Genomic DNA, 112,913 nt, shown 5'->3' with positions numbered 1-112,913 from the left:
CCTGGTGGAGCGCATCGCCAAGCGCCTGCCGGAGACGCCCCCGGTCCTGGAGCTGGACGTCACCGACGACGAGCAGCTCGCCAGCCTGGCCGGGCGCGTCGGCGAGCACGTCGACGGCCTGGACGGCATCGTGCACTCCATCGGGTTCACCCCGCAGGAGGCCCTGGGCGGCAACTTCCTCAACACCGAGTGGTCGGACGTGGCCACGGCCATGCACACGTCCACCTTCTCCCTGAAGTCGCTGACCACCTCCCTGACGCCGCTGATGAAGGACGGCGGCTCGGTCGTGGCCCTGGACTTCGACAACAGCGTCTCCTACCCCATCTACGACTGGATGGGCGTGGCCAAGTCCGCGCTCACCTCCACCGCCCGCTACCTGGCGCGCTACGTCGGCGAGCAGGACATCCGGGTCAACCTGGTCTCCGCCGGGCCGCTGAGCACGATGGCCGCCCGCAGCATCCCCGGGTTCGCCGATCTGGCCAAGCACTGGCCCGAGCGCGCCCCGCTGGGCTGGGACGTCACCAACCCCGAGCCCGCGGCCAAGGCGGTCGTGGCCCTGCTGTCCGACTGGTTCCCGGCCACCACCGGTGAGATCGTCCACGTCGACGGCGGCTTCCACTCCACCGGAGCCTGAACCCGCCGGACGCACGTGCGGTAGGTTGGCGCGGGCGGGCCGCCCCCTGGGGCGCCCGCCCGTCTGCTGTCTCACGGGCCCGGTGCGGCGTGTACATCCGCGTGTCCGACGGGGACCGTGTGACGCTGACAGGCGGTGTGAGAGCCGGTGGAGCACGTCGGAGGTCAGGACGTATGGATCTGGGACTGTCGGGGGCACGGGTCGCGGTGACCGGGGCCAGCAGGGGGATCGGCCGGGCCATCGCCCAGGTGTTCGCTGAGGAGGGCGCCGACCTGGCGATCTGCGCGCGCACGCCCGAGCCGCTGGCCGAGGCCGCCCGCGAGCTGGAGGCGACCGGGGCGCGGGTGTTCCCGCGCGCCCTGGACGTCACCGACCACGGCGCGCTGCCCTCCTTCGTCGACGACGCGGCCGCCGAGCTCGGCGGCCTGGACGTGCTGGTCTCCAACGTGTCCGGAGGCAGCGCGCCCACCCCGGACCAGTGGGAGCGCGGCCTCGCGGCCGACGTCCTGCCGTTCGTGCGCCTGGCCGAGGCCGCCGAACCCTATCTGCTGGACTCCGAGCGCGGCGGCTCGGTGGTGATGGTCTCCAGCACCTCGGCGCTGCACGCCACCGCGCCCGCGGGCCCGCGGGCCTACGGCGCGGTCAAGGCCGCGCTCAACCACCACGCGTCCTCGCTGGCCCGCGCGTGGGCGGGCCGGGGCGTACGTGTCAACACCGTCTCGCCCGGCCCCATCGAGTTCCCCGGCGGGGGGTGGGCGCGCCGCCGCGAGAACGACCCGCGGTTCTACGAGTCCATCCGCGAGCGCATCCCCTACGGGCGCCTCGGACGCCCCGAGGAGGTCGCCCGGGCGGTGGCCTTCCTGGCCAGCCCGGCCGCGACGTTCGTCACCGGGCAGAACCTGGTGGTCGACGGCGCCTTCCTCGACCGGATCTGAGGGACGCGGGGGTGGGGGCCAGGGCCGGGAACGGGGGCGTTCGGGTCAGGAGCGGGAACTCCCGGCGCGGCGGTGAGCCAGCAGGCGGGCGGCGGTGACGACGGTGCCCAGCACACCCGCGGCCAGCAGCGCCACCGACACGCCGGGCAGCCACGTCAGCGCCGGCCGCAGCCCGAGATCCGTCACCAGCCACACGGCCGCGCCCGCCGCGGCGAGCCCGGGCAGCGCCCAGAGCACGGTCGCCCGGGGCCGGGGCCTCCGGGTCCGCGCGGCCGCGACGGCGCCCGCCCCGAGCACGGCGGCGACGGCGGTGGTCCCCCACACCGCGGCCGGGTACAGCGGGTCCGCTCCGGGGGACCCGGGCGCGCCGCCCGCGACGAGGCGGGCCAGCCCGAAGGCGACCGCCTGGACCTGCCCGTCGCGCAGCACGTGGTAGGCGTTCTGCAGGACCACCACCGCGCGGTCGTGCTCGGGCAGCAGCACCACCATCGCCGCGTACCCGGGGGTCGCGCCGCCGTGGAAGACGACGGGTTCGCCGAGGTCGGCCAGGGCGGTCTCGCGCCAGCCCATCCCGTACTCCTGCGCCGAACCGGGGACCGGGGCCGTCCCGTTGCGTGCCCGGGCCAGGGCGTCGGCGTCCAGCACGGGCGGGTCCGCCGCCAACTGCGCCCGGGCGAAGGCGGACAGGGCGGCGAGGTTCCCGCCCAGATAGCCGTAGGACGCACCGGTGTCGTCCACGCCGTCCGCGTTCGCCACCGGGACCCCCCACAGCGTGCGGTGGCCGGGGGCCAGACCCGCCTTTCCGGCCTCCTCCGCGCCGACGAAGGCGTCGTCCATCCCCAGCGGGTCCAGGACGGCCTCGCGCAGGTGGGCGTCGAAGTCCCCGGCCACCTCCTCCACGACCGCGCCCAGCACCAGGTAGTTGCCGCTGCTGTACTCGTGCGTGCCCGGGGTGCCCGGCTCCGAGTCGGCCACCACGGCCACCCGGGCGTCCAGGCCGGCCGCGTCCGGGCCGTAGAGGTCGCTGACGGCCAGGCCGACGGCCTCGGTGATGCCGGAGGTCTGGGTGAGCAGGTCGCGCACGGTGGGATCGGCGTCGAACTCCGCGAGGACGGGCAGGTACTCCTCGACCGGGGCGTCCAGGTCCAGGCGTCCGTCCTCGGCCAGGACCAGCGCGGCGGTGGCGGTCACGGGCTTGGCCACCGAACCCCACAGGAACGGGGTGTGCTCGCCGACCGGGGCGCCGTCGCCGTCCACGCCGAAGAACCCCCGGTGCCCGACGCCCTCCGGGCCGACCACGGCGTAGGCCAGCCCGGGGGTGTCGGTGGCCTCCATCCGTTCCCGGACGTAGGCGTCCATCCGGGTAGGGGCGGCGGGAGCCGCGTCCGCCGGGGCCGAGGCGAGCAGCAGGGCGAGGGGAAGGTGCGTGAGGGGGAGCGGCATGAGAGGGCCTTCCGATAACCGTATGTCCATACGATTATTACCGTATCCTGATACGGTTATCCAGTGCCGAGAACCGCAGACCATGACCAGAGGCGCTCGCAGATCGCCGGCGCCGTGTGCGAGCTGATCGCCGAGAGGGGCCTGGACGCCGTGACCGTGGCCCGCACCGCCTCGCGCGCCGGGATGTCCGTGGGCCTCGTGCAGCACTACTTCCGGTCCAAGGACGACATGCTGCTGCACGCGTTCGAACGGGTCAGCGCGGCCGTCGCCACCCGTGTGGCCGGCATCGTCAGCGCGGGGACCCGCCACGAGAGGTCCATCGCCGAGGTGCTGCTGGCCGCCCTGGCCGAGCACCTGCCCCTGGACGAACCGCGCCGGGCGGAGTTCCGGGTGATCCGCGTCTTCGCCGGGCGGGCCCTGGACAACCCGGCGCTGGCCGGGGTGGACGCGCGCACCGCCGCCGCACTGCACGCGGAGATCGCCCGGGCCGTCGGCAACGGCGTGGAGTGCGGCGAGGTGGAGCCGGACGTGGACGCCGACACGGCCGCCGCCCGCATCGCCGCCGTGGCCGAGGGGCTGGCCACCCAGGTCTACCGGGGGGCGCACGGCGCGGCCGGGCGTGCGCGGGCCGTGCTGCGCGCCGAGCTGGCCGCCGTGTTCACGGGGGAGTGCCGTCAGTACGTCCGGTGAGGCCTGTTCCCCAGGAGGGCTGTTGTTGATCTACGTCATAAAGGTGCGATAATCGAAAATCCTCCGTCGATCGTGATACTCGAACACCCGCTTGAAGCGTGCGAAAGATTCACAGAGAACGGGCGATCCTGAATCCGAGGTCGTCCACGCGCAGGGTCGGGTGGCTCTTGCGGCGGCACGAGGCCCGGCAGGCCCGGGGGTGGTCCTGCCACCCCCCGCCGCGGAACACGCGGTACGGCCCGTAGACGCCGGGGTCGTAGAGGTCCCAGCACCACTCCCACACGTTGCCGATCATGTCGTGCAGGCCCCAGGCGTTCGGTGCCCTGGTCGCGACGTCGTGCACCCTCCCACCGGAGTTGGCGCGGTACCAGGCGGTCTCGTCCAACGCCCCGGGGCGCACGTCGGACGACCCGGCCCGGCACGCGTACTCCCACTCCACCTCGGAGGGGAGGCGGTAGCCGTCGGCCTCCCGGTCGCAGGCCACGTCCCGCGCGTCGGGGTCCTCGCCCGCCGTGTGGCAGGGGGTGAGCCCCTCCGCGAGCGAGAGCAGGTCGCAGAACCGCACGGCGTCCCGCCAGGAGACCTCGGTCACCGGCGCCCGGGGACCGGCCGGGCTCTGCGGGACCTCGCCGAGGACCGCGCGGTACAGTTCGCGGGTCACCGGGTACGCCGCCAGCTCGAAGGCCGCGACCCCGACCAGCCAGTCCGTCCTCGTGCCCTCGTCCCGCAGGACGATCCTTCCGGCGGGGATCGGGACCATGTGCTCGGCGGCCGCCGGGCGCGGCGCTGGTGCGGGGTTCGTCACGGATCCCTTCCTACACGATCAGTAGGGAATTGGCGACGGGTGCGTACCGGTCAAAGGTCCGCGCCTCACCCCGCGAGGACCGGCCGGAGCGCCTATCCCTCCCGGAGGATGTGCATCAGCCGGGTCGTCCGCTCCTTCGCCGCGTTCTCCCGCACGCCCGTCTCCAGGCCCCCGCCCGTGGCGTCCACCAGCGACACGTGCCGCGCCGCCCGGGTCAGCGTCGTGTACACCTGCGGGCGCGACACCGGAACCTCCGGCGGGAACACCGCCACCACGGCGGGCCACCGGCCCCCGTGCGCGGCGGCCACCGTCACCGCCCAGCCCGGGCGCAGCGCCGAGGGGTCGGTGACCCCCACCCGCGTGCCGTCGGTCAGCTCCACCACGGCGCCCCCGTCCACCTCGCGCAGGTACCCCGTGTCGCCCGGCCCGTAGCCGGGGCCGTCCGCCGCGAGCAGCACCCGGTCGCCCACGTCGAACCCTCCGTGCGCGCCCGGGCCCGGGTTCAACCGCTCCTTGCACGCGGCGTTGAGCGCACGCGCGCCCGCCGGACCGTCCTCACGCGAGGCCACCACCTGTACGTGCTCGGCCGCGATCCCGAGTGCGCGCGGGATCGAGTCCGTCACCAGCTGCACCACCCGGTGCGCCGCCTCCTCGGCCGACGCGGCGGGCACCCGCACGACCTCGCGCCCGGGCGCCTCCACCTCGGGGACCCCGCCCCCGGCCACGGCCGCCGCCAGCTCCGCGATCGGTCCGGGCTCGGCCGGATCGGACAGCTCGGCCACGTGTGCCGTCCGCGACGCGGCCACGTCCAGCACCACCTGGCCCGGTGTCGCCGACGGCGCCTGGCCCGGGTCGGCCAGCAGCACCAGGTGTGCGTCGTCCGCGCACACCGACACCAGCTCGGCGGCGCGTCCCACACCCACCGACATCGCCTCGCACAGCACCACCAGTCCGGCCTCCACGGGCGCACCGGCCAGGAGCGCGGCCAGTGACACCGCGCGCACGGGGGGCTTCGCGGCCTCCGGGCCGTCTCCGGCCTCCGGGGGCGTTGCGGGGTCCTCCTCCGCGGTGGCTTCGGTGCCCCGGGTCCCTTCGCCGTCCTCGGCCGCCGCGGGGCCCGTGCCCGCGCCCGCCTCGCGGATCCTCGCCAGGTCGGCGTTGACCGCCGCCGCGGCCTGCGCGGTCGGCGCCGCCACCGCGATCCCCACCTGGCTGTCGGTGGCGATCGCGTCCATGCACACCAGGGCCCGCGCCACCTCGGCGGCGTCGCCGGGGCCGTGCCGCAGCACCGTCACCGGGCGCAGGGCCACCGTCACCAGGGCGTCGCGCGTCTGCTCCGAGACGGTGAACCCGCCCCTCTCGGCGGCCTCGTCCACGGTCTCGGCGGCGGTCGCCGAGTCCATGACCGGGTCGTTGCCCCCGATCAATCGCAGCAGCTGCTCGCCCAACCGCTGCTCGGCGTGCCCCACGTCGGGCAGGGCGTAGAAGCGCTCCGGATCGGGCAGGTCCGGGATCTCCGGGACCCCGCCCTCGTCGAAGTCGAAGTCGTCGTCGCCCTCGTCGGTGCTCTCCAGCACCACCGCGCCCTCCTGGGCCACGGCCGCCTCCAGCGCCGCGGCGGGGTCGGCCACCCCCAGCTTGCCGACCACCGTGGCCAGCCGCTTCTCCTCCACGGCGGTGTGGCCCCGGGCCGCGGACATCCGCAGTACGTGTGCGGTGAGCGCCGCCAGCCTTCGGGGGTCGTCGGGCCGGGCGCCCTCGCCCAGGTGCCTGCGGGCGCAGAAGTCGGCCTGCTCCACGGTCACCTGCGGCAGGCGCAGCAGCAGCCACGGGTCGGCGTCCAGCCGCTCGGCGGCACCGGTCCCCAGCGCGGCCAGCAGCCGGGGCGCCAGGGCGCGCGGGGCGCCCATCCGGTCAAGGACGGCACTGACCTGTTCGATGGCCTCGGACACCTCGGGCGGTTCCCCTCGTCGTGCGGTTCGCGGACTCTGGGAGCCTACCGACTCGCGACGACGCTCAGCTCCCGGTTCCGCGGCCCGCGCGCCGCCGGCCCCTCCGGTTCCCCGTGCCCGCGGGGGTCCCGGCGCCGTCGCCGACCACCTGGCGCACGGCCGCGCACGGGTCGGTGGCGGGGGAGGACTCCTGGACTGCCACGGCCGCGCGCTGGGCGAGGTCCCGGAACAGTCCCCGTGTGGGCGCGTCCAGTCCCGCCAGCACCTGCTCCTCCGCGTGCTCCACCCGCTCGCGGAGCCCCGCCAGGACCTCCCGGCCGTGCTCGGTGGCGCACACCCGCCGCACGCGCCGGTCGTCGGGGTCGACCCGGCGCCGGACCAGGCCGGCCTCCTCCAGGTCGTCGAGCAGGTAGGTCATCACGCTGCGGTCGATCAGCAGCCGCTCGGCCAGGGCCGCCTGCGTGGGGGGTTCTCCGGGGGAAACGGCGGCGAGCACGTGGTAGCCGCGACTGCCGTGCGGGAGGTCGGCCAGGACCGACTCCACCCGCTCGTGCCAGCGGCGCAGGACCACGGCCAGCGACCACCCCAGGTTCGTGTCCGGGCCCGGGGGCGCGTCCAGGGGCCGTGCGGGTTCCGGAGTGGTGGATGCCATGGCCTGAGACTACCAGGAATAGGTTTCCTCCAAGATAAGTTGTTGACAGCATCGTTTGCTTCACAAACTAGTCTTGCGTTCCCCCGAGGAGAGCACCCATGTCCGACTACGGACACCCGCTACAGTTCGGCACCTTCGTCACTCCCGCGGCGCAGGACCCCGACCGGGCCGTCACGCTCGCCGAGCTCACCGAGGCGGCGGGCCTGGACCTGGCCACCTACCAGGACCATCCCTACAACCCCGCCTTCCTCGACACCTGGACCCTGCTCAGCTGGGTCGCCGCGCGCACCACCCGCCTGCGGGTGTCGGCCAACGTGCTCAACCTCCCCCTGCGCCCGCCCGCGATGCTCGCCCGCTCCGCGGCCACCCTGGACCTGCTCTCCCACGGCCGACTCGAACTCGCCCTGGGCGCCGGGGCCTTCTGGGACGGTATCGAGGCCATGGGCGTGGACCGCCTCACCCCGCGCCAGGCCGTCGACGCCCTCAGCGAGGGCATCGACGTCATCCGCGCCGTCTGGGACACCGACGCCCGAGGCGGCGTCCGCGTCGACGGCGACCACTACACCGTGCGCGGCATGAAGCGCGGCCCCGCGCCGGCCCACCCCATCGGGATCAGCCTGGGCGCCTACAAGCCCCGCATGCTCCGCCTGGTCGGCGCCAAGGCCGACGGCTGGCTGCCCAGCCTCGGCTACCTCAGGCCCGAGGACATGGCCGCGTCCAACCGCACCATCGACGACGCCGCCCTGGCGGCCGGACGCGACCCCCGCGAGATCCGCCGGATGCTCAACCTGGCCCAGAGCGCCTTCCTGCCCACCGGCCGGGGCTTCCTGCAGGGGCCGCCCGAGCAGTGGGTCGAGGACCTGCTGCCCCTGGTCCTCGAACACGGCTACTCCACCTTCCTCGTGGCCACCGACGACCCGCGCACCATCCAGACCTTCGGCGCCGAGGTCGCCCCCGCGCTGAGGGAGGCCGTCGCGCGCGAACGCGCCGATGCGGGCACCGTCACCGGCCCGGCACGGCCCGCCGCCTCGCTGGCCGCGCGCCGTCCCGGCATCGACTACGACGCCGTCCCCGAGGGCCTGCGCGAACACGCCGTGGAGCCCGGCGACCGCGCCTACGCCAAGGTGCGCCACGGGTACATGCAGAAGGGCTCCCCGGGCCTGGTGCTGCGGCCCGGATCCGCCGAGCAGGTCGCCGAGGCACTCGCCTACGGCCGCGCCCAGGAGGCCGACCTGCACGTGCGCAGCGGCGGCCACGGTATCAGCGGCCGCTCCACCGGCGACGGCGGCGTCATCGTCGACCTGGCCAGGATGGACGGGGTCGAGGTCCTCGACGCCGGAACCGGCCTGATCCGGCTCGGCGCGGGCGCCCGCTGGGGCGACGTCGCACGGACCCTCGCCCCGTACGGCATGGCGATCAGCTCGGGCGACCACGGGGGAGTCGGTGTCGGGGGACTGGCCACCACGGGCGGCCTGGGCTACATGGCCCGCGCCCACGGCCTGACCATCGACAACGTCACCGCGGCCGAGGTGGTCACCGCCGACGGCCGGATCCTGCGCGCCGACGCCGACCACCACCCCGACCTGTTCTGGGGGATGCGCGGGGCGGGCGCCAACCTCGGGGTGCTCACCGCCGTCGAGGTCACGGCCGCGCCCGTGCGCGACGTCGTCCTCGGCCAGTTCGTCTACGACGCCACCGACACCGCGGCCTTCCTCCGGGCCTGGGGCGAGACCGCCGAGGCGGCGCCGCGCGAGGTCACCGCCTTCCTCACCATGGGCCCGGCGCGCGGGGGCGGGGGCCCCGCCGCCCAGGCCATGGTGGTCTACGCCGGTGACGACACCGACCTCGCCGTCCGGGCGCTGGAGCCCTTCCTCGGGGTGGGGCCGGTCCTGGACCAGCGGGCCCAGCTCGCGCCCTACCCCGCGGTCCTGGTCGGCGCGGACGGGCCGCACCAGGGCCACGGGCTGCCCGAGTCGCGTTCGGGCCTGCTGCGCCACATCACCCCGGAGGCCGCCGAGGGGATGGCGCAGATGCTCGCCTCGGGCGAGGTGATGTTCATGCAGCTGCGCCAGGCGGGCGGCGCGGTCAACGACGTTCCGGCCGACGCCACCGCCTACGCCCACCGGTCGCAGAACTTCTCGCTGGGGGTGATGACGGTGGCCCGGCGCGCCGCCGGGCTGGACGCCCACTGGGCCGGCCTGGGGGAGCACCTGGAGGGCATGTACCTGAGCTTCGACACCCGCACGGGTCCCGAGGTCCTCGCCCAGGCCTTCCCCGAACCGACCCTCTCCAGGCTGCGCGCGCTCAAGGCCGAGTACGACCCGCACGAGGTGTTCGACAAGAACTTCCCGATCCCGCCCGCCCGGAGTTAGCGCGGTGACCGCGAAGGTGCACCGGCCCGCCCCATGGGCCGCGACCTTGTACCTGTAGCGCACTTCGGCGCCTCGGGGCCAAGCGGTTGTTGCAACGAGGAACTTGTTGGGGGCCTCGACCGGGGTGGCCCGGCCCAGGGTCTGACGGGGACGGCCGTTGAGCTCGGCGGCCACCCCGTCCAACCTCGCTACAAGTACAAGATCGTCCGGGGGTGGAGCACCCCAGGCACACCGGCGACGTATCCGGTCAGTCCACCAGGGGAGGGGCGTCAGCGTTCGGGGCGCGCCGTGGCGTCGTCGAGGGCGTCGCGGATCTTGGGCGGCAGCTCCACTCCCTCCACCCCCAGGATCTCCTCCAACTGGGCGAGGGTGCGCGGACCGACCACCGCCGCCGCCACGCCCTCCTGGTCGCGCGCCCAGCTCAACGCCACCGCCAGCGGGGACACGCCCAGCCCCTCGGCCGCCGTGCACACCGACTCCACCACCCGGCGGCTGCGGTCGTCCAGGTAGGGCTCCACGTACGGCGCCATGTGCGGGAACGCCGCCCGCGAGTCCGGCGGCGTCCCGTTGCGGTACTTGGCGCTGAGCACGCCCCGGCCCAGCGGCGACCACGCGATCACGTGCGCTCCGGCCGCGGCCGCGGCGGGGAGCAGCCCGTGGTCGGCGCCGCGGTTGAGCAGCGAGTACTCGGTGCCCACGCTCACCAGGGGGGCACGTCCGGGCTGTGCGCGCTGCCAGGTGGCCAGGGACGCGAACTGCCACGCCTCCAGGTTCCCCGTGCCCACGTAGCGGGCCTTGCCCGCGGCCACGGCGGCCTCCATCGCGGCCAGCGACTCCTCCGCCGGGGTGGCCGGGTCGTACGCGTGCAGCTGCCACAGGTCCACGTAGTCGGTCTGCAGGCGCCGCAGCGAGGCGTCCAGGGAGGCCAGCAGGTGCCTTCGGGAGGCGTCCACCGGACGGTAGCCCTCGGGGGTGTGGCCGCTCTTGGTGGCCACCACCACGTCCTCGCGGCGTACCGAGGTGTGCAGCAGCCGGCCCAGGATCCGCTCGCTCTGGCCGCCGGTGTAGATGTCCGCGGTGTCCACGAGCGTGCCGCCCGCGTCGACGAACGCGGTGAGCTGCTGCCCGGCCTCCTCCTCGGAGGTGTCCTTCCCCCAGGTCATCGTGCCGAGAGCGGTACGAGAGACCCAGAGCCCTGATCTGCCCACCTGTCGCTGTTCCATGCGGCGGAGAGTACCGTGTCCGTCCGACGGCGTCCTTGGATACGCCCCCGCCGCCCGTGCTCGGCGCGGCCCCGACCAGCGCGTTCTCCGTGATCGCGGCCAAGGGGCGGTGGCCGGGACCCGGTGGCCCGGTCGGCGCGCCCGGGTCCGGAGCGGGGGCGAAACCCCGGGACCCGCGCCCTACCCTCCCCCGTGCCCGGGACGGGCCTACCCTGGTGCCCATGGCGACACCCGCAGCATCCCAGGACACCCCTCCCACTCCTGAGGCGGTCACCCTCCTCCTCGTGCGGCACGGGATGACCGACGTCACCGGTCCCCGCCTCGCCGGACGCGCCGAGGGCGTCCACCTCAACGACACCGGCCGCGCCCAGGCCGCCGACCTGGCCGCCCGCCTGAGCGGGCTGCGCCCGGCCGCCCTGGTCTCCAGTCCGCTCGAACGCTGCCAGGAGACCGCCGGGGCCGTCGGGGAGCGGCTCGGCGTCCCCGTCACCACGGACGAGCGCTTCATCGAGTGCGACTACGGCTCCTGGACCGGCCGCGGCATCGGCGAACTGTCCGAGGAGCCCTTGTGGCGCGTCGTGCAGGACCATCCCAGCGCCGTCCGCTTTCCCGGGGGCGAGGCCCTGGCCGCGGCCTCCGGGCGCGCGGTCGAGGCCGTCCGCGACTGGAACAGCCGCCTGCTCCTGGCCGTACCCGAGCCCTCACCCGGCGCCGAACCGGCCTCCGGAACCGCGCCGCCGCCCGTGTACGTGGTGTGCAGCCACGGCGACATCATCAAGTCGATCGTGGCCGACGCCCTCGGCATCCACCTGGACCTCTTCCAGCGCCTGCGCGTGGACCCCTGTTCGGTCACCTCCATCACCTACACGCGCACCCGTCCCTTCCTCAACAAGCTCAACGACACCGGCGAGAGCCTGGCCGCCAGCCTGCCCACCCCGGCCGAGGCCGGCGGTGACGCGGTCGTCGGCGGCGGCGCCGGTTCGCAGGAGTCCGCCGCCGACGCCTCCTGAGGCGGGTCTGCCGCAGGGGGGCCGGAGCCGACCCCCGGGTGGGGCCGGCGTCCGGGCCCCGGCGGAAGGGGCGGCGGCCCCGGGGAGGGCGGCCCGCCAGTGCGTCCGAGGGGTTTGGCGCCGGACCGTCCGTATCCCGTAAGGTTCTTTGCATGCCCGTCTTTCAGTTCAATCCGCCGGAGCGGTTCGTCGCCGGAACCGTGGGCCAGCCGGGAGACCGCACCTTCTTCCTCCAAGCCGTGGGCGAGGGGCGCATCACCAGCGTGGTGCTGGAGAAGGCGCAGGTCGAAGCGCTCGCCACCCGCATCGAGGAACTACTGGAAGAGGTGCACCGGCGCTTCGGCTCCCCGCCGGAGGACGTCGCCGAGCCCGAGGACGAGGGTCCCCTGGAGCAGCCCATCGAGCAGGACTTCCGGGTCGGCACGCTCGCCCTGGCCTGGGACGCCGAGGCCGCACGCGTCATCATCGAGGCCCAGGAGATCGACGAGACCGCCGCCGAGGACCTGGTCGAGGACGACGAGGAGGAACTGGAGGTCTTCGCCGAGGAGGCCCCCGCCCACCGCGACGTCCTGCGCGTCTACCTCACCCCCGGCGCCGCCCGCGCCTTCGCCGGGCGCGCCCTGAAGGTGGTCGCCGCCGGACGTCCGGACTGCCCGCTGTGCGGGCGCCCGCTCGACCCGGCCGGCCACGTCTGCCCGCGCCAGAACGGCTACCGTCCGGACCGCCTCGTCTGAGGCCGGGATGACGACGACACCGGCGGGCCTTCGCGCACGCACACCCGGGAGCCCGCGATGACGGACACCGCCGACGCCTTCGACGGCCTCAGCCCGGCCGTCGGGCTCGACCTGCTCCGCACCGGCGAGCTCACCGTGGAGGGGCGGCTGACAGCCGCCTCCAACGCCACTCTGTACTGCACCGTCTCCGACGGGGTCCACTCCGCCGCCTGCGTGTACAAGCCGGTGGCGGGGGAGCGCCCGCTGTGGGACTTCCCCGACGGGACCCTGGCCGGGCGCGAGGTCAGCGCCTACGCCGTCTCCGAGGCCCTGGGCTGGGCGGTCGTGCCGCCCACGGTCCACCGCGACGGCCCGTTCGGGGAGGGCATGGTGCAGCTGTGGGTACACGGCGACGCCACCGTCGACCTGGTCGCCCTGTCGCGGCGGACCGACGACGCCGCCCTGCGCCGCATGGCGGTGTTCGACGCGGTCATCAACAACTCCGACCGCAAGATCGGCCACCTGCTGCCCACCCCCGGCGGCCACCTGTACGGCTGCGACCACGGCGTCTCCTTCGCCGAGGAGTACAAGCTGCGCACCGTGCTGTGGCAGTGGCAGGGGCAGCCGCTGCCCGAGGAGGCGCTGGAGGCGCTGGCCTCGGTGCGCGACCAGCTCAGGGAACCCGGCAGCGTCCTGTCCCGGGAACTGGCCCTGCACCTGTCGGGCCCGGAGGCCTACGCGGTGCGCAGCCGGGTGGACCTGCTCCTCGACCACGGCATCCACCCCTACCCGGCACCGGACTGGCCCGCCGTTCCCTGGCCGCCGATCTGAGCCCGCGCGGGCCGAGGCGGTGAGGACCTGCGTGCGGCCCTTCGCGGCCACCTGGTCGGAGGCCGGGCCGGTGTGAGGAGCCTCAACTACCGGGGGGTAGCAATGGCGTGCCCGTCGCCCCGGACGGCACAATGGGGCACGTGAGCAACCAGTGGAACTACCTTTTCGACATGGACGGCGTGCTCGTACGCGAGGAGCACCTCATCCCCGGCGCGGACGCGCTCATCGCGGAACTGCGCGAGAACGCGATCCCGTTCATGGTGTTGACCAACAACTCCATCTACACCCCACGCGACCTGCGCGCGCGTTTGCTCAACACGGGACTGGACATCCCGGAGGAGTCCATCTGGACCTCGGCCCTGGCCACCGCCCAGTTCCTCCAGACCCAGCGTCCGGGCGGGTCCGCCTACGTCGTCGGAGAGTCCGGCCTGACCACCGCCCTGCACAACGTCGGCTACGTGATGACCGAGCGCGACCCCGACTACGTGGTGCTCGGTGAGACCCGCACCTACAGCTTCGAGGCCATCACGCGCGCGATCCGCCTGGTCCGCAACGGCGCCCGGTTCATCGCCACCAACCCCGACGAGACCGGCCCCAGCGCCGAGGGTCCGCTGCCCGCCACGGGCGCGGTCGCCGCGCTGATCGAGAAGGCCACGGGGCGCCGCCCCTACTTCGTGGGCAAGCCCAACCCGCTGATGATGCGGTCGGCGCTGCGCCGGATCGGCGCGCACTCGGAGAACACGCTGATGGTCGGCGACCGCATGGACACCGACGTGCTCAGCGGTCTGGAGGCGGGCCTGCAGACCGTCCTGGTGCTCTCGGGCATCTCCGGACGCGACACCGCCGAGCAGTTCCCCTACCGCCCCACCCGGGTGATCGAGTCGGTGAAGGAGCTGGTGGGCGCCACCCGCGACCCCTTCGCCCAGGGGTAGGGCCGCCCGGGAGCGGGGGAGCGCCCGGGACGGCGCGTACCCCCGAGGAGCCTCCCCCGAGCAAGGAGCTCCCCTGAGGGAGGCCCCGAGAGGGCGCCCGCCCCGAAGCCCGGCCCGTCGGCGCACCCCGGACACGACGAAGGGGGCGGTGGACCGGTGTCCACCGCCCCCTCGTGTCGCGGGGTGGTCAGGCGCTCTGCCGCTGCTTGGCGAGCTCCTCCACCTTCGCCGCCTCCTCGCGGCGGCGTGCGCGCAGCAGGGCCAGGCGCTCGGCGAGGACCTCTTCCAGGTCCTCCATGCTCCGGCGCTCCAGCAGCATGTCCCAGTGGGTGCGTACCGGCTTGGCGTTCTTGGGCTCCTCGCCGGTCCCGTCCCTGCGAAGGGCGCGGTCGCCGCAGAAACGGCACTCCCACTCCACGGGGATCTCGGCCTCGGTCGCGAAGGTGACCGAGAAGCGGTGGCCCCGGGTGCAGTCGTAGGTGACCTCCTGCCGCGGAGCCAGGTCGGTGTTGCGGTCGTTCTCATAGCTCGTCGCCCCGAGCCGGGTGCCGCGAAGTGCTCGCTCGGCCATCGTGTGGGTGCCTCCAGGCGCTTGTGCGGTCTCGCGGGGTGTAACGCGTCGGACCACGTCAAGATTCCCGGCTCACCCGAGGTCGAACCACGCCGGGCGCCTCGGGCCCACCCCGCTCACCGAAACGTCGTCCGGTGCGCAGAGTCTGGCACATGTGACCTGCGACACTCCAGGGTGCCTTTTTCGGGTGTGTCTCTATTCCATCCGCAAGGGGAAGAAAACATCCTCCTATTTCCTCATTCGTTCCGCCGCGGATGTCTTCTCCCAGGTGGGGTGCTTGTTGCCCGGTGGGAGGGGAGACTGTCCCCGTGGCCGAACGGGATTCTGTCCTCATGTTCCGCGCGCCCTTTTCCACGCCCGGGGGTACGGGTGTTCGGCCGCGATGGTGCGATTGTCCCGAGACCTTCCCAACGTCCCGAAAGTAACTCGTCCGTCCCGGAGCGGACCCGGCCGTCCCGGAAGCGCGCCGGTTTTCCCGAACGGTCCGGCCGCCGCGGCGGGCGTCCTCCGTATGATCGTTCGCCGCGAGCACCACAGGATCCCGGTCCGGCGCCGCGCACCCGGGCACCCCGCCCCCTGTCCGCCCCCGCCAGCCTCCGCCGCGTCCTCCGCGCTCCCCGAGCACGCCGTTCCCGCAGTTCACGGCGGAAAAGGCGGCCGTCCGGAAATTCCCGGTGCGTTCCGTGAAGACGGACCACCGCTCCCGGGCGGGCCCCGGTGTGTGGGACCTACCGCCTCCGCACCGGATGAGCGATAAGGAGTTCATTATCCTCCCATGGCCGCTTGTGGCGTCTGCTGGTATGTTGACTCGCTGTGCGCCGGAAAGCGCGGAACCAGGAAATTCCCCTCCCCCTTTCCACGCCCCCTGGCACGTACGGAAAAGAACTGCCCGGCGCATCCCTCCCGTGCCCGACCAGAAGTGACACAGCGGCTGAACGTGGAGCCCGATGACTGCTTGGAACATCCCCCACCTGCGCGGAGCCGTGCCCTCGTGGCTGACGGCTCCGCGCTGGCTCCTCCTCCCGCTGTCCGCGCTGCCCCTGTGGGCCGTGACACCCTGGGTCGCCCCCGACGCCCGCGCCCTGCCCCTCCTGGCCGTCTCCGCGGTCCCCCTCCTGCTGCTGACGGCCCTGGCGCTGCTGCTCAACCGCCGCGGCCGCCAGGCGGGCGAACTGCGCGCCCAGCTCGCCGCCCTGCGCGCCGACACCGCCGTCCTGGCCGACGACCACCTGCCCCGCCTGGTCGAGCGCCTGCGCGAGGGCGAGTCGGCCGACACCGCCCTGCGCCGCCTGCCCCTGCCCGGGGACCGCGGCGCACGCGCCCTCATGCGGGCCGCGGCCACCGAGATCGCCGCCGCGGAACGCCGCCGCTCGGCCGCCATGGTCGCCTGCGCCACCGCCGCAGGGCGCGTCCAGGCCCTGACCACCACGATGCTCGCCGACCTGCGCCGGATGCAGGAGCGCCACGGCGACGGCGAGGCGGGCACCGACGTCCTCGGCGACCTCATGCACCTGGACCACACCACCGCCCAGGCCGGGCGCGTCGCCGACAGCATCGCCGTCCTCACCGGCGCCCGCTCCGGCCGCCGCTGGGGCCGTGCCATCGCCCTGGAGAGCGTCGTGCGCGGCGCCATGGCCCGGATCGGCGCCTACCGGCGCGTCCGCGTCCACAACGTGTCCCAGCAGGCGGTCGCCGGATTCGCCGCCGAGGGCGTCATCCACGCCCTGGCCGAGCTCCTGGACAACGCCGCCAAGTTCTCCCCGCCCACCGCCGAGGTCCACGTGCACGTGGAGGAGGTCCAGGCCGGGATCGCGGTCATGGTCGAGGACGGCGGCCTGGTCATGGGGGAGGAGGCCCTGCGCCGCGCCCGCCGCACCGTCTCGACGGGACTGGACCTGGCCACCATCTCCGGCACCCGCCTGGGCCTGTCGGTCGTGGGCCAGCTCGCCCACCGCTACGGCCTGTCGGTGTCCTTCCGCTCCTCCGCCCGCGGGGGCACCGCGGTGATCCTGCTCCTGCCCCAGAAGCTCATCAAGCCCCTCCCCGCGCCGCCGGTACCCGCATCCGCCGAACAGGCGCCCGCGCCCGCCGCCCCAGAAGCCGACACCACCCCCCTCACAGCCGCGGACCCCACCACCGCCGCGGAAGCCGCCGCCCCGGACACCAACGGGCTCCCCCAGCGCCGCCGCGGCCAGACCCTCGCGGCGGCCGAGCGAGCCCGGACCGCTCCCGCCAGGAGCGGGCCCGCCACCTCGGCGAAGGGGTTCGGCGCCTTCCGTTCCGCGGTGCGCGGCCAGGACCCGACCGGATAAGGACGCATGATGGACCTCGACAAGTTGACCTGGTTGCTCGAAGGCCTGCTGGAGCGCACTCCCGGCACCCGCCACGCCCTCGTGCTCTCCCGCGACGGGCTCAAGCTGTGCCACAGCGCCGGCCTGCGCGCCGACAGCGCCGACCACCTCGCCGCGATCGCCGCCGGTGTGCAGAGCCTGGCGCACAGCGCGTCGGTGGAGTTCGGCGACGGGGCGGGCGGGGTCCGCCAGGCCATGGCCGAGTTCTACGGCGGACTGCTGTTCATCGTGGAGGCCGGACACGGCGCGCACCTGGCCGTCATCACCTCCGAGGAGGCCGAACCGGGCCTGGTCGGGCACAACATGAACGAGCTCGTCGAGCAGATGGGCGAGTACCTGTCCACCCCGGTCCGCGCCGCCACCGGCACGGCATGACCCGCTCCCACCGGCAGGAGGGGCCCGACCGCCTCTACGTCATCACCTCCGGCCGCAGCGGCGGGGCCGACGACTCCCTGGACGCGGTGACCCTCATCGTGTCCGAGAGCGATCCCGTCCCCGGCATGCAGTCCGAGCACACCCGGATCCTGGAGCTGTGCCGTAGCCCGATGGCGGTGGTGGAGGTGTCCGCCCACCTGCGCCTGCCCGTGGCGATCGTGCGCATCCTGCTCACCGACCTGCTCGACACCGGACGGATCACCGCGCGCCACCCCCGGCCGGCGCCCTCACCGGCCCACCCCCTCGCCTCCCCGGACGTGTTGGAGAAGGTGCTCGTTGCACTCCACGACCTCTGAGTCCCCCGCCCCGGAACCCCCCTCCGCCCCCGGGCCGGCCGAGCCCCCCTCCGGGGCCGCGGGGCCCGCACCCGGCGACGCGCACTCCCCGCTCCCCGCCACCGCCGAACAGGCCCTGAAGATCGCCGTCGTCGGCGGCTTCGGGGCCGGCAAGACCACCCTGGTCCGCTCGGTCAGCGAGATCCGCCCGCTCAGCACCGAGGAGACCATGACCCGGGCCGGGGACGGGATCGACGTCACCGACGGGGTGGAGGCCAAGCACGCCACCACCGTCGCCTTCGACTTCGGCCGCATCACCCTGGACGCCACCTCGGTCCTGTACGTGTTCGGCGCCCCCGGCCAGGAGCGGTTCTGGTTCCTGTGGGACCGCCTGTTCTCCGGCGCCCTGGGCGCGGTCGTCCTGGTCGACACCCGCCGTCTGGAGGACTCCTTCTACGCCATCGACCGGCTGGAGGCCCAGGGCACCCCCTTCGTCGTCGCCCACAACGACTTCGGCGACACCGAACACACCCTCGACCAGGTGCGCGCGGCCCTGGACCTGGACCCCGCCGTCCCCCTGGTGCGCTGCGACGCGCGCGTGCGCGCCTCGGCCAAGCAGGTCCTCATCGCCCTGGTGCGGCACGTCCGCTCCCTCGTGGGGGGAGGTGCCCGGTGAGCGACCGCGGCGCCTGCCCCGTCCGCCTCCACGGAGGCGACTTCCGGACCGACCCCGGCGGCCTCTACCAGCGGATGCGCGCCGAACACGGCCCGGTGGTGCCCGTGCTCCTGGAGGGCGACGTCCCCGCATGGTTGGTGATCGGCTACCGCGAGCTCCACCACGTCCTGAGCAGCCCCGACGTGTTCGCGCGCGCCTCGCACCGCTGGAACGCCTGGGACCGGGTGCCCGAGGACTGGCCGCTGCTGCCCATGGTGCTCCGCCTCCCCACGGTCCTGTACTCCGAGGGCGAGGAACACCGCAGACGCGCCGGGGCGCTCAGCGACGCCCTGGCCGGGACCGACCTCCACGAGCTGCGCACGGTCACCACCCGCATGGCCGACCGCCTCATCGACGCCTTCTGCTCCTCCACCGGCACCGACCTGCGCCTGGCCTACACCGCCCGCCTGCCCGCCCTGGTGCTCAGCTGGCTCTACGGCCTGGACGACGAGCGCGGGGACGAGGCCGCCTCCCTCATGACCACCATGATCGACGGGGGAGCCGAGGCCATGGACGCCCAGCGCGCCCTCATGGCCGCCATGGCCGACATCGTCGCCCAGCGCCGCGCCGACCCCGGAGGCGACGTGGTCTCCCGCCTGCTCGCCCACCCCGCGGGCTACACCGACGAGGAGGCCGTCCCCGAACTGATCGTCCTGCTCGGCGGCGGGAACCAGCCCACCGGGGAGTGGCTGGGCAACGCGCTGCGCCTGATGCTCACCGACGACCGCTTCGCCGCCTCCATCGCGGGCGCCCGCCGCAGCGCGCAGGAGGCCCTCAACGAGGTCCTGTGGGAGGACACCCCCACCCAGGTCCACGCGGGCCGCTACGCCGCCCACGACGTGGAGCTGGGCGGACGGCTCCTCCGCAGGGGCGACCTGGTGCTGCTCGGGCTGGCGGGGGCCAACACCGACCCGGACGTGCACTCGGGGACCGGAGCCCCGGGAGACCGCGGCAACCACGCCCACCTGTCGTTCTCCCACGGTGAGCACCGCTGCCCCTACCCCGCCCAGGAGATCGCCGAGATCATCGCGGTGACCGGCATCGAGGTCCTGATGGACCGGCTGCCCGACCTGGAACTGATGGTCGCCGCCGAGGAGCTGCGCTGGCGCCCCTCCCCGTGGGTGCGGGGCGTGGCCTCCCTCCCCGTCGCCTTCACGCCCGTACCACCCCTGGGAGAGAACTGATGTCCTGCCCCGTTCAGCACGGCTCCGGCGAGACCGTGGTCCTGGATCCCTACGTCACCGACCTGCGCGCCGAACGCGAGGCCCTGTACGCCGCCGGACCGCTCACCCGGGTGGAACTGCCGGGCGGGGTGACCGCCTGGGCCGTCACCCACCACGAGGCCGCCCGCGCGCTGCTCACCGATCCCCGCCTGGTCAAGGACGTCGCCCACTGGGACGACCTCCGGAGCGGACGCATTCCCGAGGGCTGGCCCCTGCTGAGCACGATTCCGCCGACCCCCACCAACCTCCTGGGCACCGACGGGGCCGAGCACCGGCGGCTGCGCCTGCTCACCGCCAGGGCCTTCTCCGCGCGCAGCGTCGAGCGCCTGCGCCCACGCGTCCGGGAACTCACCGGCGAACTGCTCGACGCCATGGAGCCCAGGTCCGGCGAGCCCCTGGACCTGAAGTCGGAGTTCGCCTTCCAGCTGCCGATGAACGTGATCGGTGAGCTGTACGGGGTGGACCCCGGGGAGTTCGGCTATCTGCGCGACATGTACGTCAAGTTCTTCTCCTCGGTCACCGGCCCCGAGGAGTTCATGGAGGTCTACGCCGCCCTGGAGCGCTACTACGACGACATGGTCGCCGCCAAGCGCGCCCGTCCGGGGGAGGACCTGACCAGCGAACTCCTCCGGGCGGGCGAGGACGGTGACGCGCTCACCGACCTGGAGGTGCGCGGCACCCTGCAGGTCACCGTGGCCGCCGGACACGAGACCACCGTCAACCTGCTGTGCAACGCGGTGCGCGCCCTGCTCGCCCACCCCGACCAGTTCGCCCTGGTCAAGGCGGGCGAGGTGAGCTGGGAGACGGTCGTGGAGGAGACCCTGCGCTATGACCCGCCCACCTCCAACATGGTCTTCCGGTTCGCCACCGAGGACGTCGAGGCCGGCGGTGAGACCATCCGCGAGGGCGAGGCGCTGATGGTCTCCTACGGGGCCATCAGCCGCGACCGTGCCGAGCACGGCGAGGACCCCCACCCCGACACCTTCGACCTGACCCGCACCCGGGGCCGCCACATCTCCTTCGGGTACGGGCCCCACGTGTGCCCCGGCGCCACCCTGGCCCGTATGGAGGGCCGGATCGCCCTGCCGATGCTCTTCGAGCGCTACCCGGACCTGGAACTGGCCGTGCCCGACGAGGAGCTGGGCAACCACCACTCGATCATCGTCAACAGCCTCCAGGAACTCCCCGTGCTCCTACGCCCCTAGGACCCGGTGCGCGACCGGGCCCTGCGCCCCTGGGGGTGTCCGGGCGCCCGCGGGGCCCTGGGCCCGCCGCAGGCGCCGAAGGCCGCCTCGCTCGGAGCGCCCGGACACGGACCGAAGCGAGGCGGAAGGTCCGAAGGACACCGCCCGGGCACGCCCGTCCCCCCGGCCCCGCGCCCGGGGAGGACGGGGCGCCGAGGACGGTGCCCGCGACGACAGACCCCCTCTCCCTCTCCCCGCCAACGGAAGGTCCGCGATGGGTGAACCCGTCCGGCTGTACGACGAACGCTTCAACACCGACCCCGGCGGCTTCTACCGGCGGATGCGCGCCGAGCACGGTGCGGTGGTGCCCGTGCTCATGGAGGGCGACCTCCCCGCCTGGCTGGTGATCGGCTACCGCGAGCTCCACCACGTCCTGAGCAGCCCCGACGTGTTCGCGCGCAGCCCGCGCCGCTGGAACGCCTGGGACCGGGTGCCCGAGGACTGGCCGCTGCTGCCGGTCCTGGTACCCCTGCCCAACCTGCTGTCCGCCGAGGGCGAGGAGCACCGGCGCCGCACGGCCGCGGTCAACGAGGCCCTCGACGGGACCGACCCCCACGAGCTGCGCACGGTCCTCACCCGGCTGGCCGACCGCCTCATCGACGGTTTCTGCGCCTCCACCGGAACCGACCTGCGCACCCGGTACGCCCAGCGGCTCCCCTCCCTGCTGCTGTGCTGGATGTACGGCCTGGACGACGACCGGGGCGAGGCGGTCACCACCCTCATGGGCACCCTGTTCGACGCCGGGCCCGACTCCGTCAGGGCCCACGCCGAGATCGCCGCCGAGTTCAGCGAGCTCGTCGCCGCACGCCGGGCCGACCCCGGGTCGGACGTGGTCTCGCGCATGATCGCCCACCCCGCGGGCTACGGAGACGAGGACCTGGTCGCCGAACTGGTCGCGATCCTGGGCGGGGCCCACCAGACCACCTCGGAGTGGATCGGCAACGCCCTGCGCCTGATGCTCACCGACGAACGCTTCTCGACCTCCATGGCGGGCGCCCGCAGCAGCGTGGGCGAGGCCCTGACCGAGGTCCTGTGGGAGGACTCCCCCTCCCAGATGAACGCCGGGCGCTTCGCCGCCCACGACGTGGAGCTGGACGGCAGGCTCATCCGCAAGGGCGACCTCGTCCTGCTGGGCTTCGCTGCGGCCAACAAGGACCCCCGCCTGCGGGCCGGGGGACACGCCGAGGCCGTCCGGGGCAACCACGCCCACCTGTCCTTCTCCCACGGCGAGCACAGCTGCCCCCACGCCGCGCGGGGGATCGCCGAGACCATGGCCGTCACGGCCGTGGAGGTGCTGCTGGACCGCCTTCCCGACGTCGAACTGGCCATCCCAGCCGAACAGGTGCGCTGGCGGCCCTCCCCCTGGGTCAGGGGAGTCGTGTCGCTGCCGGTCACCTTCACCCCCACACCCCCGCAAGGAGCGCACTGATGTCCTGCCCCATGCAGCACACCGCCGACGGAGTCCCCGTCCTGCACGCTGTCCCCGACGACGTGCAGGCCGACAGGGAGCGTTTCTACCAGGCCGGCCCCGTCACACGGGTCGAACTGCCCGGAGGGGTCCGGGCCTGGGCCACCACCCACCAGGAGGCCAGCCGCGCCACCCTCAACGACCCCCGGTTCGTCAAGAGCGTCGACCACTGGGACGACTACCAGAGCGGCCGGGTCCCCGAGGGCTGGCCGCTGATGGGCACGATCCCCACCGACAACACCAACATGCTGGCCCAGGACGGCGCCGCCCACCGGCGCATGCGCCGGCTCATCGCCAGCCCGTTCTCCGCGCGCCGGGTGGAGCGCCTGGGGCCGCGCATCGAGGAGATCACCGCCAGGGCGCTCGACGCCCTGGAGCCGCGCTCCGGCGAGCCCCTGGACCTGAAGTCGGAGTTCACCTTCAAGGTGCCCATGGGGGTGATCGGGGAGCTGTACGGGGTGGCCGAGTCCGAGTACGCCCAGCTCGGCGAGATGTACGCCAAGCTCTTCTCCGGAACCACCGAGGAGGGCGAGCACCTGCGGATCTACGGCGCGCTGTTCCAGATCTTCTCCGAGATGGTCGCCCGCAAGCGCGCCGGCATCGACGAGCACGACGACTTCACCACCGACCTGCTCAGGGCGGGGGAGGACGGAGACTCCCTCAGCGACACCGAGATCACCATCACCCTGCTGACCGTGGTGGCGGCCGGGCACGAGACCACCGTCAACCTGCTCAACAACACGGTGCGCGCCCTGCTCGCCCACCCCGACCAGTTCGCCATGCTCAGGCGGGGCGAGACCACCTGGGAGGCGGTGATCGAGGAGACGCTGCGCTACGACCCCCCGAACAACGTCATGATGTTCCGCTTCGCCACCGAGGACGTCGAGATCGAAGGTGAGACCATCCGCAAGGGCGAGGCCCTGATGACGCACTACGGCGCGGCGACCCGCGACCGCGCGGAGTTCGGGGAGGACCCGCACCCGGCCGTCTTCGACCCCGCGCGGACCAGGGGGCGCCACATCTCCTTCGGGTACGGCCCGCACATCTGTCCCGGAGCACCGCTGTCGCGCCTGGAGGCGAGGATCATCCTGCCGATGCTCTTCGAACGCTTCCCCGACCTGAGGCTGGCCGTCCCGGACGAGGAGCTCCAGATCCAGGCCGCGCTCTCGGTCACCAGCCTCAGGGAGTTCCCGGTGGTGCTGCGCCCCCGGCGGTAGCGGCCGGGCGGCATCCGGGCCGGCCCGGACCTCGTCTCCCGTGCCGGCCGGCCGTACCAAGAACTCCTTACCCCGCGCAGCCCCTGCGTTGACGGTCCCGGGCCGTAGGCTCACCTGGCCGCGGTTTCTCATGGGGGGAGAAAACGGACATGACGCCGATTCGGCTGACCGTCGCCGCAGCCCTGGCCCTCCTCGTCGCCACCGGCTGCGGACCCGCGCAGGAGACAGCGCCGGCCGCCGGCGCGGCGGGGGCCGGGCGGACGCCCGCGCCCACCGACCACGCCGGTCCGCGACCCCGGGACCCCGGCTCCGTCGGTGGGCTCCGCTCCGCGTTCCCGGGAGCGGGCGGCCCGGTGCCCGAGCCCGCCGCCGAGCCCCTCGGAGGGCCCGCCGACCGGGGACCGGGGGAGGGGAGCGCCTCCCGGAAGGACACGTCCGGGGAGGGCGCGCCCGAGGAGGCCGTGGCGGCGTACGTGGCGGCCCTCTCCCGCACCGGGGAGCCCGAACGGATGCGCGAGGGGCTGGAGCTCACCGCCGAGGACTCCACCGCCCGTACCTACCTCGCCCACCGGGCGGCGGTCGCACGGGCCCGGGCCGACGGGGGCGACCCCGCACGGGACACCGGGGTGGAGCGCACCGGGGACGGCTACGAACTGTGCCCCGCCGCGGGCCCGACCTCCGATCCGGCCTGCACCGCCTACGGCGGCTTCACCGCGCGGGCCGGCCTGATCACCGGCCTGCTCGTGAACGGGCGCGACCCCGGGCCCGGCCTGCTGGCCCCGGAGGGGGTGGAGGCCGGGTCCGAGGGGGTGCGCGCCACCCTGCTGACCGCCTACCAGTCCGTCACCGACAAGTCCCTGGTGGTGACGGCCGAGTTCACGGCCGACGCCAACGCCAGCCTCGACCTCCCCCACGCCGTCTACCAGCGCGGGGAGGGCCGCGAGGTGCGGGCAGAGGACGCGGTGGGGCGCTACGAGCTCGACGCCGGCGGGTCCACCCACGCCGCGTTCTCCTTCCCCGGGGCCATCCCCGGCGGCACGCTCAGGGTGAGCGGCTGCCTGGAGGAGTGCTCGGCCCTGGTCGACATCGCGCTGCCCGTCCGGTGACCGGGCGGGCAGCGCGACGGGACCGCCCCCGCGGACCGCTCACTACCGGACGGGGTCCCCGTGCTCCTCGTCCGAGGGGCTGGTGTCCGGCGCCACCTCGCCCGCGGGCTCTCCTCCTGCGGGTCCCCCGCTCGAGGACCCTGCGTCCGAGGACTCCTCGTCCGACGGCACGGACGCGGCGGGGTCCTTCGACGACCCCCACATGTTGAAGAACGCGTTCAGCAGCAGGGCCGACACCGCCGCCGCCACGATCCCCGAGTGCAGGATCATCGCGGCCCAGGCCGGGAAACCGTCGTAGAAGGCCGGGGCGGCCACCGGGACCAGCCCGAAGGCCATCGACACGGCCACCACGACGTGGTTGTGGTTGCCCTCGTACTCCACCCGGGACAGGCTGCGGATGCCCGCGGCCGCCACCGACCCGAACAGCACCAGCCCGGCGCCGCCCAGGACCGGCGAGGGAACCACCGCCACCACGCGGCCCAGGACCGGGAACAGGCCCATGGCGACCAGGAGCAGGCCGCCGACCGCCACCACGTAGCGGCTCCGGACCCTGCTGAGGGCGATCAGCCCGACGTTCTGGCTGAAGGTGCTGCCGGGGAAGGAGTTCAGCAGCGGCCCCACGACCGAGCTGAGCGCGTCGGCGCGCAGGGCGTCGCCCAGCCTCCTGCCGTCCACCCGGGTGCCGACCACCTCGCCCACCGCGAGCGTGTCCGCGACCCCCTCGGTGAGGATGACCAGCATCACCAGGCACATCGTGACGACGGCCGCGATCTGGAACTCCGGAGGCCCGAAGCGCAGCGGCTGCCCCAGGGAGAACACCGCCCCCTCGGAGACGGAGGAGAAGTCCACCTGGCCCAGCGCGGCGGCCAGCAGGGTGCCCAGTACCAGGCCCAGCAGGATCGACATCCTGTTCCACACCCCCGGCAGCACCTTGGACAGCACCAGGGTCACGGCCAGGGTGGCCGCGGCCAGCCCGAGCCCGGTCGGCGTGGGCACGCCGGACTCGGCGTTCTCGGTGATCCAGCCCACCGCCACCGGGATGAGGCTGAGGCCGATCACCGCGATCACGCTCCCGGTCACCACCGGGGGGAAGAAGCGGATGAGCGAGGCGAAGAACGGCGCGATCAGCAGGCCGAACAGGCCCGCCACGAGGGAGGCGCCGAACACCGCGGGCAGGCCGCCGTCGCCCGCGATGCCCACCATGGCGGTGACGGGGACGAAGGAGGTGCCGATGACCAGGGGCAGGCGGGCGCCGAACCGCCACACGCCCAGGGTCTGTACCAGCGTCGCCAGCCCGCTGACCAGCAAGGCCGCGCTGACGAGCACGCCCATCTCCGTCGCGGACAGGCCGACCGCGCCCCCGACGATCAGGGGCGGTGTGACCACGCCCGCGTACATCGCGAGGATGTGCTGGAGGCCGTAGAGGACCATCAACCGCGCGGGCGGGCGCTCGTCCTCGGGACGGGGCGGGGTGTCGGGGGCGCCCGGCGCGGGTCCGGGGGCTCCGGGGGTGCGGGAGGGCTTCATGCGGGTCCTTCGGTTCGACTGCGCGGGCATGTCGGAGCCGGTACGGACCGTCGCGCCGTAGCGGACCGCACTGTTCCTCCGACATCGTCGGTTCTGGTGTGGTTCGCAGACAACTACGGCCGTATTACATCCGCCCACCGGATGTGTTGCCGCGCGGTCACGCCGCCGGCCGCCCCCGGTCCGTACGTGGTCCCACCGACGGAGTGAGGGAAGGCGGGGAGGCCCGTCGCACGGGATCGTCGCCGGACGATGGTGAACCGTTTCCCGTCTCGGCGTCGAAGGGATTTTCCGTACTTTGCGTAGACCCTCTGGTGACCTTCTGTCGCGGTGTCCTTTTGTGGCCACCCGGGAAGACGAGTTCGACCTTCTGTCTGCCCGTGCGTGTGCTAGGGATGTGAGGTCGTCCGGTTCTCTTGTGAATCAGAGGCGATTCCCCCATGTCCCCCGAAGAAGGCGCCTTGGTATGTCCCTCACCAGATTCTGTTGGCCTGCCGCCCTTTTGACCCTGGCCCTGCCCCTGTCCGCGTGCTCCTCCGGAGCCGTACCGGACACCGCGGGAGAGGCGGCGTCGCCGCAGGAGGCCGTACAGGAGAAGCGGCCCTCGCCCGAGGAGCCCTCCCCCGAGGCGGGTCCCGCCGAGGACGCCCTGTCCTACATGGAAGCCGTGGGTGCCGGAATCAGCCGGGAAACGATGGAGGAGGGACTGGTGTACGCCCATCCCGACCACCCGGCTCACGGTTATCTCCAGCAACAGGCGGACGTCTTCCACGCCAACATCGTCAGCGGTTACTTGTCGGAGCCCGACTCGGTGGAGCTGCGCGGTGAGGATATCCAGATCTGCCGAAGCGAGGGCTGTACCACTTTCAGCGATTTCACCTACGTGGACGGGCTCCTCAGCGATTTCCGGGTGAACGGCAACCCCATCAGTGAGAACTTCTATCCCGGATCGGCGAGCGACTCCCGGGACGGTGTGAGCGTGTCGGTCGCCAGCAGCTACCACTCCTTCCAGTCGAACGCCTTCATGGCGGTCCTCGACGTGGAGACCGACCCGGATACCGGGGTGAGCGTCACCGGTTCCCTGCACACCGGGGATGACGGAACCATCGCCGACCTCGACCCGTTCTCCGGGATCACCGGCCAGGACTACTTCGCCCCGGGGGCGGCGGGCCAGGTCGTGTTCCAGTACCGGGACGCTCGGCCGCCCGGGGAGATCGAGGTGTTCCTGTCGTGCGTCGAGGGGTGCTCGGACGAGGTCGGCTTCGCCTTGCCTCTCGGCTGATCCCGCTCCCGTGGCGGGCACTTCCCAGGCGTACTCGGCCTCGTGGTCGAGTACGCCTACCGGCGGTGCTCGCCGCGCAGGACCCGTGCGGGCACGTCCGTGGCCAGGGTGCCGTATCCGGTCGCCGCCCACACGCTGTGCTCGGGCGGCACCGAGTAGTAGGGCAGTGGACGCGCTCCGGTGGAGTCCAGGACCGACGGCGGAGTGTGGTACTTCCTGACGGCCTTGCGGCACTCACGGCACGCCATGACCCTCACCGAGTCGAACGAGGCGGGGGAGCGCCATCGGACCGGTGCCTTGCCGCCGTCATGGCGCGGGTCGAAGAAGCAGTGCGCCGGTCTGATCTCACCGTCCAACGCCGCCTCGCACATGTCCAGCAGGACGTGCACGCCCACCAGGTCGGACTTGTCGGTGGCGGAGTCGAGCACCTTGGCCGCGGCGGCGTAGGCCTCGAGAGCCTGGCGGACCTTCTCGGAGGAGTCCTTCCTTCCGGACACCCGCCGCCCGCATCCGGTGAGGCGTTCGGCGAGCCGGGCCCGGTACTCGTCCTGCTGGGCCTGGTCGACGCCGGCGGCGACCGTCTGGGTCAGCGGAACCACCCGGACCGGACGACGCGACCACCAGCGCACCCCGAACCAGAGCGCCGCGGCGGCACCGCCGCCCGCGGCCAGGAGCCACCAGGGCGTACCGGAGCCGCCATGGAGGTCCTGGTAGGCCTCCGGTGCCGTACCGTCCTCCACCAGGTCCACGACCCTGCGCAGCCGTTCGGCGAGGGAGGCCTCGGCCAGGCCGGGGTCGCCGTTGACCGCCGCCGCGGCCAGCTGGGCCGTGTCCATCCCGTCGACCACGGTGTCGTCCATGCCGTACTGGGCTCCGTGGACCGTCACCCCGTCCCGGCCGACGGCGAGGAAGTACCCGCGCGAGTCCGCGGAGTGCGCCATCTTGGCCGGGTAGCCTTCCAGCCTGCTCTGCTGGGCGATCAGTACCACGTAGACCGGTACCTCCGACTCCTCCAACCGCTCTCGCAACGCCTCCTCGGCCGCCGTGTCCACGGCCGCCTGGTGGGTGGGGCCGACGTAGAGGGGGTCGTCCAGCGCGGCGCGCCCGCGGATCGAGGCGGCCTCGTCATAGCGCCAGGTGGCGTCGGCGTGCGCGGAGGACATCGGAGAGAGGGCGAGGAACACGGTGAGGACGGACACGAAGGACAAGAGGAGCGCTCGCACCGCTCACACCTCCAGTTCTTTGCGGATACGGGCGAAGGCGTGCTTCGGCGCGGCGATCGCCTCGGCCCAGGCGTCCTTGGCGTAGCGGTAGTGGTGAGGCCTCCCGTCGACCAGGAGGGGCAGGGAAGGCGTGAGAGGGCCAAAACGCAGGTCGAGCCGCTTCGTCGAGCAGCGGGTGCAGACCTCCCACCATCTCAGGCGCCGCCGGTGGGCGTACTCGCGGCGCCTGCGGCAGGCCGCGCCGTGCAGCGGGTTGATCTGGCAGGGCTCCCGTAGCGGTAGGTCGGGGTGTGTGATCGATTGGGCGCCGTTGCGGGCGACGACGACCGCGCAGACCATGGCCTGCGGAGGCAGCCCGGGAGACCGGGCGATCAGCCCGGCGGCGTCGTAGGCCTGTACGGCCCGGTCACGCCCGGGATGGTTCTCGGGCGCGGCCTCCACGAGCAGACGCAGGCGGCGCAGTTCACGGCTCAGCACCGGCTGCAGCCACCAGCGCCATGCCCGGTTGGGCGCCCTCCTGGGTCGGTACGGATCACCGGCGAGCTCGCGTAGCGCGGCCCACGAACGGAGCAGCCACCTCACTTGCCACCCCGGGGGCCGCCACGTCGGGGGCCTGCTGAACACCACCCGTACGGCCATGAGAGCCAGGCCGATGAGAGCCCCGGGGAACAGTGCCGCGGACCAGAACCGTTCGGCGTCGCCGCGCGGTCGCTGGAGCGTGTCGCGGTCGCTGGGCGGGACGTCCGCGGTGAGCTCGCTGGAGGCCACGGAGCCGCGCGGAGCCTGCGCCACCAGGTCCAGGACCTGTTCCGTGCGTGAGTCGTGGGCCGGGCTGAGGCCGTCCGTGTCCACGTCCGGGAGTCGGACGGGGCTGTCGAAGGCCGCGAGGGCCACCCTGCGGTCGCCGGTCATCGCCACGTACACCCCGTCGCGTCCGGAGACCTCGTGCAGGGCCTGCAGGAACAGTGCGGGCCGACCCGCGGTCTCGTCGTCGGGTACCGACGGGTAGACCACCACGCGGACCTCCAGGTCCACCAGGGGCTCGGAGAGCAGACGCTCCTCCACCCTCTCCAAGGAGTTGTCCGTCCACCGGTCGCGCAGATCGTGGTGGACGTACAGAGGGCCGTCCTCCAGCTCCCCGGCGATCCGCTCCACTCGGGACAGGTCGGTGATCTCCGTGACGGAGCCGTCCGCCCACACGGGAGAGGAGGGTGCGCACAGGGCGAGGGCGGCCAGGACCGTGGACAGGAGGGCACGCCGTACGCGCGCGGCGCTCACCGGTCCTCCTCCCGCCGTGCCGGCCGCCCGTGCCAGTACCAGCGCAGGGCCGCGGCGACCGCCGCGTAGGCCAGGAGGACTCCCACGGTTCCGCCCGCGAACGACACCCATCCGTACTCCCGCCAGGCCAGGACGGCACGGGGCGACTCGTCCGCCACCCGGCCGGTCTCGGAGGCCTCCACGTCCGTCCGGGACTCGACCTGTGCCCAGGCCTGCTCCGCCAGCTCTCCCACGTCGGGCTCCTCGGACACCCGCAGCACGCGTTCGAGTCTGTCCCCGGGCAGCTCGTACCAGCCGCCGGTGAGGCCCGCGTACTCCACGGCGCTCACGGGGATCCCCACGGACCCGAGATCGGCGTGGCCGATGTGGAGGCTGTCCACGGGCAGCACCAGGAGGGGACGGCCGCTGTGCTCGTGGACGGCCGAGGCGAGGTCGCTCGCGGCGAAGTACTTGCCCCGGCTCGCCATGACCACCACGTCGACGGTGACGTGGTACTCGTCGAGCAGGACACGCAGGTCGTCGACGGCCGCATGCCGGTCCAGGAGTCCGGCGAGCTCCTCCTCCACGAACACGCCGTCGTGCTCCTCCAGCATGCGGGCGTAGAACGCTCCCGTCTCGGAGGAGAACGAGCGGTGGTCCGGCGCGGCGTGTGCCATGGCGGGGGACCCCAGCAGGGCGGCGAGGAGGCCGATCAGGGGCAGGGAGCGGGCGATGGATGGGGGATGTCGCATTAGTTGCTTTCCGGGGCTTATGTGAGCTTTATCAGGCTATCGCGCACCCTGGACCCCGGAGCGGCCCCCTACCGGGCGCGGTGCACCCGCCCCTCGTCCCACACCGGGTCCGGTGCCTCGTACACGTCTTCGTCCGCGCCGAAGACCACGAACCGGTCGAACCCGCGCGCGAACCAGCGGTCGTGCGTCACCGCCAGGATGGTGCCCTCGTAGGCCTCCAGCGCCGACTCCAGTGCCTCCGCCGACACCACGTCCAGGTTGTCCGTGGGCTCGTCCAGCAGCAGCATCGTCGACCCCGACAGCTCCAGCAGCAGGATCTGGAACCGCGCTTGCTGCCCGCCCGAGAGCGTGTCGAAGGTCTGCTCGGCGGACGGAGCCAGCTCGTAGCGGTCCAGCGCCCGCCCCGCCTCGTCGCGGGGCACGCCCCTGCGGGTGCCCTCGCCGCGGTGCAGGATGTCCAGGAGCGTGCGGCCCGTGAACTCGGGGTGCTCGTGGGTCTGCGCGAACCAGCCCGGGAGCACCCGGGCGCCCAGCCGCGCGGTGCCGGTGTGCTCCACCGGGGGCACACCCACCCGCTCCTCCTCCGGCAGCGCGGAGGACTCCGGGTCGCTGCCGCCCCCGGCCAGCAGCCGCAGGAAGTGCGACTTGCCCGAGCCGTTGGAGCCCAGCACCGCCACCCGCTCGCCGTACCAGACCTCCAGGTCGAACGGGCGCATCAGCCCGGTCAGCTCCAGTGCCCCGCACACCAGGGCGCGCTTGCCCGTCCGCCCGCCCCGCAGCCGCATCCGCAGGTTCTGCTCCCGGGGCAGCCTCTCCGGCGGCCCCGCCTCCTCGAACCTGCGCAGCCGGGTCCGGGCGGACTGGTAGCGCGAGGCCATGTCGGAGTTGTAGGCGGCCTTTTGCTTGTAGGTCGCCACCAGCGCCCTGAGCTTGGCGTGCTCCTCGTCCCAGCGCCGCCGCAGCTCGTCCAGCCGCGCGAACCGCTCCCGGCGGGCGTCGTGGTAGGTGTCGAAGGCGCCGCCGTGCACCCACGCCGTGTTGCCCGCCGCGCCCAGTTCGACCGTGATGATTCGGTCCGGGACCCGGCTGAGCAGCTCCCGGTCGTGGGAGACGAACAGGACCGTCTTGGGGGAGGCCAGCAGCGCCTCCTCCAGCCAGCGCTTGCCCGGCACGTCCAGGTAGTTGTCCGGCTCGTCCAGCAGCAGCACCGGCGCCGGTCCCCGCAGCAGGGCCTCGATGACCAGGCGTTTTTGCTCACCACCGGAGAGGGTGCGCACCTCACGCCACCGGCACCGCCCGTAGGGGGTGCCCAGCGCCGCCGTGCAGCACTGGTCCCACACGACCTCGGCGTCGTAGCCCCCCGCGTCGCCGTAGCGGGCGATGGCCTCGGCGTAGCGCATCTGCGTCCTCTCGCCGTCGTCGACCATCATCGCGGTCTCGGCCGCCTCCAGGTCGGCGTGCGCCTCGCGCACCGCCGCGGGGGAGACCGACACCAGCAGCTCGTGGACGGTGGTCTCGTCGCGCACGTGTCCGACGAACTGCGGCATCACTCCCAGTTCGCCGTCCAGGGTGACCGCGCCGCCCTGGGAGCGCTGCTCGCCGCGCACGATCCGCAGCAGGGTGCTCTTGCCCGCGCCGTTGGCGCCCACCAGCGCCGCCTTGGACCCCTCGCCCACGCGGAAGGACACCGAGTCCAGCAGGACCCGGCCGTCGGGCAGCGTGTGGCCGACCTGGTTGACGTCGATGTAGCCCAAGACCGCTCTCCACGTGGGTTTCCGCCGGACGCGCCGACCCCCGTGCCGGCGCCCCGGAAGGCTTCCACGGCGCGGCGAGCAGCCGCAACCGGTTTTCCCGGGCGCGGACCCGGCCCATCTCCAGGAGCCCCGGGCAGCGCAGCGGTGCCCGCCCACGGTCCCTGCGGGCCGTGGCCTCCCCGGTCCCGGCGTAGGGGCCGAGGAACCGTGCGGCCGCGTCGCGGCCCGGCCTGTCCGGACCGCCCCGCGCGGTCCGGTCCGGCCACCCGCCGCAGCACTTCCGGAACAGCCCTCAGGAAGAGAACGCGGATTCCCGGACGGCCCTTTCCCCTTCCTCGCGTCCGGAAATAGGAAACGGAAAGCGTGCGACCCCACGGGGGAGGAGCACACCATGGGTGACAAGGAGCGGGCCGCGAGGGACACCGCCCGACCGGACGAGGAGCCGACCGCTGAGCTGACGGCCGAGGCCCGGGCCGGGGGGCGTGGACACGGCCGACCTCGAGAACGCCGCCGAGCTGACCCTGACGGCTTTCTGCTGGTGGCGCTCCGACATCCCGCAGGAGGTATGCGAAGCCTACTGGCGCGACGTGCACGGGATCATGTTCGCCCGGGTCCCGGGCCTGTGGCAGCGCCGGCGGCTGCGCCTGGCGGCCAACCGCCCCGACCTCTGGCCGGCGGTCCGGGGAACGGTTGTTTCGGGAGAATGCCCTGTGGTCGCTGACTTTCCATGGTAGTAATTGCACTCCTGCCCTTTTGTCGGCAATCCCCCATTCCTGTGGAGGCCTCGGTGACCAGCGGACCGAATACGCCCCATGGCCCGCCGGGCCCGCATGGCCACGGCCCCGTCCCCCCTTCCACGCACCCTCCGGCGCCTCCCGCGCGCGGAGCCGGATCCGCCCCGCTCCTGGTGTCCGTCGGCGTCGCGATCGGACTGGTGCTGGGAATCGGCGGAACCCTCACGGTGAGCAGCATCGACTTCTACGGAGCCAGAAGCCCTTTCGAGGGTGCTCTGGAGGCCTGCGACCTGACGGACCGTCCGACCGCCGTCCTCGGCGACGACGGCCGTTCCCTGGACCTCGACCACAGGGGCGAGGGCGACGCCGCCGGGCTCACCACCGACCAGCTGCACTGCGTCCTCGACGAACTGGAGGCGCCGGACAGGGTGATCTCCCGGATGCAGCGGACCCGCGCCCTGGACGGGCACCAGACGGACGAGTGGAGCGGCGTCGAGGCCTCCTGGATCTACCATCCGGACACCGGCCTGGACGTGCTGCTGACCCTGCTGTGAGACGGCGGGGGCGGGAGGACCCGTCCGTCCCCGCCCGTCCACCCGTCCCCGTGCCGCCCGCCCGGCGTGTACTGACGCGAGCAGGACGTCACACAGGGTAGTTGTAGGGGGGTCTGATGCGGGCGGCCGCGGCACGCGGAGCCCAGGGGAGCGGACCGAACCACCGGGCGGGGAAGCGGATGCAGATCGGGTACAAGCTGGCGACCGAGGCCTTCGGGCCCGAGGAGCTCATCCGGCAGGCGGTGCTGGCCGAGCGCGCCGGGTTCGACTTCGTGGAGATCAGCGACCACTTCCACCCCTGGCTGGACAACCAGGGCCACTCGCCCTTCACCTGGACCGTCCTCGGCGCCATCGCGGCCAGGACCGAGCGGATCGGGCTGGCGACCGGGGTGACCTGCCCGACCGTGCGCTACCACCCGGCGATCATCGCCCAGGCCGCCGCGACCCTGGCCCTGGTCTCCAAGGGGCGCTTCGTCCTCGGGGTCGGCTCGGGAGAGCGGCTCAACGAGCACGTCGTCGGCCAGGAGTTCCCCGACTCCGTCCACGTGCGCCACGACATGCTGCGCGAGGCCCTGGTGATCATCCGGCTGCTGTGGAGCGGCGGCTACCAGTCCTACGAGGGCGACCACCTGCGCCTGGAGGACGCCCGCGTGTTCGACCTGCCCGAGGAGGCGCCGCTGATCGCCGTCGCCGCCAGCGGCGGGGTCTCGGCCAGGATCGCCGCCGAACTCGGCGACGGCCTCTTCGCGACCGAGCCCAAGCCGCAGATCGTGAGCGACTACCGCGACGCCGGCGGCGACGGTCCGGGCTACGCCGAGGTCCCCATGGCCTGGGCGCCCGACGAGCACACCGCCGCACAGGCCGCCCTGGAGACCTCCCGGTGGGCCCTGACCGGGTGGAAGGTCATGAGCGAGCTGCCCAACCCGGTCAACTTCGCGGCCGCCACCGCCACGGTCCGCGAGGAGGACGTCCTGGGCCACTTCGCCTGCGGCCCGGACCCCGAGCGCTACGTCGAGGCCGCCCGGCCCTACGCCGACGCGGGCTTCGACCGCCTGGTCATGCAGAACGCCGGCCCGGACCCCGACGGGTTCATCGACTTCTACCAGCGGGAACTGGACGGACGCCTGCGCGCGCTGGCCTCCTGACCGGCCGGGGCGGACCCTGCGGAGACCTCCTCACAGCCGCGGCGGCTCCGGAACGTCGGTGCCGCCCATCCACCGGGCCAGCCCGTCCCGGTCCACCAGGACCATGTGCCCCTCGCCCTCGCGGGCCGCGGCCTCGGTGAACCCGTTGGAGGCCACGAACATCCCCTGGTAGTCCCGGTAGCTGGTGCTCAGGACACCGATGAGGGCGCGGACCTCGTTCGGCGGCACGGGGTGGTTCCACCGCTTGCACTGCACCGCCACCTTCCGCCCGTCCGGAGCCCGGCCCAGCACGTCCACCCCTCCGTCCTCGGCCCCGCCGACCACGGTCACCGCGGTGTAGCCGTGCACCCGCATCAGGCCGGCGACGTGCTCCTCGAACTCCGTTCCGGACATGCGGTCGACCTCGGACAGGTCGACCAGCGCGAGCGCCCGCGCCTCCCGGGCCAGGCGCATCCGCGCGCGGGCCCACCACACAAGGGCGGCCGCCACCAGCGCCGCCGCGACCCACAGCAGCGGCCGCGCCGCGCTCAGCGCCACCCACGTGCCGACCATCAGTGCCACGACCATGGCCAGGACCAGGGCGTACCGGTGGCGCCACACGAACCGCCACTCCCTGGGTCTGGCGTTCGTCCCGCTGCCGGAGGAGGTGTTCGTCATGAGTGGACACCTGCCCCGTACGCGCGGATCGTCACATGGATCCCGCTCCCGCCGCCCTGTGGGGATCGCCACCGCACCGCGCGGCCCCACGGGGAGCGGCGCCCCCGTCCGCCGAAGACGTCTACGGTGGAGCACCATGAACCCCCGTACGCACCCCGCCCGACCCCGAACGGGCACCTGATGCCCTCCGAAGCACACACGTGGTCCAGGAGGTGGGCCATGGTCCTCGTCGCGCTCGTCACCGCCCTCCTCCTGGTGTTCGCCCTGACCCGCTTCCTCCCCCTCGTCCCGGCGAACCGGATGTTCGTGTTCGACAACGGCGTCGCCGTCCAACTGCTCGGCATCCGCACGGAGAACGTGGGGGGAGAGGACCACGTCGCCTGGACGGTCAGCGTGATGAACCCGACGGGCACGGACCTCGCACTGGCCCCCTCCACCACCTGCCGCCACGTGCTTTTGCCACGCGACGCCGGAGTCCGGGGAGCCCCGGTCAGCCACGACGGGGCCCTCGAGGCGCCGGCTCCCGAATCCCTCTCCTGGTCGGAGGCGTGCCCCTCACCGGGCTCCGGGCAGTGGTGGCTCTACACGCTCTCGTTCGAGGACCGGACCGGCGGGTTCCGCTATCCGGCCCTCACCTTCGCCGGGAAGGCGCACTGAACCCCGCGCCGGGCCCCGGCCGACGGCCTCCGTGCACGGCGCGCCGCGGACCGCCTGTCCCGCTGACCGCCTGTCCCGCGGTGCCCCGGCTCGAAGGAGCGAGGCGCCCGAGGACTACCATGACCGCGCGGCGACCGACCCACGGCGGCGGCGACCGTCCGGGGGCCGGTGTCCCGCCGCCCCGGATCACACACGGGAAGCAGCAGCCATGACCCTCATCAGGAACATCGCCGACCTCGTCGGCAGATGGTTCGCCCTCCTGGTCCTCGCGGGAGGGGCCGCGGGCCTCCTCGCCCCCGAACAGGCCTCCCTCATCGCCCCGCACATCTCCCTGCTCCTGGGCGTCATCATGTTCGGCATGGGGCTGACGATGCGCCCGGTGGACTTCGCCGTCGTCGCCAGACACCCCAGGGCCGTCATCCTCGGAGTCCTGGCCCAGTACACGGTCATGCCGTTCCTGGGATGGGCGATCGCCCAGGTGCTCGGCCTGCCGCCGCTGCTGGTCGTGGGCATGGTCCTGGTGGGCGCCTCACCCGGCGGCACCGCCTCCAACGTCATCGTCTACCTCGCCCGCGGCGACGTGGCCCTGTCGGTGGCGATGACCTCGGTCTCCACCCTGCTCGCACCCCTGGCCACCCCGCTGCTGGTCCTGGGCCTGGCCGGCTCGACCCTGCCCGTCCCGGCCGGGGACCTGTTCGTCTCGATCCTCCAGGTCGTCCTGTTCCCCGTCGTCGCGGGCCTGCTGCTGCGCATGGCGGCCGACCGGTTCGTGGAGAGGGTCCTGCCGGCGATGCCGCTGGTGTCGGTCACCGGCATCGTCGTCGTGGTCGCCGGCGTGGTCGGAGCCAACGCCGACACCGTGCTCTCCACCGGCCTCCTGGTGGCCCTGGCCGTGGTGCTGCACAACTGCCTGGGCCTGGGGCTCGGCTACCTGGTCGGTATGGCCGTCAAGCTGCCCGAGGCCGCCCGGCGCGCGGCCAGCGTCGAGGTGGGCATGCAGAACTCCGGCCTCGCCGCCGCCCTGGCCACCGCCCACTTCGCGCCGCTCGCCGCCCTGCCCGGCGCCCTGTTCTCCGTCTGGCACAACATGTCCGGCGCGCTCATCGCCACCTACTGGGCCCGCCGCGCACCCGAGGGCACCCCCATCGAGACCGCCCCGGAGGACTCGCCCCGCTCCTGAGCCCGGCCCCGCCGCCCGGACCCGTCCGGGCGGCGGGGCCGCACGGGCCGAACCGGTTACCCGGGCGGAACCGGGTTCACACATCTCTCCCTGGCCTGAACCGGACATCCGTCTTCTCGTGATCAATTCACAACACACGGTGACGCATGCCAGGCTGTTGCCCATGCCAGAGCATCGCCGCCCGTTCTCTCGCCTCCGCTCCGGACTCCTCGCACTCACCCTCACCGTGGCCCTGGGCGACCCCCACGCCCTCCTCGTTCCGCGCACTCCCGTCCCGTACGCCGCGTCCGCCGCCTCGTCCGGGGAGAGGGAGGGCGCCCCGCGCCCGCGCGGGGGAGGCGACCGCCCCGGGAGCCGCTGCCCGCTTCCCCGTAAGGCCTGGCGGAGCATCATCCCCCACCCCCGCTGCCACTTCGACTGATACGCCCCGCCACGCCGTGAACCCGGTCGGCGCCGCCGACCGGATCAGGGCCGTCCCCGCTGACCGGGGCGTACGGGGCCGGGCGGAAGGACCACAGGAGTCCGCGCCCGGCCCGCACGGGTCAGCCGGCGTCGAGGAAGCGGTGCCCGAACTGCTCCAGGCGGCTTCGCGCCCTGCCCAGCTCCTCCTGGGTGAACAGCGGGGAGAACTCCGGACGCAGCACCAGTGCCTCCACCGTCAGGTCCAGCCGGCCCCGCTCCCCCAGGTTGGAGAACCCGTCCGAGATCGCCGGGGCGTTGAGGAGCCTGCGTGCGGTTCCCAGCGGACCCAGCTCTGAGAGCACCGTGTGGAAGGACGGGGCGGAGAACCCGGACTCCTGTCTGGCGCGTTCATGAGCCTTGGCCGGCGCCCGGCCGAAGTCCGCGCTCGCCGACTCCGGGGCGGGCACTGCGCCACACCCCCAGGAGTCCATTCAGGATCGAAGCGCTCGTGCAGGCGGCGCTGGCCTTGGTCATTGCCCAAGAGCGAATCCGTTGAGAGGACCTCGTCAGATCCAGCGGATGTGTTTCAGCGTCGGGACCACCCGGGTGACGGTGTACAGCGCGATGGGAGCCGCATGGCAGCTCGAATCGAACAGGGCTCGAAGTTCGTTCCTGGTGCGGTCGCCCTCCTTGGCGCCCAGGAGTTCTGCTTTACTTCCAAGGCCGGTAATCCCTTGCGCGAGCGCAGCCTGGACGAGCTCTTTCCCGCAGATCTCTTCGAGGCTCGCAAGCGATGGCGAAGTTGCCGAAGGCCAGTCGTTCTTCCCTGGCCGGACCGTTTTCACGGACATCCATTCCTGGTCTCGGACTCCTGGGACTTCGTGGATTCCAGCACGGCGTTTTCCATGCAGGAGTGCGAGAGGCATGGGCATGTCTGCGGGCATGGGGTCCGGCATGAGGGGACATAGGTCCCGCTCCCCGTTGTCCCAATGAGTGTCCCGGATGGTGATACTCATATGGCCTTCGATGCTGAGGGTCCAGTCGTGGACAGTGCCGGTCGCGGAAACCTTCCGGCAGGTTTGGCCACTTGCCTTAAGGGTGTGGCGCGGAGGGGTGAGAGCGAGGTGTTCGCCGATGGAAACAGGCATGAGAAAGTGACTCTTTCGGGGGGTGAAATGCGAGATAACCCTGATTTCTCGGGTGGCTCCAATTTAATATTAGCATGCCTTTGCGTCGACGCGGTTTCGCTTCGGGACCGATTCGCCAAGGTGCTGAGAAAAATCACCGGGGTGATTGGAAAAGGTTCTGGTGGAAGCGGCCGGGTACGCCCTGTCGGCGGACCCGGTCCTCACGTTCCCGGAAGGAGCCCGGGGCGGTGGTGGTCAAGCGCTGGCCTTCCCGCCCCGGGGCCGTGTCCCTAGCTGTCCGGGAACTCGTACCCGAACTGCTCCAGGCGCCCCCGCGCCCGTTCGCGCTCCTCGTCGGTGAACAGGGGGGAGAACTCAGGGCGCAGCACCAGCGCCTCCACCGTCAGGTCCAGGCGGCCCCGCTCCCACAGGTTGGAGAACCCGTCCGAGACCGCCGGGGCGTTGAGCAGTCTGCGTGCGGTTCCCAGCGGACCCAGCTCTGAGAGCATGCCCAGGAAGAACGAGGCGGTGTAGCCCGCCTCCGTCTTGGCCCGCTCGTACACCGACACCATCGCCTCGCCGAAGGCCGCTGCGTCGGGCCCGCCCTCCGCGAAGCCCTCCTCCGGGACATCCTCCGGCACCGGCTCGGCCACCGGGTGCTCGCCCGCGGAGTCCTGTCCCAGACGCCTGACGAACCCCGTCAGGGAGTCCACCGACGTGAACACCTCATAGCCCAGTTCCTGCAGGCGGGGCAGGTCGGCCCGCTCCGGGTCCAGTTCCAGGACGACCGGCCTGCCCACCCCGTGCTGGAGCCCGTCCGGCCAGAACGCCTCCGCCTCGGCGATCACTCCGCCCCGTTCGGGGTCGTTGATCGCCGTGTCCAGCTCCGGCTCCGCGTATCCGGCCTCACGCATCTCCCCGATCAGTGCCCGCACCTGGGCGCCGCGCGGGTCGGCCGTCTCCTCGGCCGTCACCGTGAGCGGACGCAGCTCCCTCTCCTCGGGCGCGGTTCCCCGACGCAGCCCCTCCAGGAAGGACTGCGCGGCCTCGGCCAGCAGCTCCCGTCGGGCGGCCAGGAAGTCGCGGTAGCGCTCCGGCCTCCACAGTGCGGAGTCGGTGGGGATCCACTGTGAGGCCAGCACACCGGGGTGCGCGGCCTCGGCCTCGGCCAGGTACTCGTGCGGTGCCAGCCGACCGACCTCCAGGTCGTTCCGCTCCGTGAGGAAGCAGAAGTTGGCGATCGCGTCGGCCTTCGCGTCGCGCCCACGCAGCAGCGGGGTCGGGAAGAGGGTGTGTCGCCGCAGCTGGCTGTGCGAGCCGAGCGCTTCGGCGGTCAGCTCCTGGCCTGTCGCCAGGTCGCGGGAGCCCCTGGCCCGCACCAGCAGGTACAGCAACGGGTAGAAACGCGATCCCTGCGTCCCCTCGAAATCGTGCGGGCGGACCCTGAGGGAACCGCTCCGGGAGCGCTCCAGCGCCTTGATCAGCCCGTCGACCCCGCTGCGCTCCGCGGTGTCGAAGTCCCGTTGCAGGGTGCTCTCGGTGGGACCGTTGTAGCGGCCCCACAGCGCCGAGTGCATGTACCAGTACAGAACCTTGTCGCGGTGCGCCCGGTCGTCGAACCCGCCACCGTTGAGCTCCAGCAGCCGCACCGCGACGATCAGCGAGGAGTGGCTCTTCAGAACCCGGTCGTGGTCCAGGCCCAGTCTCCCCGAGACCGCCTCCAGGAGCGTGTCGGTGTGGGCGACCGTCCGCTCCAGCGCGTCGCGGAAGTCCTCGGCCCTCACCTTGGACATCTGCTCGAACCGGGCCTTGCCCGTGGCCACCGCCATGGTGGTCCGCAGCAGCCAGTCCAGTGTGAACTTGTACCCGGTCCGCTGCCACCGGTCGATGGCCGCGCGCATCACCCTGCGCGCGTCGGGCCACTGCGCGCACACCTTGGCCAGCGCCAGATCACCCTTGGAGAGCTTGGTACCCCCGGAGTTGACCCGGTTGAAGATCCCGACGACCTCCTCGACGTCCTTGTCCGCGCCGGTGATCTCCTCCTGGTGGAACTCCCTCTCCGTCATCTGGCGCAGCTGGTTCAGCCGGTCCAGGAAGGTCTCGGCCTGTTCGGGGAAGGCGTCCGCGAGCGGGCGCATGTAGTGCATCGCCCCCTTCGTGAACAGCTCGGTCACGTTCACCCACCGCGCGTCCCCGGCCATCCGGTTGCGCGCGTAGAAGGCGAACTCCTCGCTCTCCACGTTGAAGTACAGGCCGGTGAACGCCTTGGCGTCGCCGTCGAAGAAACCGGGCGGACACCCCCTGACGACCCCGTACAGCGAGGTGATGCGCTGCTGGCCGTCCAGCAGCATCAGGTAGGTGCCGTTGCCGGTGGCGCCGCCCCGAGCGGAGACCCCGGTGTCGGAGGTCTCCCACAGCAGCAGGCTGCCGACCGGGTGGGACAGGTACATCGACCGCATCAGGCCGCGCACCTGGTCGCGGTTCCACACGTAGCCGCGCTGGAACTCGGGGAGCAGGATCGTGCCGGAGTCGATCTGGTCGAGGAGTTGGGACAGTTTCGCCATGGTGGGGGACTTCCTCCGTTCGGTGGGACTTCGTGCGCGGGTGCGCCGGGCCGATCAGGCCCGGTTCACCAGCGGTTCCAGGAACGGACTGGGCTCCTGGTGCCAGCTCACGCTCAGCTGCTCGCGTGCGCGTGTGCACGCCACGAACAGCAGGCTGCGTTCGCGCAGCAGGTCCCGGACGTGCGCACCGGGATCCTCCTCCTCGGGTGTGACGCTTCGCGGTGCGGGCAGTTGGCCGCTTCCGGCGCCGACCACGGCCAGGCAGCGAAACTCCAGCCCCTTCATGCGGTGCATCGTGCCGACCGCCACCCCGGCGCCGTCCCCCGACGGGTCCCGTGCCAGGGACACGGCCGGGACCCCGGCCTCCTCCAGGGCCAGCAGGGCCTGGTCCGCGGCCCGGTTGGAGCGGGCCGCCACCCCGATCTCGGCCGGCAGCACCCCGGCGTCGAGCCAGGCGCGGACCGTCTCCTTCAGGTGCGCCGACTCCGCCTCCCGGGTGGCGAACCCCTTCGCCACCGGGTTCTCGCCGCTCATCTCCGAGCGGCACCCGGCCAGTGACTCCGGTCCACCGTCCAGGTCGTCCACGGCCTGGCCGTGCATCAGCCCCAGGCTCCATCCGAGGATCTCGCCGGTGGTGCGGTAGTTGATCCGCAGCTTCGAGGCGCGGCCGCGCACGTCCACCCCGACCTCGCCCAGGGTGATCCTGGGCCCGTAGATGCGCTGGTGGGTGTCCCCGGCGATGAACATGTCGTCGGGGCCCTCCGGCGCGGCCGCCCGCAGCAGCCGCCACTGGTGGGCGCCCAGGTCCTGGGCCTCGTCCACCACCACGTGCCGGAAGGGCTTGTCGGTTTCGGGGCGCTCGGCCAGCAGCCGGGCCGCCTCCTCGCACACGGTCTCGTGCGTCCACAGCCCGTGTTCGGACAGTTCTCTCTGGAACTCCCACACCGCCTGCCACACCCGGGCCTTCTGCGTGGGGGCGAGCCCGCGCCCGCGCCCGGTGCGCTTGGCCCGCAAGTACTCGGGGGCCGACTCCACGCGTTGGGCCAGTACCACCTGGCGCCACTCCTCGGCCAGGAACGCGGGGGACAGGTCCACGCCCAACCTGTCGGTGATCCGCCGCCACAGCTCCCGCTCCCGGTCGGGGGTGAGCAGGTTCGGCCTGCCGTGCGCCTCCCGGAACACCCGGTGGGCCAGCCGGTCCACGTGTTCCACCCGCACCCGTTCGGCCGCCCCCGGGTCCCCGGTGGTCTCGGCGAGCAGGGCGAGGTTGCGCTCCAGCGCCTCGGCCAGGGTCGAGGTGAACGTGGTCAGCAGCACCGGCCCCAGGCCCCGCCTCGCCAGCTGGTGGGCGCGGTGCAGCGCCACCACGGTCTTGCCGGTCCCCGGGCCGCCGCTGACCCGGGCCGGGCCCCGGTAGGAGGCCTCCACCACCGCGCGCTGCACCGGGTGCAGGTAGATCCGCCACAGGTCGAAGGGGTGGGCCAGCGCCGTCATCAGCTCCTCGGGGCCCTCCACCAGCACCACCCGGTCGGAGCTGCGCCGCACGGCCGCGTCCAGGTCCTCGGGGTCGATCTGCTCGGCGCCGATCGCCGCGCCCATGTCGTCCCAGACCTCCTCGGGGCTCATCCCGGCGGCCAGCCCGCACAGCACGTCCCACTGCACCGGTGGCAGCAGCCCCTGGGCCGCCTCCAGCTGGAAGGCGTCGGTCAGGGTGCGCGCGAAGGCCCGGGTCTGCTCGTCCACCCCCAGCCGTGCCAGGTCGGCGTCCGCGACGTGTCCGAACAGCCGGGTCGGCGCCTTGCCGGCCATCTTCTCCAGGTAGGGGATGCTGGAGTCGATCGCCTCCACGTCGCGCAGTTCGATGCCGCCGGTCGCCATGTTGACCGACGCCCTGCGCGTCTTGGCCCACTCGTAGGCCTTGTCGTGCGGCAGCACCTTGAGCAGGGTGTAGGTGTCGCCCTTCGCCGGTGCCAGGACCACCCCGCGCCAGAACTGGTCGATGCGGATCGTGCGGAACCGGTCGTCGCGGGCGTGGGTGATCTTCTCCAGGTGCAGGCCCGCGTGGGTGGCCTCGTCGAACTTGGCGAAGACCTCGGTGACCCGGTCCTGCACGGGTTTTTCGAGCTTGGCGAACTCCGTGAGGAAGTCCTTGTGGATGGCGAGCTGGGCCACGGCTTACCTCGTGTGGTCGGTGAGGGGGAAGGGGCGCGGGGGAGGGGGTGGAACGGCGGTGGGGGGTCAGTCGGGAGAGGGAGCCTCCTTGAGCAGGTCGTCGACCTGGGCGACGGCCGGGTGGTCGGCGCCGTGCAGGCGCACCAGGTCCGCGCGCAGCTCGCGCAGGGTCCGGGCACCTTCGGCCAACCGTCCCAGGGTCAGTTCGAGCACCCCGATCTGGCGGCGCAGCTCCAGGGGCCGGTGGTCCTCGGGGCCGTAGGCGGCGATCTCGTCGTCGAGCAGGGAGGCCAGACCGTTCAGGGCGGGTTCCTCGTCCCCGCCCATGGCCAGGCAGGTGGCGTCCTGGAAACGGCACCGGAAGACCAGGCTCTGGTCCTCCTCCCCGGCGTCCCGGGCCAGGTCCCGGGCCAGTTCCGCGTACAGCGGCCCCGCCTGGCGGAAGTTGCCGCCCTCGAACAGGGCGTTGGCCTGCTCCAGCCGCAGCTCCACCACCTCGGAGTCGGTGGGCCCGAACACCGAGGAGGCCCGCTCGGCGGCCTCGCGCAGCGTGGCGGCGGCCTGCCGGTACCGGGCGGAACCCACCAGTTCGGCGGCCCTGGTGCGTGCCCTGCGCAGGTCCTCCCTCCGGGGCCCGGACCCCCCGTCCTCCGGGGACGCCCCGGTCGTCTCCGCTCCCCGGGACACCTCCCCGGGTGCGGGACGCCCGGCGGAATCCGCCGACCCGTCGGCCGGAACCGTGCCGCCGTCCCGAGCCGTTCCAGCCGCGGCGGAACCCCCGCCCGCCGGAGCGGCCCCCTCCGCCGGGGTCTGGCGGATGACCCGGGACAGCGCCCTGCCGTACATCAGGTGCGGGTTGGGCCGCGAGGGCGGGTGGAGCACCCCGGGGATCGACTCCGGCGCGTCCACGAAACCGATCAGCCTGCCGTACACCTCCACCGCGTCGGCGGGCCGGTCCTCGGGGTGCTTCTCCAACAGGGCGGTGACCACCTCCGCCAGCGCCCCGGGGACCTCCGGGCACAGGTCCCGCACATCGGCGGGACGCTCGGTGGTCTGCTTGGACGCCACGGCGAAGGGCGTGGAGGCGGTGAACAGCCGCTGCCCGGTGAGCATCTCGTGCAGGACGCAGCCCAGCGCGTACAGGTCGCTGCGCTGGTTGGCCCTGCCCGTCATCAGCTGCTCGGGCGCCATGTACTCGGGGGTGCCCGGGCTCTGGCCGGTCCGGGTGATCTGGGAGGCCTCACCGCGGTCCAGCATCACGGCCAGCCCGAAGTCCAGGACCTTCACCGTCCCGTCCGCCTCCAGCATCAGGTTGCCCGGCTTCAGGTCCCGGTGCACCAGTGAGGCCCGGTGCGCGGCGGCCAGTACCGAGCACACCTGGGCCGCGATCCCCGCCGCCCAGCCCACCGACAGGCGTTCCTGCTCGGCGACCAGGTCGGTGACGCTCACCCCGTGGACCCGCTGCATCACCAGGTAGGGGCGCTTGTCCTCGTCGGCGCCCGCGTCGAAGACCGCCGGGACGCCCGGGTGCTGGAGCCCCGCGGTGATCCGCGACTCGCGCACGAACCGCTGCACCATCTCGGCGCGCTCGTCGTCGCCGGCGTCGGCGGGGAAGCGGATGAACTTGACCGCCACCTCACGGAGCAGGCGGGTGTCGTTGCCCTCGTAGACCTCGCCCATGCCGCCGCGCCCGAGCGGCGTGGTGTTGAGCTCGTAGCGTCCTTCCAACAGGCGCTTTCCCGGCGCCGATCCGCTCATGTCCCTGACTCCCGCGGTCGCAACTCGCCTTCCCGAAGCCCCCGGCTCCCCAACTCTGCCAGCCGCCCTCCCAGCCCCGCGACCCGTTCCAGGAGTTCCCGGTTGTGCGCCAGACGCTCCCAGGCGCGCGCGTGGACGTGCTGCTCCTCCAGCGACAGATCCGGCAGGCGCAGCGAGCGCACGTCGGCCCGGCCGCTGGAGGTGCGGGAGGAGGAGACGGCCTCGGTCCCCACCGCACCGGCGAGGAAACCCGGGTCGGTGCGCCCCCACACCGGTCGCAGCGCCAGCAGGCGCGGCCCCAGCGCGGTACCGCCCTCCTCCACCACGCGCACGGGCGCGTCACGGACCGTCTCGGCCACCACCACGTCCCCGTACCGGAGCATCACCAGTCCGGGCACCCGGTCGCACCGGCCGCTCGGCCCGCCTCCGGAGCGCACGTCGCGCACGGTCAGCACCGGCACGTCACCGCTCTCGGTGCCCATCGCCATCGGCGCGCGGTGCAGCTCGACGGCGCCCGCGTCCACCAACGCGCCGACCGTGGTCATGGGGGTGTCCCCGGCCGACGCCAACTCCAGTGCGCGCGAGAGCGCGCGCACCTGGTCCAGGAGGTCGGCGAACTCGCCCAGCAGGGCCGGGTAGCGGACGGCGGCGCCGCTCCTGGACGCCTCGTCCAGGTGCCGTGAGGGCCGCAGGTCCACCTCCTCGTCCAGGAGCGGGCCGACCTCGGCCACCATCCGGTGCGGACCGGGGGGCACCGGCTTCCCGTCGGCGAAGTCCTCCCACACCCGAGCCGACTCGGCCTGGTCCGCCGAACCGACCAGCAGAACCCCGTCACCGGTGCCCCGCGCCTCCTCCGGGCGCACCAGCACCCACACGTGGCGTCCCGGCTCCGCGCCCGCGCCGCCGGGCACCTCCAGCACGGCGCGCAGCGCGCCCGCCCTCAGCAGGTTCGCGCGGATCCGCCGCCCGCCCGGCCGGTAGGCCACCGAGGCGGGCAGCAGGACCACCACCCGCCCGCCGGGCCGCACCCGCGACAGGCAGTGCTGCACCCACGCCAGTTCGCCCTCACCCCGGGGCGGCAGCCCGTACACCCACCGGGGGTCGTCGGCGAGCTCCTCGTAGCCCCACTCGCGGTCCCGGAAGGGCGGGTCGCACAGCACGGCGTCCACCCGGGAACGCGCGAACTCCGGGGAGCGCAGCGAGTCGCCCGCGGCCGTGGCGCTCACCCCGTGCGCGACGGTCAGCAGGGCGGTCGCGATGTGCAGCGCGTCGGGGTCGCTGTCCTGGCCGAGCAGGGTCGAGGCGCCGCGCCGCCGCGCGGCCGTCAGCAGCACACCCGTGCCGCACGCCGGATCGAGCACGCTGGCGCCCTCACCGATCCCGGCGAGCTCCGCCATCCACGCGGCCACCTCCGAGGGGGTCTCGGCCCGGCCCCGCTCCCGGACCAGGCGCGCGCACAGCTCCTTGAACACCGGCTCGGGTTCGTCTCCGGCCAGGACCTCCCCGGCCAGGTCCACCCACTCCTCGGGGATCCCCTCCGGCCTGGATCCCACGGGCAGCAGGTCGGTGAGCAGCCGCCCCGCGTAGGCCAGGAACTCCGTGAGCCGCACGTCCGGGACCTCGGTGCGCACCCGCTGCCACAGCAGATCGGTCCGGTCGGCCTCGAAGGCCTTGCCGTGCTCGCGGCACCACGCGCGTACCGCCTCCAGCGCGAACAGCGGGTTGGCGGAGGTGCCGTCCACCTGGCGGGGGAAGTCGTCGAAGCGCCGCCGCCAGTTGCTCACCGCGGGCCTGCGCACACCGGCCAGCCGCGCGATGTCGGCCGGACCCACCAGGGCCCGCGACGCGCGCTCGCCGCCGCCGCTCCCGGCGCCCATCACGCACCCCCCACGCGCACCGGCGCGAGCACGCCCCGCGCCTGGAGTTCGGCGACGTGCTCGGCCACCCGGCGCGGCGTGGCCCCGCCCCTGACCAGCAGCCCCGCCTCCATGTTGGTCGCCACCCCCGACTGGGTGAGGTTGGCGCTGGAGACCAGCAGCACCCGGCGGTCGGCCACGGCGAGCTTGCCGTGCATCTTGGCGCCCCGGGCCCCGCGCCGCCCGGTCGGCCAGTGCCACAGCCGCACACCCTCGATCCCGGTGAAGGCCTGCCCGGGCTCCTCACCGCTCATCGCGCCACCGGCGCCGGCCAGGGTCTCCACCACCGCCGACACCGACACCCCCCGTTCCACGGCCCGGGCCAGCGCCTCGCGGATGTCCTCACGCCGCCGCGCGGAGTAGGTCATCAGCACCAGTTCCTCACGGGCCTCGTCCACCACCTCCAGCAGCGCCTGGGCGGTGGAGCGCACCGGAACCGAGTGGCTGGAGGGCCCGGTCCACACCGTCTCCACCGACACCGCGCCCGACGCGGCGGCGTGCCCGGAGGCCAGCCCGCGCAGGAACGCGGCGGCCTCGGCGGCGGGCACGCCCTCCCGGGCGCGGGAGGACAGCAGCGGCGCCACCGCCTCCCGGTCGCGCACCGATCCCAGGACGGCCTGGTCGGGCCAGCCGTCGGCCAGCAGCGAGGCCGCCTCGCGCAGGGCGGCCGGGCCCAGGGCGGAGGAGGCCGCCGCGGCGGCCTCCTCGAAGGACATGTGTTCCAAGGGATGTGTCACGGAAGCTCAGGGTAGAGGGCCAGGTCCGGATCGCCCACCGGGACCACGAACCTGCGGTCCAGGAACCGGTTGCCGCGCTCACAGGTGGTCTCGGACACGAACAGGCACACGTGGCAGGCCGCCCCGTGCAGGAAGTCCGCGTTCGCCTGCGGCAGCCGCTCGGCGCACAGGGGGTCGGAGGAGCACCGCATGGCCCCGCGCAGCGCCTTGCGCACCAGGTACACCAGCCGGTCCGGTTCGGCCTGCGACACCAGCCCGCCCAGGGTCCCCTCGGCGTCGGGCACCGCCGTGTAGATGAGGATGCCCCCGCGCGGGTCGTCCTCGGTCCCGGCGTAGACCCGCTCGGACAGGCTCGCCGCGTTGTACCCGCAGTCCAGGGCGATGGTGCGGATCAGCAGGTGCGACAGGGTGTGCAGGGCGACGTAGCGCGCGCCCGGCCAGTGCCGCATCCGCTCGAAGCCCGACCCCACCCGGTCGGAGTAGCGCTTCTCCCGGAAGGTGCCGTAGGCCTCCCGGTGCAGTTCCAGGGCGTGGCTCTCGGCCACCCGCTTCTCCCAGGCCGAGAGCAGGTCCTCGCCCACCCGCAGGAAGACGCCCTCCCCGCGCACCTCGCTGGCCGGAAGCCACGTGGGCGCCTCGCGCGACAGGCGCACCGTCTGCACCATCATCGGGTCGTCCAGGTCGGGGGAGTCCAGGCGGGTGAACCCGGTCAGCACCCGCACCTCGCGCAGCCGCTCGGCCTGCACCACGTCGGCGAACACGCCCCGTAGCTCCTCGGGCACGCCGCCGTCCGGGCGGCGCAGCGTGAAGTCGGGGTGGGGCTCGTGGGTGTCGGCGGCCGACAGGGCCCTCCACTCGGCGGTGCGCAGGGCCTGGTGGCCCGAGGGCGCGTCGTCCTCATCGCCCCCGGCCTGCCCGGACAGGACCGCGCGGCGCCGCTCCACCGCCTCGTGCACGGTGTCGTCGTCCCACTTGCCGAAGTGGTCGCGCATGGGCGGGGCGAACTGGCGCAGCACCTTGTACTGGTCCTTGGGGCTCTCCTCCAGCATGTCCCAGAACTTCTCCACCAGGGAGTCCAGCTCGCCGGTGCCCTGCTCGGAGGGGACCGCCAGCGTCGACAGAAGCTCCGAGAACCACTGGTTGGAGGCGCCCAGCACCAGGGTCTTGGGACTCTTGCCGCACCCGTCGGGGTCGAAGGTGCCCAGGTGGGGGTGGCGTCCCCGGCACAGCGGCAGGTTCTCCTTGCCCCGCTCGCCGCCCGCGTCGCGCATGTTGCGGTGCTCATCGCAGTTGACGCAGGTCAGCTCCACGTTCGCGCCGACGTTGCCGCCCCGGTCCTCCATCCTCAGCAACGGCTTCTCGGCCTTGGCGCAGTCCTGGCCGCGGTGCACGAAGTGCACGTAGGGGAACTCGTCCAGGTGGCCGTCGGTGCACGCCAGCACGAAGCGGGCCGGGACCGCCAGCGGCTTGGCCCTCTTGTGCTTGCCGACGTTGTGGACGAACCGGGCTTCATGCGGCCTGCGCGGGTTGGTGTTCTCGAAGGAGAGCATCCCCGAGTCCAGGTTGACCAGCTCGTCGCAGGCGGTGCAGCGGAACCACGACGGGAACGGGGTGGTGGGCACCCCCACCCGGGCGGCGGGACCGCCGGGATCGCGCTCCAGCCCCTCGGTCCACGGGGCCGGACGCAGCTCCTTCACGTTGTGGTTGCCGGGCTGTTCCTGGATCACCCGGAGCAGGCGCGGCTCGACGATGGGCTCCCAGCCGTAGGCGTGGGTGTGGTTCCAGTCGTCCAGCCCGCGCACCAGCACCGCGAAGTTGGGCAGGTCCACCAGCGATCCCACGCCGCTGGTGAACATCAGGTGGCTGGGCCGGACCGAACCGACCCTGCGCCGGTGCGTCTCGCTGTGCATCAGCCCTGCTCCTTCCCCTGCCCGGCCGGGGCCGGGGTCTGGTCGTCCTCGGTGTCGTCGTCGCGCGCGCTCGTCGGCGCGAACGACCACGGCGGCTCGTTGAGCACCGGCCGGAAGAAGTCGCCGCCGCCGGACACCAGCAGGTTGATCTCGTTCTCGGTCTCGCGCATGGACATGCCCACGGTGGTCTCGCCCCAGGAGCCCTCGCCGGGCTTGGTCAGCAGCCCGCGCAGCTGCTGGCGCTCCCTGGTCGAGCGCTCGTACCCCAGCCGGGTCGAACCCGTGCGGGCCCGCTTCCAGTGGTCGCGCAGGCTGTTGATCCGCTCGGCCAGGTAGTCGCGGCCCCGCTCGCCCGCCACGAACTCGGCGCGGGCCAGCATCCGGGCGGCGACCTCCTCCACCGCGTCCCCGTCCAGGTCGACGTCGTGCGCGTCGCCGTTGCGGGAGAACTCCTCGACCGCGTTGCGCACCGCCGCCACGAACGTCGCCGCGGTGCCCCGGTCCAGGGCCCGCCGGGTGAACGGGGTGACGCTGAGCGCCTCCACCTGCCGGTAGAAGGTCGCGTGGTAGTACCCGAAGTCCTCGAAGTGGCCCAGGTCGCGCGGGCGCGTCCAGTTGTACAGGGTCACCACCAGGCCCGGCCGGGCGGCGTCACGTCCCACCCGGGAGGAGGCCTGGATGTACTCGGCGGTGTTCTTGGGCTGGCCGGTCACCACCATCAGCCCGAACCGGGACACGTCCACGCCCACCTGGAGCATGGAGGTGGCCAGCACCGAGTCCACCGGGTCGCGGCCCTCCCGGTGGCGCTCCTGCTCGCGCCGCACCATCGGGTGCGGCTCCACCTGCCGGGAGGCCGAGGAGCGCGACTCCCACGCCCGCCGCGCCTCCCGCCACGCGGCGGCCAGCGCCCGCCTGCGCTCGCTGGTGTCCAGTTCGGGGTCGAACCCGGTCTCCAGGCGTTTGAGCACGTCGCTGATGTCGGCCGAGGAGATGCGCGAGGTCAGTTCCTGGACGTGGAACATCGACGTGCGGCCGCTCCGGCTCAGCCGGTTGCGCATGCCCCGCTCGGTCCCGTGCCTGCGGGCGCGCACCGTCACGTCGTCGTCCATGTGCCGCCGCATGCCCGCCAGCTCGCGGGTGGCGTTGAAGTAGCCGACCGTGGTCATGTACGGGTCGGCCGGGGCGCCGTAGGTGTCGAACAGGTGCTGCCCGGCCAGCGCGAGGATCTCCGCCAGGCGGATCTCGGCGGCCTTCAGCCGCACCCCGTGCGCGCACACGCCCAGGTAGCGCCGCCCCGGGTTGGCGGGGGTGACCTCGACCTGGGTGGAGAAGAAGGTGTCGGTCACCTCCGTCACCTGCGGCGGGAACACCTCCAGGCCCCGACCGAACACCCCGCGCACCTGCTCGCGGGCGCGCTTGGTGGTGGCGGTGGAGGCCACGATCTTGGGCGAGGTCCGCCTGCCCGATGGGGTGGTCCACGAGGTCAGCTCGTCCACCGCCGCCTCGAACAGGCCCACGGTGGTGCCCAGCGCCCCCGCGATCAGGTGCAGCTCGTCCTGGATGATCAGGTCCGGCGGGCGCAGCCGCCGCACCGGGACGCTCTCGGCCTTGGGCAGGCCGCCCTTGGCGTTGTGGCGGCCCCGGCACCCGGTCTTCTCGTCCAGGTCGGGGTGGCGGTACCCGTGCCGGGGGCAGTACTGGCCCACCCGCCCGAACAGCATCCCGGCGAACCCCCGCCAGGGCAGCTGCGCGAGCTTGTCCACGGTGGCGATGAGCAGGCTCGGCGCGAGCCGGTAGATCTCCTCGTCCACGGTGAGGATGGGCAGACCCTCCGCCGAGCGGCGCTCGGAGAACGGGCAGGCGTCCGCCCCCTCGCCGTTGGCGCAGAACAGAAGTACCCGCCGGGTGTCCTCGCGCGGGTCCAGGTCCCGGTGGGCCTGGAGCTTGGTGCCGCACCACGGGCACGACAGGGTCTGGAGCACGTTGGCGCGCTCGCCCCGGCCCCGCTCGCGGGCCTCGGCGATCTGCTTCTCGGCCTCGCCGAACCAGTTGGGCGAGACGCCGCCGCCCACCCACAGGCCGATCCGGAAGGGGCGCTCGCCCCACGTGGCGGGGTCCTCGGCGCGCTGCACCTCGGCCGCGCACACCAGGGCCGCGGCCCGCTGGAACTGCTGGGCGGTGAGCAGGCGCAGGGTGTAGCGCATGAGCACCGCCACCCCGTCGCCGCCGTCGCGGGCGTCCACGCCCGTGCCCACCACGCCCTGGAGGCGCCGGATGGCGAAGGTGAAGGCGGTCAGACCCAGGTAGGCCTCGGTCTTGCCACCACCGGTGGGGAAGAACAGAAGGTCCACGGTCGCCTCGGGGGAGGCGGCCCGCTCGTCGTGGTCGGGGTCGGTGATGGCCGGAAGGTTGAGCAGCACGAACGCCAGCTGGAAGGGGCGCCAGGACGCGGCGGACGCGCCCCGCCCGCGCACGGCCCTCTCCGCCTGGGCGTAGGAGACCTCGGGGTCCTCGCGCAGCCGGGAGATCTCGCTGTGGCGGCGCTGGTCGGCCATGGCCCGGTTGGCGAACCGGAACGCCTTCAACGCCTCTCCGTGCCGGGGATGGGCGGGGTCGGTGAGCAGGTCGACACCTGCGCGGATGCGCTCGGCGGCACGCCGGGCCTTGAACACGGCCGTCTCGGCGGTCGGGCGCAGCGCCTCGGGCAGGTCGGCGGAGGCCGCCTCGCGCCCGTCCAGCCAGGCGGAGTAGCCCTCGGCGAGCGGCAGCAGACCCGCGCGCAGCGCGTCGGTGCCGGTCTCGGGCGAGGCCAGCACGTCCATGGACAGCTGGGCCGAGGCCAGCGCCGAACCCGCGCCCACGGCAGCCGTGGTGGCGGGAACGTCGTGGTACGGCAGCCAGGTGGTGGTCAGCCGGTGCGCGCGGCGCGCGCCCTCGGCCACCTCGGCGTCCACGGCGACGTTGCGCCCGTCGGCGTACTTGAGTAGGTCCCGGTAGAGCAGCCGCAGGTGCAGCTCCTCGGGGTCCTCGGAGGCGGGGGAGGTGTCGGTGAGGGGGTCGTCCACGGGCAGGAAGACGGGGGAGGCGCCGTCCAGGGCGGTGACCGACATCCGGGCCTGGAACAGCCACATGGTGTCCCCGTTGGGGTGGACGGGGATGCGGTTGTTGACCAGGTTGAGTTCGACCGTGCGGCGGGGGAGGCCGTCGCGGTCCTCGCGCACGGCCACGGCCAGGTAGACGCAGGGGGAGTCGGGGTCGGGGTCGGTCAGCCCGTGCTTGAAGTCGGGGCCGCGGGTGAGGTCGACATCGACCTCGTACTCCTTGGGCTCGCGCGTCCAGGCGCTGCGCTTCTTGCCCTCTTCGGTCTCCACGGTCTTGCGGGCGTACTGGCCCCAGGCGGCGCGCACGTGCACGGAGGTGGTGTCGGCGGGCACGGAGAAGGACAGGCCCATGGTGGAGGCCCACATGTGGCCCAGGTTCTGGGGGCTGGTCTTCTCGGGCAGCTCACCGGCCTCCTCGCCGGAGGCGTTGCCGTCGGCCTCGGCGTCGGAGTCCATGAGCTGGTCGGCGGCGTCCCGGGAGGAGACGGGCGTCTGGTGGCGGGGGCCGAGCATGCCGACGAGGTAGCGCTCGCGCGGGCCGGAGTAGCGCCGGGGGATCTCCTCGGTGGGGCCGTCCCAGGGACCGAGGAGGTCGCGCTCCAGGAAGTGCTGGAGTTCGCCGCGCACCTGGAAGGAGGTGGCCTCGGGGAACTCCTGCGGCTGGTCGAGCGTGGCAGCGAGTTCGGCGTCACGGGTGGCGTTCTGAGCGGCGCGGAGTTCGGCCTTGGTGGGCTTCTTCGCGGTGGGGGAGTCGGTGTCCTTGGCCGTGGTGGTGGAGGTGTCGAGCGCGGTCTGCTCGCCGTTGGGGTTGGGGAAGAGTGCGTCGTTGGACTCAGACATCGAACAGCGTCCCTTCCTGGGCGGCGGACTTGCGCTTGCCCTTCTTGTCGTGCAGGCCCTGCTTGACCTCTTCGGCGTAGCGCTCGTGGTTCAGTTCGAGGAGGCTGTCGAGAACCTCGCGCTGCGCGGCCGGACCGATGGTGTAGCGGGTCTCGCGGCCGACCTTGTGGAACCCGTGGTCGAGTCCGCCGACCTCCTCGATGCGGTCCTCCCAGCCGTAGGCGCGGATGGTGGCCTCGTCGATCGCGCGGTGGATGGCGCGGAGTTCGACGATGTCGGAGTCGTTGCAGGTGGGGTCGAAGACCAGGTTGTAGGTCTTCGTCAGGCCGCTGTTGCGGGAGAGCATCACGTCGCGGCGGTAGGTGTCGAGACGGTCACCGAGGTCCCGGAGTTCCTGAGTGAGTTCCGGCATCGCGAAAGTCTCGAACACGTCCGAGGGGGTGTAGCGGAGGTCGGTCTTCATGGAGGAGCCCCGTGACTTGGCCCACCAGTAGTGCGGAGAACTTGACAAGAGAGCCAACATGGCTGTGTCGTCACTCGCAAATACCACGGTAGCGTCACTGAATACCTGACCTGTAGGTACCAGTGCGGGCATGGCTGTTTTGGTGTGGCGAGTAATAATTATAATTCGACCAAGGCTGGAAGTGGCCTTCGTCATTGCCGGGCGCTTTTCTCCATATTGCCAGTACTTCTGAGGAAGTGGGTTCCTTAGCTTGAAGCTTCCATTGGGCTTCTTTCTCTGTCGCTCCGGTTTGACTAGTTTTTCGATTATGGAGAATGGTTTGGCGTAGCTTCGTGCCTTTTCTTCTGGCCAGTCGTGAAAGTTTATTACCCAGCGGCTTGCTGTGAATTCTGGTTCTGTGTTGAGGTCTTGTCCGTTGAGGTAGGGGAAGAGGACTTCTGAGTTCCTCTGATCGTCTTCTATCATTCCTTGGGCGTCTTCTGTCTCTACTGTGAAGCCCAGGCCGAGGACGATGGTTCCTTGGAATGAAATCCCTTTATTTCTCTTTAGATTTTTCGGGTTTCCCTGAGTACGAGATGCTGCTTCCAGGGAGGGGCTAATTTCCGGTACCAAGACTCCGTTGGCGATGCGAGGGATTTGTGGAGGTACTTTGGCTCGACTGGTCCAAGTGGCGCAGTACTCTAGAGCTGCGCTCTTTGATGGCCAAGGTTTGCTCTTGATTGCTTTTCGAATGGTTACCTTATTGGTAATGAGTTGGTCTAGGCCGATTTCTCTTGTATCGCCCTGCGCGAGTGTGTTGGTGGCGATAAGGCCAGATTGCCCATCCTCATTGATGACTCGGTGGGCCATCAGTAGGAAGTATGCTACAAGGTCGGCGCTGCCTCGGGTGTCCATTCCGATGTTATGTACCAGGTGCTCGCGGTAAACAGTCCCTAGGCTCCCTGTGAGCTTCTGTCCGCCTAGGAACGGGGGATTCCCAATTACTGCGTCAAAACCGCCGTTCTCAAATACCTCAGGGAAGACCAAAGGCCAGTGCAGTGGCTTGCGCTCGAAAGCTTCCTCTGGACGGTCAGTGTCCAGCCATTCCTTGGCCTTGATGCGTGCATCGGCTTCGGCGGTGTCCAGGCGGCTGGCCAACTCGGCAGCCTCCAGAAAACCCTGGTTCATGCCGCGCTCGCCCCGTCCAGCGTTCGCCAGTGCCGCACCCACCACCAAGTCAGCGAGAAGACGGGCACGCCCGGTTTCCAATTCGGCTTCACCCAGCGCAGAGCGCTTGCGGCTCAAGCCTTCCAGGGTGGTGCCGTCGATGTCCGACAGCTTCCGGCGGGATTCGGCAACTCGTCCGACAAGCTCGCGCACTCCCGCCGTGAAGTCGATCGCGGCGTCCTCATGCAGCTTCCGACCCTGCTTCGGGTCCATGTGCATGTACTCAAGCTGCTCAAGCGATGTAATGCCCAGCAGCGAATCCCCGGCCGCCAAACGGTCGTCCAGGAAGGTGAACGGCCTCTGCGGGTCCATCGACACCAGCCACAGCGACAGCTTCGCCATCTCCACGGCCATCGGGTTGACGTCCACTCCGTACAGGCAGTGCTCGATCACCTGCCGCCGGGCCTCGATGACGACTGCGTCGTCATCGGTCCGAAGATCGCCCTCCTTCGGCGTGTAGCCCTCGACGCGCGGGTCCCCTTCCTTCACCCACGCCTCGATGAGCCGGTCACCCAGATAACGCGCCGCAGCCACCAGGAACGCTGCCGAGCCCATCGCGATGTCGGCGACCTTCAGCGCGAGGATCTCCCCGCTGCTCTTGAGCTTCCACTCCTTCGTGTCCGCCGTCTGGAGTGGCCCCGGCTCGTACACCAGCGGCTCCAGGGCACCCTCCACGACCTCCTCGGCCAGGAACCTGGGCGTGTAGTGCGTCCCCGTGTTCTTCCGCAGCGCCGACTCGGTGACGTACAGCTCCCCACCGCGCACCACCATCGGCAGCCCGCGCAGGTCGTTGCGCAGGATCCGGTAGAACGGCAGCAGCCGCTCCACCAACGCGTCATCCCTGCCCACCGCGCCGCGCAGCTGCTTGTCGGCCTCGGTCCGCTCCTCCTTGGACAGCGGTGCCAACGCCTTGGCCAGCTTCTTCTTCGTGCCGATCCCGGAGTCCTTGTACGCGGTGGCCAGCTCCTCCGCCAGCGCCTCCACGTCCGTGTGCCGAGCGGCCATCGCCTCCAGGTCCCGGAGCTGAACCTCCGCCTCCAGGCCCTCCTTGCCGACCAGCCCCACCACGATGTCCTCGGCCCGGAACCCGTCGAAGGCCAGCAGACCCTCGTACACGTAACCGATCTGCTCCACGTCCAGGGCGCGGAAGGAGAGCTTGCGCAGCTCCGCCGCCTTCCCTCGCCCGACCTTGACGTACTGCACCGCCTTGAGCATGTGCAGCACCGTCCGGTCGTCGATGTCCAGCGGCATCCACGGGAACGTCTCGGGGTTGAAGAGCGATCCGTCCAGCGGGTGCATCTTCAACCGGGGATGGTCCACGCCCTCGTACACCGCGCGGAACAGCGCCAGCAGCCGGTGCCAGGCCGCGGTGGTCTCCTCCAGGTCGTTCTCGGTGCCCTCCCGGGCCAGCGCGTCCAGCTCCTCGTACAGCCCGCCGGCCGAATACGAACCCGCGTACAGGTCGTTGTCACTGGGCAACAGACCCCGCTCCTCGGCGAAGAGCAGGAACACCACCCGCATCATCACCGACACCGCGCCCCGATACACGTCGTGCGCGGGCACACCGCTCAGGTCCCGATCGCCGCGCTCGCGCGCACGGGTGTCGGCCCGGCCGATCGCCGCGACCAGCAGTTCCACCGCCTGGCGCACCTGCACGCCCAGCGCCTCGGTGACCTCCTCCTGGGAGTCCAGGCTCCTGTGCAGCAGCTGGACCAGCTGCTTGTCGTCGGCCACGGTGAAGAACCGACGCCGGTTGAGCAGCGAGTAGAACGCGTGCAGCACGTCACGCTCGGCGGCGTCCGTCCACAGCGAGGCGTCGAACAGCGCGGTGGTGGTGACCCCGCCGCGCGGCGCCCACACCAGCACCCACCAGCGCCCGTCGGTGGCCAGGCCCAGCTCCACCCCGTGGTGGCGGCACAGCTGCGCCAGTCGGTCGGCGGGGGGGGCCGACCAGGACTCGCCCTTGACCCGCTGCACCGGGGACTGTCCCACCGGCAGGGTCAGCCCCAGCAGCCGGACGCTGTCGGCCTTGACCTCACCCTCCGGTTCGGCGTCGGGCTCGGTGAGCACGAACGACGGCGTCACGGCGGTGTCGTGCTCGGCCACCTCCATGGCCAGCGGCTCCAGGCCGTCGGTGCGCAGGGTCTCGCGCCAGTCCAGCAGGTCCCTGAGCACGTACTCCACCCAGGCGTCCCGCCCGGCCTCGCGGTGCTTGCCGGTCGGAGCGGTCGCGTCGCGCCAGAGCGTGGCGGCCCGGCGCAGCTCCCTCCTCTGCTCCGGCTCCAGAGGGTCGAGCTTGACGGGCCAGACCTCGCGCAGCACCGGCAGGGTCAGGAAGGGGCCGCTGACCTCCACCAGCCCCAGCCAGTTCAGGTGCTGCTGGCGGGAGTCGTCAGCCGCGGAACGCTTGCCGCGGGATCGGGGGTTGCTCATCGGACGGCCTCCTTGCGGGGAACGACGAAGACGACGGCGACGGGGAAGGTGTGCGGGTCCTGCTTCGCGTAGCGCTCGGCGATGGCCGCCAGCTCGCGCTCGCGCTCACCGTCCAGGGCGGCGAGCCGCTCCTGCCACTTCATCCTGTCCTTCCGGTACTGCTCACGTTCTTCCTTGGTCTGGGTCTGGGACCGCCCGAACAGCGCGTCCTCGTCGTCATCGGAGGCCAGCGCCTCACGCAGCGACGCGGCGAACTGGTCCAGCACGCCCGTGACCCGGGCGCGCTCGTTCTCCTCGCGCTCCTTGAGCACGCGCCTGAGCGACTCCAGGCGGGTGTCGGCACGCCAGTCGATGGCCCGTTCCAGACCCGCGCGTCCGCCCGCGCGCTCCCAGCGGTCCCGTATGCGGTTCCACACCGCGTCCGACAGCGGGCGACCGTCGTCCAAGGCCCGGTTGAGGATGCCGCCCAGGGTGCCCAGGTTCTCCAGGCGCCGGAACCGGCCCGCCTCGGGCAGCCACCCGCCCGAGTGCAGCACCTCCTCGTGCAGGCGCAGCCCGTCCGCGCCCACGAGCACGAACCGGGAGTAGGCGCCCACCAACACGTCCTCCAGCTCCGGGTCGTCGCTGACCACGGCCGTCACCCGGTTCAGGCCCACCCGGTCGTTGGACACCGCCGTGCGCAGCAGCCCGATCGACCGCGCCACCAGCGGGTGGTTGAGGTGGGCGAGCACCACGTCGTCGCGGCCCTTGGCGGTCTGGGCGTCGAAGGTCACCGGCAGTTGGCGCGGCTCGGCGCCCTGCGGGGTTCCCTGGGAGGCCTTCTCCGTCAGCCCCTCGGCCGCCCTGACCCACGAGCCGGTGAACGCCGGGATCTCGTACAGGTCCTGGGCGGCGTGCTCCTCGTCCTCGTCGATGTGCGGGCGCAGGCCCGGCTGCCGGGCCAGGTCCAGGGCGGTGTCCACCACCCGCTTGACCCGGTCGGGGGTCAGCGCGAGCGACTCCACGGTCTCGTCCAGGTTGCGGCGCAGGCGCTGCACCCGTTCGCGGATGTTGGAGTCCGAGGGCACCCGGCCCTTTCCGCCGGCCTTGGCGGTCTCGGCGTCCAGGTCGGCGCTCTGGCCCAGCATGCGCCGCTGCACGGCGTCGGAGATCACCGCGTTGACCGAGCCCAGGTCCTCCTCCATGCGGGCGACCTTGGTGGCCACCCGGGACAGGAACTCCAGGTCGGCCTCGAAGGAGTCGGTGGCCTTCTCCCAGCCGGTGCCCACGAAGTGGAAGACCTCCGGGGGCTTGGTCTGCCCGTACCGGTCGATGCGGCCGATGCGTTGTTCCAGCTTGTTGGGGTTGAAGGGGATGTCGTAGTTGACCAGGCGGTGGCAGTGCCGCTGGAGGTCGATGCCCTCGCTGGCGGCGTCGGTGGCGAGGAGGATGCGCAGCGGGTGCTCGCTCGGGTCCTTCTGGAAGGCCACCCGCAGCGCCTCGCGCTCCTCGGTGCCCATCCCGCCGTGCAGTTCCTTGACCGGCTCGCCGTCCAGCCCGGCCTGGGCCAGCAGCGAGCGCAGCCAAGCCTGGGTGTCGCGGTACTCGGTGAAGACCACCACGCGCTCGTTGGTCCAGTGCTGGTCGGGCTTGCAGATGGCCTTGAGGTGGTCGATGAGTTTGCGGGCCTTGGCGTCGGGCTGGGCCTCGTGCGTGGCGGCCCAGGCGCGCATCCGCTCCAGCAGCGACTCCTCGGTCTCGTCGGCGTCGGGCTGGAGGGGACGGGCGCGGTCCAGGGCGTCGTCCTCGGCCTCGGCGAGCTCCTCGTCGTCGTAGGTGGCGGTCTCGTCCCACCAGTCATCCATCCACTCCGGGACCTCGTCCGCCTCGGCGGCGGCCGACAGGGAACCGCCGGTGCGCGAGCGCAGCGTCTCGCGGTAGACGTCGACGGTGTGCCGGAAGGCGGCCGGGCTGGAGAAGAGGCGCTTCTTGAGCAGCAGGGTGACCAGGTCGGTGGCGCGCCTGCCCTTCTTCGTGGTGAGTTTGGCGCGGCGCAGCTCGGCGAAGCGGGTGAGCAGGGCGTGGATCTCGCGCTCGCTGTCGGGGTAGGTGACGGCGAGTTCCTTGGTGACGCGCTCCAGGAAGCGCGGGCTGCCGTCGGCGTTCTCCACCTCGCGCTTGAGACGGCGCACGACGGTGTCGCCGACCGCCGTCCGGTCGGGTTCCACGCCCCGGGCGAAGCGCTGGTCGTCCAGGATCTCCAGCAGCGCGGTGAAGGACTGCTGGTAGCCGTTGTGCGGGGTCGCGGACAGGAACAGCCGGTGGGTGAAGTGCGGGGCCAGCTTGCGCATGAGCTTGGTCTGCTGGGAGTCGACCGCGTACACCTGCTTGGGGGCGGCCGGGGCCACGTGGTGGGCCTCGTCCAGGATGAGCAGGTCGAAGGTGCGCGGGTAGCTGGGGCCTTCGGCCGGGAGGACCTCGTCCAGGAGGCGTTGGGCCTTGGCGCCGCGCAGCCAGGGCAGGCTGACGATGGTGAGCCGGTGGACGTTGAAGGGGTTGGCGGCGCTGCCCTTCTCGCGGCGCACGGCCGCGGCCCGCTCGGAGTCGACGATGGTGAAGTCCAGGCCGAACTTCTCCTGCATCTCCTCCTTCCACTTCAGCGTCAGGCCGGCCGGGCACACGATCATGATCCGCTGGGTGCGGTTGCGTAGGAGGAGTTCTTGGGCGACCAGTCCGGCCTCGATGGTCTTGCCCAGGCCGACGTCGTCGGCGAGCAGCAGGTTGACGCGGGGGGCACCGAGGGCGCGGGAGACGGGCTCCAACTGGTAGTCCTCGATCGCCACGCCGGAGCGGAAGGGCGCCTGGAGGCTGCGCACGTCGGCGGAGGTCACCGCCGACCAGCGCACGGCGTCCAGGAATGCGGCGAGCTGCTCGGGGCGGTCCGGGCTGAGGTCCGCGATGTCGGGGAGGGAGCCGCTGGGCAGGAGTCTGCGTCCGGGTTCGACCTCCCAGAGCACGTCGAGGGTTTCGCCGTAGCGGCCCTCCTGGATGCTCTGGAGGGTGACCATGGTGAAGGACTCACCGGGGTCGACCCCGCTGACCACCCATTTCTGGCCGCGTACCTCGACGAGGGCGCCGGGGGAGAGTTTCGGGGGAGCAGAGGGGGAGCCCTCTGTGGTGCTGCTGGGCATGGCGGTCTTCCTGCGTCGCGCCGGGTGGGGACCCTGCCGTCCTCGGCGGACCGGGCGGCGGCGGGGGATGCGGAACCCCAACCTATGCCGGTCCGGGTACCGCGTCGATGGATGAGACCTTATTGTTAACCCGGTTCACACGCAAGGGGCATAGGGTTGGGCTCGCAGCGCCGCCAGAGCCTGTGTACACCAGGACGGCGGTGCTGACCTCTGGGTTTACGGAACTCGGAGGTATTGCCCCCAAGACAGGGCTTTGGTCCCGAAAGAGACGCGGGTTTTCACACCTGCGAGCTTGGACTCTCCGTTGAAGAAGAGGCGACGAGAAAGGCAAGCGCTTGCGCGGACACGGCACCCCCGATGCGGTCGGCTCCCGGCGGGCCACCCTGCATCCCGAGGTCAGCGCTGAACAGGCCCGGCGTCTGCGCCAGGCGTTCGAGCAACGACAGGACCAAGGCGCTGTTGGGCAGGGGAGTCCTGTGACTCCGGAGAAGCCCCTTGATGGGGGAGGCCCGGGGATGTTCTTCTTTGTCGTGGCCGGAGCCGTGCTGATCTTTCTCCTGGGGGACCACCTCAGGCTGATGCTTCTGGTCGTTGTATGCGTGATCGCGGGGTTCGTCTGGCAGTACGCTCGCCAACGCTTGGCCAAGCAGAAGAGAGACCGCTCCCGTGCCCGGCGGGACCCCGCCCACGTCATCGCCGAGTTTCGGGGACGGTACGTGACCGCCGACATGCTGGATCGGGTCTCGAACGCGCTGCTCGGCCGTACGCAGCGGGCGGTGGACATCGTGCTTGGTTCGTCGCTGCACCGACAGGGGTTGCTGTTGGACGAGGTTCGCAACCGGGTGGTCCTGGCCGATGTCGAATGGTCCTTGGCCCAGAGCCTGCTTCAGCAGGCCGGTATCCGACACAGGATCGACAGCACCCCTACTCCGGGAGAACGGAGCCGGCAGGCCGCCGAACGTGCCCGCGCCGTCCTGGCGGAGGACGTCGCCGAAATCGAGGCGCGTATCCAGACACTGGAGGCCTATGCCGACAAGGTGCGAGCCGCCGAACTGGAAGAACAGGACCAGCGTGCGGCTGCCGAGTTCGAGGCGATCGCCAACCGGACTGCCGAGGCGCAGGCTGCTCATCCTCAGCAGAATGAGGCGCTCAGCTCCCTGGTGCAGGCACAGAACCTCGCCCTCCAGGTCGAAGCCTTCTCTCCCAGGGTCGAGGCCGAGGACGGGACTTAGTCTTATCGGTGACCTTGCCCGTAGTGGTGCTGTCGGCCGCCAACTGAGCCACCAAGGGCAAGGTCACCGGTGAGGGGACAGGGGTAGGGCTCAGGCGCTCTTGGCGGTGCCGATGAAGGCCTGCCACTCGCTGGAGCTGAAGAAGAGCGCGCCCAGTTCGCGGTGTTTGGTGTCCCGGACCCCGGTGACCGGCCCCTCTGCGACCTCCACACACTCTCCTCGGTCGTTGGTGTAGCTCGTCTTGTGCCACGGTCTGATGGGGACACACGCGACCTCCACGCAGTTATTGTCCCCTCCGCTATAGCTGGACTTGAACCACTGGATCACCGGAGCTCCCTTGCCAACGAGTCGATGAAGTCCATCGTGTCAGACGGTGACAGAGCGGACTGACGCAGGCTTTCGAACGCGTCTCTGTAGCGGCCGACGCTCTCGGCGCTCTCCAGATACAGGTCGCCCATCATGCCCTCGATGTAGACCACATCGGGGTACAGCTCTGCCGGGAACGAGAAGATCGTGAAGGCACCCTCCATGGCCGCATGTGTACCAGCCTGGAAGGGAAGCAAGCGCAGGGTTGCCGCCTTGGTTCCCGCGACCTCATGCAGGGTGCTGAGCTGTTCCGCCATCACTTCTTTGCCGCCTACGTTTCTCCTGATCACGGCTTCGTTGAGGATGAAATCCAGGCGAAGGGGCTTCTCCCGTTCGAGGATCTTCTTGCGGGCCATACGGGCGGAGACTCGGCGCTCAACGCTTTGGGTGTCGTAACCAGGGCGCAGCGCCTGGATAACGGCGCGTGCGTACGACTCGGTTTGGAACAGACCCGGAACCAGCTCTGAGGAGTAATACCGGATGAGGTGAGCCTCATCCTCCAGGGCGACGAATGAGCCTGTGAAGACGTCCTGATAGGTGGTCCACCATCCGCGCTTCTTGGAATCCTTCGCCAGTTGGATCAGGGCTTCCCGCTGAGGGCTGGCGACTCCGTAGAGATCGAGCAGCCCTTGGATATCCAGCCAGTTCACGCGAGGGCTGCGTGCGTTCTCCAAGCGGAAGAGCTTGGAGACGTGCCAGTCCATGCTGGCGGCGACCTGCTCTTGAGTCATCTTTGCTGCGGCGCGGAGCTCCCGCAGGTCCTGCGCGAGTCGATACTGCCGCACGGTGGGGATCGGATCAGCCATCGCATCCTTCGTTCATCAACGTCGTGGCTTTACTCTGCCATGCCCTTGAACTGCGCTTTTGTGTTCAAAACGGATCTTCTGGCGTGTTCTACATGCCTTTAAGTTGCAGGCTTGTAAGTTGATGCCTGCTGGGTTTTACTGTAGTCGGCCTCACACACTCCGTGGCTCAGAAGGAGAGGTCGGAGTCTGCCCAGTCTCCGGCGGGGCACTGTTCACCGCTGAGACGGTCGCCGATCTCGTTGGCGACTGACATGAAAACGGGCTCTGGGGGCGATTGCCGCGCCCCCAGAGCCCAAGCCGACAACCAACCCACCACTGTGAGAAGCAAGGAGCTTGCCGACATGACCATTGTGCCGCGTCCCCGCGCGTCGTTCCACACGCCCACTCCACCCTTCGCCGGGCGCCGCTGGGCTTCCCGCGTCTACCCCGGTGACCTGGCCCAAGCCGCGTGGGTGCGTGAGGACCTGCGCGCCGACCTGTTCCGCCTGGAGGGCCTGTGCCCGGACCTGGCCGACACGATCGTGCTGTGCGCCAGCGAGATGTTCGCGAACGGCGTCGACCACTCCCGTTCCGGTGAGGCGGACGGTCGGGTCATCCGCAACCTGTCCATGCCCACCGCCACCACCCTGCACCTGGGCATCGTCGACGACGGCGTCCGGGAGTCCGCCCCCACCCTTCCGGAGATCCCGTACCAGCGCACGGCGGTCGAGTGGGAGGAGGCCGAACGAGGCCGGGGCCTGCTGCTCATCGACCACCTGGCCACCCGCTGGGGCACCCGGGCGGTGGTGGACTTCCCGTTCTGCGGAGGGCTCGGCACGGTCGTGTGGGCCGAGTTCATCCTCAACCCCACCACCCCCACCAACACCGCCCTCACCGGAGCCGACCGATGACCGCCGAGCCGGTCTCCTCAGGGGTGCGCGCGGTGCTGGACGCACCCCGGGGACGGCGCTTCTCCAAGCCCAGCTACCCACCCCCGCTCACCCGGGAGCAGCGCCTGCTCGCCCAGATGGAAGGCAACCCCCGGGTGGCCTACCGGCAGGCCCACGGAGTCCTGCCCGAGTGGATGCACGTCCACGCCGCCCGACTGGACGAACGCGCCTCCCGGACCACCGAGGGTCCGGAGCGCCCGCGCAAGCCCATCACACAGCCGGCACGCCCGCCCGAACCCGTGGTTCCACGTCCGCGCCCGGCCCCTGACGACGGCCCGTTCCCGCCCCGGCGGGAACGCCCGCCGCTGCCGCGCCGCCGCCCGAAGCGTCCACACGGTCGCCGCCGCAAGCCCAGCCGCCTGGGTCACCTCAGCCATCTCGGCGGTACCGCCCGCACCGGCCCGGCACGCCTGCTGGCCGCCTACACCCTCGCGAGCAGCTTCGGCGCTCTGGCCCACCACCTGGGTACGGTCCTGCTGTAGCGATCCACATCGACCCGCCCGCACCGCGACGGCCGCGCCGGACCCGGCATCGGGCCCGGCGCGGCCCTCAGGGCACCAGCACCCGTTTTCTGAGACCGCGATAACGTCACTACATGGACAGGAGCGAGGACGGCCCGGGCCGCTGGATAGTGCACGGCGAACGCACCCTGTACGACAACCCGTGGGTACGGCTGGGCAAGGCCGACATCACCACACCCTCAGGCAACAGGTTCGAGCACCACACCGTGGCCCTGCCCTCGGCCGCGGTGATCGCGATCCTGGATCAAGCCGAGGAGCACGTCCTGATGAGCTACCGGCACCGGTTCGTACCCGACGTATGGGGTTGGGAACTGCCCGGCGGGCTCCTGGACCCCGAGGAGACGCCAGAGCGGACCGCTGTCCGCGAGGCTTTGGAGGAGACCGGCCACCAGGTCGGGTCGGTGGAGCACGTGGCCACGTTCGAACCGATGATTGGCACGGTCCGTAGCCCTCACCACGTCTTCGTCGGACGTGACGCCGAACTGGTCGCGGACCCAACCGAGTTCGACGAGGGCGTCTACGAGTGGGTGCCCCTGGCCAAGGTCCGCAGTCTGGTCGCTGAGGGGCGGGTGCAGAGCTCGGGCACTCTCATCGCCCTACTCCACATCCTGGCCTCGTGACGGAGTCCGAGACCCCAGAAGCCGTTTCAGACGAGCACGTTGACGGACCGAACCGGAACGCTTGGACAGCTCGGCGGCGCGCTGTGCCTGTCTACGTGCTTGAGGGAGGTCTCCGTAGGCGGAGTAGGCCACGGCCAGGTCGGTGCGCAGACCGGCCTCGGCACGCCCCAGACCCAGAGAGGCGATGTCCTCCAAAGCGCGGGTGAGGTCTTCTATCGCCTCGGGCGCGCCGAGGCGCGCCAGGCAGTGGCCTCGCCAACGCAGCAGGTGGGTCTGGTCCAGCATGAGGAACGGCAGGGTGGGATCATCCGGTTGCTGAGGAAGAAGGGCGAAGGCCTGGTCCAAGGCCTTCTGAGACTTCACCTCCTGTCCCAGGGAGGCGCGCACCTCTCCTTCGGCGGCCCACATCCACGAGCGCAGCAGCGCGGGCAGCGACCCACCTCCGTCGCCGTGTGCGGCTCTGAGCACGGTGAGCGCTTCTCGTGCTCGGCCGCTGTCCAACAGTACGTAGATCTGTTCGGCGCTCACGTGGGCCAGGACCACGGGGTCCCCGCTCTCGCGAGCCGCGGCCTTGGCGATCTCGTAGTAACGCCAGGAGGTTGTCATGCGCCCCGCGTCGAGAGCCTGCCATCCGGTCAGGGACGCCGCCTCGGCCAAGGCCCGGGCGAGGCCGCGCCGCACGGTTCCCGGGATCGAATGGTGTAGTAACTCCTCTATCTGCTGGACATGGGCCTGACTCTGCGCCAGGAGATAGTGGGCGCCCAGTTTGCGATCGATCAAGCGCAGATTCTGTGTCTGCTCCTCGAACAGGCCGATGAGCGCCTGATCGACGGAGGCGACCTCCAAGCGTTCTCGTACCTGGTCATCAAGGAACGATGTGCCTAACGGGCCGGTAGACGCGCTGCTGTCGCCACCAACACCGGGCCCCTCCACGCTCACGGACGGCTGTCGTGGCGCCAAACCAAACAGGACGCGTGAGGGGTTGGGCATTCCGAGTCCGTCGGCGATCCGCTCGATCAACCGCAGTGAACTGACCGTGCGCCGCCCGCTCAGGATCTCGCTCACCCGCCCCTGGGCGACGCCGGTCGCCGACGCGATCCGCGTCTGACTCACACCGTGGGCTTGGGCCAGACGCAGCAGACCGGCGATGTCGCGTTCACACAGGACCCTCCGTGTCTCCTCCCTTTCCCAGGCCCATGCCGGGATGGTGATCCTCTCCCAGGAACGACCAGGCATGGATTCCTTCCACCTTTCGGCAGCCGACGCGGACACGGCCTCGATTATCCCCGCGTGGGATATCCGTCAGGAATGGGAGAGGCGGTACCCGAAACGGGATCGTCGCCTGTGACGCACCCTCCCGCTCCACCGCGAGCGCCGTCACAGGAGACTGCCCATGAACGTCCCCCTGACTCCCAAGACCCTGCCGACGCACATCGACACCGACACCACCCTGCGAGTGAAGATCCTCGACGCCTGCGGCATGACCTGCACCTTCTGCCACAACGAGGGCACCCCCGTCGTGGTCGACAACCGCAACCGCGGACCCGGCCCCTTCACCACCTCCGGGACCTCCGGGCGGATGTCGATCTACGCCGCCACCAACGGCGCCACATTCCTACCCGCCACCATTTCGCCCGACGAAGGTTTCGCCCATGCCCTGAACCGACTGCGTGACCACATGGGCTTCACCGAACTCCACCTCACTGGAGGCGAACCCACCCTCCACCCACGCCTGCCCGACCTGGTCCGCCTCGCCACCGCCCAGGGCTACCGGGTGTGCATGACCTCCAACGGCGAGAACGGGGCCCGACAGATCCCCGCCTGCGCCGAGGCCGGGCTCGACCGCGTCAACTTCTCCGTCTTCGGCACCACACCCGAAGAACTCGCCCAAGTCCAGCACGCCCGCTTCCGCGACCCCGCCAAGGCCGCCACCAAGATCAAGGCCCTACACGCCTCCATCCAGGCCTGCGTCGACCACGGAGTCCGAGCCAGCGCCAACATCGTCGTCCTCGACCACGCCCACATCGACCGCGTCCACCGCCTCCTGGACACCTACGCCCCCGAACTGTCCGTGCGCCTGCTCAACTCCCTCGACCACGGCCAGGTATCCATCGACGCCATCCACGAACTTCTGGCCCAGCGCGGCGCCGTCGCCGAAGCCCACCACCTCACCGCCGGAGCTTCCGGGGCGCGCACCGCCTACCGCATCGACGACGGGCGCCGCCGTATCCACGTCAAGTGGATCCGCCCAGTACGCCTGCCCACCACCTGCCAGGGATGCCGGTTCAACAACGACACCGACTGCCAGGAGGGCTTCTACGGCATGCGCCTGTACCGCGACCGCCACGGGCGTTACCTGGTGGGCGTGTGCCTGCAACGCATGGACCTGTGCCAGCCCATCGAGGACTTCCTCAACACCCCCGTCAAGGACGAGATCCTCCGCTTCCGCCGAACCGACCGTGGCAGGCTGGAAGCCGCCCACCACGCCCCTACGACCACGGCACACAGCACGGAAGGGAACCCGACACCATGAGCGCGATCGAGTACGAGGCCAAGGTCCTGGACATCGACGTCGCCCAGATGGCCCAGCGCATCCTCGACAAGGGCGGCACGGACCTGGGCGAGGTGCTCCAGCGCCGCTACGTCTACGACATCGAACCCGGCGACGCCTCCCGCTGGGTACGTCTGCGTGACACCGGCGACCAGGTGACGCTCACGGTCAAGGAGATCGACTCCGACATCATCGGAGGCACCCGAGAGACCGAGACTGCGGTCGGCGACTTCGAGACCACCAACGCCCTGCTGGGCAAGCTCGGCTACACACCCAAGGCCTACCAGGAGAACCGCCGCCACAGCTTCACCCTGGACGGCGCCCAGTTGGAGATCGACACCTGGCCGCGTATCCCCGCCTACCTGGAGATCGAGGCCGACAGCCGCGCCGAGGTGGTGCGCGTCGCGGCCCTGCTCGGCTACGCCGAGGCGGACCTGACGGGCGAGAACACCACCAAGGTCTACGCGCGTTACGGCATCGACCTGTCCACCATCACTGACCTGCGATTCGAGGAGAACTGACACCAGAGCGCCGTGTGCCCGCCGAACAGCGGGCACAGGGCACCTCTCAGCTGTGAGAGACCAACGACCGGAGAGGAGCGGCGCGGGTGGCTCGTACCGAGTACTACAGCGATCCGGACGCACCCGTTCCCAGCAGTTTGGTGGTCGCGGCCAGCGCGGCCGTCATCGACGACGGGGGTCGCCTGCTGTTGTAACGGCGGGTGGACAACGGGCTGTGGGCGATGCCGGGCGGGGCGATGGAGATGAGCGAGAGCCTGCCCGAGGCGGCCGTGCGGGAGGTGCGGGAGGAGACCGGCTACGAGGTGGAGGTGACGGGGCTGGTGGGCACCTACACCGATGCCCGGCACGTCATCGCCTACGGCGATGGGGAGGTGCGCCGCCAGTTCAACGTGTGCTTCCGCGCCCGGGTCCTCGGGGGAGGGCTCGCGGTCAGCGACGAGTCGCACGAGGTGGGCTGGTTCGGTGCCGAGGAGGTGGCGGGGCTTCGGATGCACCACACCCAGCGGCTGCGCGTGGAGCACGCGTTTGCTGGAGACGCACCCCACACGGGTTGACACGCTGCCGCACCGCCGCCCCCGGTGTCCGCACAGCCACCGCAGGTCCCGACACCTGGGCGGCTACACCCTCGCCGCTGCCGCCGGGGCCTTCGCCCACCACCTCACCGCGGGCCTGCTCTGAGGACCACCGCACCCGCACAACCCACCGGAAGGCCGCGCCGGGACACCCGTCCCGGCGCGGCCACCACCATGGCGTCGCCCCTCAGCAGTGCGCCACTCCGATGAGGGTGCCCACATGGCCCTCCTCCGGGGCGGGTTCCACCCACACGCGGGCGTGGTCGAATCCCGCACGCAGCAGCAGGGCCTCCCACTGCGCGGGTTCATACGCCCACCGGTGCACCCACACCTGAGGCCCCCGGAAGCCGTTTGCGTACATGCCCTGGACCCCGTAGGCGCCGGTGACGGCGGGGGCGTGGGCGAACACCAGCCGTCCGCCTGGTGCCAGGTGCTCTTGCGCCAGAGGCAGGAGCGTTTCGGGGTCGGTGAACCACACCGCACCCCACACCGAGTACATGGCGTCCCAGCGCTGTTCGGTGCCACGGAGATACTCCACCACGTCGCCCTGGACGAACCGCGCACCGGACACGTCCCCCCACCACGTGTGGGCTGCCCGGACGTGTTCACCGGACAGGTCCACGCCGGTGGCCTCCACTCCTGTGGCTGCCAGCGCCGCCACCGCGTCCCCTCGTCCGCACCCCAGTTCCAGCGCGCTCTCGGGCTCACCGAGCAGTTCCGCTCCGGGCCCGTGGTCGTCGTACTGACACCACCGCAGAGCCTCCTTGAGAGCATCTTCACGGGAGGGCTCGGGGAGTTGGCCGGCGTAGCGATCCCAGTAGGTGGTCAGGTCGGTGACGGTCATGGTGTGGCCCTCGTGAAGTGTGGTCAGGACCCGTCACACGGTAGCCACCAGCATGGATGCGGTGCAGGGGTTCATGGGAAAACCCCGACACCGCGATGGGTGCCGGGGCTGTTCGGCCGGGGTCAGTGGCAGTTACTGCCGTGGTAGCAGGGGGTGCACTCGGCCGCGTCGCGGTCCCACAGGGGCCAGTCGATCCGGAAGCCGTTGCTTTCGATGACGTGCGCGGTCCTGGTCACGGAACCGTCGTACTTGAACTCGATCTCGGGCACGTGCTCCAAGTAGCGGCCGAGGTGCCGCTCGCAGAAGCGCCGGTAGTTCACCGTGTCCAGGATGAACCCGTGCACGGCGATGTCCACCAGGGGCCCACAGCCGAGACCGAGCCGCTGCCCGTGCTTCTCCATGGCGGTGACCAGGTAGGCCACGGCCTGGTCGAAGCAGCGCTCCGCCATCACCGGGTCCCAGGGGGGTCACGCGTGAGCAGAGCGATCTGGCGGTCCCACACCTGCGGGGACACGAACTGTCGGGGATCACGAGTTCCAGTTGAGGTGGAGGTTTCCACGGTCGCGGTCATCGTTTCTTCCTTTCCCCTGCGGCGGGTGGCTCCCGCCTTCGGGACGCACTCTCCAGAAGACGATTCAGGCATGGAGAGAATCAATGCGCCCCTCCTGAGTCGACATTGACCGCGGAGGCAATGTTGGGCACTTCCCACCCCGGGTGCGTTCTCTTGTCCCCGACCCCCTTGGGAGACGGACGTGAAGGTCACCTGTCCGTCCGCCCTCTGTCGCGTCTACCCCGGTGACCCCGCCCAGGCCTCGTGGGTGCGCGAGGACCCGCGCGCCGGCCTGTTCTGCCTGGAGGGCCTGTGCCCCGACCTGGTCGGGACGGTGTGCTGTGCTCCGGCGAGAGGCGGGGCGCGCGGAGTCCCGCGGGCCCATACGCGGATTCACCGCGCCAGTGCTCTCACCAGGTGCTTCGGCGCGCCACCGGCTCGCGGACTCCGACTGTTGCGGAATGTTTCTGGAAATTACGGCTTGACTTCCGGAGTGTTATCGCTCACATTCAACGGCAAGGGCAACGGTGCCCCTGGCTTTCCGGGCGGGTCTGCCGTGTCGGAGCTCGGTTCGGACATGGGCCGGTTCGCTCGGAAGAATGTTAGCGCTAACATCCCCGAGTGCGGGCCCAGGACCCGCGGTGTACCCCCTCGGGCGGACCGTGCGGCTCCAGGCCTCTGGAGGAAGGACCATGTTGACGTTGAGTAGGTCTCCGATAGCGTCGCCCCCGCGGATGCGAGGGCGGTTACTGCGGGTCGTCATCGCCTGCGTGATGGCCGTGGTGGTCGGCGGTGCCGGCGCCGTGGTAGCGCCGACGCCCGCCGCGGCGGCGACGGTCGACACCGACGCGTGGTACGTGCTGGTCAACCGCGGCAGCGGCAAGGCGTTGGACGTGTACAACCAGGCCACCGGCGACGGGGCGCGGATCACCCAGTGGGCCCGCAACGACCAGGACCAGCAGCAGTGGCGGTTCGTCGACTCCGGCGACGGCTACTACCGGCTGCGGTCACGGATCTCGGACAAGGTGCTGGACGTCCACGACTGGTCGACCGCCAACGGTGCCGGCATCGTCCAGTGGACCGACCACGACCAGGCCAACCAGCAGTTCCGGTTGGAGGACTCGCCCGGCGGCCACGTCCGGCTGGTCAACCGGCACAGCGGCAAGGCCGTGGAGGTACAGGGCGCCTCGAACGCCGACGGCGCCGACATCGTGCAGTACGACGACTGGGGCGGCGACAATCAGCAGTGGCGACTCGTCCGCGTCGACGACGGGGGACCGGGCCACACGTGCGCCCTTCCGTCGACGTACGACTGGACGTCGACCGGCCCGCTGGCGCAGCCGAGGCCGGGATGGGTCTCGCTCAAGGACTTCACCCACGCCCCCTACAACGGTCGGCACCTCGTCTACGCGACGAACCATGACACGGGAACCTCATGGGGCTCGATGAACTTCGGCCTCTTCGACGACTGGTCCGACATGGCCTCGGCCGACCAGAACCCGATGCCCTTCTCCGCCGTCGCGCCGACGCTGTTCTACTTCGCCCCCCGGGACGTCTGGGTGCTCGCCTACCAGTGGGGCGGACCCGCCTTCTCCTACCGGACGTCGACCGATCCCGCCGACGTGAACAGCTGGTCGCCGGCACGGACGCTCTTCGACGGAAGCATCGCCGACTCCTCCACGGGACCCATCGACCAGGCGCTCATCGGCGACAGCACGCACATGTACCTGTTCTTCGCCGGAGACAACGGCAGGATCTACCGGGCCAGCATGCCCATCGGCGACTTCCCGGGCAGCTTCGGCTCGACCTCGGCGACCATCATGTCCGACAGCACCAACAACCTGTTCGAAGGGGTCCAGGTCTACAACGTCGAGGGCGAGGACCGGTACCTCATGCTCGTCGAGGCGATCGGCGCGCAGGGAGACCGCTACTTCCGCTCGTTCACGGCCACCAGCCTGGACGGCACGTGGACACCGCAGGCCGCCACCGAGAGCAACCCCTTCGCCGGCCGGGCCAACAGCGGCGCCACCTGGACCGACGACATCAGTCACGGCGAACTGATCCGCACCGACCCCGACCAGACCATGACCGTTGACGCCTGCGATATGCAGTTCCTCTACCAGGGGCGCTCCCCCGACTCCGGCGGCGACTACGGACTCCTGCCCTACCGGCCCGGTGTGCTGACCCTGCGGCGCTGACGGGGAGTGCCGGACTGTGGGGTCCGGGCTCATAGCCGGTGGTGCCGCCGGGCGCTTGCGCACAGCGCCGGGTGGTGGATCTGCCGAGCCTGCCCGCCGGGCCGGGGGCGCGCCCACACGCACGGACCGAAGCTCATCGGTTCAAAGCCCCCGGTGCGGCGGATCCCGGCTTCAAGGGGGGCCGGTGGGAAAGGCGGTCCCTGCGCACTGGTTGAGGTTTGACTGTTGGTTCCGGAGGTGGAGCCCGGTGTGAGTGGGGAAAGCAGCCACCGGGTCCGGGAGGCGGTGGCTCTGCGTATCCGCCGGCCGCGGTGCCCGGACGGCTCGGCCCACGGGACCGGTTCGGCGATGTCACCCGAAGGACTCCGCCGAGGAACGGATACGCCGTCGCGTCCCGTAGCGCGAGCAACCTCGCGCAAGGGCGTTGGCCAGGGCCGCGGCCCCGGCTTTCATGGAAATCGGAGGCCGTCGCACATCCCGGGACGCGTACGGCCCCGAGCACCGGACCCCCATGTGCTGAGGAGGAGGCCGCGATGAATGACGACGGCAACAACTAGGAACGAAGGCACGACGGCGGCGGGGCGGCTCCTTCAGGGCCGCCCCGCCCTTGTATGTGCGGGAGGAGTCGCTGAGCTCAGGTGTCGGTCTGCCGGACGCGCCTGGCCACGTCCGCGAGCCAGGAGTCGTCGGCGCGGGTGTGGTCGTGGGAGGACAGGTAGCCCTGGTAGCGGTCGAAGTAGCCCTCGATCGGTGAGGCCACCTCGCGCCAGTTCTCGCCCTGGTTGCCCGCGGTTCCGTGCATGGGGAAGAGCTTGGCGTGGGCGTGGTCGACCCCGTAGCCCTCGTACATGATCCCGGTGCGCGCCACGTCGGGGAAGGCGGCGTCCAGGCGTCGGGCGACCTCGCGGGCGGCCAGGTGCAGGGCCGTGTACTCCGATGGCTCCATCTCGACCACGTAGCTGGTGCGGTGGGCCCTGGGGATGACGACGGAGAAGCCCTCGGTGTTGGGGAAGATCGACAGGAACGCCAGGTGGTCGGCGTCCTCCCAGATCCGGTGGGCGGGTGCCTCCCCGGACACGATCTTGCAGAAGACGCACCCTGGGTCGCGGTCGGCGTTCATCGGACTCCTTCGCTGGAGGGGCGCGCATCGGCGCACGTGGCACAGGCGGGGTCGCGTTCAGCGGCCTGCCGGTCGAGGGCGGGGTCGTGCGACCACACTCCCACGCGGCGGTTCAGTGCGGCCGGTGTGCCGAACCCGCCCAGGTGGCGCAGCACGTCCAGCGCGGCCAGGAAGGAGGCCAGCATGTTGACCGGGCCGTTGGACGGTGCCTGGTAGCGCCCGTTGACCCGTGCGACAAGGTCGGCCAGCTCGGCGCCGTCTTCGGGAGGGCGCGCGGTGAGCTGCTGGCAGTCCCAGCATCCGGTCGCCCCCGGCACCACCAGCGGGCCCCACAGCGCGCGGTCGCGTACGGATCGGCGTATCGAACCGAAGCCGAGGAACAGCGTCGCGTCCTGGACCCCGACGCGCACGTACGGGGCGAGTACGCGCGGGGGGTCGTGGTGGACAGCGTCAGAGGGCATGGCCGGCACCGCCTTGGCGATCGAAGGCGAAGGGAACGGCGCGAGCGTAGGCAGGAAGTGCGCATAGGGGCCGGGGATTGCGCGAGATTGCGTCCGCCGACTCCGCCGACTCCGCCGACTCCGCCGATCCCTGCCCCGAGCAGTGCTGCCCGGGGATACTCGTAGCGCACCCCCTGAACCGAGGAGGACCATGAAACTCCGCAAGCTCGGCACGACCTCCCACGGCGGGAACTGTCCCACCCCGTACGAGACCGACGGCGGCGGCATCGTCGTCCAAGGCTACCGGCTCACCGACCCCGAGGCGCTCTCCCAGCTCGCGGACGTGCTCCCCGACGAGGAGTTCGTCGTGGTACCCCGCGAACTCCTGACCCGATTCTCACCGAAGGAGTAGCGTGTCCGACCTCGTATCCGGAGAGGACTTCGACGACCTCTTCCGGCGGTACCGCCACACCGCCTGGCGCCTGGAGACCCGGACCTTCTACGGAGTCCTCCACGAGAACGAGCCCTTCCGAGGAGGTGGCGGGGCTTCGGACGCACCACACCCAGCGGCTGCGCGTGGAGCACGCGCTGGGTCACGGTGAGCCCCATACCGGGTAGGTGCCCGGGGCCGGAGCCTGGCCGGCTGCCCCCGCCGCTGTGGCGGGCGCCCGAGCCCGCCACCTCGCCGACAGGCCGGTACAGGCGGTGGAGCCCTGCCCCGGTTCACCCTTCAACGGTGTCAGACCAACGGAAACTCTCCCTGGCCGCTGCTTCGGGGGCCCTTGCGGACCCCGGGTGGGACGGGGAGGACCCGGGCCCGTTCGAGTTCCCCCACCGTGATCAGGGGCCCCGTACGGATCCGTTCGAGGAGGTCCCGCTGGCGCGGTTCCAGGTCCACCAGGCGGGTGAGCACGGTGATCAGGTGGAGGAGCTGTTCGGTGAACTCGGGCGTCCAGCGGTCGGGCCGGATGTCGTCCAGGGGAGAACCCCTGCGCACGTGTCTGGGGTCGCGTTCCCTCGCGGTGAACCACTTCCTGATGACGTGCATACCGCCCACCTCGTACTCCCAGGCGGCGGTCTCCACCGGGGCGATGATCCCCTCGCCCACATGCAGACACGGACCCCCGGGGCCCCGGCCGCCGTCGTGCCGGATGCGGTCGGGCAGGTGGCCGGGGCGGTCGGGGATCTCCCTGAGCACCTGGGGGCGGCGCGGCCTGGGGAGTCTGGGCATGTGCGCGGGGCGCCCCGCCCCGGGGTCGCGCATACGGACGCCGTAGGTGTGCAGCCACACGACCTCGCGGCCGAGTTCCACGGCCCCCTCCCATAGTTCCGGGTCGGCGGTGAGGGGGATACGGACTCCGGGGGACCGCAGCTCCTCCCGGAAGGCCGCGGTGTAACCCGGGTGGGCCGCCACGGCGGCGAGGTAGGCGACGACGTCCTCGGGGCCGACACCGCGTCCCAGACGTTCGGCCAGGTGCGCCAGCAGGCCCGGCGCGAGGTTGGGAGAGCTGCCCGAGGGGTCGCGGTAGAGCGGCAGCACACGGCCGCCGCGGCCGTTGAAGTAGTGCACGTCCGGAACGAGCGCGCTGAACAGGAGGCCGGGTCCTGAGGAGATCGCCTCCGCGTGCTGTTCGACCACGTGGATCTGGCGGTCGCCGTCGGCCGCCCACAGGCTCGGGCGACGGAAGTCGACGTATCGGGGATCGGCCGCCATGTGCTGGTGGCCGAAGGCCCGGTGCGAGATCAGGGCGGTACGCGGGGGGACGCGGTCCTCGGCTACGGCCGGTCGGTCGGGGAACCGACGGCGGACACTGCGGTCCCGAGTGGCCTTGAACAATCGGTCCTGGTCCTCGGGCCGGGCGCTGGAGAGCCGTTCCCACCGCCGGTTGAAGGTCGCGCGGTCAGGGGTGATGACCCACGTCCGGTTGGTGGTCACCCCCGGGGACCGCCACGGCATCAGGTCGCCGACGGCGGGGAGGAGGTCCCACCCGCCGTGTCGCGGCTGGAACGGGTCGGTCCATCCCCGGGGACACTCCCGCCAGCTTCCTCCGTCGAGCCGCAGCCCCTCGTCGTGTTCGAGCGCGGCGAACTTCTCGGCTCGCAGCCCCTCGACACCTGTGTGCCAGATCCGGGCGGGGACGTCGGGTCGGGCGGGCCCGTAGCGGGCGAAGACCCCGATACAGACCGGTTGCTGCACCCCGCCGAAGACGCGGGTGTTGGCCGCGGGGCGGTGTCCCTCGGGGGAGAGGTCGACGATCCAGCCCTCGTCGGCGGTCGAGCGCAGATAGCGGCGCATACCGGCGAAGGCGTCCCCCGTCAGGTACGCGGAGGTGCTGACGAAGGCGACGACGCCGCTGGGCTGCTCGGGGTGCGCGTCGAAGGCCTTCCACGTCGCCCAGCGCCAGAAGTAGAGGCTGACCGCGGAGAGTTTGTAGTCGAGGCCGCCCCGACCCGCTTCCCGGAACTCGTCCATGGACGGGCGCGAGGCGACCGGGTCCCCCTCGGGGGCGCGACGGCGCTCCAGCCAGGGGGCGGGGTCCCGCTGCCTCGCGTTCTCGATGTAGGGCGGGTTGCCGATGACCACCATCACCGGAGTGGAGCTCTTGACCCGGTTGGCCTGCTCGCGGAAGTACACCAGGTCGTCGTAGCGCCGCCCGAAGGACTGGTAGTGGTGGTCCGGGTCGTCCAGGGTGTTGCACAGGAACCGCCGGTGCTCCTCGGGGACCTCCGCCCCGTACTGCTCGTGGAGCTGTTGGTGCAGCCTGAGCTCGGACACCGCGAAGGCCGCCGTGCTGCGTTCGAAACCGACGAGGCGGTCGCGGTACAGGTCCTTGAGGCACGTGCGCGTGTGCACGGGGCCGAACTCCTCCTCCAGGTTCCGGCGGGCCCGGTCCATGGCCGAGGACAGGAACGTCCCGCTTCCCATCGCCGGATCCACCGTGGTCACCGAGCGGTCGGCGAAACCGAGCGGCAGGCCCATCCGCTCCCGCAGCACCGCGTCGGTGAACTCCGTGAGGAAGTCCGCCACGGGGGCGGGTGTGTAGTAGGACCCGGAGCTCTTCCGCAGTGCCGGGTCGTACCTGGTCAGAAAGGTCTCGTACAGGTCGGCGTGTGCCCTGGGGCGTCCGCGCGTCATCCGGGGCCAGTCCACCGCCTCCAGGACCCGGACGAGCGTGGGCAGGACGGTGAGGGTCCGGACGTCCCGGGACTCGGTGAGCAGGGAGAGGGCCTGCCCCAGGAAGGCGTGCCGTTTGCCCAGGAGCTCGCCGATGCCCTCCAGGTCACGGCCGCCGAAGTCCACTCCGTCCTCACGGGCCAGGATGAGGGAGAAGGTGACGGTCTGCGCGTAGACGTCGGCGAACTCCCGGTCGGGTTCGAGGTGGGGGAAGAGGAGGTCGCGCCATTCGTGTGCGAGGCGGGTGAAGGAGTCGCCTCGTCCGCGAGCCCGTTCCTCGGCGAGGATCTCGGAGACCTCCTCGCGGAGCTGGGCGCACAGGCCCGCCACGCGGGTGATCAGCCGGTCGAGCCCGGGCTCGGTCTCCGGCTGCCAGAGGAGGAACTCGCGGACCAGGTCGGTGAACGCCGGGTCGACCTTGGGGAACCTTCTGCGCACGGGCACCAGGTCGGGTGTGCGGACCGTCCGCAGGACCGGGGTTCCGTGGCGCAGCAGGGACCACTCGGTTCCGTTGGTGTAGAGGACGTTCGGCAGGTTCTGGAACTTCCCCCACTGCTCGCGGTCGCGTCTGTCGGCCAACCTCTCGGGGGGAATGGGCTTCCCCGGGCGCTTGAGTTCGATGTATCCGACCCTGCTGTGCGGGCCCCGGTCCATTCCGGTGAGGTCGACCCCGAAGTCCGGTCTCGCCTGGAGCCCGGGGAGGGGGACCTCGCCGTAGACGCTGTTCGGCAGTCCCAGCGATTTGCCCATCCTCTCCACGAGCACCTTGAGGGGTGCCCGGAGCTGTTCCTCGTCCTCACCGCCGCGTCCCAGGACCCGGACGACGTCGTTGACGAAGGCCTGGACCAGGTGGTCGGTGAGACCGTGTCCCAGGCGGGGGTCTCTCCTGGGGTCGGGGTTCTGTTCGGAATCGTGCGGCAGCGCGGTCATCGGACCTCCGGGCTGGGCCATTCCAATCCGCCATCAGAAGACACGCGCCATTCCGGAAAGTCAATTGTTCACACTAAGGTCTAACTCGGGTGGATAAGTCCTGTGATTCCCATGGGTTTTATGGGTCGAATGGAATGGATGATGCGGCGCCGGAGGGGGTTTTCCGTCGTTGCCGATCACTACCTTGAGTTCCGGTGAAGAAGCCCCGTGTGAGGAGTGGATCCGTGTACAAGCCCGTGGTGGTCGCCCTGCGGCGTGATCCGAGGTACGCGCTGGAGGAGCAGCTGGAGCAGGTCATGGCCCCCTTCGTGCCAGCCCCCGAGAACCCGGAGCGCGTCTCCCACTGCGACGGCTGGTGGATCGGTGGGCACTGGACCGGGCACTTCCTCAGCCGCCATCGGGACCACCCCGACCTGGTCAACCCGCTCGGCTTCCCCGACGCCTCGCCTCTGGCCGGGTACACGGCCTGCGACGGCGGTCCCAAACGCCTGCTCGACCTCGATCGTCTTCTACGCGCCGCAGAGGAGGAGGCCTGGCGCCGGTGGCCGACCCGCTTCGCCCGACTCTTCGGTCTGTGCGGACCCTGGAAGTTCGTGCCCGCCGACCCTTCCCGCGAGGATGTGGACGCGCTCCTCAAGGGCGACCCCGAGTTGCTCGCCCAGGCGCGGGGCCAGGCCCTCGTCCGGGAAGGGCTGGTCACACTCGAGGGGGAGTGGATCGACCCTGACCGGGCCCAGCACGAACGCGAGGCTGCCTTCGCCCGGGCCGACGCCTACGTCGACTCCCTGGACGAGGACGCCTGGCTGGTCTGTCTCTCGGTTCACTTCTGACCACTTCTGACCGGCCGGCGAGTCGGCCAGCCGGGTGGGCAACGGGTTGTGGGCGATGCCGGGCGGGGGAGAGGGCTGGCGGGTGTCTGCACCTACACCGACGCCCGGCACGTCATCGTCTACGGTGACGGGGATGTGCGCCGCACGTCTGAGCTGCCCGCGCTGTCCGCCGCCGGGCGGGAGCGCGCCGACCACGGCGGCACGGCGGAGGGATTCCCCTGGAGACCGCTCAGGCCTGGCGCCAGCGGAACCTGCTGTCCTCGGCGGTGGTCGTGCACTGCATGAGGGTGCCCGCGGACGTGTACCCGTACTGCCAGTGCTGGGAGCAGAACGCCCCGGGGTGGACCCCCTGCACGTGGGACGGAGCCTCCGGTTCGGGTTCCGGTTCCGGGGCGGGTTCGGGCTGCGGCTCCGGCTGAGGAGCGGGTTCCGGGGCGGGTTCCGGCTCCGGTTCGGGTTCCGGCTGGGGCTCCGGTTCGGGTTCGGGGCGCGGGTCCCCGATCTCGTCCGGGCATTCCTCGTCGGGACCGACGACACGCACATGCACCTTGAGGCGGTCCACGTAGGGCGCCGTCCTCTCGGCCTCCCCGGGGGACTGCGCGCACACCAGGTGGTCGTCGGCCTCCTCAAGGTCCGGGGCGTCGACGCCACCGAACGCGGACGCGACTCTGAGTCCGGAGATCCCCGCTCCCTCGACCCACTCCCGGGCCTCGGAGACCGTGCCGTCGACGAAGCCGGGCAGGTCCGGCCACTCCTCCGACGCCTCGGGGTCGTCGGGGCAGTCGGTGCCCGCCGGAGCGACGTGCAGGTCGACCTCGGTGTCGTCGGCCTCCTGGGCGCACACCAGCATCGCCGAACGGTTCCACGCCGGGGCGTCCCCGGCGGCGGCGAGCCCGACCGCACCCAGGGTGAAGTCGGACTCGTCGAGTTCCTCCTCCGCCTCCGGCAGAGGGAGCCCGACCAGGTCGGGCGCGGTGGGGGTCGGCGACGCGCTGGGAGAGGGCGGCGGCGCGGCCGCCACCGATTCCGTCTCCGTCTCCGACGGGCCGACGAGAATCCCGATGAACAGCAGGAACAGGAAGCCGGACACGACAATGGATGCGCATCCGCCGCATCCGATTCCGATTTTCGCGACGAGCGGCAGACCCGGCTTCGGTTTCGATGACAGGGCAGGCTGGGGAACGGTCATGGATACTCCAGAATCCACATGGGGCAAGGCGGACAGGCACCAGGAGTCTGGAGTGCGGGCTGGTGCGACCGGCCTGAGCGAAGCTATGCCAATCGCGTGTCAGATTTGCCGGAAAAGCACAGATCATGCTGATCGTAATGTGAAGGTTACGGGGGATTGTCGGTGCGCGGATCACCGAAGAATCCCCGCGAAGAACCCCTTTTGTGCAGGTGGCGGGCGTTCCGCCCCGAGCCGCGCACCCACGGGCGGCGGCGCCGGACCCCGGTCGGGAACGGATGCCCGCCGGGGCGTCCGTCAGCCGGGCTCGTGGGCCCGCCTCAGCACACCGAGGGCGATGAGTGCCTGTGCCGTGACGTAGGTGGCCATCACCCAGAAGCCGCCCTGCGGCACGTCGAAGTCCGGGACGAAGGCCCGCAGGGCGATGAGGGCGTCGGAGGCCAGGAACAGGGCCCCGCCGACCGCCGTCCAGGCGTTGACCCCGGTGGCCGTGACCGCCATCAGCCCCAGTACCAGCCCGTACAGCAGCACGGGGACCAGCAGCACGCCGGCGTGCGGGGCGCACACCCACACCAGGGCGGCCACGGCGCCGGCGTAGGGCGCCAGCAGCCACCGGCGGCGGTGGAGCACGCTCGTGGCCCGGTAGGGCCAGAAGGCGACCACGTACACCACCTGTGCGACCAGGAAACCCGCCACCATAAGGAGGAACGCGGTATCGCCGTCCGCCAGCGCGGGTAGGGAGTCGCCCAGCCAGGAGAAGGCCAGGGCGACCAGCACCAGCACCACCAGGCGGGGCCGGGGGCGTTCGGTGGCGGCGAGCACCACCAGGGCCAGGGCGGGCATGAGCAGGACCTGGGTCGGGCGGTCCCAGGCGTGAAAGCCGAACAGCTGGACGGCCAGGTGGACGGCGGCCAGGGCGAGGAAGGAGGCCAGCAGGGCGCGGGCGGGCAGACACGGGGGGATCATCCGGGCATCGTAGGGCCGTGCTCCGGAAGGGCCCGGTCCCCGGGTGGTCCGTGGGCTGGGGCCTGAGCACCCGGCCCTGCCGGAGCAGGTGGGCCACCCCCGCCCGCCGTGCTGAACCAGGGCGGACGGCCGCGCTATCGCGCCGGGTAGGTCCCCGGCGCCCTCGGGGTTGTCCGGGGCCGATTCGACGACCGAAGATTTGTTGTCGACTGTGTTCACGCGCAAGGTGTGTGCTGTGGAGCCAGTGGCGCCGCGGGAAGCTCCCGATGATGCGACGGCGGCGCGGGCCTTCGGGTTGACCGGCTCGGTGGTCCCCTCAGACAGGGCTCTGGCCCCGAAACGGCCCGGGCGTCCACTGTGGTGGACCGTGCGGCGGGTCGCCCCGTCCCGGGCGATGCCACCGCCGTAGGGCCGGTGACCGGCATGGAGTAAACGCCCCGCGCCCCATGTTGTGATACCCGCCATCGCAACGGTGAGAACGAGGTGGACCGCGGTCCACAGCGGGAAGGGACGGGCATCGATGAGCCTTCGCCAGTACGAGTACGCCCTGGCCGTCGCCGAGGAGGGCTCGGTGACGGCGGCGGCGGAACTGCTGCACGTCGCTCAGCCTTCGATGTCCCAACAGATCCGCGCCCTGGAACGGGAACTCGACGTGAAACTGTTCGCCCGCACGCCGACCGGACTGGTGCCCACCGTGGTCGGCCGCGCGTTCCTGCGGGAGGCGGAGATCGCGGTGAGCGCGTCGCGGCGGGCGAGGGCGACGGCCCGGGCCGGTGCCGACGAGCTGGTGGGCGAGCTGGTGGTCGTGGCGCAGATGGGCTTCGGCACGCGACAGCTGCCGGGAGCGCTGGAGGCGCTGCGCCGCCGCTTCCCGAGGCTGGAGGTCACCGTATTCGAGGAGCCGAGCTCCGCCGAGCTGGATCGGCTGTGCCGCCGGGGCGTGCTGGACCTTGCCCTGATGGCGGCGTGCGAGCGGACCCCCGCCGACGCCCACCGCCTCGGCGAGGAGGAGTTCGTCGTGGTGCTGGGCGCCGGGCACCGGCTGCTCTCCGAGGACCGGGTCGACCTGCGCGCTCTGGAGGGGGAGCCGTGGGTGAGGTTCGACCGCGACAGCGCGCTCGACGGGGTGCTGCTGCGCGTGCTGCGGGACAACGGCCTGACCCCGACCACGGTCGCCCGGGTGTCCCAGACGGCGACGGCCGTGCGCTGGGCCGCCCACGGGCTGGGGGCGGCGCTCGTCCCGTCCTCCTCGGTGCCCCGCGGTTACGAGCACCTCGCGCGCCCGGTGGCCCCTGCCGTGGCCCGGCCCGTCATCGCCGTGGTCCGGCAGGATGCGGGCCCGGGGGAGACGGCCCTGCTCGAACTCCTGCGTCAGGAGTCCTGGCACAGCGCCGCCTCCCTCTCACCGGTGCCCTCTCAGAGTTGGGTGAAGCCACCGTCCACGGCGAGCTCGGCGCCGGCGGTGTAGGTGGCGTCGAAGGCGAGGAAGGCGGCCGCCACGGCGATCTCCTCGGTGGTGCCGAAACGCCGCATGGGGTTGTCCGCGACCCGCTCCGCCTTGAACTGCTCGGCGGCCTCTTTGGACATCGTGTGCTCCAGGACTCCCGTGTCGATGGGGCCGGGGCTGATCGCGTTGACCCGGATTCCGCGCGGAAGCAGTTCGCGGGAGAAGCTGCGGGCCATCGAGCGCAGCGCCGCCTTGCCGGCCGCGTAGACGCTGGCGTCCAGCATGCCGATGACGTTCGCGGCCGAGGTGGTGAAGACGACTCCGGCGCCCGTGCTCAGCAGCGGGGCGAGCTTGTGCACGGTGAAGTAGGCGCCCTTGACGTTGATCGCGAACAGCTCGTCGTACATCTCCTCGGTCATCGACTCGAAGGGGGTGGGGGGTGCGATGCCGGCGTTGACGAACAGGGCCTCGATCGTGCCGAGTTCGTCCTTCACACGGGTAGCCAGAGCATCCAGGTCCGGCAATGAGGACACATCGCCCTGGACCGCCACCGCGTTCTCGCCGAGCCGTTCCCGCGCGGCGTCGAGCGTGTCCTGAGAACGGCCGGTGATCACCACGCGGGCTCCGCCGTCCACCAGCAGCTTCGCCAACGCGAACCCCATGCCGCTGCCGCCACCCGTGATCACCACGTTCTTGCCGCTGTACTTGTCCATTGCAGGATCCCTTCGTTTTCTCTCAAAAATCGGTGATGCGCCCCGACGCGGGTCAGGGAATGCTTTTCGTCGGAACCGGCGTTTCGCAATGCCGTCGGCGTCAGCCCATGGGGAACTCGCCGCCGTCCAGGACGAGGTGTCTCCCGGTCAGCCAGCTCGCCCGGTCGGACGCGAGGAACAGCACCGCGTTGGCGATGTCGTCGGGCTGACCGTCGCGCCCCAGCGGTGGGACGTCGTCGGGGTTGCTCTCCGCCGGCGCCGCGCCCATGCGCGCGGACACCTCCGCCCACCGCTCCCGCGTTGCCTCGCCTCCGGGGGTGGCGACCCTGCCGGGAGCCACGGCGTTGACCCGGACTCCGAACGGGGCCAGATCCAGGGCCAGCCCCCGGCTGTAGTTCTCCAGTGCCGCCTTTGCCGCGGTGTAGTGCAGGAACGCCCCTGCCGGAGTGAGGACCGCGGCCGAGGAGACGTGCACGATCGCTCCCGAACGCCGTTCCCGCATCCCCGGTACCAGCAGCGAGTCCAGCCGCACCGACGCCAGGTAGTTCAGGTCCAGCGCGTCCTGCCACTCCTCGTCGGGGATGGCCGGGAATCCCTCGTGCGGCCGCGCCCCGCCCGCGTTGTGGACCAGGACGTCCACCCCGCCGAGCGTCTCCTGCGCGGCCGCGGCGAGAGCCTCCGCTCCGGCCCGTGTCCGCACGTCGGCCTCCACGAAGGAGGCCCCTTCCGGCACCGTGCCCGTCGCCGACCTGGCGGTCGTGAGCACCTCGGCGCCCGCGTCCAGGAGCCGGCGCACGACGGCCGCCCCGATTCCGCGGGAACCACCTGTGACCAGGGCTCGCTTTCCCGTGAATTCCTGCTGTCCCGTCCCGTTTTCGATCGTGGTCATGCCACCGGCCCTCTCGATTGTGTTTCGCTTGCTCGACGGAAGAAGGATCGACGTGCGCAGCGCGCGAATATTCGAATGAACCGCAGTGGGCGCCCCGTCGATATTTTTACGGTACGCCCAGAAAAGAATGAGACGCAAAGAGTAAATGTGAGTGGATGCCATAGAGAACTCCTATAGCCCCTCCGTGCGTGGCCCGGCCCCGCCGGCGGTGCGCAGGGGCTCTGGGGGACCGGTATCGCGCGGGTCCGGTTACGCACGCACCGCGGTGTCGTAGGAGCGCCGTAGGTGGTCAGTCAGGGGTCCCGGGCTGATGGCCTACAGCGTCGACCTCGACAGGACCTCCTCCGAGTGCACCCGGGGCGCGTCCGTGGACGACCACCGCCCGCCAGGGCGGGTACCGGCCCTTGTGGCGGTGGGCGAGTGACCAGGACCGGGTGCCGCAAGCAGTACGGAGTTCGCGAGGAGCGCCGTTGAGCGTGGAGAAGGGGTTCGTTCGGTGCCGTGGGGCACCGGGACTCGTCGGGGTGCCGCGCCGACGGCCGAAACTTGATTGTTAACTATATTCACAGACTTAGTGTGTATGCTTGATGAAGCGACGTCGTAGTGAGATCGCGAGGTTCGGGCGGCGGCGCAGGCCTCCGGGGTCATGCGACCCGGAGGTTGCCTTCAGGCAGGGCTCCGGTCCCGGAGGGGACACGGTCCCTGTCACTGCGGATCGGAGGACGCGGTGACGAAGTACGATTCCTCGAAGTCCGGCCGACGCGTCCCCCGCGCGGTCGGCACCGGCCACACCGGAAACCGCTGCGGGTATCCGGGATGCACGGACGAGAACGCGAGCATGTCCGTCCTCTGGGAGCGCCCCGACCAGGAGCACGACTTCGGGGGTACCAACCGGGAGTTGCGCTGCCGCAGGCACTGGGGCAGGGAGGCGCCGCGTGCTCCTCGGCCCCGTGAGCCCCTGCCGGTCGACCCGGGGTGGAAGGTGGTCCGCCCCGGTCGGGGCGGCGGGTCCCCGGGCGGGGCGAGGCCGTCGGGTGGCAGGTCCGGGCTCCGTACGGAGAGGTTCACCCCCGGGCCCAGACCCATCGACGTTCCCGAGCTGAACAGGATGCGCACCCGGGCGAACGGGTTCCTGGCCAGGCATCCGGAGCGGACGCTGGAGATCTGCGAGCGCGCCCTGGGGGAGGAGCGGCGGCTTCTCGCCCAGGTGGGACGGCGGATCAGGGTAACGATGGACGACTTTCGGCGGCTCCGTGCGGAGGCCCTGGCCCGGCGGCACGGGCGCCCGTGCCGCTAGACCCCCTGTCCGGAACATCCCAAGGAGGCAGTCCGTGTCCGAGAACGCCACACCGTCCAGGCTCAGCATCGACCCCGCACTCCCGGAGCACACCCTCCTGGCTCTGCGGAGAACCCCCGAGGAGTGGGAGGAGCAGCGCCGACAGATGAGGAAGTCCAGCAAGGAGTTCGACTGGATAGGGGCCGGGGCGGCGCTTTTCGTCTTCATGGGCATTCTCTTCGCAACGGATGATCCGGCTGTCGCCATCGGGGTTTTCGTGCTGATGGCCGTGGTCGGCAAAGGCGGTACTTCGATCTGGCTGTCCCACAGGGAGGGCCTCCTGGAACGCCTCCTCCAGGAGAACGCGGAACGCTGTGTCGACCCCGCGCACCTGCACGCGCGAGAGCGCGACCTGCTGGTGCGGGCCCAGCGTGCGGTCGCACGCATCCTGGGCTCGCCCCTGCACGAGAGGGGCATCCTCAACGACCGGGCGCAGGAGGAGGTGGTGCTGAACGATGTCGAGTGGAGCATCGCCCGACAGGTCCTGAGCCAGTCCGAACGGCGCCACCGCATCGGGGCGGTCCCGGTCTCGGGTGACCGCAGCCGCCAGGCCGCCGCACGCGCCCTGGCCTCCCTGGACAGGGAACAGGAGGAGACCGTGCGCCAGATCGACACCATCGTCCGGATGGCCGACCAGGTCGTCGAGGCGGAGAGGGAACTGGTCGACCGGGCCCACGCCCTGCGTCTGGACGACATACGGGTGGAGGACCCCTGGATCCACGCGGCGGCCAAGGTCGACTCCGAGTCCCTGGACTCACTGTCGCGTGCCCGTGACACCGGGCAGCACATCGCAGGCCTCCTCGCCTCCCGGGAAGGGCCTGCCGCGCTCGATACGTGAGTTCTTCGACCGGAGGCTCAGCGGCCGTCAGAGCGCCCCGGTCGTGATAACGAATGTGTCGACCCATGGCTGCCGGCCTTTGTCCCTTGTCAGGGTTCCCTGACAGTATTGTCGTAGAAGGGTCTTTGTGGAATTCGAAGAGAAGGTTTCCGCGCTCAGCGCCAAGGTGCAGAAGCAGCGCGAGATGACCCAGACCGAGGAGGCGGCGAAGAACGCGTTCGTCATGCCCTTCATCGCGACGGTCCTCGGATACGACGTCTTCGATCCGCGCGAGGTGGTTCCCGAATTCACCGCCGATGTCGGGGTGAAGAAGGGGGAGAAGGTCGACTATGCCATCATGCACGAAAACGAGGTGCAGATGCTCATCGAGTGTAAGAAGTCGAACGGTGAGTTGAGGGTCGAACACGCCTCACAGCTCTACCGGTACTTCTCCGTCACCAACGCGAGGATCGCGGTCCTCACCAACGGGGTGGAGTACCGCTTCTACACCGACCTCGAAGCGCCGAACCGCATGGACTCCAGGCCGTTCATGGTGCTCGACCTGGGCGACGTCGACGAGAGCCTCCTGCCCGAGCTGCACAAGCTGACCAAGGCCTCCTTCGACCTGAACTCGGTCATCGACGCCGCGGAGAAGCTCAAGTACATCGGAGCGATCAAGCGCACGCTGGCCGAGCAGTTCCAGGAGCCCGACGCCGACTGGGTGAAGTTCTTCGCCGGACGCGTCTATGACAAGGCCTTCACCAGGCGGGCGCGCGAGCAGTTCACGCCGCTCGTCCGAGAGGCCGCCTCGGCCTTCCTCGACGACCAGGTCAACGTCCGGCTGAAGAAGGCTCTGGAGTCCACCCGCCCGCAGGCCGAGGCGGACCCGGTCAGCAGCGAGGACGTGGCGGAGGAGGACCTGGAGCGCGGCACGGGCATCGAGACCACCCTGGAGGAGCTGGAGGGCTACCAGGTCGTCAAGGCGATCGCGTGCAGTGAGGTCAAGCCCCAGCGGATCTCGCAGCGGGACTCCAAGAGCTACTTCGCCGTCCTACTGGACGACAACAACCGCAAGCCGATCGCGCGCCTGCACTTCAACGCCAGGTCGAAGAAGTATCTCGGCACCTTCGACGCTGAGAAGAACGAGACCCGCCACCCACTGGGCTCCGTCGACGAGATCTACCTCCACGCGGAGAAGATCCGCGAGTCGGTGCGCAACTACCTGGGATGAGACCCGGGCGGCACGGCCACCGTGCCGCCCTCTTCCGCGGTGGGAGAACGGGAGAGCAGCAAGATTTCGGATGAACATGGATTCAAGCCGGCTGACTCCCGGCGTGTCGCCCTGCATCCCGAGATCGGTGCGGACCAGGCCCGGGTTCTGCGCTGTGCGCTCGAACAGCGATCGCCTCAGGAGAGGGTCGGGCGAGAGTACCCCGGGGCACCGAAGAAGCTCCTCGATGGCGGGACCCCGATAACGGTCTTCTTCCTCGTAGCCGGAGCCGTACTGATCCTCCTCCTGGAGAACTCGATCGAGGCACTTTGGGCCATCGGTCTTCTTGCGCCTGTCGTCGCTATCGTGCTGTGGTACTTCCTCCAACGTCGGGCCGCCCGGGTGGTGGAACGTGCCCGTGCTCAGGACCCCGCACATCTCGTTACCGGGTTTCGGGGGCGGTATGTGACCTCCGACATGCTCGACCACACCTCGAACGCGCTGTTCGGCCGTGCCCAGCGGGCGGTGGACGCCGTACTCGGTTCGTCGTTGCACCGGCAGGGGCTGCTTCTGGACGAGGTCCGCAACCGGGTGGTCCTGGCCGACGTCGAATGGTCCCTGGCCCAGAGCCTGGCCCAACAGACCAGGATCCGGCACAGAATCGACAGCACGCCCGTCCCGGGGGAGCGCAGCCGGCAGGCGGCCGAGCGCGCTCGTGCCGTTCTGGCGGAGGACGTCGCGGAAGTCGAGGCGCGTATCCGCATGTTGGAGTCCTACGCCGACAAGGTACGAGCCGCCGAGCTGGAAGAGCAGGACCGGCGTGCGGCCGCCGAGTTCGACGCGATCGCAAACCAGGCAGCCGAGGCCCAGGCCGCTCATCCCCAGCAGAACGAGGCGCTCGGTTCCCTGGTGCAGGCACAGAACCTCGCCCTCCAGATCGAAGCCCTCTCCCCGGGGGCCGAGGGTTGATGCACGTATGCCGGAGGCCATGGCCATACGCGGCGCCGGCAGCCGGACATGGTCAGGTATGCGATGTGTGAAAGACCCTGGGGGCGCGTCTGCGGTGACGGCGCGGGAAGCCCGCGCCCGATTCGGGACCTGCACCAACGCAGTCCTTCAAGGCCACACGAAGGGCAACGCCGACACCCCCCCGCCACCATTCGCCGGAGCTCTCGCTCCTCACCTCATCGCGGGCCTGCTGTAGCGGCCCGCGCATGCAGCACCCTCCAGGAGGCCGTGCCGGACCGGGGCCCGGCGCGGCCTTCGGTATGAGACGTACAGGCGTTGCCGGGCCGGATCCGAGGCCGCTACCGGGACGGCGGCCCCCGAATTCGCCATACCGCCGCCACCCGTGTCGTGCTCTCGATACGCTCCGTGAGGACGACGACACCGAGACGCAGGGGGCCTCTGATGCGGGAGATCGAGACGAAGTACCGGGTGGCGGATCTGGAAACGCTTCTGGTCGCGCTCCAGGCCGCCGGGGTGGAGCTGGGCGACCCGGTCTTCCAGGACGACCAGGCCTACGCCCCCGCGGGTTGGCGGCCCGAGATGGGCAAGGTCGGCCACACCTTCGCCCGCCTGCGCAGCCTGGACGGCGGTATGCACGTGTTCACGACCAAGACCCCGCTGGCCAACCCCATGGAGTGCGCCGAGTACGAGACCACCGTCGCGGACCGGGAGCAGATGCACGGCGCCGTCCTGGCCATGGGGTTCGAACCGAACGTGCGTATCGTCAAGCACCGGCGCACGGGGAGGGCCGGACGGATCGAGGTGTGCGTCGACCTGGTCGAGGGCGTGGGCGCGTTCCTCGAACTGGAACTGGTCGTCGACGACGACAGCGACGGTCTGACCGTGCAGGCCGAACTGGACGCGTGGGCCCGTGGGCTCGGTGTGGAGCTGGAGCGCACCACCGACACCTACGACACCCTGGTACGTATCCCGGCGGCCTGAGGGATCACCGCCCGTGAGGGGTGAACCCCACGCCGTCGAGCCGGGCGCGGACGCTCTCGGAGGGGTGGGCGTTGGTGTTCGACGGTAGCGGCTCCGGGGCGGCCCACAGCACCTTCCCGGCCTCGTCCGGTTCGGCAAGCCGCATGTGACCGCGGACGACTTCCCCCCGCACCTCCCTCCGCACCGGCACGCCGAGGCCGGTGCGCGGGCAGCTGCTGTGCAGGCAGCCAGTCGCAGCAGGTTCCTGTTTCGCCTGTTCAGTCCTGCCTGGCGGCGGCTATGGCGCTGTGCACGTCGTCACCGACGATTTGGCGCACGGAGGTTCCGGGAAGGCACGGATACTCCACCCAATGCGTGACCTGCTCCTCCGTGTCGCCGCCGTAGGGCTTGCGCAGCACGTCGTCCGCGTCGATGAAGACGTTCCTGATCTCAGCGCCCGTGCTCTCATCCGGATGGATGCGCCGAAAGTGCATCGGGAGAACCAACCAGACATCCTTCCCGTCCCGGTAGCGGCAGGTCACGGCCCCCAACACGGCAGCGCCTTCGTGCGGAAGGCGCTCCTCGACGTCGACCCAGTCCACCTCGACCGTTGTCATTGTGCGCAGCCTTTCCCTTGCGGTATCCGAGGAACGACGAACACCCCACACTACGCGGAGCCGGGTCGGCGCGCAGAATACCCCGGGCGACGCCCTCGTCCTCGGCTCACAGGACCGAGTCGGCGCTGTTACTCCAAACTCCCCGAAGAAGCGGATACGCCATCGCGTCCGTGTACCCGAAGCAATCCCGCGCAAGGGCGTTGGCCGGGGACGGGCATCCGCTTTCACGTGAGACGGAGGCCGCCGCGCATTCCGCGACGCGTACGGCCCCGAGCCCCGGCCTCCACGCGCTGGAGGGAGGCCGCCGTGAACGACTACGGAGGAACTGGGACGAAACGACATGGCGGCGGCGGGGCGGCTCCCCTGGAACCGTTCCGTCCCGCCCAGCCCTTACGCGTACGGGGTTCGCCGCTGGGTTCATGGAGCGGCCTGCCTGAAGCGCTGTGCCATGTCGGGGAAGGCCGCGTCCAGCAGGCGTGTGACCTCGCGAGTGGCCAGGTACACCGATCCGGTCGCGGTCACGGATCCGCGGTCCGCCGAGAGCCCACATGAGATGAGTGCCTGGTACGACCAGCGATCACCCCGCCGACAGACAGCGCCGAGCCCTTTCCCGCGGCCTGGGACAAGGGCGCGGTTCCGTTCGCGTACCAGGAATCGTTCGGGTTCGCAGGAGCAGTGCCGGCGCCTCCTTGACGCACCAGGGAAGACGGCGCGAAGCAGGATTGCGCCTTTCGTTTCCTCTGTCGTCCTTACAACATCAAACTGCACTTGGCTATCAGGGTCGTGTGCTGATTCCCTGGCCGGAATCGGCCACAGGAAAAAACGATATGACCCTTTGCCCGCCATGGGGTTCGTGTTTTTTCATGAACTGGCGAGTAACCCTGCGAGACACAAAAGGACTCCCATGACCAACACCCACCGGTCAGGTCCGGACAGGCGCAGCATCCTGCGCGGAGCCGTCATCACCTCAGGTGCCGCCGCCCTCGGCGGAGCCCTCAGTGCGGTCGGCGCCACGAGCGCCTCCGCCCAGGCGGCCAACACGAGCACCTCCGTCCAGGCGGTCAGGCCGTACCTGTACTGGCGGGGCGCCTGGGGCGCCCGCCCACCGAGCAGCCCCATCCAGGTTCTGGCCACCCCACCGCGCTACATCGTGGTCCACCACACCGCGACGCCCAACACCACCGACTACACACTCGACCACGCCCTGCGCCTGTCCAGGTCGATCCAGAACCACCACATGGACACCAACGGCTGGGCCGACACCGGACAGCAGCTGACCATCAGCCGCGGCGGCCACGTCATGGAGGGCCGCGACCGCACCCCGGAATCCATCGCGGCGGGCCACCACGTCGTGGGCGCCCACGTGGCCAACAACAACAGCACCTGCATCGGTATCGAGAACGAGGGCCTGTACACGAGCGTGGGCCCGACCGGGGCCCTGACCGACTCACTGGTGACGACCCTGGCGTGGCTGTGCGCGGCCTACGGGCTCAACCCGCACGGAGCGATCCTGGGCCACCGGGACTTCAACGCCACCGCCTGCCCCGGCAACGTGCTGTACTCGATGCTCCCCGAACTGCGCAACAGGGTCGCCCGGACGATGCGGGCCCAGGGCATCGCCCTCGCCGCCCGTCAGGAGCCGGGCGAGGACGGTCCCACCTACCCGCCCGTGCCCGAGAACGAGCCGGACCACGAGTTCTACCACGGTCCCACCCGAGGGCCGGACGACTTCACCCGCTAGGAGGTCGTACGGGTAGACGCCGGTAGCGTCCGGGGAAAGGTGACGCGGGCGCAGGCCCCGGCGGCCACGGAGCCACCGCGCTTCGTGACCGCCGGGGGTTCTGTGTTCGTACTCCCGTCATGGCTCGTATTCAGGCGCGGGACCGTACGCGACCACTCCGGAACACCCGGTCCGGTCACGGCGACGGCGGAGCCGTGGTTCGTGAGGCGTATCCGGTGCCTTGGAGGGTGGGTGACGGCGGACCGAGCTGGAGAACCGCGTCTCAGTGCTCTCCGACCTCGAGTGCGCGGCGCACCGCGGCCTCCGCGCCTTGGGTCCAGGGCTCCCCGTGGCCGGGCAGCACCGTGGTGGCGCCCGTGCCGGCGACCGTGTCCAGGGAGGCCAGGGCCTGGTGGGTGTCCTTGGTGGCCGCGGAGGCCACGATCTGCGGTTCCGCCCGGCCGGTGTAGGGATCGAGGGTGACCAGGGCGTCACCGCTGATGACGGTGTCGCGGTCGGGCAGGTGGAGGATGCAGTGCCCGTCGGTGTGCCCGGGGGTGTGCACGGCGACGGGGTGGCCGGGCACTGGTAGGGCGGTCCTGGTCGTCAGCGGCTCGACGTCGCCCACCCCCTTGACGGTCAGTGCCCCGGCCGCGGCCATCCGGCCCAGCAGCGGTAGGGACCGGGGGTGGGTGAACGGGTAGAGGAGGCGGTTGCGCTGGGGCGTGTACCGGTAGGGGTGGGCCGCCAGGTAGGCGTCCTGCGGGTGGACCAGCACGGGCACGTTCCATTCCCGGTGCGCGCGCACGGCGAAACCCACGTGGTCGAAGTGGCCGTGGGTCAGTACCAGCGCCCTGACCTCGTCCGGTCGCCGCCCCCGCGTCTCCAGGGCCCGCAGGACCATGGACCACATGCTCGGCAGGCCCGCGTCCACGAGGGTCACGCCGTCCTCGTCCTCGATGAGGTAGCAGTTGACGTGGGCGTGGGAGACGAGGTGGACGCCGTCGGCGACTTCCGGAGTGATCAAGGGATCCTCTCGAACCGTTGTGGAAACGACGGATGCCGTCCATCGTGGAGAATCCGCGGAGGCCGGTCAAGCATGACGGGCCCGCCACGCCGGGTCCATGGGCGGACGTGACCCGGCCGCGCCCCGGACGGCCCCGCCCCGCGACCGCGACGCCCGCCCCGCGCTCCGCCCGCGGTGCCGGATACTGGTGCCCATGGCGATCATCTACAAGGCCACCCTCACACCGAGCAAACCCGAGCTGATCAGTTCCTGGCTGGACCGCCGGCCGTGGGCGGGCCAGGGGCCCGACGAGGTGCTCGGCGCGTACAGGTTCGACGATCCCGAGGGAGAGGTCGGGGTGGAGGTGTTCCTGCTCCGGCGAGGGGACCGCCTGCTCCAGGTGCCGCTGACCTACCGGGGCGCGCCCCTGCCCGGTCACGACGACCACCTCGTCGGCACCACGGAGCACTCCGTCCTGGGAACGCGCTGGGTCTACGACGGCACCGAGGACGAGGTGGCCCTCGCGTGCTTCCGGCGGGCCCTGACGGGCGAGCAGGAGCAGGCGGAGCTGGAGATCTGGGAGGACGGCCGTCTCCTGGAGCGCAGGCCGCAGCAGGTTCTGATCTCCAGGGAGTCCGGCTCCGGTGGTGACGGCACCGGACCGGCTCGGGAGGGGCGGGTGCTGCTTCCCCACGTCCTGGGCGGTGAGCCCGAGGGAAGGCCGCGGCTTCTCGCCCGCTGGGGCGACGAACAGGCGGTGGTCGCGGCGCTGGTCTGATCCCGTGGCTTCTCCCGCCTGAGCACGGGGTTCACCGGCACACGCACGGATTCGGTCACGGCGCCGACGGCGGCGGCGCCCGCCGCGTGCCGCCCTGTCGGCGGCGTGTGGTTGTCTTCTCCCATGGGTGTTGGGATCGAGCGGTTTCTGCGGTTGGTGAACGCGCTGCCGGAGTGCGAGCACAAGGAGTCGGAGCGGTACACGACCTTCCGTGTGCGCGGCAGGCCCTTCGGCTACCTGTGGCCGGACACCGCCACCGTGGGGTTGAAGCAGACCCTTCTGGAGCAGGCCGCCCTCGTGGCCGAGCGGCCCGAGGTGTTCGAGGTGCAGTTCACCGCGGGCGGGTTCGGCTGGGTGGTCGTCCACCTCGACGGGATCGATCTGGACGAGCTCAGCGAGCTCACCCTGGAGGCCTGGCACCTGACGGCGCCCGAGGAACTGCTCACCGCCCCGCCGACCCCGGCGTCGCTGGTCCAGGCCTGAGCCGGATCCCGGACAGCCCCTCCGCCCGGCCCCGCGCACACGGTCACGGGCACCTGCTCGTCCAAGGCCGGGGTGCGGCACGCTCGGTACATGAGCTCCGAACTCTTTCCCTTCGACCTTCGCTGGAGCGAGGCCGATCCCCGCACACACCCCTTCGACCATGCGTCCGCGTCAGCGGAGGTGATCGCGCTGCCGCCCGCCGCCGATGTCCCGGTCCCTCCCGCGGGCGCGGACGTCTGGGCGCACATCGCATGGGCCCGTGAGGTGGGGAATGCCTGGACACAGGGGATGACGAGGGCGCTGGTCGGGCGATTCGGGCGGTGGAGCACCGGCTGGCAGTGGTCACGTCCTGGGATGGGAGGCCCCGTGGACAGCTGGTGCTGTCCCAAGCACTCGATCACCACTCCCGAGGAGACCCTCGAACGGGTCGCGAACGCGCTGTGCGAGTGGCGGAGGTGGCTGGAGGAACTGGCCGAGTTGTTCGAGCACCACCCGGTCGGCGCAACCGACCGCGAGCACGCCTGGGAACGCGCCGCCGTCCTCCTGATCACCCGTGTCCTGGACCGCACGCGTGCGGACGAGACCTGGTACGTGCACTGCGAACTGGTCCTTACCTGGTACCTGACCAGGTGGGACGTGCCGCAGGACACGGCTGAGGAGTGGGTGGACAGGGCCGTCGACGGACGGTTCGAGAGCTGGATCGCACCGGGGAACCCCGTCGTACGGGAGGTAGCCGAACGTCTGGCCGGCTCACCGTGGGAGGAGGAGAGCCAGTGAGCACGGACCACCTGCGTATCTGGCTCACCATCCGCGACACCGTGCCCTGGGAGCGGACCCGCGCCGTCGACAGTAGCCCGGTCGTCCCCGCCCGGGACGGGGCGGCCCACGACATCCGCGCCTTTGACGGCGCACGCTCACCGGAGCGCGCCGCTGGGATGCTCGCCGCACTCGCGCGGGCCAGGGCCGACGCCGCCTCCGGGGCCCCTTTGACCTTCGATCTGCTCAGCTCCTGGCAGCGGTCGGTCCTGGACGTACCCGACGCGCCGTTCCGCGGCGCGCCAGCCTTCGCCAAACAGGGCCGCGAGCGCTACGGTACCGGTCCGGACCTGCGCGGCCTCCTCGACACCTGCCTGGTCCAGAGCGGTGGTCTCGACCCCGCTCTCCCCGCACGCGCGGCCCGCGCCTACCTCGACGTCTGCTTCTTCCACCCCTTCACCGACGGCAACGCACGGTCGGCGTTCCTGGCGCTGTCCTTCGTCCTGGCCCGCGCGGGAATCGCGCTCGACCAGGTCGGACCCCTGCGGCGCCTGCCGCGCCACGCGAACCACCCCGAGGGCGCGCTCGCACTCGCCGACCTGGTGGCCGTCCTGATCGAGCACACCCGTCGACGCGCGGGGGAGCACCGTTGCGTGCCAGGAGGATGAGGGTGCGGACGGCGTTCACCGGGGTCCGCCCGGGCGGGTGGCCCTTCGGCCCGGTGGCGAGGAGTCAGGCCCGGATCAGGTGGCCGTCGAACCCGGAGGCGACGAGTGACTCGTAGGCGGCGCGCACCCGCCGGGGGACCTCCTGCTCGATGGCGAACCCGCGCCCGGGGTACTCCATCACCCGCTGGAGGTCGCCGACGATCATGTCGATGACGAGTCCCGCGTCGCCGATGCCTGCGGCGTAGTCGTCGAGCTCCAGCGGTTGCGAGGCACACGTCACCTCGACCTCTGGCCACAGCTTCCGGGCGGTGGCGAAGGAGCGCCGCTCCATGTAGGGCATGCAGACCAGCAGCACGGTGGCGGGGACGATACCGGCATCGGCCAGGATCTGGCGGGAGAGGGCGATGTTCTGGCCGGTGTTCGAGGCCTCCGGCTCCAGCAGGATCGCGGAGTCGGGGACACCGAGACCGAGGGCGTGTTCGCGAAAGTGCACGGCCTCTCCGCGCGGGAACACCGCTGTGGTGGAGGGGCTGTTGCCGCCGGTGAACACCAGGGTCGGGAAGAGCCCGGCGTGGTACAGCTCGGCGGAGCGGATCGCGACGCCGAGGTCATGGCTGCCGAGGCCGATCGCCACGTCGCACGGCCGCAGCCGGTGGTGCATCCGGTGGAAGTCCCAGAGCAGTTCGGCCTGCCGCCACTGGTCCCGGGTGATGGTGTGCTGGTCCTTCGCCACGTGTTCCTTCCCTCGAGGCTGTACCGGGGCGTCCCCGCAGCCCTGGCGCTCTCGACACCACGGAGGATCCGGTCTGCGAATACGCCGGCGTCCACCACCAGAACAGGGAATTCCTCCGATACCGGAAGAGACCGCTGGCATGACCGTAGGAGGCCGGTGAACGGTATCCGTTCCCCAAGGGCTCCGGCGGCCTGCCGACGATCCCGACCGTGCTTTTCCCGGCGGACTACGACGGGTCACATGTCGCCCTTCCCGATCCTCCTTGCGTCCTGTACGTCCTGGAAAAGTGAGAGGTCCAGTTCGCCCGGTCCGTGCAGCACGCTGATGTCCCCGGTCGTCTCCAGCACGACCGCGCGGACCGAGTCCATGCTCCTGACGTTGGAGCTGCGGAGTTTCGACTTGATGTCGTCCTCGGTGATCCGGGATCTCCTCATGTTGTCCCTGAGCATCGTGCCTTCGGACATGAGCAGCAGAGGCGTGTTGTCGACCGCCTGCTTGAACGGGGCGAGGCGGCGCAGCAGGGCGATGGCGACCTGCAGCAGGTAGAGCACGGCCAGGGCCGTCATGCCTTCGAGCAGCGACACCTGCGCCACCGCGACCGTCGCCACGAGTGATCCGACGGCGACGGTCATGGCGAAGTCGAAGCTGGACATCTTGGAGAAGCTGCGCAGACCCGCGATGCGCGTGTAGGTGATGACGGTGGCGAAGATGCCGACCGTGGAGACGAGGATCAGCAGCAACCCGCTGAGCGGGACGGCGAAGAGGTTTTCCAGCATGCCGGACCCCTACCCGCCCTTCCCCGGGGAAAGCGGTGGTACTGGCTGGTCCGGGGGCGCGTGGTCGCACACGATTCCCCCGAGGCCGGTTCGCGACCCCCGGTGTCCGTATTCGACCACGCGTCGCGCGATCCCTGTTCGGGATCAGGGGCCTGCGTGCCCTGCGCGAACGAATGATCCGGATGGCGGTGGAGGCCCGCAGGGACGCGGCCACACGCGACGGGGCGATCGCCCGTACCGCCGACCAGGTCGGGGTGTCGTTCGATCAGACTCCGGAACAGTCGGGAAGGACCTGCGAAGCCGCGCGGAACGAGAGCCGCTGAAGGTCACCACTTGCCAGGGACCAAGGGCTGGTGGATGTGGCCATCACCGTGGCCGGAGTGGGTGGCGACCTGACCTCGGGCATGGTCGTGGCGGCCGGAAGCCATGCCCTGCCGTCCCTGGCCAGCGTTGTCTCACTCTTGCGGTCCTGCCCGTTGTCGCCTGATCCGCGCGCCCCGCCTTCGTGCCCGGGAACGGAGAGACTCTCCGATTCCGGTCCTCTCCGAGTACCGCTGTTCGGGATGAGAGGAGGTCCGGAGACGGAGGGCTCCGTGGTCGGCCGGCAGCGCTCCGGCCGGGAGGTCGGACCACGGAGGTCACTGGGGCCGCCCATCCCGCTGGGCCTGCATCCTGCGCCGGATGCGACGGCATGAACGTCATGGGTTATGGGCAGACGTGGTGTCACGTGTCGCAACCTGAGCCGGGTGACGGTCCCACGTCGGAGTATGTGGGCCGCATCGGTATCTCGAGCACAGGGACTGAGCACGGGCCCACGACGGGGGGAGGAACCCATGGGCGTCGCCGAGGTGGTCGAGGCCGTGGGAACGGCGATCGAGGTGGCCGGTGTCGCGGTGATCGTCGTCGGCACGGTCGCGGCGACCGCTGTGTTCCTGTACCGACTCGTCCAGCGCACGCCCCTGGCCGGGATCTACCGGCCCTACCGCCACGGAGTGGGACGGGCGATCCTGCTGGGCCTGGAGTTCCTCGTGGCCGGTGACATCATCCGTACGGTCGCGATCGAGCCGACCTTCCGCAGCGTCGGTGTGCTCGCCGGGATCGTGCTGATCCGTACCTTCCTCAGCTTCTCCCTGGAGGTCGAACTGGAGAACCGGTGGCCGTGGCAGCGGCCCCGCACGGCCGCCGAGAGGTCGACACAGGAGAGGGGATGACCCACAGGTACAGAGGAGGCGGCGAGTGGCCGTCACGCCCCCGGGCCAGCGGAAAAGGGAACGCGGTGGCGAACGGACCGAACGGACCGAACGGGCATGAAGCGTCTGGACGCTTCCGAGGCGGACTGATCGCTGAGGCCCGCCCGAACGCCGACTCCCGCCGACCCCCTGCCGTTGGCCACCACGCCGGTCAGCGCGGAGACAGCCCAATATTCGCACCGGAAACGGTGGTCTGCGGGATGGATACTTCCGGCACCGCGGACGTCCCGCTTGGGAGGCGACTGTGCAACGCTCCACACACGCAACACTCAGGTCCGTGGTCAAGTGGGGATCCATCGGCTTGGTGGGCGCCCAGGTCGCCGTGGCGGCCGTTTCCATGGGCGTCAACCACTGGCGCCGGAAGATACGTCCCCGCCGGGTGGTCTTTCCCCGTACGGCACCGGCGGAGCTGCCGGTGGGCGACTCGGGGACCCGCGTCACCGTCTACACCTATGGCGAGGACCTCTTCGAGGACATGCTCGCGGCGATCCGCGGGGCCCGGCACCGTGTGCTGTTCGATTCCTACATCGTCAAGGACGACCAGGTGGGCCAACGGTTCAAGGAGACCCTCATCGAGGCCGCCGAGCGGGGTGTCGAGGTGTACGTGGTCTACGACGGCTTCGCGAACCTGGTGGTGCCCCGGTCCTTCTTCCGCTTCCCGCCCAGCGTCCACGTGCTGCGGTATCCGGTCTTCCGTCCCGGTGTGCTGCTGTTGAACATCCGCAAGTCCGGCCGGGACCACCGCAAGATCCTCACCGTCGACGGCGAGGTGGGGTTCTCCGGCGGGTACAACGTGGGATCGCTCTACGCCACCAACTGGCGCGACACCCACCTGCGGCTGACCGGGCCGGCGGTGTGGGAGCTGGAGAACGCCTTCGCCGACTTCTGGAACAGGAACCACCGCCCCGAGCTGGACAGGTTGGGGGAGGCCGCCTGGGATTCGCACCTGCGGCTCCACCGCAACGTGCCCGAAATGCTGATCTACCCCATCCGGGCGATGTTCCTGGAGGCGATCGACCGGGCCAAGGAGAGGGTGCTGTTCACCCAGGCCTACTTCCTCCCCGACCAGAAGCTTCAACGAGCGCTCATCGATGCCGCCGGCCGTGGCGCGGACGTGAACGTGCTCGTCCCCGAGGAGTCCAACCACGTCATCGTGGACCAGATCTCCCGCAGCCAGTACTCGACGCTATTGCGCGGCGGAGTGCGGCTGTGGCTCTACCAGGACGCGATGGTGCACGCCAAGACCCTGACGGTGGACGGCCAGTGGTCCACGGTCGGCACCACGAACGTGGACCGGCTCAGCCTGACCGGCAACTACGAGATCAACATCGAGATCTTCGACGAGGGCGTGGCCCGGCACATGGAGGAGGTCTTCGCCAACGACCTCACCAACTGCCGGGAACTGACCGAGGAGGAGTGGGACGACCGACCGCTCCTCGCCAGGTTCGGCGAACTCGTGCTGGCGCCCTTGCGGCCGCTGCTGTGAGGCTTCTCAGCCGGTTCGTCGCCCGGTCCGTCGCTGTTGGGAGAGGCCGACGCGTGTTCGTATCAGGAGGGAAAAGACGGATCACGATTTCCTGCGGTTCTATCTGGCAGGGGTGAATGCATCGACCCCTTGAATCGACGATCGTTTATCGGGCACTTCGTGAGGGATGGGCACTCCGAAAGGGTCGGAATCCGAGAAAACTGGTGGCCGCGTACGCATTCTTCATCATCCATGAACATCGCCTCCCCGGCTGAACGCATCCGTGTGTACTTCCCGAGCGGGGTATGCAGCGCACGGATGGGACCATCACCCGATATGCCACGGTGCGGGGGAGCGACGCAGATTTCGGCAAAGCCAGGACACACGCCGGAGTCGGGCATGGTCTGCCGCTGGAACACACAGCACACGCACCGAAGCGGGAGCAGGTCATGGTGCGGACCGTACGGGCTTCCTCACGCGGACGCATGCCCACGGTCCGGCGGTCCGCATCAGCCCGGCCGTCCGTGGGATGTCCGCTCTTTGGAAGAGGGTCCATCGTGGCAGTGCGGGGAGGTATCCCTGCACATGGTCTGGGTAGTGACGACGACATGCGCACTGTGAGCGGAAAGAGGCTGAGCCTGGCCTCAGCCGTCGGACGGGGCGTTCTCGCGGGCCTGGCTGGGACCCTGGTGATGACGGCTTTTCAGAAGTTCGTCCAAGCCTCGGCCACGGAGATGGTCTTCGACCGCTTCCTGGACCCCGCCCGTCCGTCCTAGTGCCGCGCCGCGGACGGGGACCGACCTCCGCGGGCGCGGGCGATGGTCGTCTGGCGTGGTGCGGAGCGTTCGTCGGAGCGGCATGAGGTGCGCTCAACGCAGAAGAGGCAGGACGGCTGCAGTAAGGCGGTGCTCAACCCATGGTTCGCGCCAAGAGATTCGGCCCCGGCGATGTGGTCGTCGTGACCGGCGCCTCGAGCGGTATCGGCCGAGCGACCGCTCATGCCTTCGCTGAGCGCGGGGCCAGTCTCGTTCTCGCCGCCCGCAGTGGGCAGAGCCTGGAGGAGACGGCGCGGGAGTGCGAGCGGCGAGGCGGCACGACACTCGCGGTGCCCACCGACGTCGGCGATGAAGACGCCGTGCAAGCCCTTGTCCGCGCCGCGGTCGAGCGCTTCGGCCGTATCGGCGTCTGGGTCAACAACGCCTCGGTGCTGAGCTACGGCACCTTCGAGCAGACCCCGTCAGAGGTCTTCGGGCACGTCATCCAGACGAACCTTTTCGGGCAGGTGTACGGGGCTCGAGCGGTCCTACCGCAGTTTCGCATGCAGGGCGCCGGCGTCCTCATCAATGTCGCGTCGTTGTACGGAAGGATGGGCTCGCCGTACCTCTCGCCGTATGTCACCAGCAAATTCGGCCTGCTCGGGTTCTCGGAGGTACTCCGCCAGGAACTGCACAGCAGCGACGGGATCGATGTGTGCACCATTCTTCCGGGCTCGTTCGACACCCCGATCTACCGCCAGGCGGCCAACTACACCGGCCGCGAGATCGGGCCGGTGCCCCCGGTCGGTGATCCCACGCGGGTGGCCGCGGCGATCGTCGGCGCTGTCGAGCGTCCCCGGAGGACAATCGTCGTGGGCCGGACCCACCAGGCCGCGTCCTGGGTACACGCGGCGCTGCCATGGTTGTACGACAGGGCGGTCGGACCGGTGATGGACCAGGGGGCGCTGCGCAGGGGACAGGTCCCCGCCGGGGCCGGGACCGTCTTCACGCCGCGGCCCGGGGCCGAAGCGGTCAGCGGCGAATGGCGTCAGGCACGGCGGCGTCTCCTGGGCAGGGTCGCCGTGGTCGCGGGAGCGGCGGCGGCCGGCATCACCGCATGGAAGTCGGTGGCGGGCCGAAGAGCGCGGTGACGCTCGGGTCCCGGGTCCCGGGTCCCGGGACCCGAGCGAGGGCCTGGCGAATCGGGGTGTCCTCCCGGTCGGCACCGAGTCGTCCGGTCCTCCTCGTTCTCCTCGGGACCACACGCTCACAAGGCGGACGGAACAGCCGTGCCCCGGGGCCCGGGGGCGGCACGGAGCAGGGCCGTGTAGAGGGTCAGTCCCGGCCCGAAGGCCATCGCCACCACCGGACCACCCTTATGCAGCGCACCGCTGCCGACCAGCTCGCCCAGGACCAGCGGCAGGGTCGCCGATGAGCAGTTGCCGTGTTCGGAGAGCACGGTGCGGGAAGCCGCCAGCGCGTGTTCGGATAGGTCCAGCTGGCCCTGGACGGTGTCCAGGATGCGCGGGCCGCCGGGGTGCACCGCCCACGCCCGCACATCAGGCAGATCGAGTCCGTTGCGGGCCAGCAGGTCCTTGACCACTGGCCGCACGTGCTCGGCCAGCACATCGGGCACCCGCGGGGACAGCTCCATACGAAAGCCGAAGTCGGTGATCTGCCAGGTCATGTGGTCGCTGGTGCCGGAGTCGGTGAGCGCTGCGATGTCCACCAGCTCCAGTCGGGGCGCGCGGGCGCCCAGGGCGACCTCGGCCTGCGGCCGCAGCACGAGGGCCACGGCGGCATCGCCGAACAGGGCGTGGGAGACCACCTGTTGCGGGTCCGTCGTTGGCGGCTGCAGGTGCAGCGAGGTGAGTTCGAGGCAGAGCAGTACGGCGGTCCGACCGCGGGCCACCACGAAATCCGCGGTACTGCCCAGCGCGGGCAGTGCCGCATAGCACCCCATGTGTCCGATGAGCAACCGCTGCACGTCCGGTCGCATTCCCAGTGACGCGGCCAGCTGGATGTCGAGTCCGGGGGTGCTGTAGCCGGTGCAGGAGGCGACCGTGAACAGCCCGATGTCGTCGGCGGTGACGCCGGCGTCGGCCATGGCGGCCGCAACGGCCCGGTACCCCAGGGGCTGGGCCTCCTCCGCGTAGCGCCGCATCCGGGCAGCGGTCGACCAGCCCGAGAGGTCTTCGCTGAGGGGGTCGGCAACGGTATGCCGGCGACGGACGCCCGCGCCGGCGAAGATTTGCTGGGCGATCCGACTCGAGGCGAAGTGCTGGCGGAAGAACCCGTCCCACAGCACCTGCTGGTCAGTGGTGTCGGGCAGCGCCGAGCCCAGTCCGGCGATCGTGGCGGTCACCACCGCGGCACCTCTGTGTCATGGTCGGGGTCGCCGTCCAGGGCCGCGACGCCCAGCCAGTCGGCGCAGACGTCCGAGGTGGCGGGCTGCAGTGCGCCGCAGCGGGCGTCGCGGTAGATCCGCTCCAGGGGATGTCCGCGTCGGGTGGCTGAGGCTCCCGCAGCCTCGATGACGGAGGAAGCCACTTCGGCCGCGGTGTCGCCCGCGGTCAGTTTGGCCCGCCACACCCAGCGGTTGGTCTCCGGTGTTCCTGGCTGCTCGGTCACTCGGCGGGCGGCCTCGGTGACGACCAGTGCCGCGGCGGCGACGGCGGTATCAGCCCGGCCGATACGTGACCGCACGGTCGGCAGCGTGTGGAGTCCTCGTTCCCTGAGGTGGGCGCTGCCCGCATCGAGCGCCGCACGCGCCACGCCGACGTAGACCGCGGCGTAGGAGGCCACCAGCCACTGCGGCATGACCTCGGCCAGCAGCAGTGTCAACCCCTCGATGCCGCCGAGCAGCGCGTCCGGACCGACCTCGGCGTCGAGGTGGACGTCGTGGCTTCCGGTGGCCCGCATGCCCATGGAGTCCCACGTGGACTCCACTCGTGTGCCGCTACCCGCCGGCACCAGGAAGTAGGACACTCTGGTCTCCGGGGCCTCGGCGTCCTTGGCCGTCACCAGGTAGGCGTCGACGTGCCCGGCCCCGGAGACGAAAGTCTTGCTTCCCGTGATGCGGAATCCTCCGTCGGTCCTGCGGTAGACGGTGGAGGTACGCGACAGCCGTGGACCGGTGCCGCGCTCACTCATGGCGACGGCGTACAGGGCGCCCGAGGCCGCCTCGGCGAGGAGCCGGTCGCGTGCGGCGAAGAAGCTGTCGGGGGCGCCCAGTTCCCGGACCAGCTCGTCGGGGGTGTGCGCCAACGCGCCGGTCACCGATGAGTGCATGTTGAAGATCAGCGCGGTGGCACCCGACCCGCGGGCGAGCTCGATCGCGACAGCCGTGTAGTCAGCGAAGGAGGCCCCGCATCCACCGAGCCGCGCGGGCGCCATCAGACCGAGCAACCCGGATGCACGCAGATCCTCGAAATCCGCCTCGGGGAACGCCCCCGACGCGTCGTGGGCCGCGGCCCTCGCGGCCAGGCGGGGCGCCAGGTCACGGGCCAGGGCGCGTGCGGCCCCCGGATCGGAAACCGGCTCGGTGAGGGGGAAAACAGAAGACAACGCCATTCACTCCTCCTTGCGGCCACACCCCTGAAACAGCACCGCCGTGCTCGCCACCGGGACCATCCGCACAAAGCTCCCACGTCCGAAAGCCCAGCTCAGCAGGTCGATCATCGAGGGACGGATACCCCGCAACGCCACGCGTACACCAGAGCGGGCACATTCGTCGACCAGGAGTGCACGGTCGACCAGCAGCGCGGGGTCGTGTACGCCCTTGGGGGCGAGTCCCGGCACACGCTCGGCGATGCCAATCGCCACCCAGCGGCACAGCACGGTGGCCGCCAGGGTGTCCAGTACGAGCAGACCGCCGGGGCGCAGCAGACGGCATGCCTCCGCCACTGCCCTCGGCAGGTCGGTGACGTGCTCGAGGATCTCCCCGGCAGCGACGACGTCCGCGCAGCCATCGGACAGCGGAGTGGCGAGCACGTCACCCAGCACGCCCTGCACACCGTGTTCGCAGGCCTGCCGCAGCGCACTCGGCGATCGGTCCACCCCGATATGCCGATACCCCTTGCCGACCAGGTGCGGTGCCAGCAGGCCGGCGCCGCAGCCGAGGTCCACCAGCACCGCGCCGGGCCGCGGCGCAGGGGGCACCAGCGCACCACGGGCGGCGGCCAGCCAGTGCAGCATCGCGAAAGCTCCTCGAGGCTGCCACCACTGGTCGGCGAGGATCTCATAGAGTTCCGGATCGTTGCGCCGTACAGGCGGGTCGATGGGTGTCATGAGCCCAGGCTGACACAATGGCCTCCATGCAGCACCTCGCAGCGATGCCGTTGGCGCTGGTCCGAGCCTCGCACCCGTTCCCCGCACTGACGGTCACCGCAGTCGCCACCGGGCTGGCGGCGACCTCCGGCAGGGCGGCCGAGGATCTGATGACCGTGGCCGCCGCGGTGCTGGCCGGGCAGCTGTCCGTGGGCTGGCTCAACGACCTGGTGGACGCGCCGCGCGATATCCGGGTGGGTCGAGCCGACAAACCGGTGGCCACCGGCGAACTCCCCCGCTCCGTGGTGCTCGTCGGCGTGCTGGTCTCAGCGTTGGCAGCGGTGGTTCTGTCGTTGCCCTCCGGGGTGCTCGCGACGGCGGCGCACCTGGCTGCACTGGGCTCCGCGTGGGCCTACGATCTCGGCGTCAAAGCCAGCGCGCTGTCGGTGCTTCCCTATGCGGTGTCCTTCGGGCTGCTGCCGGTGTTCGTCGTGCTCGGCCTGCCAGGAGCGCCGCTGCCGCCTGCGTGGCTGGTGCTCGCCTCGGCATCGCTGGGTTGCGCGGCACATTTCGCCAACGTACTGCCTGATATCGACGATGACCTGGCCACCGGCGTGCGCGGATTGCCGCACCGGCTGGGTGCCACCGGAAGCCACGTGGCGGCCGCATCGCTGGTTCTGGCCGCCTCGATGCTGCTGGTACTCGGTCCGCCCGGTGCGGTCTCCGGGACGGGTCTGGTGGCATTGCCGACCGCCGTGCTGGTCATTGCCGTCGGGCTGGTCATGGGCCGCCGACCGGGATCACCGGCCGCCTTCCACGCGGTGCTGCTGGTCGCGCTGATCGACGTGGCGCTGCTGCTGACCGCAGGCATGCAGCTGAACTGAGACGGTCGCCGACTGGGACGGCCTGGACCAGGTCCAAGACCTTGCGCCGGAACTCGCTGGGGTATCCACGACGTCCCACGATGTCCTCCTTCAAGGGTCACATGGTCCCAGGATCCAGAGAACCCGACTCAGAAAAACGCAGGACACACCATGCCTTCGAGCAGCGGCACCTGCGCCACCGCGACCGTCGCCACGAGTGATCCGACGGCGACGGTCATGGCGAAGTCGAAGCTGGACATCTTGGAGAAGCTGCGCAGCCCCGCGATGCGCGTGTAGGTGAGGACGGTGGCGAAGATGCCGACCGTGGAGACGAGGATCAGCAGCAGCCTGTCGAACGGGACCCCGAAGAGACTTTCCAGTAGGCCGGACCCATGACCCGCCCCATGCCGGAGGGAACCGCCCCTGCCATGCCGTCCGTGCCGCCGGGTCCCGCAGCCGTTCCGTTCTCCGCGACCGATGACCGGAATCGGTGACACCACCAGTGTCACTCTGAATGGATTCGCAAAACACCAGCTGGAATACGGTCCGTGGGACCCGATACCCTTCGGTTTTCCCGTACCCCGTTGACACAAAGGGTTTCAGGATTCACTCTCGTCCATAGACCACACTGAGTACACAGTAGTGGACCGGGCGTATTCCACGCGGCCCACCGGTCGTGGAACGGAATTGCGCACAAGGCCGACACAGGTGTCGACCGCTCACCCTTCCTCCGTTCGCGTTCGCCGCGACAACGCCTGACCGTGCCCTTCCACGCGGAAGAACACGCGGCGCCGTGAACGGAATTTCCCCTGATCTGGGAACGCGCCCGTGCCGCGGGGCGGAAAGCCGATCCCGTATGCGGCCGGAGCCGGACCGCCCTTTTCCCGATGCCTCCTCCACCGCGGAGCGGAGCATGCGTTGCCGGTACGGCACTGCGCTCTGCCTCCGATCCGCGCCGATCCGCATCCGACGTGTCAAGGAGAACACCATGTACCTGCGAAGACTCGCCCTCGTCTCGGCCGCCGCGGCGCTGGCGGCGGGGGCCGCGTTGACCCCCGCGAGCCCCGACCCCGCCACCGCCGCCCCCGCCGCGGCCGAGCGGACCGAGGCCCGGTCCGCAGCCGAGGCCACGACCGTTCGGTACGGCCCCTTCACCATTCCCGCGGCGACCGCGGAGGACCACGGCCACACCGGTGGTTTCCTCCTGGACGTGGAGAAGCCGTGCGAGGACTGCCACATCACCGGATTCGAGCCCGATCTGGCCTACGCGGACGGGGCGAACGCCAACATCGACACCGGGCCCATGCTGCACCACGCGGTGCTGTTCAACTCCCGGGAGCGCGACACCGTGTGCAGAGGCCCCCAGCGGGTGTTCGCCACCGGGAACGAGCGTGTGGAGAGCGTCCTGCCGTCCGGGTACGGGGCCGAGGTCGACTCCGGCGACCGGTGGATGCTCAACTACGACCTGATGAACCACGGCCACGAGGAGAAGACGGTCTACGTCCACTTCACCTTCACCCACGAGCCCGCGGCCGGCTCCGACATCACGCCGGTCACCCCGCTCTGGCTGGACGTGGGCGGCTGCTCGGGCAGCGAGTACGAGGCACCCGAGGGCGTCAGCGAGGAGTCGCGGCTGTGGCGGTCGACGGTCTCCGGTGACCTGGTGCACGTGCGCGGCCACCTCCACCACGGCGGCACCGCCCTGTGGCTGGAGAACCTCAGCAGGAGGACGACGCTGTGCCACATCGACGCCGAGGAGGGCGGCAGCCCCGAGTTCGTCGACCACCACGGGCACACCGAGATCTCGGACATGCCGCCCTGCGGAGGCGACCCGATCGCCACGATCCGCCGGGGCGACTACCTGAGGGTCACGAGCCGCTACGAGCTCACCGGGCACTCGCACGACGGCGTCATGGGGATCATGGTCGGCTGGATCACCGAGCGGTGACCCGCCCCGTCCACCACCGGGGCGGGCCCGCGGTCCGCCCCGGTCCCCCGCTCACCGACCCCGCGAGGTGACCCCATGACTTCCGACCGACTCCGAGGACCGGTGCTGTCCCTCTTCCGCATGGTCACCGGTTTCCTCTTCCTCCTGCACGGCACCGCCTCCCTGTTCGGCGTGCTCGGCGGCAACCGCGGTACCGGGCTCGCCGTCGAACTCGGCACCTGGCCCTCCTGGTGGGCCGCGCTCATCCAACTGGTCTGCGGCGCCCTGGTCCTGGCGGGACTGGCCACCCGCGTCAGCGCCGTGGTCGCCTCGGGATCGATGGCCTACGCCTACTTCGTGGTCCACCAGCCCGAGGGACTGCTGCCGCTCGACAACGGCGGCGAACCCGCGGCCATGTACTGCTGGGCCTTCCTGCTCATCGCCGTCCTGGGGCCGGGCACCTGGGCCCTGGACACCCTCCTCGTCCGCCTGCGCGACGGCGGAACCCACGGCTCCGCCCGCCCCGCGCACGACACCGCCTGAACCGCGTCCGTCGCCGGGTCCTTCCGCGTCCGTGGAGGGACCCGGTCCCCTTCGTGGGAACACGGACTCGGGCGCGGTGGCGGCGCCGCTCGCCGCGGGGACGGCCACCTAACGGTCCGGGGCCTGCTCGGAGTGCCCGAGAGCGCGGTCGGGTGCGATGCGATCCCGGATGAGGCGCTTGAGTTCGGCGGCGTCGGTGAAGGCGGCGTCGCTCCTGCGCGACCACACGCTCTCTCCGTCCAGCCGTACCTCGAACACGCCGCCGGTGCCCGGGACGAGCGCGACCTCGCCGAGTTCGGCCTCGAACGTCGTCAGCAGCTCCTGTGCCATCCATGTGGCCCGCGGGAGCCACCGGCACCGGGTGCAGTACTCGATCTCCAGCCTTGGCTGCTTGACCTCCATGGGTCCAAGCATGGCACGGGAGCGGGGCCGACGGCTCCACGGCCCGGAGTCCCGCAGAGGACCGGGGCTCCACGGGGGCGTGCACGGCCACGACGGCGCTCGCGTGGCCGGGGACCGGCATGAGGCGCGCCGCCGCTGTGCCGGTTGCCCCGCCTCGCGAGTCGGGGCCGCGGAGCCCCGGCCGGCCTGGCCCGCGCCCTGACCGGAGCCGGTTCCCTCTGAGGACCGGAAGGGCCGTGGGGGCCGATCACAGGTGACCACCACGGCCTCACACGCCGCGGAAGACCGTGAGGTCGACCGCGGGCGCGTCCGCGTACACGACACCCCGTTCGGGCGGCACGGGCTCGCCCGACGCGGCGTCGGTGCAGTGGGCGTCGAACATCCGTGCCTCGTCGAGGGGGACCATGTCCCGGTCGACGACCGACCAGCCGCGGACCAGTTTGACGGGGACGCCGACCCCGTCGGGGAGGGTGTGGGAGACCTGGTCGGTGAGGCTGCGCAGCACCACGGCCGCGGTGGCGCCGTCGGCGAGGGCGTCGCACAAACGCTCCACCACCGGGGGGTGCTCGACGTCGAATCCCTCTCCCCGGCGAGCGACGGCCGTGCTCATCGCGTGCCGGGTGTGCAGGGTGAGGATGTGGTGCCTGCCGGGCAGGTCGTTCAGGAGGGCGGACAGCAGGGCGCGGGCGCGTGAGGAGAGCATTCTCCGAGTATGCGCGCGCCGACGCGGCCGGACCGGGTTGTCCACAGGCCTGGTCGTGGCGGGCGGCGAGACCGGCGGCGGGCCGGATCCGCGGGGGCGGTTCGGTCAGCGGCCGGGGACGGTGGAGTGGTGGCGCGCCATGGGCTCGGCGCGGCCCTTCTCCGTTCGGACGAAACCGCGCGACCGGTCGCAGGAGCGTGTCCGCCCAGGGAGCATACCGACCAGTCGGTTACCATGGCGGCCGTGGTACGCCCACGCTTCTCGCACCCCTCGACCCCCAAGGAGTCACCGATGGCCGTCGACCCGACAGGATCCGCTCTCGCGGGCATGCTGAACGAGGACCCGGGCGGTCCCGTCGTCATGCTCAACCTGCTGCGGTTCGCTCCGGATGGCCGCTCCTCCTACCAGGAGTACTCGCGCCAGGCCGCGCGCTTCCTGAAGAAGTACGGAGCCGAGCTGGTCTACGCCGGTGACGGCGCCTCGCCCCTGGTCGCCGAGGACGGGCAGGACTGGGACGCGGTACTGGTCGTCCGCTACCCCAGCCGGGAGGCGTTCAGCCGCATGGTCTCCGACCCCGAGTACCAGAAGATCACCCACCTGCGCTCCCAGGCCCTGACCGAGGCCGTGCTCCAGCCGACCGTCCCCTGGGGCTCCGGCCGCAGCTCGTAGACGGATCCTCGCGAAGGCGTTCGACGGCCGTGCACGGCCGTGGGGGCGGGCCGTGGAGCTGCCGTGCGCGAGCCCGGCAGGGCGCCGCGGCCCGCCCCCGCCGTGCCCTCGTCCGGGGCGATGAGGACCCCTGGGTCAGGGCGGGAAGGAGCGGGGTACTACCCTCGTCGAGCCAGTCGAACTCCACCTCGTGGGGCAGGGAACCCGGTGGGAATCCGGGACTGACGCGCAGCGGTGAGGGTGACGGGCGGGCATGCTCCGGGGACGCGTTCCTCGGGACAGCCACTGGAGCACCGCTCCGGGAAGGCGCCCCGCACCGGTCGAACCCGAGTCCGAAGACCTGCTGGCACTGGCGGTGACGGGCCGCCAGGTCGTCCGCGGGCCCCGCGACCGGGCCCTGACCCGAAGGACTCGTATGTCCCCGACACAACCCCCAGCCCCCGCGCCGCGCACCCGGCGCGACCGCTGCCCCGGCGCCCTGCGCCCCTGGCCCGCCGACGACGGGATGCTGGTCCGGCTCCGGCTCGTCGGCGGCCGGCTTCCCGCCCGCTCGCTGCGCGCCCTGGCCGCGGTGGCCGACGAGCACGGCTCCGGCCGGGTCCACGTCACCGGCCGGGCCAACGTGCAGCTGCGCGCCCTGCCCGGACGTGACGGTCGCCTGGCCCCTGAGGTGCTCCGGGCCATCGAGGAGACCGGGCTGCTGCCCTCGCCCGCCCACGAACTGGTCCGCAACGTGATGGTCTCCCCGTGCACGGGCCTGACGGGCGGGGGCGCCGGGGAGGAGGGCTCTCGGCATGAGGGGGGTGCCGCGTCCGGAGGCCGTCCGGTGGGGGTGGAGGCCCGGTCCGACGCGGAGCGCTCCCCGGAGCGGCGGCGGGCGAGGGGCGGAAGGGCCGACCTGCGCCCCGTCGCCGCCGCACTGGACGGGCTGCTGTGCGCCGCGCCCCACCGCGCCGCCCTCCCCGGGCGCTTCCTGTTCGTCCTGGACGACGGCCGCGGCGACCTGCTCGACCGCTCCTGCGACCTGGGGCTCGTCGCCCTCGACGAACACGTCGCCCAGCTGAGGATCGGGGAGGAGTGGGGGCCGCTGACACGGCTCGACGAGGCCGCCGCCTGTCTCGTACGGTTCGCCGACGCGTTCCTGGAGCGGCGCGGCGACGGACCCACCGCGCCGTGGCACGTCGCCGAACTCCCGTCGCCGCTGACCGACCCGGCACCACCGGATCCACGGCTGCCGGACCCCGCCCCGCCGTTGCCGTACGGCCCGCTGCCCGAAGGCGGACGGCACGTTCCCGTACCCGCCGAGGGCCTGGACCGGCCCGCCGCCGAAGCACTCGCCGAGGAGGCGCTCGCCGCCGGACACGGCGAACTCGTCGTCACCCCCTGGCGCGGCGTCCTCGTTCCCGGAGAAGCACAGTGACCATCCCGCGCCGGCCGAACCGGCACTACGAGTACATCGACGACGGCCCCGCCATCTACGCCGACTCCTTCAGCACCATCCGGCGTGAGGCCCGGCTCGGCCACCTGCCCGCCAACGCCGAACGGCTCGCCGTGCGGATGATCCACGGCACCGGCCAGGTCGACCTCGCCGACGACCTGGTCGTCCACCCCGGTCTGGTGCCCGCGGCGCGCGCCGCCCTCCGGGCCGGTGCGCCGATCCTGTGCGACGCGCGCATGGTGGCCGCCGGTGTGACCAGGAACCGCCTGCCGAGCGACAACGAGGTGCTCTGCCTCCTCGGCGACGAGCGGGTCCCCGCCCTGGCCCGGGAGTGGGGCACCACCCGCACCGCGGCCGCGGTGTCCCTGTGGGAGCCGCTGCTCGACGGTGCCGTGGTCGCCGTCGGCAACGCGCCCACCGCACTCTTCCACCTGCTGGAGATGCTGGCCGACGGCGCCCCGCGCCCGGCCGCGATCGTCGGCTGCCCGGTCGGCTTCATCGGCGCCGCCGAGTCCAAGCAGGCGCTGACGGAGTTCGCCGACCGACACGGCGTCGACATTCCCCACGTGACCGTTCGCGGCCGCCGCGGAGGCTCCGCGATGACCTCGTCGGCCCTCAACGCACTCGCCAAGGAGGAGGAGTGACCGGTCGTTTCCACGGCGTCGGCGTCGGACCCGGAGACCCCGGGCTGATCACCCTCAAGGCGGCCGGGCTCATCGCCGGAGCCGACGTCGTCGCCTACCACGCCGGAGTCGGCAAGGAGTCCAACGCCCGCCGCATCGCCGGGGACCTGATCCCCGAAGCGGTGATCGAGGAGCAGCTCACCTACCCGGTGACCACCGGCGCGACCGACCATCCGGGCGGCTACGCGGGGGCGCTGGCCGACTTCTACGAGGAGTCAGCCGCACGGCTGGCCGCCCACCTCGACGCCGGGCGCGACGTCGTCCTGCTCTCCGAGGGGGACCCCCTGTTCTACGGGTCGTACATGTACATGCACGACCGGCTGTCCGAGCGGTACGAGACCGAGATCGTGCCCGGGATCCCGGCGTTCTCCGCCGCCACGGCCGCCGCGGCCGCCC

101 protein-coding genes, 2 pseudogenes and 1 riboswitch (2 of these 104 only partly in view) are annotated in these 112,913 nt (G+C 71.3%); of the genes and pseudogenes, 57 read left to right on the top strand and 46 right to left on the bottom strand.

The window, feature by feature from the left end; translation table 11 throughout:
• Positions 1-634, top strand: the 3' portion of a protein-coding gene (fabI, locus tag A6A08_RS16305) for an enoyl-ACP reductase FabI (protein WP_073703439.1). Its footprint begins 131 nt before the window's first position; the window shows 634 of its 765 coding nt (coding positions 132-765); the start codon falls outside the window, past its left edge; its stop codon occupies positions 632-634.
• A 173-nt stretch (positions 635-807) separates the two neighbouring features.
• On the top strand, positions 808-1,569 hold the full coding sequence (locus tag A6A08_RS16300; RefSeq protein WP_073703438.1) for an SDR family NAD(P)-dependent oxidoreductase: 762 nt from the start codon (positions 808-810) through the stop codon (positions 1,567-1,569).
• A gap of 45 nt (positions 1,570-1,614) precedes the next feature.
• On the opposite strand, the gene A6A08_RS16295 is transcribed toward A6A08_RS16300, so the two are convergent.
• Positions 1,615-3,012: a serine hydrolase gene (locus A6A08_RS16295; protein ID WP_073703437.1), complete on the bottom strand. Its 1,398-nt coding sequence runs from the start codon at positions 3,010-3,012 to the stop codon at positions 1,615-1,617.
• Positions 3,013-3,075: 63 nt separating this feature from the next.
• Between A6A08_RS16295 and A6A08_RS16290 the strand changes: the two genes are divergently transcribed.
• Positions 3,076-3,702: a TetR/AcrR family transcriptional regulator gene (locus A6A08_RS16290; RefSeq protein WP_073703436.1), complete on the top strand. Its 627-nt coding sequence runs from the start codon at positions 3,076-3,078 to the stop codon at positions 3,700-3,702.
• Between the two features lie 109 nt (positions 3,703-3,811).
• Here the strand turns inward: A6A08_RS16290 and A6A08_RS16285 are convergent, their stop codons facing one another.
• The 3 genes from A6A08_RS16285 to A6A08_RS16275 all read right to left on the bottom strand — a co-directional run bounded on the left by A6A08_RS16285 (position 3,812) and on the right by A6A08_RS16275 (position 7,111).
• Positions 3,812-4,462, bottom strand: coding sequence for a formylglycine-generating enzyme family protein (locus A6A08_RS16285; protein WP_073703565.1), 651 nt, complete (start codon positions 4,460-4,462; stop codon positions 3,812-3,814).
• A 137-nt stretch (positions 4,463-4,599) separates the two neighbouring features.
• A complete protein-coding gene (locus A6A08_RS16280; RefSeq protein ID WP_073703435.1) occupies positions 4,600-6,459 on the bottom strand; it encodes an ATP-dependent RecD-like DNA helicase in 1,860 nt (619 codons plus the stop codon).
• A 64-nt stretch (positions 6,460-6,523) separates the two neighbouring features.
• Positions 6,524-7,111 (bottom strand): MarR family winged helix-turn-helix transcriptional regulator, encoded by a 588-nt coding sequence (locus tag A6A08_RS16275; RefSeq protein ID WP_073703434.1) that lies wholly within the window; start codon positions 7,109-7,111, stop codon positions 6,524-6,526.
• 98 nt (positions 7,112-7,209) lie between these two features.
• Here A6A08_RS16275 and A6A08_RS16270 point away from each other — a divergent pair, with 98 nt between their 5' ends.
• Positions 7,210-9,483 (top strand): LLM class flavin-dependent oxidoreductase, encoded by a 2,274-nt coding sequence (locus tag A6A08_RS16270; protein WP_073703433.1) that lies wholly within the window; start codon positions 7,210-7,212, stop codon positions 9,481-9,483.
• A 269-nt stretch (positions 9,484-9,752) separates the two neighbouring features.
• Here A6A08_RS16270 and A6A08_RS16265 read toward each other — a convergent pair whose 3' ends face one another.
• Positions 9,753-10,706 (bottom strand): aldo/keto reductase, encoded by a 954-nt coding sequence (locus tag A6A08_RS16265; protein ID WP_199866950.1) that lies wholly within the window; start codon positions 10,704-10,706, stop codon positions 9,753-9,755.
• Positions 10,707-10,927: 221 nt separating this feature from the next.
• Here A6A08_RS16265 and A6A08_RS16260 point away from each other — a divergent pair, with 221 nt between their 5' ends.
• The 4 genes from A6A08_RS16260 to A6A08_RS16245 all read left to right on the top strand — a co-directional run bounded on the left by A6A08_RS16260 (position 10,928) and on the right by A6A08_RS16245 (position 14,192).
• Positions 10,928-11,716, top strand: a complete 789-nt coding sequence (locus A6A08_RS16260; RefSeq protein ID WP_073703431.1) for an MSMEG_4193 family putative phosphomutase — start codon at positions 10,928-10,930, stop codon at positions 11,714-11,716.
• A 152-nt stretch (positions 11,717-11,868) separates the two neighbouring features.
• Positions 11,869-12,450 carry a DUF3090 domain-containing protein gene (locus A6A08_RS16255; RefSeq protein ID WP_073703430.1) on the top strand — a complete coding sequence of 194 codons (582 nt, stop codon included), beginning with the start codon at positions 11,869-11,871 and terminating at the stop codon, positions 12,448-12,450.
• Positions 12,451-12,507: 57 nt separating this feature from the next.
• The gene (locus A6A08_RS16250) at positions 12,508-13,260 is read left to right on the top strand and encodes an SCO1664 family protein (protein WP_073703429.1); all 753 of its coding nucleotides are present in this window, start codon (positions 12,508-12,510) and stop codon (positions 13,258-13,260) included.
• Between the two features lie 131 nt (positions 13,261-13,391).
• The gene (locus tag A6A08_RS16245; RefSeq protein ID WP_073703428.1) at positions 13,392-14,192 is read left to right on the top strand and encodes an HAD-IIA family hydrolase; all 801 of its coding nucleotides are present in this window, start codon (positions 13,392-13,394) and stop codon (positions 14,190-14,192) included.
• Between the two features lie 187 nt (positions 14,193-14,379).
• Here A6A08_RS16245 and A6A08_RS16240 read toward each other — a convergent pair whose 3' ends face one another.
• On the bottom strand, positions 14,380-14,763 hold the full coding sequence (locus A6A08_RS16240; RefSeq protein WP_073703427.1) for an RNA polymerase-binding protein RbpA: 384 nt from the start codon (positions 14,761-14,763) through the stop codon (positions 14,380-14,382).
• Positions 14,764-15,710: 947 nt separating this feature from the next.
• On the opposite strand from A6A08_RS16240, the gene A6A08_RS16235 reads away from it, so the two are divergent.
• From A6A08_RS16235 to A6A08_RS16195, 9 genes are all read left to right on the top strand, one after another.
• Positions 15,711-17,075: an ATP-binding protein gene (locus A6A08_RS16235; RefSeq protein WP_199866949.1), complete on the top strand. Its 1,365-nt coding sequence runs from the start codon at positions 15,711-15,713 to the stop codon at positions 17,073-17,075.
• Positions 17,076-17,084: 9 nt separating this feature from the next.
• Positions 17,085-17,489 (top strand): roadblock/LC7 domain-containing protein, encoded by a 405-nt coding sequence (locus A6A08_RS16230; RefSeq protein ID WP_073703425.1) that lies wholly within the window; start codon positions 17,085-17,087, stop codon positions 17,487-17,489.
• A complete protein-coding gene (locus tag A6A08_RS16225) occupies positions 17,486-17,845 on the top strand; it encodes a DUF742 domain-containing protein (RefSeq protein WP_073703424.1) in 360 nt (119 codons plus the stop codon). Before A6A08_RS16230 ends, A6A08_RS16225 begins: the two co-directional genes overlap by 4 nt.
• Positions 17,826-18,500 (top strand): ATP/GTP-binding protein, encoded by a 675-nt coding sequence (locus A6A08_RS16220; protein ID WP_073703423.1) that lies wholly within the window; start codon positions 17,826-17,828, stop codon positions 18,498-18,500. The genes A6A08_RS16225 and A6A08_RS16220 overlap by 20 nt, the downstream gene beginning before the upstream one ends.
• On the top strand, positions 18,497-19,723 hold the full coding sequence (locus A6A08_RS16215; protein ID WP_073703422.1) for a cytochrome P450: 1,227 nt from the start codon (positions 18,497-18,499) through the stop codon (positions 19,721-19,723). Before A6A08_RS16220 ends, A6A08_RS16215 begins: the two co-directional genes overlap by 4 nt.
• Positions 19,723-20,967, top strand: a complete 1,245-nt coding sequence (locus tag A6A08_RS16210; protein ID WP_073703421.1) for a cytochrome P450 — start codon at positions 19,723-19,725, stop codon at positions 20,965-20,967. Before A6A08_RS16215 ends, A6A08_RS16210 begins: the two co-directional genes overlap by 1 nt.
• Positions 20,968-21,220: 253 nt before the next feature.
• Positions 21,221-22,435: a cytochrome P450 gene (locus A6A08_RS16205; RefSeq protein WP_073703420.1), complete on the top strand. Its 1,215-nt coding sequence runs from the start codon at positions 21,221-21,223 to the stop codon at positions 22,433-22,435.
• Complete coding sequence (locus A6A08_RS16200) at positions 22,435-23,691, top strand: cytochrome P450 (protein ID WP_073703419.1); 1,257 nt, start codon at positions 22,435-22,437, stop codon at positions 23,689-23,691. The genes A6A08_RS16205 and A6A08_RS16200 overlap by 1 nt, the downstream gene beginning before the upstream one ends.
• Before the next feature lie 149 nt (positions 23,692-23,840).
• Entirely contained in the window at positions 23,841-24,797 is a 957-nt protein-coding gene (locus tag A6A08_RS16195; RefSeq protein ID WP_073703418.1) for a hypothetical protein, read from the top strand.
• A gap of 42 nt (positions 24,798-24,839) precedes the next feature.
• Here A6A08_RS16195 and A6A08_RS16190 read toward each other — a convergent pair whose 3' ends face one another.
• A complete protein-coding gene (locus A6A08_RS16190) occupies positions 24,840-26,324 on the bottom strand; it encodes a nucleobase:cation symporter-2 family protein (protein ID WP_083609146.1) in 1,485 nt (494 codons plus the stop codon).
• Between the two features lie 463 nt (positions 26,325-26,787).
• On the opposite strand from A6A08_RS16190, the gene A6A08_RS16185 reads away from it, so the two are divergent.
• Positions 26,788-27,603, top strand: coding sequence for a hypothetical protein (locus tag A6A08_RS16185; RefSeq protein WP_143181779.1), 816 nt, complete (start codon positions 26,788-26,790; stop codon positions 27,601-27,603).
• Positions 27,604-27,659: 56 nt separating this feature from the next.
• Here A6A08_RS16185 and A6A08_RS16180 read toward each other — a convergent pair whose 3' ends face one another.
• The 4 genes from A6A08_RS16180 to A6A08_RS16165 all read right to left on the bottom strand — a co-directional run bounded on the left by A6A08_RS16180 (position 27,660) and on the right by A6A08_RS16165 (position 32,589).
• Positions 27,660-28,826, bottom strand: a complete 1,167-nt coding sequence (locus tag A6A08_RS16180; protein ID WP_073703416.1) for a hypothetical protein — start codon at positions 28,824-28,826, stop codon at positions 27,660-27,662.
• A 3-nt stretch (positions 28,827-28,829) separates the two neighbouring features.
• Positions 28,830-30,104, bottom strand: a complete 1,275-nt coding sequence (locus A6A08_RS16175) for a hypothetical protein (RefSeq protein ID WP_073703415.1) — start codon at positions 30,102-30,104, stop codon at positions 28,830-28,832.
• Positions 30,101-30,835, bottom strand: coding sequence for a hypothetical protein (locus tag A6A08_RS16170; protein WP_073703414.1), 735 nt, complete (start codon positions 30,833-30,835; stop codon positions 30,101-30,103). Before A6A08_RS16170 ends, A6A08_RS16175 begins: the two co-directional genes overlap by 4 nt.
• A 68-nt stretch (positions 30,836-30,903) precedes the next feature.
• Positions 30,904-32,589, bottom strand: a complete 1,686-nt coding sequence (locus tag A6A08_RS16165) for an ABC-F family ATP-binding cassette domain-containing protein (protein WP_073703413.1) — start codon at positions 32,587-32,589, stop codon at positions 30,904-30,906.
• 482 nt (positions 32,590-33,071) lie between these two features.
• On the opposite strand from A6A08_RS16165, the gene A6A08_RS16160 reads away from it, so the two are divergent.
• The 3 genes from A6A08_RS16160 (at position 33,072) to A6A08_RS16150 (ending at position 35,022) form a co-directional block, all read left to right on the top strand.
• Positions 33,072-33,323 (top strand): hypothetical protein, encoded by a 252-nt coding sequence (locus tag A6A08_RS16160; protein WP_199866948.1) that lies wholly within the window; start codon positions 33,072-33,074, stop codon positions 33,321-33,323.
• Between the two features lie 173 nt (positions 33,324-33,496).
• On the top strand, positions 33,497-33,877 hold the full coding sequence (locus A6A08_RS16155) for a hypothetical protein (RefSeq protein WP_083609145.1): 381 nt from the start codon (positions 33,497-33,499) through the stop codon (positions 33,875-33,877).
• 179 nt (positions 33,878-34,056) lie between these two features.
• Complete coding sequence (locus A6A08_RS16150; RefSeq protein ID WP_073703412.1) at positions 34,057-35,022, top strand: TIGR03557 family F420-dependent LLM class oxidoreductase; 966 nt, start codon at positions 34,057-34,059, stop codon at positions 35,020-35,022.
• Between the two features lie 30 nt (positions 35,023-35,052).
• Here the strand turns inward: A6A08_RS16150 and A6A08_RS16145 are convergent, their stop codons facing one another.
• Complete coding sequence (locus A6A08_RS16145) at positions 35,053-35,679, bottom strand: restriction endonuclease (RefSeq protein ID WP_073703411.1); 627 nt, start codon at positions 35,677-35,679, stop codon at positions 35,053-35,055.
• Positions 35,680-35,898: 219 nt separating this feature from the next.
• On the opposite strand from A6A08_RS16145, the gene A6A08_RS16140 reads away from it, so the two are divergent.
• The 3 genes from A6A08_RS16140 to A6A08_RS16130 all read left to right on the top strand — a co-directional run bounded on the left by A6A08_RS16140 (position 35,899) and on the right by A6A08_RS16130 (position 37,937).
• Entirely contained in the window at positions 35,899-36,336 is a 438-nt protein-coding gene (locus A6A08_RS16140; protein WP_083609144.1) for a hypothetical protein, read from the top strand.
• A gap of 208 nt (positions 36,337-36,544) precedes the next feature.
• Complete coding sequence (locus A6A08_RS16135) at positions 36,545-37,516, top strand: bile acid:sodium symporter family protein (RefSeq protein WP_073703409.1); 972 nt, start codon at positions 36,545-36,547, stop codon at positions 37,514-37,516.
• A gap of 163 nt (positions 37,517-37,679) precedes the next feature.
• Complete coding sequence (locus tag A6A08_RS16130) at positions 37,680-37,937, top strand: hypothetical protein (RefSeq protein WP_073703563.1); 258 nt, start codon at positions 37,680-37,682, stop codon at positions 37,935-37,937.
• Between the two features lie 121 nt (positions 37,938-38,058).
• On the opposite strand, the gene A6A08_RS16125 is transcribed toward A6A08_RS16130, so the two are convergent.
• The 11 genes from A6A08_RS16125 to drmD all read right to left on the bottom strand — a co-directional run bounded on the left by A6A08_RS16125 (position 38,059) and on the right by drmD (position 61,315).
• Entirely contained in the window at positions 38,059-38,385 is a 327-nt protein-coding gene (locus tag A6A08_RS16125; protein WP_073703408.1) for a hypothetical protein, read from the bottom strand.
• Positions 38,386-38,484: 99 nt separating this feature from the next.
• Positions 38,485-38,769, bottom strand: coding sequence for a hypothetical protein (locus A6A08_RS27665; protein ID WP_143181778.1), 285 nt, complete (start codon positions 38,767-38,769; stop codon positions 38,485-38,487).
• Positions 38,770-39,335: 566 nt separating this feature from the next.
• A complete protein-coding gene (locus A6A08_RS16120) occupies positions 39,336-41,609 on the bottom strand; it encodes a DUF262 domain-containing protein (RefSeq protein WP_073703407.1) in 2,274 nt (757 codons plus the stop codon).
• Positions 41,610-41,663: 54 nt separating this feature from the next.
• Positions 41,664-43,781 (bottom strand): UvrD-helicase domain-containing protein, encoded by a 2,118-nt coding sequence (locus tag A6A08_RS16115; protein WP_073703406.1) that lies wholly within the window; start codon positions 43,779-43,781, stop codon positions 41,664-41,666.
• A gap of 66 nt (positions 43,782-43,847) precedes the next feature.
• Entirely contained in the window at positions 43,848-45,539 is a 1,692-nt protein-coding gene (locus A6A08_RS16110; protein WP_073703405.1) for a serine/threonine-protein kinase, read from the bottom strand.
• On the bottom strand, positions 45,536-47,416 hold the full coding sequence (locus tag A6A08_RS16105) for a class I SAM-dependent DNA methyltransferase (RefSeq protein ID WP_073703404.1): 1,881 nt from the start codon (positions 47,414-47,416) through the stop codon (positions 45,536-45,538). The genes A6A08_RS16110 and A6A08_RS16105 overlap by 4 nt, the downstream gene beginning before the upstream one ends.
• Complete coding sequence (gene drmC / locus A6A08_RS16100; protein ID WP_083609143.1) at positions 47,416-48,192, bottom strand: DISARM system phospholipase D-like protein DrmC; 777 nt, start codon at positions 48,190-48,192, stop codon at positions 47,416-47,418. The genes A6A08_RS16105 and drmC overlap by 1 nt, the downstream gene beginning before the upstream one ends.
• On the bottom strand, positions 48,189-50,102 hold the full coding sequence (gene drmB, locus A6A08_RS16095; protein WP_073703402.1) for a DUF1998 domain-containing protein: 1,914 nt from the start codon (positions 50,100-50,102) through the stop codon (positions 48,189-48,191). The genes drmC and drmB overlap by 4 nt, the downstream gene beginning before the upstream one ends.
• The gene (drmA, locus tag A6A08_RS16090; protein WP_073703401.1) at positions 50,102-54,043 is read right to left on the bottom strand and encodes a DISARM system helicase DrmA; all 3,942 of its coding nucleotides are present in this window, start codon (positions 54,041-54,043) and stop codon (positions 50,102-50,104) included. Before drmA ends, drmB begins: the two co-directional genes overlap by 1 nt.
• Positions 54,036-58,145, bottom strand: a complete 4,110-nt coding sequence (locus A6A08_RS16085) for an Eco57I restriction-modification methylase domain-containing protein (RefSeq protein WP_073703400.1) — start codon at positions 58,143-58,145, stop codon at positions 54,036-54,038. The genes drmA and A6A08_RS16085 overlap by 8 nt, the downstream gene beginning before the upstream one ends.
• On the bottom strand, positions 58,142-61,315 hold the full coding sequence (gene drmD, locus A6A08_RS16080) for a DISARM system SNF2-like helicase DrmD (protein ID WP_073703399.1): 3,174 nt from the start codon (positions 61,313-61,315) through the stop codon (positions 58,142-58,144). The genes A6A08_RS16085 and drmD overlap by 4 nt, the downstream gene beginning before the upstream one ends.
• Positions 61,316-61,830: 515 nt before the next feature.
• Between drmD and A6A08_RS16075 the strand changes: the two genes are divergently transcribed.
• Positions 61,831-62,547, top strand: a complete 717-nt coding sequence (locus tag A6A08_RS16075) for a hypothetical protein (protein ID WP_073703398.1) — start codon at positions 61,831-61,833, stop codon at positions 62,545-62,547.
• A gap of 90 nt (positions 62,548-62,637) precedes the next feature.
• On the opposite strand, the gene A6A08_RS16070 is transcribed toward A6A08_RS16075, so the two are convergent.
• Positions 62,638-62,874 carry a DUF397 domain-containing protein gene (locus tag A6A08_RS16070; protein WP_073703397.1) on the bottom strand — a complete coding sequence of 79 codons (237 nt, stop codon included), beginning with the start codon at positions 62,872-62,874 and terminating at the stop codon, positions 62,638-62,640.
• Complete coding sequence (locus A6A08_RS16065; RefSeq protein ID WP_073703396.1) at positions 62,871-63,719, bottom strand: helix-turn-helix transcriptional regulator; 849 nt, start codon at positions 63,717-63,719, stop codon at positions 62,871-62,873. The genes A6A08_RS16070 and A6A08_RS16065 overlap by 4 nt, the downstream gene beginning before the upstream one ends.
• A gap of 341 nt (positions 63,720-64,060) precedes the next feature.
• On the opposite strand from A6A08_RS16065, the gene A6A08_RS16060 reads away from it, so the two are divergent.
• From A6A08_RS16060 to A6A08_RS16050, 3 genes are all read left to right on the top strand, one after another.
• Positions 64,061-64,609: an ATP-binding protein gene (locus A6A08_RS16060; RefSeq protein WP_073703395.1), complete on the top strand. Its 549-nt coding sequence runs from the start codon at positions 64,061-64,063 to the stop codon at positions 64,607-64,609.
• Positions 64,606-65,130 carry a hypothetical protein gene (locus tag A6A08_RS16055; protein ID WP_073703394.1) on the top strand — a complete coding sequence of 175 codons (525 nt, stop codon included), beginning with the start codon at positions 64,606-64,608 and terminating at the stop codon, positions 65,128-65,130. Before A6A08_RS16060 ends, A6A08_RS16055 begins: the two co-directional genes overlap by 4 nt.
• Positions 65,131-65,243: 113 nt before the next feature.
• Positions 65,244-65,789, top strand: coding sequence for an NUDIX hydrolase (locus A6A08_RS16050; RefSeq protein ID WP_073703393.1), 546 nt, complete (start codon positions 65,244-65,246; stop codon positions 65,787-65,789).
• On the opposite strand, the gene A6A08_RS16045 is transcribed toward A6A08_RS16050, so the two are convergent.
• Complete coding sequence (locus tag A6A08_RS16045; RefSeq protein WP_073703392.1) at positions 65,766-67,025, bottom strand: helix-turn-helix transcriptional regulator; 1,260 nt, start codon at positions 67,023-67,025, stop codon at positions 65,766-65,768. The genes A6A08_RS16050 and A6A08_RS16045 overlap by 24 nt on opposite strands.
• 157 nt (positions 67,026-67,182) lie before the next feature.
• Here A6A08_RS16045 and A6A08_RS16040 point away from each other — a divergent pair, with 157 nt between their 5' ends.
• The 3 genes and pseudogenes from A6A08_RS16040 (at position 67,183) to A6A08_RS16030 (ending at position 69,415) form a co-directional block, all read left to right on the top strand.
• Positions 67,183-68,322: a radical SAM protein gene (locus A6A08_RS16040; RefSeq protein WP_073703391.1), complete on the top strand. Its 1,140-nt coding sequence runs from the start codon at positions 67,183-67,185 to the stop codon at positions 68,320-68,322.
• The gene (locus tag A6A08_RS16035; protein ID WP_073703390.1) at positions 68,319-68,861 is read left to right on the top strand and encodes a class IV adenylate cyclase; all 543 of its coding nucleotides are present in this window, start codon (positions 68,319-68,321) and stop codon (positions 68,859-68,861) included. Before A6A08_RS16040 ends, A6A08_RS16035 begins: the two co-directional genes overlap by 4 nt.
• Before the next feature lie 86 nt (positions 68,862-68,947).
• A pseudogene (locus A6A08_RS16030) lies at positions 68,948-69,415 on the top strand (NUDIX hydrolase).
• 205 nt (positions 69,416-69,620) lie between these two features.
• On the opposite strand, the gene A6A08_RS16025 reads toward A6A08_RS16030, so the two are convergent.
• Positions 69,621-70,277, bottom strand: a complete 657-nt coding sequence (locus tag A6A08_RS16025; RefSeq protein ID WP_073703389.1) for a bifunctional 2-polyprenyl-6-hydroxyphenol methylase/3-demethylubiquinol 3-O-methyltransferase UbiG — start codon at positions 70,275-70,277, stop codon at positions 69,621-69,623.
• A 122-nt stretch (positions 70,278-70,399) separates the two neighbouring features.
• Positions 70,400-70,726, bottom strand: a complete 327-nt coding sequence (locus tag A6A08_RS16020) for a hypothetical protein (RefSeq protein ID WP_242422660.1) — start codon at positions 70,724-70,726, stop codon at positions 70,400-70,402.
• 874 nt (positions 70,727-71,600) lie between these two features.
• On the opposite strand from A6A08_RS16020, the gene A6A08_RS16010 reads away from it, so the two are divergent.
• Positions 71,601-73,025, top strand: a complete 1,425-nt coding sequence (locus tag A6A08_RS16010) for a non-reducing end alpha-L-arabinofuranosidase family hydrolase (protein WP_083609142.1) — start codon at positions 71,601-71,603, stop codon at positions 73,023-73,025.
• Between the two features lie 634 nt (positions 73,026-73,659).
• On the opposite strand, the gene A6A08_RS16005 is transcribed toward A6A08_RS16010, so the two are convergent.
• Together A6A08_RS16005 and A6A08_RS16000 are read right to left on the bottom strand one after the other, a co-directional pair.
• Complete coding sequence (locus A6A08_RS16005; RefSeq protein WP_073703386.1) at positions 73,660-74,145, bottom strand: HIT family protein; 486 nt, start codon at positions 74,143-74,145, stop codon at positions 73,660-73,662.
• On the bottom strand, positions 74,142-74,606 hold the full coding sequence (locus tag A6A08_RS16000) for a hypothetical protein (RefSeq protein WP_338013130.1): 465 nt from the start codon (positions 74,604-74,606) through the stop codon (positions 74,142-74,144). Before A6A08_RS16000 ends, A6A08_RS16005 begins: the two co-directional genes overlap by 4 nt.
• Positions 74,607-74,796: 190 nt before the next feature.
• Here A6A08_RS16000 and A6A08_RS15995 point away from each other — a divergent pair, with 190 nt between their 5' ends.
• Both A6A08_RS15995 and A6A08_RS29255 read left to right on the top strand, forming a co-directional pair.
• Positions 74,797-74,997, top strand: coding sequence for a hypothetical protein (locus tag A6A08_RS15995; protein ID WP_073703385.1), 201 nt, complete (start codon positions 74,797-74,799; stop codon positions 74,995-74,997).
• Position 74,998: 1 nt separating this feature from the next.
• Positions 74,999-75,118: pseudogene (locus tag A6A08_RS29255) on the top strand (DUF6879 family protein); the annotation flags it as partial.
• Between the two features lie 206 nt (positions 75,119-75,324).
• Here the strand turns inward: A6A08_RS29255 and A6A08_RS15985 are convergent.
• Complete coding sequence (locus A6A08_RS15985) at positions 75,325-78,711, bottom strand: type ISP restriction/modification enzyme (protein WP_242422659.1); 3,387 nt, start codon at positions 78,709-78,711, stop codon at positions 75,325-75,327.
• Between the two features lie 188 nt (positions 78,712-78,899).
• Between A6A08_RS15985 and A6A08_RS15980 the strand changes: the two genes are divergently transcribed.
• Positions 78,900-79,520, top strand: a complete 621-nt coding sequence (locus A6A08_RS15980) for a hypothetical protein (protein ID WP_206780077.1) — start codon at positions 78,900-78,902, stop codon at positions 79,518-79,520.
• A gap of 229 nt (positions 79,521-79,749) precedes the next feature.
• Here the strand turns inward: A6A08_RS15980 and A6A08_RS27650 are convergent, their stop codons facing one another.
• Both A6A08_RS27650 and A6A08_RS15970 read right to left on the bottom strand, forming a co-directional pair.
• Positions 79,750-80,610: a serine/threonine kinase gene (locus tag A6A08_RS27650; RefSeq protein WP_242422653.1), complete on the bottom strand. Its 861-nt coding sequence runs from the start codon at positions 80,608-80,610 to the stop codon at positions 79,750-79,752.
• 393 nt (positions 80,611-81,003) lie between these two features.
• Entirely contained in the window at positions 81,004-81,672 is a 669-nt protein-coding gene (locus A6A08_RS15970) for a lysoplasmalogenase (RefSeq protein WP_073703381.1), read from the bottom strand.
• A 520-nt stretch (positions 81,673-82,192) separates the two neighbouring features.
• Between A6A08_RS15970 and A6A08_RS15965 the strand changes: the two genes are divergently transcribed.
• Positions 82,193-83,140 (top strand): LysR family transcriptional regulator, encoded by a 948-nt coding sequence (locus A6A08_RS15965; protein WP_073703380.1) that lies wholly within the window; start codon positions 82,193-82,195, stop codon positions 83,138-83,140.
• Here A6A08_RS15965 and A6A08_RS15960 read toward each other — a convergent pair.
• Positions 83,089-83,832 (bottom strand): SDR family oxidoreductase, encoded by a 744-nt coding sequence (locus tag A6A08_RS15960; RefSeq protein WP_073703379.1) that lies wholly within the window; start codon positions 83,830-83,832, stop codon positions 83,089-83,091. The two genes, A6A08_RS15965 and A6A08_RS15960, sit on opposite strands and share 52 nt — an antisense overlap.
• A gap of 100 nt (positions 83,833-83,932) precedes the next feature.
• Complete coding sequence (locus A6A08_RS15955; protein ID WP_073703378.1) at positions 83,933-84,721, bottom strand: SDR family oxidoreductase; 789 nt, start codon at positions 84,719-84,721, stop codon at positions 83,933-83,935.
• Between the two features lie 838 nt (positions 84,722-85,559).
• On the opposite strand from A6A08_RS15955, the gene A6A08_RS15950 reads away from it, so the two are divergent.
• The 5 genes from A6A08_RS15950 to A6A08_RS15930 all read left to right on the top strand — a co-directional run bounded on the left by A6A08_RS15950 (position 85,560) and on the right by A6A08_RS15930 (position 90,034).
• Positions 85,560-86,018, top strand: a complete 459-nt coding sequence (locus tag A6A08_RS15950; RefSeq protein ID WP_073703377.1) for a hypothetical protein — start codon at positions 85,560-85,562, stop codon at positions 86,016-86,018.
• A 34-nt stretch (positions 86,019-86,052) separates the two neighbouring features.
• Positions 86,053-86,895 carry a hypothetical protein gene (locus A6A08_RS15945; RefSeq protein ID WP_073703376.1) on the top strand — a complete coding sequence of 281 codons (843 nt, stop codon included), beginning with the start codon at positions 86,053-86,055 and terminating at the stop codon, positions 86,893-86,895.
• Between the two features lie 127 nt (positions 86,896-87,022).
• Positions 87,023-88,105: a type I restriction endonuclease gene (locus tag A6A08_RS15940; protein WP_073703375.1), complete on the top strand. Its 1,083-nt coding sequence runs from the start codon at positions 87,023-87,025 to the stop codon at positions 88,103-88,105.
• Between the two features lie 456 nt (positions 88,106-88,561).
• A complete protein-coding gene (locus A6A08_RS27645; RefSeq protein WP_143181777.1) occupies positions 88,562-89,053 on the top strand; it encodes a hypothetical protein in 492 nt (163 codons plus the stop codon).
• 441 nt (positions 89,054-89,494) lie between these two features.
• Complete coding sequence (locus A6A08_RS15930) at positions 89,495-90,034, top strand: class IV adenylate cyclase (RefSeq protein WP_073703373.1); 540 nt, start codon at positions 89,495-89,497, stop codon at positions 90,032-90,034.
• A gap of 4 nt (positions 90,035-90,038) precedes the next feature.
• On the opposite strand, the gene A6A08_RS28020 is transcribed toward A6A08_RS15930, so the two are convergent.
• On the bottom strand, positions 90,039-90,179 hold the full coding sequence (locus tag A6A08_RS28020; protein ID WP_158069287.1) for a hypothetical protein: 141 nt from the start codon (positions 90,177-90,179) through the stop codon (positions 90,039-90,041).
• A gap of 112 nt (positions 90,180-90,291) precedes the next feature.
• Positions 90,292-90,630 (bottom strand): AQJ64_40280 family protein, encoded by a 339-nt coding sequence (locus A6A08_RS15925; protein ID WP_073703372.1) that lies wholly within the window; start codon positions 90,628-90,630, stop codon positions 90,292-90,294.
• A 904-nt stretch (positions 90,631-91,534) separates the two neighbouring features.
• On the opposite strand from A6A08_RS15925, the gene A6A08_RS15920 reads away from it, so the two are divergent.
• Positions 91,535-92,371 carry a peptidoglycan recognition family protein gene (locus A6A08_RS15920; protein ID WP_073703371.1) on the top strand — a complete coding sequence of 279 codons (837 nt, stop codon included), beginning with the start codon at positions 91,535-91,537 and terminating at the stop codon, positions 92,369-92,371.
• Positions 92,372-92,633: 262 nt separating this feature from the next.
• On the opposite strand, the gene A6A08_RS15915 is transcribed toward A6A08_RS15920, so the two are convergent.
• On the bottom strand, positions 92,634-93,377 hold the full coding sequence (locus A6A08_RS15915; RefSeq protein WP_073703370.1) for an MBL fold metallo-hydrolase: 744 nt from the start codon (positions 93,375-93,377) through the stop codon (positions 92,634-92,636).
• Positions 93,378-93,570: 193 nt separating this feature from the next.
• Between A6A08_RS15915 and A6A08_RS15910 the strand changes: the two genes are divergently transcribed.
• From A6A08_RS15910 to A6A08_RS27100, 4 genes are all read left to right on the top strand, one after another.
• Positions 93,571-94,134, top strand: a complete 564-nt coding sequence (locus A6A08_RS15910) for a hypothetical protein (protein ID WP_073703561.1) — start codon at positions 93,571-93,573, stop codon at positions 94,132-94,134.
• 123 nt (positions 94,135-94,257) lie between these two features.
• Positions 94,258-94,617: an MmcQ/YjbR family DNA-binding protein gene (locus tag A6A08_RS15905; protein ID WP_073703369.1), complete on the top strand. Its 360-nt coding sequence runs from the start codon at positions 94,258-94,260 to the stop codon at positions 94,615-94,617.
• A 90-nt stretch (positions 94,618-94,707) separates the two neighbouring features.
• Positions 94,708-95,394 carry a hypothetical protein gene (locus tag A6A08_RS27640; protein WP_143181776.1) on the top strand — a complete coding sequence of 229 codons (687 nt, stop codon included), beginning with the start codon at positions 94,708-94,710 and terminating at the stop codon, positions 95,392-95,394.
• On the top strand, positions 95,391-96,041 hold the full coding sequence (locus A6A08_RS27100; RefSeq protein ID WP_083609140.1) for a Fic family protein: 651 nt from the start codon (positions 95,391-95,393) through the stop codon (positions 96,039-96,041). Before A6A08_RS27640 ends, A6A08_RS27100 begins: the two co-directional genes overlap by 4 nt.
• A 64-nt stretch (positions 96,042-96,105) precedes the next feature.
• On the opposite strand, the gene A6A08_RS15895 is transcribed toward A6A08_RS27100, so the two are convergent.
• A complete protein-coding gene (locus A6A08_RS15895) occupies positions 96,106-96,774 on the bottom strand; it encodes a YdcF family protein (protein WP_073703368.1) in 669 nt (222 codons plus the stop codon).
• Between the two features lie 236 nt (positions 96,775-97,010).
• The gene (locus A6A08_RS15890) at positions 97,011-97,550 is read right to left on the bottom strand and encodes a DUF421 domain-containing protein (RefSeq protein WP_073703367.1); all 540 of its coding nucleotides are present in this window, start codon (positions 97,548-97,550) and stop codon (positions 97,011-97,013) included.
• 833 nt (positions 97,551-98,383) lie between these two features.
• Between A6A08_RS15890 and A6A08_RS15885 the strand changes: the two genes are divergently transcribed.
• The 4 genes from A6A08_RS15885 (at position 98,384) to A6A08_RS15875 (ending at position 102,171) form a co-directional block, all read left to right on the top strand.
• On the top strand, positions 98,384-98,761 hold the full coding sequence (locus tag A6A08_RS15885) for a DUF1622 domain-containing protein (RefSeq protein WP_073703366.1): 378 nt from the start codon (positions 98,384-98,386) through the stop codon (positions 98,759-98,761).
• Between the two features lie 376 nt (positions 98,762-99,137).
• Positions 99,138-100,286, top strand: coding sequence for a phosphatidylserine/phosphatidylglycerophosphate/cardiolipin synthase family protein (locus A6A08_RS15880; RefSeq protein ID WP_242422680.1), 1,149 nt, complete (start codon positions 99,138-99,140; stop codon positions 100,284-100,286).
• A gap of 587 nt (positions 100,287-100,873) precedes the next feature.
• On the top strand, positions 100,874-101,041 hold the full coding sequence (locus tag A6A08_RS28015; RefSeq protein WP_158069286.1) for a hypothetical protein: 168 nt from the start codon (positions 100,874-100,876) through the stop codon (positions 101,039-101,041).
• A gap of 140 nt (positions 101,042-101,181) precedes the next feature.
• The gene (locus A6A08_RS15875; RefSeq protein WP_073703364.1) at positions 101,182-102,171 is read left to right on the top strand and encodes an SDR family NAD(P)-dependent oxidoreductase; all 990 of its coding nucleotides are present in this window, start codon (positions 101,182-101,184) and stop codon (positions 102,169-102,171) included.
• Positions 102,172-102,287: 116 nt separating this feature from the next.
• Here A6A08_RS15875 and A6A08_RS15870 read toward each other — a convergent pair whose 3' ends face one another.
• Genes A6A08_RS15870 through A6A08_RS15860 form a run of 3 tightly spaced genes read right to left on the bottom strand, consistent with a single transcriptional unit; the run spans position 102,288 to position 105,310 of the window.
• Positions 102,288-103,385 carry a type III polyketide synthase gene (locus A6A08_RS15870; protein WP_073703560.1) on the bottom strand — a complete coding sequence of 366 codons (1,098 nt, stop codon included), beginning with the start codon at positions 103,383-103,385 and terminating at the stop codon, positions 102,288-102,290.
• On the bottom strand, positions 103,382-104,593 hold the full coding sequence (locus A6A08_RS15865; protein ID WP_083609138.1) for an acyl-CoA dehydrogenase family protein: 1,212 nt from the start codon (positions 104,591-104,593) through the stop codon (positions 103,382-103,384). The genes A6A08_RS15870 and A6A08_RS15865 overlap by 4 nt, the downstream gene beginning before the upstream one ends.
• Positions 104,594-105,310, bottom strand: a complete 717-nt coding sequence (locus A6A08_RS15860; protein ID WP_073703363.1) for a methyltransferase domain-containing protein — start codon at positions 105,308-105,310, stop codon at positions 104,594-104,596.
• A 26-nt stretch (positions 105,311-105,336) separates the two neighbouring features.
• Here A6A08_RS15860 and A6A08_RS15855 point away from each other — a divergent pair, with 26 nt between their 5' ends.
• Positions 105,337-106,173, top strand: a complete 837-nt coding sequence (locus A6A08_RS15855; protein WP_073703558.1) for a UbiA family prenyltransferase — start codon at positions 105,337-105,339, stop codon at positions 106,171-106,173.
• A gap of 128 nt (positions 106,174-106,301) precedes the next feature.
• On the opposite strand, the gene A6A08_RS15850 is transcribed toward A6A08_RS15855, so the two are convergent.
• Positions 106,302-106,661 (bottom strand): hypothetical protein, encoded by a 360-nt coding sequence (locus A6A08_RS15850; protein ID WP_143181775.1) that lies wholly within the window; start codon positions 106,659-106,661, stop codon positions 106,302-106,304.
• A gap of 479 nt (positions 106,662-107,140) precedes the next feature.
• Between A6A08_RS15850 and A6A08_RS15845 the strand changes: the two genes are divergently transcribed.
• Positions 107,141-108,100 carry a hypothetical protein gene (locus A6A08_RS15845; RefSeq protein WP_073703361.1) on the top strand — a complete coding sequence of 320 codons (960 nt, stop codon included), beginning with the start codon at positions 107,141-107,143 and terminating at the stop codon, positions 108,098-108,100.
• A 75-nt stretch (positions 108,101-108,175) separates the two neighbouring features.
• Positions 108,176-108,622 (top strand): DoxX family protein, encoded by a 447-nt coding sequence (locus A6A08_RS15840; RefSeq protein WP_073703360.1) that lies wholly within the window; start codon positions 108,176-108,178, stop codon positions 108,620-108,622.
• A 108-nt stretch (positions 108,623-108,730) separates the two neighbouring features.
• Here the strand turns inward: A6A08_RS15840 and A6A08_RS15835 are convergent, their stop codons facing one another.
• Positions 108,731-109,024: a SelT/SelW/SelH family protein gene (locus A6A08_RS15835; protein WP_073703359.1), complete on the bottom strand. Its 294-nt coding sequence runs from the start codon at positions 109,022-109,024 to the stop codon at positions 108,731-108,733.
• A gap of 268 nt (positions 109,025-109,292) precedes the next feature.
• Positions 109,293-109,727, bottom strand: coding sequence for a hypothetical protein (locus A6A08_RS15830; protein WP_073703358.1), 435 nt, complete (start codon positions 109,725-109,727; stop codon positions 109,293-109,295).
• A gap of 291 nt (positions 109,728-110,018) precedes the next feature.
• Here A6A08_RS15830 and A6A08_RS15825 point away from each other — a divergent pair, with 291 nt between their 5' ends.
• The 4 genes from A6A08_RS15825 to A6A08_RS15810 form a co-directional block, all read left to right on the top strand.
• Positions 110,019-110,396, top strand: coding sequence for a DUF1330 domain-containing protein (locus tag A6A08_RS15825; RefSeq protein ID WP_073703357.1), 378 nt, complete (start codon positions 110,019-110,021; stop codon positions 110,394-110,396).
• Positions 110,397-110,552: 156 nt separating this feature from the next.
• Positions 110,553-110,759: riboswitch (cobalamin riboswitch) on the top strand.
• Positions 110,760-110,811: 52 nt separating this feature from the next.
• A complete protein-coding gene (locus tag A6A08_RS15820; RefSeq protein WP_073703356.1) occupies positions 110,812-111,816 on the top strand; it encodes a nitrite reductase in 1,005 nt (334 codons plus the stop codon).
• Complete coding sequence (locus A6A08_RS15815) at positions 111,813-112,478, top strand: precorrin-8X methylmutase (protein WP_073703355.1); 666 nt, start codon at positions 111,813-111,815, stop codon at positions 112,476-112,478. Before A6A08_RS15820 ends, A6A08_RS15815 begins: the two co-directional genes overlap by 4 nt.
• On the top strand, positions 112,475-112,913 hold the 5' end (the start) of the coding sequence (locus A6A08_RS15810; protein ID WP_073703354.1) for a precorrin-2 C(20)-methyltransferase. Its footprint extends 1,106 nt past the window's final position; only the first 439 of its 1,545 coding nucleotides appear in the window; the start codon lies at positions 112,475-112,477; the stop codon falls past the right edge of the window. Before A6A08_RS15815 ends, A6A08_RS15810 begins: the two co-directional genes overlap by 4 nt.

The organism is Nocardiopsis sp. TSRI0078 (genome assembly GCF_001905145.1).
Classification (GTDB): domain Bacteria; phylum Actinomycetota; class Actinomycetes; order Streptosporangiales; family Streptosporangiaceae; genus Nocardiopsis.
Note: the sequence above shows the minus strand (reverse complement) of the source record. Positions and strands in the feature narration are given on the sequence as shown.

What these genes read in the sequence shown, in the direction of transcription:
- A6A08_RS16300 (WP_073703438.1), top strand. Translation starts at nt 808, where the DNA reads ATGGATCTGGGACTGTCGGGGGCACGGGTCGCGGTGACCGGGGCCAGC.
- A6A08_RS16295 (WP_073703437.1), bottom strand. Translation starts at nt 3,012, where the DNA reads ATGCCGCTCCCCCTCACGCACCTTCCCCTCGCCCTGCTGCTCGCCTCG.
- A6A08_RS16285 (WP_073703565.1), bottom strand. Translation starts at nt 4,462, where the DNA reads ATGGTCCCGATCCCCGCCGGAAGGATCGTCCTGCGGGACGAGGGCACG.
- A6A08_RS16275 (WP_073703434.1), bottom strand. Translation starts at nt 7,111, where the DNA reads ATGGCATCCACCACTCCGGAACCCGCACGGCCCCTGGACGCGCCCCCG.
- A6A08_RS16270 (WP_073703433.1), top strand. Translation starts at nt 7,210, where the DNA reads ATGTCCGACTACGGACACCCGCTACAGTTCGGCACCTTCGTCACTCCC.
- A6A08_RS16265 (WP_199866950.1), bottom strand. Translation starts at nt 10,706, where the DNA reads ATGGAACAGCGACAGGTGGGCAGATCAGGGCTCTGGGTCTCTCGTACC.
- A6A08_RS16260 (WP_073703431.1), top strand. Translation starts at nt 10,928, where the DNA reads ATGGCGACACCCGCAGCATCCCAGGACACCCCTCCCACTCCTGAGGCG.
- A6A08_RS16255 (WP_073703430.1), top strand. Translation starts at nt 11,869, where the DNA reads ATGCCCGTCTTTCAGTTCAATCCGCCGGAGCGGTTCGTCGCCGGAACC.
- A6A08_RS16250 (WP_073703429.1), top strand. Translation starts at nt 12,508, where the DNA reads ATGACGGACACCGCCGACGCCTTCGACGGCCTCAGCCCGGCCGTCGGG.
- A6A08_RS16245 (WP_073703428.1), top strand. Translation starts at nt 13,392, where the DNA reads ATGGGGCACGTGAGCAACCAGTGGAACTACCTTTTCGACATGGACGGC.
- A6A08_RS16240 (WP_073703427.1), bottom strand. Translation starts at nt 14,763, where the DNA reads ATGGCCGAGCGAGCACTTCGCGGCACCCGGCTCGGGGCGACGAGCTAT.
- A6A08_RS16235 (WP_199866949.1), top strand. Translation starts at nt 15,711, where the DNA reads ATGACTGCTTGGAACATCCCCCACCTGCGCGGAGCCGTGCCCTCGTGG.
- A6A08_RS16230 (WP_073703425.1), top strand. Translation starts at nt 17,085, where the DNA reads ATGGACCTCGACAAGTTGACCTGGTTGCTCGAAGGCCTGCTGGAGCGC.
- A6A08_RS16225 (WP_073703424.1), top strand. Translation starts at nt 17,486, where the DNA reads ATGACCCGCTCCCACCGGCAGGAGGGGCCCGACCGCCTCTACGTCATC.
- A6A08_RS16210 (WP_073703421.1), top strand. Translation starts at nt 19,723, where the DNA reads ATGTCCTGCCCCGTTCAGCACGGCTCCGGCGAGACCGTGGTCCTGGAT.
- A6A08_RS16205 (WP_073703420.1), top strand. Translation starts at nt 21,221, where the DNA reads ATGGGTGAACCCGTCCGGCTGTACGACGAACGCTTCAACACCGACCCC.
- A6A08_RS16200 (WP_073703419.1), top strand. Translation starts at nt 22,435, where the DNA reads ATGTCCTGCCCCATGCAGCACACCGCCGACGGAGTCCCCGTCCTGCAC.
- A6A08_RS16195 (WP_073703418.1), top strand. Translation starts at nt 23,841, where the DNA reads ATGACGCCGATTCGGCTGACCGTCGCCGCAGCCCTGGCCCTCCTCGTC.
- A6A08_RS16190 (WP_083609146.1), bottom strand. Translation starts at nt 26,324, where the DNA reads ATGAAGCCCTCCCGCACCCCCGGAGCCCCCGGACCCGCGCCGGGCGCC.
- A6A08_RS16185 (WP_143181779.1), top strand. Translation starts at nt 26,788, where the DNA reads ATGTCCCTCACCAGATTCTGTTGGCCTGCCGCCCTTTTGACCCTGGCC.
- A6A08_RS16170 (WP_073703414.1), bottom strand. Translation starts at nt 30,835, where the DNA reads ATGCGACATCCCCCATCCATCGCCCGCTCCCTGCCCCTGATCGGCCTC.
- A6A08_RS16150 (WP_073703412.1), top strand. Translation starts at nt 34,057, where the DNA reads ATGCAGATCGGGTACAAGCTGGCGACCGAGGCCTTCGGGCCCGAGGAG.
- A6A08_RS16145 (WP_073703411.1), bottom strand. Translation starts at nt 35,679, where the DNA reads ATGACGAACACCTCCTCCGGCAGCGGGACGAACGCCAGACCCAGGGAG.
- A6A08_RS16140 (WP_083609144.1), top strand. Translation starts at nt 35,899, where the DNA reads ATGGTCCTCGTCGCGCTCGTCACCGCCCTCCTCCTGGTGTTCGCCCTG.
- A6A08_RS16135 (WP_073703409.1), top strand. Translation starts at nt 36,545, where the DNA reads ATGACCCTCATCAGGAACATCGCCGACCTCGTCGGCAGATGGTTCGCC.
- A6A08_RS16130 (WP_073703563.1), top strand. Translation starts at nt 37,680, where the DNA reads ATGCCAGAGCATCGCCGCCCGTTCTCTCGCCTCCGCTCCGGACTCCTC.
- A6A08_RS27665 (WP_143181778.1), bottom strand. Translation starts at nt 38,769, where the DNA reads ATGTCCGTGAAAACGGTCCGGCCAGGGAAGAACGACTGGCCTTCGGCA.
- A6A08_RS16120 (WP_073703407.1), bottom strand. Translation starts at nt 41,609, where the DNA reads ATGGCGAAACTGTCCCAACTCCTCGACCAGATCGACTCCGGCACGATC.
- A6A08_RS16110 (WP_073703405.1), bottom strand. Translation starts at nt 45,539, where the DNA reads ATGAGCGGATCGGCGCCGGGAAAGCGCCTGTTGGAAGGACGCTACGAG.
- A6A08_RS16105 (WP_073703404.1), bottom strand. Translation starts at nt 47,416, where the DNA reads ATGGGCGCCGGGAGCGGCGGCGGCGAGCGCGCGTCGCGGGCCCTGGTG.
- drmB (WP_073703402.1), bottom strand. Translation starts at nt 50,102, where the DNA reads ATGCACAGCGAGACGCACCGGCGCAGGGTCGGTTCGGTCCGGCCCAGC.
- drmA (WP_073703401.1), bottom strand. Translation starts at nt 54,043, where the DNA reads ATGTCTGAGTCCAACGACGCACTCTTCCCCAACCCCAACGGCGAGCAG.
- A6A08_RS16085 (WP_073703400.1), bottom strand. Translation starts at nt 58,145, where the DNA reads ATGAGCAACCCCCGATCCCGCGGCAAGCGTTCCGCGGCTGACGACTCC.
- drmD (WP_073703399.1), bottom strand. Translation starts at nt 61,315, where the DNA reads ATGCCCAGCAGCACCACAGAGGGCTCCCCCTCTGCTCCCCCGAAACTC.
- A6A08_RS16075 (WP_073703398.1), top strand. Translation starts at nt 61,831, where the DNA reads ATGTTCTTCTTTGTCGTGGCCGGAGCCGTGCTGATCTTTCTCCTGGGG.
- A6A08_RS16065 (WP_073703396.1), bottom strand. Translation starts at nt 63,719, where the DNA reads ATGGCTGATCCGATCCCCACCGTGCGGCAGTATCGACTCGCGCAGGAC.
- A6A08_RS16060 (WP_073703395.1), top strand. Translation starts at nt 64,061, where the DNA reads ATGACCATTGTGCCGCGTCCCCGCGCGTCGTTCCACACGCCCACTCCA.
- A6A08_RS16055 (WP_073703394.1), top strand. Translation starts at nt 64,606, where the DNA reads ATGACCGCCGAGCCGGTCTCCTCAGGGGTGCGCGCGGTGCTGGACGCA.
- A6A08_RS16050 (WP_073703393.1), top strand. Translation starts at nt 65,244, where the DNA reads ATGGACAGGAGCGAGGACGGCCCGGGCCGCTGGATAGTGCACGGCGAA.
- A6A08_RS16045 (WP_073703392.1), bottom strand. Translation starts at nt 67,025, where the DNA reads ATGCCTGGTCGTTCCTGGGAGAGGATCACCATCCCGGCATGGGCCTGG.
- A6A08_RS16040 (WP_073703391.1), top strand. Translation starts at nt 67,183, where the DNA reads ATGAACGTCCCCCTGACTCCCAAGACCCTGCCGACGCACATCGACACC.
- A6A08_RS16035 (WP_073703390.1), top strand. Translation starts at nt 68,319, where the DNA reads ATGAGCGCGATCGAGTACGAGGCCAAGGTCCTGGACATCGACGTCGCC.
- A6A08_RS16025 (WP_073703389.1), bottom strand. Translation starts at nt 70,277, where the DNA reads ATGACCGTCACCGACCTGACCACCTACTGGGATCGCTACGCCGGCCAA.
- A6A08_RS16020 (WP_242422660.1), bottom strand. Translation starts at nt 70,726, where the DNA reads ATGGCGGAGCGCTGCTTCGACCAGGCCGTGGCCTACCTGGTCACCGCC.
- A6A08_RS16010 (WP_083609142.1), top strand. Translation starts at nt 71,601, where the DNA reads ATGGCCGTGGTGGTCGGCGGTGCCGGCGCCGTGGTAGCGCCGACGCCC.
- A6A08_RS16005 (WP_073703386.1), bottom strand. Translation starts at nt 74,145, where the DNA reads ATGAACGCCGACCGCGACCCAGGGTGCGTCTTCTGCAAGATCGTGTCC.
- A6A08_RS16000 (WP_338013130.1), bottom strand. Translation starts at nt 74,606, where the DNA reads ATGCCCTCTGACGCTGTCCACCACGACCCCCCGCGCGTACTCGCCCCG.
- A6A08_RS15995 (WP_073703385.1), top strand. Translation starts at nt 74,797, where the DNA reads ATGAAACTCCGCAAGCTCGGCACGACCTCCCACGGCGGGAACTGTCCC.
- A6A08_RS15985 (WP_242422659.1), bottom strand. Translation starts at nt 78,711, where the DNA reads ATGGCCCAGCCCGGAGGTCCGATGACCGCGCTGCCGCACGATTCCGAA.
- A6A08_RS15970 (WP_073703381.1), bottom strand. Translation starts at nt 81,672, where the DNA reads ATGATCCCCCCGTGTCTGCCCGCCCGCGCCCTGCTGGCCTCCTTCCTC.
- A6A08_RS15965 (WP_073703380.1), top strand. Translation starts at nt 82,193, where the DNA reads ATGAGCCTTCGCCAGTACGAGTACGCCCTGGCCGTCGCCGAGGAGGGC.
- A6A08_RS15960 (WP_073703379.1), bottom strand. Translation starts at nt 83,832, where the DNA reads ATGGACAAGTACAGCGGCAAGAACGTGGTGATCACGGGTGGCGGCAGC.
- A6A08_RS15955 (WP_073703378.1), bottom strand. Translation starts at nt 84,721, where the DNA reads ATGACCACGATCGAAAACGGGACGGGACAGCAGGAATTCACGGGAAAG.
- A6A08_RS15950 (WP_073703377.1), top strand. Translation starts at nt 85,560, where the DNA reads ATGTCCGTCCTCTGGGAGCGCCCCGACCAGGAGCACGACTTCGGGGGT.
- A6A08_RS27645 (WP_143181777.1), top strand. Translation starts at nt 88,562, where the DNA reads ATGCTCGACCACACCTCGAACGCGCTGTTCGGCCGTGCCCAGCGGGCG.
- A6A08_RS15930 (WP_073703373.1), top strand. Translation starts at nt 89,495, where the DNA reads ATGCGGGAGATCGAGACGAAGTACCGGGTGGCGGATCTGGAAACGCTT.
- A6A08_RS28020 (WP_158069287.1), bottom strand. Translation starts at nt 90,179, where the DNA reads ATGCGGCTTGCCGAACCGGACGAGGCCGGGAAGGTGCTGTGGGCCGCC.
- A6A08_RS15925 (WP_073703372.1), bottom strand. Translation starts at nt 90,630, where the DNA reads ATGACAACGGTCGAGGTGGACTGGGTCGACGTCGAGGAGCGCCTTCCG.
- A6A08_RS15920 (WP_073703371.1), top strand. Translation starts at nt 91,535, where the DNA reads ATGACCAACACCCACCGGTCAGGTCCGGACAGGCGCAGCATCCTGCGC.
- A6A08_RS15910 (WP_073703561.1), top strand. Translation starts at nt 93,571, where the DNA reads ATGGCGATCATCTACAAGGCCACCCTCACACCGAGCAAACCCGAGCTG.
- A6A08_RS15905 (WP_073703369.1), top strand. Translation starts at nt 94,258, where the DNA reads ATGGGTGTTGGGATCGAGCGGTTTCTGCGGTTGGTGAACGCGCTGCCG.
- A6A08_RS27640 (WP_143181776.1), top strand. Translation starts at nt 94,708, where the DNA reads ATGAGCTCCGAACTCTTTCCCTTCGACCTTCGCTGGAGCGAGGCCGAT.
- A6A08_RS15890 (WP_073703367.1), bottom strand. Translation starts at nt 97,550, where the DNA reads ATGCTGGAAAACCTCTTCGCCGTCCCGCTCAGCGGGTTGCTGCTGATC.
- A6A08_RS15885 (WP_073703366.1), top strand. Translation starts at nt 98,384, where the DNA reads ATGGGCGTCGCCGAGGTGGTCGAGGCCGTGGGAACGGCGATCGAGGTG.
- A6A08_RS15880 (WP_242422680.1), top strand. Translation starts at nt 99,138, where the DNA reads ATGGGCGTCAACCACTGGCGCCGGAAGATACGTCCCCGCCGGGTGGTC.
- A6A08_RS28015 (WP_158069286.1), top strand. Translation starts at nt 100,874, where the DNA reads ATGCGCACTGTGAGCGGAAAGAGGCTGAGCCTGGCCTCAGCCGTCGGA.
- A6A08_RS15875 (WP_073703364.1), top strand. Translation starts at nt 101,182, where the DNA reads ATGGTTCGCGCCAAGAGATTCGGCCCCGGCGATGTGGTCGTCGTGACC.
- A6A08_RS15865 (WP_083609138.1), bottom strand. Translation starts at nt 104,593, where the DNA reads ATGGCGTTGTCTTCTGTTTTCCCCCTCACCGAGCCGGTTTCCGATCCG.
- A6A08_RS15860 (WP_073703363.1), bottom strand. Translation starts at nt 105,310, where the DNA reads ATGACACCCATCGACCCGCCTGTACGGCGCAACGATCCGGAACTCTAT.
- A6A08_RS15855 (WP_073703558.1), top strand. Translation starts at nt 105,337, where the DNA reads ATGCAGCACCTCGCAGCGATGCCGTTGGCGCTGGTCCGAGCCTCGCAC.
- A6A08_RS15845 (WP_073703361.1), top strand. Translation starts at nt 107,141, where the DNA reads ATGTACCTGCGAAGACTCGCCCTCGTCTCGGCCGCCGCGGCGCTGGCG.
- A6A08_RS15840 (WP_073703360.1), top strand. Translation starts at nt 108,176, where the DNA reads ATGACTTCCGACCGACTCCGAGGACCGGTGCTGTCCCTCTTCCGCATG.
- A6A08_RS15835 (WP_073703359.1), bottom strand. Translation starts at nt 109,024, where the DNA reads ATGGAGGTCAAGCAGCCAAGGCTGGAGATCGAGTACTGCACCCGGTGC.
- A6A08_RS15830 (WP_073703358.1), bottom strand. Translation starts at nt 109,727, where the DNA reads ATGCTCTCCTCACGCGCCCGCGCCCTGCTGTCCGCCCTCCTGAACGAC.
- A6A08_RS15825 (WP_073703357.1), top strand. Translation starts at nt 110,019, where the DNA reads ATGGCCGTCGACCCGACAGGATCCGCTCTCGCGGGCATGCTGAACGAG.
- A6A08_RS15820 (WP_073703356.1), top strand. Translation starts at nt 110,812, where the DNA reads ATGTCCCCGACACAACCCCCAGCCCCCGCGCCGCGCACCCGGCGCGAC.